The sequence below is a fragment of the Mesorhizobium amorphae CCNWGS0123 genome (genome assembly GCF_001686985.1).
Lineage (GTDB): Bacteria > Pseudomonadota > Alphaproteobacteria > Rhizobiales > Rhizobiaceae > Mesorhizobium > Mesorhizobium amorphae.
In genome coordinates, this window is record NZ_CP015318.1 from 3,051,673 (window position 1) to 3,162,934 (window position 111,262).

The 111,262-nt window shown below is 63.8% G+C and carries 114 protein-coding genes, 2 pseudogenes and 1 riboswitch (2 of these 117 running past the window's edge); of the genes and pseudogenes, 57 read left to right on the forward strand and 59 right to left on the reverse strand.

Annotation, left to right across the window (positions count from 1 at the left end; genetic code table 11):
- From A6B35_RS14225 to A6B35_RS35525, 4 genes are all read right to left on the reverse strand, one after another.
- Nucleotides 1-917, reverse strand: partial view of an NAD(P)/FAD-dependent oxidoreductase gene (locus A6B35_RS14225; protein WP_040582542.1) — the 5' portion only. It extends 298 nt beyond the left edge of the window; 917 of the gene's 1,215 nt are visible here — the first part of the coding sequence; its start codon is at nt 915-917; its stop codon lies off the left edge, out of view.
- A gap of 53 nt (nt 918-970) precedes the next feature.
- Complete coding sequence (locus tag A6B35_RS14230; protein ID WP_006201457.1) at nt 971-1,135, reverse strand: DUF3309 family protein; 165 nt, start codon at nt 1,133-1,135, stop codon at nt 971-973.
- 74 nt (nt 1,136-1,209) lie between these two features.
- The gene (locus tag A6B35_RS14235; protein ID WP_006201456.1) at nt 1,210-1,407 is read right to left on the reverse strand and encodes a CsbD family protein; all 198 of its coding nucleotides are present in this window, start codon (nt 1,405-1,407) and stop codon (nt 1,210-1,212) included.
- Entirely contained in the window at nt 1,404-1,772 is a 369-nt protein-coding gene (locus tag A6B35_RS35525) for a hypothetical protein (protein ID WP_139032195.1), read from the reverse strand. The genes A6B35_RS14235 and A6B35_RS35525 overlap by 4 nt, the downstream gene beginning before the upstream one ends.
- 185 nt (nt 1,773-1,957) lie before the next feature.
- Between A6B35_RS35525 and A6B35_RS14240 the strand changes: the two genes are divergently transcribed.
- The 5 genes from A6B35_RS14240 (at nt 1,958) to A6B35_RS36215 (ending at nt 5,214) form a co-directional block, all read left to right on the forward strand.
- Nucleotides 1,958-2,944 (forward strand): YihY/virulence factor BrkB family protein, encoded by a 987-nt coding sequence (locus A6B35_RS14240; RefSeq protein WP_006201455.1) that lies wholly within the window; start codon nt 1,958-1,960, stop codon nt 2,942-2,944.
- An 80-nt stretch (nt 2,945-3,024) separates the two neighbouring features.
- Nucleotides 3,025-4,002, forward strand: a complete 978-nt coding sequence (locus tag A6B35_RS14245) for an SDR family oxidoreductase (RefSeq protein WP_006201454.1) — start codon at nt 3,025-3,027, stop codon at nt 4,000-4,002.
- Between the two features lie 178 nt (nt 4,003-4,180).
- Nucleotides 4,181-4,687, forward strand: a complete 507-nt coding sequence (locus A6B35_RS14250) for a YciE/YciF ferroxidase family protein (RefSeq protein WP_006201453.1) — start codon at nt 4,181-4,183, stop codon at nt 4,685-4,687.
- Between the two features lie 146 nt (nt 4,688-4,833).
- Nucleotides 4,834-4,956 carry a hypothetical protein gene (locus A6B35_RS37170; RefSeq protein ID WP_006201452.1) on the forward strand — a complete coding sequence of 41 codons (123 nt, stop codon included), beginning with the start codon at nt 4,834-4,836 and terminating at the stop codon, nt 4,954-4,956.
- A 24-nt stretch (nt 4,957-4,980) separates the two neighbouring features.
- A complete protein-coding gene (locus tag A6B35_RS36215) occupies nt 4,981-5,214 on the forward strand; it encodes a hypothetical protein (protein WP_167361594.1) in 234 nt (77 codons plus the stop codon).
- Between the two features lie 145 nt (nt 5,215-5,359).
- Here A6B35_RS36215 and A6B35_RS14255 read toward each other — a convergent pair whose 3' ends face one another.
- Nucleotides 5,360-6,514, reverse strand: a complete 1,155-nt coding sequence (locus A6B35_RS14255; RefSeq protein ID WP_006201449.1) for a sulfite oxidase — start codon at nt 6,512-6,514, stop codon at nt 5,360-5,362.
- A gap of 581 nt (nt 6,515-7,095) precedes the next feature.
- Between A6B35_RS14255 and A6B35_RS14260 the strand changes: the two genes are divergently transcribed.
- Both A6B35_RS14260 and A6B35_RS36595 read left to right on the forward strand, forming a co-directional pair.
- The gene (locus A6B35_RS14260; RefSeq protein WP_006201448.1) at nt 7,096-7,419 is read left to right on the forward strand and encodes a DUF2934 domain-containing protein; all 324 of its coding nucleotides are present in this window, start codon (nt 7,096-7,098) and stop codon (nt 7,417-7,419) included.
- A 399-nt stretch (nt 7,420-7,818) separates the two neighbouring features.
- Nucleotides 7,819-7,937, forward strand: a pseudogene (locus A6B35_RS36595) (septum site-determining protein MinC); the annotation flags it as partial.
- A gap of 25 nt (nt 7,938-7,962) precedes the next feature.
- Here A6B35_RS36595 and A6B35_RS14265 read toward each other — a convergent pair.
- The 3 genes from A6B35_RS14265 to A6B35_RS14275 all read right to left on the reverse strand — a co-directional run bounded on the left by A6B35_RS14265 (nt 7,963) and on the right by A6B35_RS14275 (nt 12,962).
- Nucleotides 7,963-11,166 (reverse strand): efflux RND transporter permease subunit, encoded by a 3,204-nt coding sequence (locus A6B35_RS14265; protein ID WP_006201447.1) that lies wholly within the window; start codon nt 11,164-11,166, stop codon nt 7,963-7,965.
- Nucleotides 11,163-12,269: an efflux RND transporter periplasmic adaptor subunit gene (locus A6B35_RS14270; protein ID WP_050900728.1), complete on the reverse strand. Its 1,107-nt coding sequence runs from the start codon at nt 12,267-12,269 to the stop codon at nt 11,163-11,165. Before A6B35_RS14270 ends, A6B35_RS14265 begins: the two co-directional genes overlap by 4 nt.
- A 267-nt stretch (nt 12,270-12,536) precedes the next feature.
- A complete protein-coding gene (locus A6B35_RS14275) occupies nt 12,537-12,962 on the reverse strand; it encodes a pyridoxamine 5'-phosphate oxidase family protein (protein ID WP_006201445.1) in 426 nt (141 codons plus the stop codon).
- 560 nt (nt 12,963-13,522) lie between these two features.
- On the opposite strand from A6B35_RS14275, the gene minC reads away from it, so the two are divergent.
- The 4 genes from minC (at nt 13,523) to A6B35_RS14295 (ending at nt 17,346) form a co-directional block, all read left to right on the forward strand.
- Entirely contained in the window at nt 13,523-14,296 is a 774-nt protein-coding gene (minC, locus tag A6B35_RS14280) for a septum site-determining protein MinC (protein ID WP_006201443.1), read from the forward strand.
- Between the two features lie 60 nt (nt 14,297-14,356).
- Nucleotides 14,357-15,172 (forward strand): septum site-determining protein MinD, encoded by an 816-nt coding sequence (minD, locus tag A6B35_RS14285; RefSeq protein ID WP_006201442.1) that lies wholly within the window; start codon nt 14,357-14,359, stop codon nt 15,170-15,172.
- Nucleotides 15,169-15,441: a cell division topological specificity factor MinE gene (minE, locus tag A6B35_RS14290; RefSeq protein ID WP_006201441.1), complete on the forward strand. Its 273-nt coding sequence runs from the start codon at nt 15,169-15,171 to the stop codon at nt 15,439-15,441. The genes minD and minE overlap by 4 nt, the downstream gene beginning before the upstream one ends.
- A 402-nt stretch (nt 15,442-15,843) precedes the next feature.
- Nucleotides 15,844-17,346: a coiled-coil domain-containing protein gene (locus tag A6B35_RS14295; RefSeq protein WP_006201440.1), complete on the forward strand. Its 1,503-nt coding sequence runs from the start codon at nt 15,844-15,846 to the stop codon at nt 17,344-17,346.
- Between the two features lie 70 nt (nt 17,347-17,416).
- Here A6B35_RS14295 and A6B35_RS14300 read toward each other — a convergent pair whose 3' ends face one another.
- The 5 genes from A6B35_RS14300 to A6B35_RS35540 form a co-directional block, all read right to left on the reverse strand.
- A complete protein-coding gene (locus tag A6B35_RS14300; protein WP_065518202.1) occupies nt 17,417-19,219 on the reverse strand; it encodes an ABC transporter ATP-binding protein in 1,803 nt (600 codons plus the stop codon).
- A complete protein-coding gene (locus A6B35_RS14305; RefSeq protein ID WP_006201328.1) occupies nt 19,219-20,262 on the reverse strand; it encodes a glycosyltransferase family 2 protein in 1,044 nt (347 codons plus the stop codon). Before A6B35_RS14305 ends, A6B35_RS14300 begins: the two co-directional genes overlap by 1 nt.
- Complete coding sequence (locus A6B35_RS14310) at nt 20,259-21,368, reverse strand: glycosyltransferase family 2 protein (RefSeq protein WP_006201330.1); 1,110 nt, start codon at nt 21,366-21,368, stop codon at nt 20,259-20,261. Before A6B35_RS14310 ends, A6B35_RS14305 begins: the two co-directional genes overlap by 4 nt.
- Nucleotides 21,365-22,543, reverse strand: coding sequence for an acyltransferase family protein (locus A6B35_RS14315; RefSeq protein WP_040582496.1), 1,179 nt, complete (start codon nt 22,541-22,543; stop codon nt 21,365-21,367). The genes A6B35_RS14310 and A6B35_RS14315 overlap by 4 nt, the downstream gene beginning before the upstream one ends.
- A gap of 204 nt (nt 22,544-22,747) precedes the next feature.
- Complete coding sequence (locus A6B35_RS35540; RefSeq protein ID WP_156788616.1) at nt 22,748-22,885, reverse strand: hypothetical protein; 138 nt, start codon at nt 22,883-22,885, stop codon at nt 22,748-22,750.
- Nucleotides 22,886-23,266: 381 nt separating this feature from the next.
- Between A6B35_RS35540 and A6B35_RS14320 the strand changes: the two genes are divergently transcribed.
- From A6B35_RS14320 to A6B35_RS36440, 3 genes are all read left to right on the forward strand, one after another.
- A complete protein-coding gene (locus tag A6B35_RS14320; RefSeq protein WP_006201332.1) occupies nt 23,267-24,154 on the forward strand; it encodes an EamA family transporter in 888 nt (295 codons plus the stop codon).
- A gap of 470 nt (nt 24,155-24,624) precedes the next feature.
- On the forward strand, nt 24,625-25,098 hold the full coding sequence (locus A6B35_RS14325; RefSeq protein ID WP_006201333.1) for a hypothetical protein: 474 nt from the start codon (nt 24,625-24,627) through the stop codon (nt 25,096-25,098).
- 545 nt (nt 25,099-25,643) lie between these two features.
- Nucleotides 25,644-26,084: a hypothetical protein gene (locus A6B35_RS36440; protein ID WP_341872621.1), complete on the forward strand. Its 441-nt coding sequence runs from the start codon at nt 25,644-25,646 to the stop codon at nt 26,082-26,084.
- 167 nt (nt 26,085-26,251) lie between these two features.
- Here A6B35_RS36440 and A6B35_RS14335 read toward each other — a convergent pair whose 3' ends face one another.
- Together A6B35_RS14335 and A6B35_RS14340 are read right to left on the reverse strand one after the other, a co-directional pair.
- Nucleotides 26,252-26,896, reverse strand: coding sequence for a LuxR C-terminal-related transcriptional regulator (locus A6B35_RS14335; protein WP_006201336.1), 645 nt, complete (start codon nt 26,894-26,896; stop codon nt 26,252-26,254).
- Nucleotides 26,893-28,248, reverse strand: coding sequence for a sensor histidine kinase (locus A6B35_RS14340; protein WP_006201337.1), 1,356 nt, complete (start codon nt 28,246-28,248; stop codon nt 26,893-26,895). The genes A6B35_RS14335 and A6B35_RS14340 overlap by 4 nt, the downstream gene beginning before the upstream one ends.
- Before the next feature lie 554 nt (nt 28,249-28,802).
- On the opposite strand from A6B35_RS14340, the gene A6B35_RS14345 reads away from it, so the two are divergent.
- Nucleotides 28,803-29,870 carry a glycosyltransferase family 2 protein gene (locus A6B35_RS14345; RefSeq protein WP_006201339.1) on the forward strand — a complete coding sequence of 356 codons (1,068 nt, stop codon included), beginning with the start codon at nt 28,803-28,805 and terminating at the stop codon, nt 29,868-29,870.
- Nucleotides 29,871-30,052: 182 nt separating this feature from the next.
- Here A6B35_RS14345 and A6B35_RS14350 read toward each other — a convergent pair whose 3' ends face one another.
- Together A6B35_RS14350 and dinB are read right to left on the reverse strand one after the other, a co-directional pair.
- The gene (locus A6B35_RS14350; protein ID WP_006201341.1) at nt 30,053-30,496 is read right to left on the reverse strand and encodes an SRPBCC family protein; all 444 of its coding nucleotides are present in this window, start codon (nt 30,494-30,496) and stop codon (nt 30,053-30,055) included.
- Nucleotides 30,497-30,594: 98 nt separating this feature from the next.
- On the reverse strand, nt 30,595-31,842 hold the full coding sequence (gene dinB, locus A6B35_RS14355; protein ID WP_006201343.1) for a DNA polymerase IV: 1,248 nt from the start codon (nt 31,840-31,842) through the stop codon (nt 30,595-30,597).
- A gap of 286 nt (nt 31,843-32,128) precedes the next feature.
- On the opposite strand from dinB, the gene A6B35_RS14360 reads away from it, so the two are divergent.
- From A6B35_RS14360 to A6B35_RS14370, 3 genes are all read left to right on the forward strand, one after another.
- Complete coding sequence (locus A6B35_RS14360; RefSeq protein WP_006201344.1) at nt 32,129-32,365, forward strand: hypothetical protein; 237 nt, start codon at nt 32,129-32,131, stop codon at nt 32,363-32,365.
- A 390-nt stretch (nt 32,366-32,755) separates the two neighbouring features.
- Nucleotides 32,756-33,646: a hypothetical protein gene (locus tag A6B35_RS14365; protein ID WP_006201345.1), complete on the forward strand. Its 891-nt coding sequence runs from the start codon at nt 32,756-32,758 to the stop codon at nt 33,644-33,646.
- Nucleotides 33,647-33,880: 234 nt separating this feature from the next.
- Nucleotides 33,881-34,291, forward strand: a complete 411-nt coding sequence (locus A6B35_RS14370; RefSeq protein WP_006201346.1) for a heme-copper oxidase family protein — start codon at nt 33,881-33,883, stop codon at nt 34,289-34,291.
- 111 nt (nt 34,292-34,402) lie between these two features.
- Here the strand turns inward: A6B35_RS14370 and A6B35_RS14375 are convergent, their stop codons facing one another.
- The 3 genes from A6B35_RS14375 to A6B35_RS14385 form a co-directional block, all read right to left on the reverse strand.
- Nucleotides 34,403-34,675, reverse strand: coding sequence for an exopolysaccharide production repressor protein (locus A6B35_RS14375; protein WP_006201347.1), 273 nt, complete (start codon nt 34,673-34,675; stop codon nt 34,403-34,405).
- 469 nt (nt 34,676-35,144) lie between these two features.
- Nucleotides 35,145-36,167: a diguanylate cyclase domain-containing protein gene (locus tag A6B35_RS14380; RefSeq protein ID WP_006201349.1), complete on the reverse strand. Its 1,023-nt coding sequence runs from the start codon at nt 36,165-36,167 to the stop codon at nt 35,145-35,147.
- A 535-nt stretch (nt 36,168-36,702) separates the two neighbouring features.
- Nucleotides 36,703-37,458 (reverse strand): DUF1236 domain-containing protein, encoded by a 756-nt coding sequence (locus tag A6B35_RS14385; protein ID WP_006201351.1) that lies wholly within the window; start codon nt 37,456-37,458, stop codon nt 36,703-36,705.
- A gap of 225 nt (nt 37,459-37,683) precedes the next feature.
- On the opposite strand from A6B35_RS14385, the gene A6B35_RS14390 reads away from it, so the two are divergent.
- Both A6B35_RS14390 and A6B35_RS14395 read left to right on the forward strand, forming a co-directional pair.
- On the forward strand, nt 37,684-37,983 hold the full coding sequence (locus A6B35_RS14390) for a DUF1236 domain-containing protein (RefSeq protein WP_006201352.1): 300 nt from the start codon (nt 37,684-37,686) through the stop codon (nt 37,981-37,983).
- 207 nt (nt 37,984-38,190) lie between these two features.
- Nucleotides 38,191-38,412: a hypothetical protein gene (locus A6B35_RS14395; RefSeq protein ID WP_006201353.1), complete on the forward strand. Its 222-nt coding sequence runs from the start codon at nt 38,191-38,193 to the stop codon at nt 38,410-38,412.
- Between the two features lie 98 nt (nt 38,413-38,510).
- Here the strand turns inward: A6B35_RS14395 and A6B35_RS14400 are convergent, their stop codons facing one another.
- Entirely contained in the window at nt 38,511-39,497 is a 987-nt protein-coding gene (locus A6B35_RS14400; RefSeq protein WP_006201354.1) for a glycosyltransferase family 2 protein, read from the reverse strand.
- Nucleotides 39,498-39,665: 168 nt separating this feature from the next.
- Between A6B35_RS14400 and A6B35_RS14405 the strand changes: the two genes are divergently transcribed.
- Entirely contained in the window at nt 39,666-39,977 is a 312-nt protein-coding gene (locus tag A6B35_RS14405; protein ID WP_006201355.1) for a hypothetical protein, read from the forward strand.
- A 14-nt stretch (nt 39,978-39,991) separates the two neighbouring features.
- On the opposite strand, the gene A6B35_RS14410 is transcribed toward A6B35_RS14405, so the two are convergent.
- On the reverse strand, nt 39,992-40,315 hold the full coding sequence (locus A6B35_RS14410) for a DUF982 domain-containing protein (RefSeq protein WP_006201356.1): 324 nt from the start codon (nt 40,313-40,315) through the stop codon (nt 39,992-39,994).
- A gap of 304 nt (nt 40,316-40,619) precedes the next feature.
- Here A6B35_RS14410 and A6B35_RS14415 point away from each other — a divergent pair, with 304 nt between their 5' ends.
- From A6B35_RS14415 to A6B35_RS14425, 3 genes are all read left to right on the forward strand, one after another.
- Nucleotides 40,620-40,946 (forward strand): DUF1236 domain-containing protein, encoded by a 327-nt coding sequence (locus A6B35_RS14415; RefSeq protein ID WP_006201357.1) that lies wholly within the window; start codon nt 40,620-40,622, stop codon nt 40,944-40,946.
- 70 nt (nt 40,947-41,016) lie between these two features.
- Nucleotides 41,017-41,232 (forward strand): hypothetical protein, encoded by a 216-nt coding sequence (locus A6B35_RS14420; RefSeq protein WP_006201358.1) that lies wholly within the window; start codon nt 41,017-41,019, stop codon nt 41,230-41,232.
- Nucleotides 41,233-41,344: 112 nt separating this feature from the next.
- A complete protein-coding gene (locus A6B35_RS14425; protein ID WP_006201359.1) occupies nt 41,345-41,584 on the forward strand; it encodes a DUF2934 domain-containing protein in 240 nt (79 codons plus the stop codon).
- Nucleotides 41,585-42,008: 424 nt separating this feature from the next.
- Here A6B35_RS14425 and A6B35_RS14430 read toward each other — a convergent pair whose 3' ends face one another.
- Nucleotides 42,009-42,359: a hypothetical protein gene (locus A6B35_RS14430; protein ID WP_006201362.1), complete on the reverse strand. Its 351-nt coding sequence runs from the start codon at nt 42,357-42,359 to the stop codon at nt 42,009-42,011.
- Nucleotides 42,360-42,524: 165 nt separating this feature from the next.
- A riboswitch (TPP riboswitch) is annotated at nt 42,525-42,638 on the forward strand.
- Between A6B35_RS14430 and A6B35_RS14435 the strand changes: the two genes are divergently transcribed.
- From A6B35_RS14435 to A6B35_RS14450, 4 genes are all read left to right on the forward strand, one after another.
- Nucleotides 42,629-43,237: a YkoF family thiamine/hydroxymethylpyrimidine-binding protein gene (locus A6B35_RS14435; RefSeq protein WP_006201363.1), complete on the forward strand. Its 609-nt coding sequence runs from the start codon at nt 42,629-42,631 to the stop codon at nt 43,235-43,237. It overlaps the preceding riboswitch by 10 nt.
- A gap of 117 nt (nt 43,238-43,354) precedes the next feature.
- Nucleotides 43,355-44,125 carry an ABC transporter permease gene (locus A6B35_RS14440; RefSeq protein ID WP_081482105.1) on the forward strand — a complete coding sequence of 257 codons (771 nt, stop codon included), beginning with the start codon at nt 43,355-43,357 and terminating at the stop codon, nt 44,123-44,125.
- On the forward strand, nt 44,122-44,913 hold the full coding sequence (locus A6B35_RS14445; protein ID WP_006201365.1) for an ABC transporter ATP-binding protein: 792 nt from the start codon (nt 44,122-44,124) through the stop codon (nt 44,911-44,913). The genes A6B35_RS14440 and A6B35_RS14445 overlap by 4 nt, the downstream gene beginning before the upstream one ends.
- Complete coding sequence (locus tag A6B35_RS14450) at nt 44,906-45,916, forward strand: ABC transporter substrate-binding protein (RefSeq protein WP_006201367.1); 1,011 nt, start codon at nt 44,906-44,908, stop codon at nt 45,914-45,916. Before A6B35_RS14445 ends, A6B35_RS14450 begins: the two co-directional genes overlap by 8 nt.
- Nucleotides 45,917-45,955: 39 nt before the next feature.
- Here A6B35_RS14450 and A6B35_RS14455 read toward each other — a convergent pair whose 3' ends face one another.
- Nucleotides 45,956-46,603, reverse strand: coding sequence for a LexA family transcriptional regulator (locus tag A6B35_RS14455; RefSeq protein ID WP_040582481.1), 648 nt, complete (start codon nt 46,601-46,603; stop codon nt 45,956-45,958).
- A gap of 193 nt (nt 46,604-46,796) precedes the next feature.
- Here A6B35_RS14455 and A6B35_RS14460 point away from each other — a divergent pair, with 193 nt between their 5' ends.
- Complete coding sequence (locus A6B35_RS14460) at nt 46,797-47,129, forward strand: hypothetical protein (protein ID WP_006201369.1); 333 nt, start codon at nt 46,797-46,799, stop codon at nt 47,127-47,129.
- An 89-nt stretch (nt 47,130-47,218) separates the two neighbouring features.
- Nucleotides 47,219-48,001, forward strand: a complete 783-nt coding sequence (locus A6B35_RS14465; protein ID WP_100084764.1) for a GcrA cell cycle regulator — start codon at nt 47,219-47,221, stop codon at nt 47,999-48,001.
- 17 nt (nt 48,002-48,018) lie between these two features.
- Here the strand turns inward: A6B35_RS14465 and A6B35_RS14470 are convergent, their stop codons facing one another.
- Nucleotides 48,019-48,306 carry a DUF982 domain-containing protein gene (locus A6B35_RS14470; protein ID WP_040582482.1) on the reverse strand — a complete coding sequence of 96 codons (288 nt, stop codon included), beginning with the start codon at nt 48,304-48,306 and terminating at the stop codon, nt 48,019-48,021.
- A gap of 251 nt (nt 48,307-48,557) precedes the next feature.
- Between A6B35_RS14470 and A6B35_RS14480 the strand changes: the two genes are divergently transcribed.
- From A6B35_RS14480 to A6B35_RS14510, 6 genes are all read left to right on the forward strand, one after another.
- Complete coding sequence (locus A6B35_RS14480; protein WP_006201372.1) at nt 48,558-49,154, forward strand: DUF6456 domain-containing protein; 597 nt, start codon at nt 48,558-48,560, stop codon at nt 49,152-49,154.
- A 538-nt stretch (nt 49,155-49,692) separates the two neighbouring features.
- Nucleotides 49,693-50,250 (forward strand): FMN reductase, encoded by a 558-nt coding sequence (gene msuE, locus A6B35_RS14490; RefSeq protein ID WP_006201373.1) that lies wholly within the window; start codon nt 49,693-49,695, stop codon nt 50,248-50,250.
- A 47-nt stretch (nt 50,251-50,297) separates the two neighbouring features.
- Nucleotides 50,298-51,671, forward strand: a complete 1,374-nt coding sequence (locus A6B35_RS14495; RefSeq protein WP_006201375.1) for an LLM class flavin-dependent oxidoreductase — start codon at nt 50,298-50,300, stop codon at nt 51,669-51,671.
- A gap of 62 nt (nt 51,672-51,733) precedes the next feature.
- Entirely contained in the window at nt 51,734-52,570 is an 837-nt protein-coding gene (locus A6B35_RS14500; protein ID WP_006201377.1) for an ABC transporter permease, read from the forward strand.
- Between the two features lie 38 nt (nt 52,571-52,608).
- A complete protein-coding gene (locus A6B35_RS14505; RefSeq protein ID WP_006201378.1) occupies nt 52,609-53,607 on the forward strand; it encodes an ABC transporter substrate-binding protein in 999 nt (332 codons plus the stop codon).
- A 17-nt stretch (nt 53,608-53,624) separates the two neighbouring features.
- A complete protein-coding gene (locus A6B35_RS14510; RefSeq protein ID WP_006201379.1) occupies nt 53,625-54,386 on the forward strand; it encodes an ABC transporter ATP-binding protein in 762 nt (253 codons plus the stop codon).
- A gap of 108 nt (nt 54,387-54,494) precedes the next feature.
- Here A6B35_RS14510 and A6B35_RS14515 read toward each other — a convergent pair whose 3' ends face one another.
- The 7 genes from A6B35_RS14515 to A6B35_RS14545 form a co-directional block, all read right to left on the reverse strand.
- A complete protein-coding gene (locus tag A6B35_RS14515) occupies nt 54,495-55,229 on the reverse strand; it encodes an ABC transporter ATP-binding protein (protein WP_006201380.1) in 735 nt (244 codons plus the stop codon).
- Complete coding sequence (locus tag A6B35_RS14520; RefSeq protein ID WP_006201381.1) at nt 55,222-56,994, reverse strand: branched-chain amino acid ABC transporter ATP-binding protein/permease; 1,773 nt, start codon at nt 56,992-56,994, stop codon at nt 55,222-55,224. The genes A6B35_RS14515 and A6B35_RS14520 overlap by 8 nt, the downstream gene beginning before the upstream one ends.
- Complete coding sequence (locus A6B35_RS14525) at nt 56,987-57,820, reverse strand: branched-chain amino acid ABC transporter permease (protein WP_006201382.1); 834 nt, start codon at nt 57,818-57,820, stop codon at nt 56,987-56,989. The genes A6B35_RS14520 and A6B35_RS14525 overlap by 8 nt, the downstream gene beginning before the upstream one ends.
- 67 nt (nt 57,821-57,887) lie before the next feature.
- Nucleotides 57,888-59,039 carry a substrate-binding protein gene (locus A6B35_RS14530; RefSeq protein WP_040582485.1) on the reverse strand — a complete coding sequence of 384 codons (1,152 nt, stop codon included), beginning with the start codon at nt 59,037-59,039 and terminating at the stop codon, nt 57,888-57,890.
- Between the two features lie 55 nt (nt 59,040-59,094).
- Nucleotides 59,095-59,940, reverse strand: coding sequence for a nitrilase family protein (locus A6B35_RS14535; RefSeq protein WP_006201384.1), 846 nt, complete (start codon nt 59,938-59,940; stop codon nt 59,095-59,097).
- Between the two features lie 248 nt (nt 59,941-60,188).
- The gene (locus A6B35_RS14540) at nt 60,189-60,833 is read right to left on the reverse strand and encodes an ANTAR domain-containing response regulator (protein WP_006201385.1); all 645 of its coding nucleotides are present in this window, start codon (nt 60,831-60,833) and stop codon (nt 60,189-60,191) included.
- A complete protein-coding gene (locus A6B35_RS14545) occupies nt 60,833-61,966 on the reverse strand; it encodes a transporter substrate-binding domain-containing protein (RefSeq protein ID WP_006201386.1) in 1,134 nt (377 codons plus the stop codon). Before A6B35_RS14545 ends, A6B35_RS14540 begins: the two co-directional genes overlap by 1 nt.
- A gap of 129 nt (nt 61,967-62,095) precedes the next feature.
- On the opposite strand from A6B35_RS14545, the pseudogene A6B35_RS36600 reads away from it, so the two are divergent.
- Nucleotides 62,096-62,185 (forward strand): annotated as a pseudogene (locus A6B35_RS36600) (ABC transporter ATP-binding protein); the annotation flags it as partial.
- Nucleotides 62,186-62,242: 57 nt separating this feature from the next.
- Here A6B35_RS36600 and A6B35_RS14555 read toward each other — a convergent pair.
- A complete protein-coding gene (locus A6B35_RS14555; protein WP_040582503.1) occupies nt 62,243-62,986 on the reverse strand; it encodes an SDR family oxidoreductase in 744 nt (247 codons plus the stop codon).
- 97 nt (nt 62,987-63,083) lie between these two features.
- Here A6B35_RS14555 and A6B35_RS14560 point away from each other — a divergent pair, with 97 nt between their 5' ends.
- From A6B35_RS14560 to A6B35_RS14595, 8 genes are all read left to right on the forward strand, one after another.
- Nucleotides 63,084-64,034 (forward strand): AraC family transcriptional regulator, encoded by a 951-nt coding sequence (locus A6B35_RS14560; RefSeq protein ID WP_006201389.1) that lies wholly within the window; start codon nt 63,084-63,086, stop codon nt 64,032-64,034.
- 146 nt (nt 64,035-64,180) lie between these two features.
- Nucleotides 64,181-64,678 carry a carboxymuconolactone decarboxylase family protein gene (locus A6B35_RS14565; RefSeq protein ID WP_006201391.1) on the forward strand — a complete coding sequence of 166 codons (498 nt, stop codon included), beginning with the start codon at nt 64,181-64,183 and terminating at the stop codon, nt 64,676-64,678.
- A gap of 59 nt (nt 64,679-64,737) precedes the next feature.
- Nucleotides 64,738-65,535 carry a sigma-70 family RNA polymerase sigma factor gene (locus A6B35_RS14570; RefSeq protein WP_006201392.1) on the forward strand — a complete coding sequence of 266 codons (798 nt, stop codon included), beginning with the start codon at nt 64,738-64,740 and terminating at the stop codon, nt 65,533-65,535.
- A gap of 309 nt (nt 65,536-65,844) precedes the next feature.
- Nucleotides 65,845-66,597, forward strand: a complete 753-nt coding sequence (locus A6B35_RS14575) for an ABC transporter ATP-binding protein (RefSeq protein WP_006201393.1) — start codon at nt 65,845-65,847, stop codon at nt 66,595-66,597.
- Nucleotides 66,594-68,132 (forward strand): hypothetical protein, encoded by a 1,539-nt coding sequence (locus tag A6B35_RS14580; protein WP_006201394.1) that lies wholly within the window; start codon nt 66,594-66,596, stop codon nt 68,130-68,132. The genes A6B35_RS14575 and A6B35_RS14580 overlap by 4 nt, the downstream gene beginning before the upstream one ends.
- A gap of 91 nt (nt 68,133-68,223) precedes the next feature.
- Nucleotides 68,224-69,114: a transglutaminase family protein gene (locus A6B35_RS14585; protein WP_006201395.1), complete on the forward strand. Its 891-nt coding sequence runs from the start codon at nt 68,224-68,226 to the stop codon at nt 69,112-69,114.
- Between the two features lie 196 nt (nt 69,115-69,310).
- A complete protein-coding gene (locus A6B35_RS14590; RefSeq protein WP_006201396.1) occupies nt 69,311-69,868 on the forward strand; it encodes an OsmC family protein in 558 nt (185 codons plus the stop codon).
- 92 nt (nt 69,869-69,960) lie between these two features.
- A complete protein-coding gene (locus A6B35_RS14595) occupies nt 69,961-71,157 on the forward strand; it encodes an NAD(P)-binding domain-containing protein (RefSeq protein ID WP_006201397.1) in 1,197 nt (398 codons plus the stop codon).
- Between the two features lie 37 nt (nt 71,158-71,194).
- Here the strand turns inward: A6B35_RS14595 and A6B35_RS14600 are convergent, their stop codons facing one another.
- From A6B35_RS14600 to A6B35_RS14620, 5 genes are all read right to left on the reverse strand, one after another.
- A complete protein-coding gene (locus tag A6B35_RS14600; protein WP_006201398.1) occupies nt 71,195-72,085 on the reverse strand; it encodes an ankyrin repeat domain-containing protein in 891 nt (296 codons plus the stop codon).
- A 137-nt stretch (nt 72,086-72,222) separates the two neighbouring features.
- Nucleotides 72,223-72,672: a CoA-binding protein gene (locus A6B35_RS14605; RefSeq protein WP_040582505.1), complete on the reverse strand. Its 450-nt coding sequence runs from the start codon at nt 72,670-72,672 to the stop codon at nt 72,223-72,225.
- Nucleotides 72,673-72,677: 5 nt separating this feature from the next.
- Complete coding sequence (locus A6B35_RS14610; RefSeq protein ID WP_006201401.1) at nt 72,678-73,049, reverse strand: 2Fe-2S iron-sulfur cluster-binding protein; 372 nt, start codon at nt 73,047-73,049, stop codon at nt 72,678-72,680.
- Nucleotides 73,046-74,401 (reverse strand): selenium-binding family protein, encoded by a 1,356-nt coding sequence (locus A6B35_RS14615; RefSeq protein ID WP_006201402.1) that lies wholly within the window; start codon nt 74,399-74,401, stop codon nt 73,046-73,048. Before A6B35_RS14615 ends, A6B35_RS14610 begins: the two co-directional genes overlap by 4 nt.
- 135 nt (nt 74,402-74,536) lie before the next feature.
- The gene (locus tag A6B35_RS14620) at nt 74,537-75,463 is read right to left on the reverse strand and encodes a DMT family transporter (RefSeq protein WP_006201404.1); all 927 of its coding nucleotides are present in this window, start codon (nt 75,461-75,463) and stop codon (nt 74,537-74,539) included.
- 332 nt (nt 75,464-75,795) lie between these two features.
- Between A6B35_RS14620 and A6B35_RS14625 the strand changes: the two genes are divergently transcribed.
- On the forward strand, nt 75,796-77,328 hold the full coding sequence (locus A6B35_RS14625; RefSeq protein WP_040582507.1) for an FAD-dependent oxidoreductase: 1,533 nt from the start codon (nt 75,796-75,798) through the stop codon (nt 77,326-77,328).
- 105 nt (nt 77,329-77,433) lie between these two features.
- Here A6B35_RS14625 and A6B35_RS14630 read toward each other — a convergent pair whose 3' ends face one another.
- Nucleotides 77,434-79,410 (reverse strand): acyltransferase family protein, encoded by a 1,977-nt coding sequence (locus A6B35_RS14630; protein WP_006201406.1) that lies wholly within the window; start codon nt 79,408-79,410, stop codon nt 77,434-77,436.
- A gap of 533 nt (nt 79,411-79,943) precedes the next feature.
- Between A6B35_RS14630 and A6B35_RS14635 the strand changes: the two genes are divergently transcribed.
- The gene (locus A6B35_RS14635) at nt 79,944-80,297 is read left to right on the forward strand and encodes a cupin domain-containing protein (RefSeq protein ID WP_006201407.1); all 354 of its coding nucleotides are present in this window, start codon (nt 79,944-79,946) and stop codon (nt 80,295-80,297) included.
- Nucleotides 80,298-80,498: 201 nt separating this feature from the next.
- Here the strand turns inward: A6B35_RS14635 and A6B35_RS14640 are convergent, their stop codons facing one another.
- Together A6B35_RS14640 and A6B35_RS14645 are read right to left on the reverse strand one after the other, a co-directional pair.
- A complete protein-coding gene (locus tag A6B35_RS14640; protein ID WP_006201408.1) occupies nt 80,499-80,792 on the reverse strand; it encodes a hypothetical protein in 294 nt (97 codons plus the stop codon).
- Between the two features lie 525 nt (nt 80,793-81,317).
- Nucleotides 81,318-81,626 (reverse strand): DUF1236 domain-containing protein, encoded by a 309-nt coding sequence (locus A6B35_RS14645; protein WP_006201409.1) that lies wholly within the window; start codon nt 81,624-81,626, stop codon nt 81,318-81,320.
- A 334-nt stretch (nt 81,627-81,960) separates the two neighbouring features.
- Here A6B35_RS14645 and A6B35_RS14650 point away from each other — a divergent pair, with 334 nt between their 5' ends.
- Nucleotides 81,961-82,512, forward strand: coding sequence for a group I truncated hemoglobin (locus tag A6B35_RS14650; RefSeq protein WP_006201410.1), 552 nt, complete (start codon nt 81,961-81,963; stop codon nt 82,510-82,512).
- Nucleotides 82,513-83,110: 598 nt separating this feature from the next.
- Here A6B35_RS14650 and A6B35_RS14655 read toward each other — a convergent pair.
- The 4 genes from A6B35_RS14655 to A6B35_RS14670 form a co-directional block, all read right to left on the reverse strand.
- The gene (locus A6B35_RS14655; protein WP_006201412.1) at nt 83,111-83,476 is read right to left on the reverse strand and encodes a response regulator; all 366 of its coding nucleotides are present in this window, start codon (nt 83,474-83,476) and stop codon (nt 83,111-83,113) included.
- A complete protein-coding gene (locus A6B35_RS14660; RefSeq protein ID WP_006201413.1) occupies nt 83,469-84,521 on the reverse strand; it encodes an HWE histidine kinase domain-containing protein in 1,053 nt (350 codons plus the stop codon). Before A6B35_RS14660 ends, A6B35_RS14655 begins: the two co-directional genes overlap by 8 nt.
- 178 nt (nt 84,522-84,699) lie before the next feature.
- A complete protein-coding gene (locus tag A6B35_RS14665) occupies nt 84,700-85,173 on the reverse strand; it encodes a BA14K family protein (protein WP_006201414.1) in 474 nt (157 codons plus the stop codon).
- A 1,019-nt stretch (nt 85,174-86,192) separates the two neighbouring features.
- Entirely contained in the window at nt 86,193-87,263 is a 1,071-nt protein-coding gene (locus A6B35_RS14670; RefSeq protein ID WP_006201416.1) for a sensor histidine kinase, read from the reverse strand.
- 683 nt (nt 87,264-87,946) lie between these two features.
- On the opposite strand from A6B35_RS14670, the gene A6B35_RS14675 reads away from it, so the two are divergent.
- Nucleotides 87,947-89,854 (forward strand): AI-2E family transporter, encoded by a 1,908-nt coding sequence (locus tag A6B35_RS14675; protein ID WP_006201417.1) that lies wholly within the window; start codon nt 87,947-87,949, stop codon nt 89,852-89,854.
- 82 nt (nt 89,855-89,936) lie between these two features.
- On the opposite strand, the gene A6B35_RS14680 is transcribed toward A6B35_RS14675, so the two are convergent.
- On the reverse strand, nt 89,937-90,161 hold the full coding sequence (locus tag A6B35_RS14680; protein ID WP_006201418.1) for a hypothetical protein: 225 nt from the start codon (nt 90,159-90,161) through the stop codon (nt 89,937-89,939).
- Between the two features lie 47 nt (nt 90,162-90,208).
- Nucleotides 90,209-90,412, reverse strand: a complete 204-nt coding sequence (locus tag A6B35_RS14685) for a hypothetical protein (RefSeq protein ID WP_006201419.1) — start codon at nt 90,410-90,412, stop codon at nt 90,209-90,211.
- A 355-nt stretch (nt 90,413-90,767) separates the two neighbouring features.
- Here A6B35_RS14685 and A6B35_RS14690 point away from each other — a divergent pair, with 355 nt between their 5' ends.
- Nucleotides 90,768-91,703 (forward strand): hypothetical protein, encoded by a 936-nt coding sequence (locus tag A6B35_RS14690; RefSeq protein WP_006201420.1) that lies wholly within the window; start codon nt 90,768-90,770, stop codon nt 91,701-91,703.
- Between the two features lie 9 nt (nt 91,704-91,712).
- Here A6B35_RS14690 and A6B35_RS14695 read toward each other — a convergent pair whose 3' ends face one another.
- From A6B35_RS14695 to A6B35_RS14720, 6 genes are all read right to left on the reverse strand, one after another.
- Entirely contained in the window at nt 91,713-92,645 is a 933-nt protein-coding gene (locus tag A6B35_RS14695; protein WP_040582509.1) for a phosphatidate cytidylyltransferase, read from the reverse strand.
- An 8-nt stretch (nt 92,646-92,653) separates the two neighbouring features.
- A complete protein-coding gene (locus tag A6B35_RS14700) occupies nt 92,654-93,322 on the reverse strand; it encodes a lysophospholipid acyltransferase family protein (RefSeq protein ID WP_040582512.1) in 669 nt (222 codons plus the stop codon).
- 8 nt (nt 93,323-93,330) lie between these two features.
- Nucleotides 93,331-93,765: a hypothetical protein gene (locus tag A6B35_RS14705; protein WP_006201423.1), complete on the reverse strand. Its 435-nt coding sequence runs from the start codon at nt 93,763-93,765 to the stop codon at nt 93,331-93,333.
- Between the two features lie 307 nt (nt 93,766-94,072).
- The gene (locus A6B35_RS14710; protein WP_006201424.1) at nt 94,073-95,413 is read right to left on the reverse strand and encodes a phosphatase PAP2/dual specificity phosphatase family protein; all 1,341 of its coding nucleotides are present in this window, start codon (nt 95,411-95,413) and stop codon (nt 94,073-94,075) included.
- A 3-nt stretch (nt 95,414-95,416) separates the two neighbouring features.
- On the reverse strand, nt 95,417-97,204 hold the full coding sequence (locus tag A6B35_RS14715; protein WP_167361621.1) for a bifunctional alpha/beta hydrolase/class I SAM-dependent methyltransferase: 1,788 nt from the start codon (nt 97,202-97,204) through the stop codon (nt 95,417-95,419).
- A 20-nt stretch (nt 97,205-97,224) separates the two neighbouring features.
- Nucleotides 97,225-97,824: a CDP-alcohol phosphatidyltransferase family protein gene (locus A6B35_RS14720; RefSeq protein ID WP_006201426.1), complete on the reverse strand. Its 600-nt coding sequence runs from the start codon at nt 97,822-97,824 to the stop codon at nt 97,225-97,227.
- Nucleotides 97,825-98,804: 980 nt separating this feature from the next.
- On the opposite strand from A6B35_RS14720, the gene A6B35_RS14725 reads away from it, so the two are divergent.
- From A6B35_RS14725 to A6B35_RS35555, 3 genes are read left to right on the forward strand one after another with little or no spacing between them, the layout of a single operon-like run.
- Nucleotides 98,805-100,025 (forward strand): pilus assembly protein TadG-related protein, encoded by a 1,221-nt coding sequence (locus tag A6B35_RS14725; RefSeq protein ID WP_006201428.1) that lies wholly within the window; start codon nt 98,805-98,807, stop codon nt 100,023-100,025.
- 4 nt (nt 100,026-100,029) lie between these two features.
- Nucleotides 100,030-100,470 carry a TadE/TadG family type IV pilus assembly protein gene (locus A6B35_RS14730; RefSeq protein WP_006201432.1) on the forward strand — a complete coding sequence of 147 codons (441 nt, stop codon included), beginning with the start codon at nt 100,030-100,032 and terminating at the stop codon, nt 100,468-100,470.
- Entirely contained in the window at nt 100,460-100,870 is a 411-nt protein-coding gene (locus A6B35_RS35555; RefSeq protein WP_006201433.1) for a TadE/TadG family type IV pilus assembly protein, read from the forward strand. The genes A6B35_RS14730 and A6B35_RS35555 overlap by 11 nt, the downstream gene beginning before the upstream one ends.
- A 29-nt stretch (nt 100,871-100,899) precedes the next feature.
- Here A6B35_RS35555 and A6B35_RS14740 read toward each other — a convergent pair whose 3' ends face one another.
- Entirely contained in the window at nt 100,900-101,388 is a 489-nt protein-coding gene (locus A6B35_RS14740) for a hypothetical protein (RefSeq protein WP_244425907.1), read from the reverse strand.
- A 159-nt stretch (nt 101,389-101,547) separates the two neighbouring features.
- On the opposite strand from A6B35_RS14740, the gene A6B35_RS14745 reads away from it, so the two are divergent.
- Both A6B35_RS14745 and A6B35_RS14750 read left to right on the forward strand, forming a co-directional pair.
- A complete protein-coding gene (locus A6B35_RS14745) occupies nt 101,548-102,915 on the forward strand; it encodes an NfeD family protein (protein ID WP_006201435.1) in 1,368 nt (455 codons plus the stop codon).
- Entirely contained in the window at nt 102,912-103,673 is a 762-nt protein-coding gene (locus tag A6B35_RS14750) for a slipin family protein (protein ID WP_006201436.1), read from the forward strand. Before A6B35_RS14745 ends, A6B35_RS14750 begins: the two co-directional genes overlap by 4 nt.
- A gap of 59 nt (nt 103,674-103,732) precedes the next feature.
- Here the strand turns inward: A6B35_RS14750 and A6B35_RS14755 are convergent, their stop codons facing one another.
- Genes A6B35_RS14755 through A6B35_RS14765 form a run of 3 tightly spaced genes read right to left on the reverse strand, consistent with a single transcriptional unit; the run spans nt 103,733 to nt 107,495 of the window.
- Nucleotides 103,733-106,033, reverse strand: a complete 2,301-nt coding sequence (locus A6B35_RS14755; RefSeq protein WP_006201437.1) for a xanthine dehydrogenase family protein molybdopterin-binding subunit — start codon at nt 106,031-106,033, stop codon at nt 103,733-103,735.
- A complete protein-coding gene (locus A6B35_RS14760; RefSeq protein ID WP_065518205.1) occupies nt 106,030-107,013 on the reverse strand; it encodes an FAD binding domain-containing protein in 984 nt (327 codons plus the stop codon). Before A6B35_RS14760 ends, A6B35_RS14755 begins: the two co-directional genes overlap by 4 nt.
- A complete protein-coding gene (locus A6B35_RS14765) occupies nt 107,010-107,495 on the reverse strand; it encodes a (2Fe-2S)-binding protein (protein ID WP_083209836.1) in 486 nt (161 codons plus the stop codon). The genes A6B35_RS14760 and A6B35_RS14765 overlap by 4 nt, the downstream gene beginning before the upstream one ends.
- 423 nt (nt 107,496-107,918) lie before the next feature.
- Between A6B35_RS14765 and A6B35_RS14775 the strand changes: the two genes are divergently transcribed.
- A complete protein-coding gene (locus A6B35_RS14775; RefSeq protein WP_006206530.1) occupies nt 107,919-108,536 on the forward strand; it encodes a TetR/AcrR family transcriptional regulator in 618 nt (205 codons plus the stop codon).
- Between the two features lie 43 nt (nt 108,537-108,579).
- Here the strand turns inward: A6B35_RS14775 and A6B35_RS14780 are convergent, their stop codons facing one another.
- Entirely contained in the window at nt 108,580-108,789 is a 210-nt protein-coding gene (locus A6B35_RS14780; protein ID WP_006206528.1) for a hypothetical protein, read from the reverse strand.
- 242 nt (nt 108,790-109,031) lie between these two features.
- Here A6B35_RS14780 and A6B35_RS14785 point away from each other — a divergent pair, with 242 nt between their 5' ends.
- Complete coding sequence (locus tag A6B35_RS14785) at nt 109,032-109,886, forward strand: aldo/keto reductase (RefSeq protein WP_006206526.1); 855 nt, start codon at nt 109,032-109,034, stop codon at nt 109,884-109,886.
- 37 nt (nt 109,887-109,923) lie between these two features.
- Here the strand turns inward: A6B35_RS14785 and A6B35_RS14790 are convergent, their stop codons facing one another.
- Nucleotides 109,924-111,262, reverse strand: partial view of an alpha/beta fold hydrolase gene (locus A6B35_RS14790; protein WP_006206525.1) — the 3' portion only. The gene runs 761 nt beyond the window's last position; only the last 1,339 of its 2,100 coding nucleotides appear in the window; its start codon lies off the right edge, out of view; the stop codon is at nt 109,924-109,926.

The window sequence follows — 111,262 nt, forward strand, 5'->3', positions numbered from 1 at the left end:
TCGACAAAGTCTTCATCCTCGCCGCCGCAGAGGACGCGGCCGTCGGCTGTCGATCGGACGTAGAGGTATGGCTCTGATGCCTCCCAGATGAGAGCGGCGCCCGGCCAGATGTTTTTTGGCTGTCGCTTTGTGGCGATGGCCCAGGTCGAGACGATGCGGTGCGCCGTCGACGGGATGATGTTGGTCAGCTCATAGCCGGTTGCCAGCACCAGATGTTGCGCTGTGATTGTCGGGCCATGCTTGGTGCCGACGACGACTCTTTCGCGATCGTGGTCGATTGTTGTCGCCTCGACCGGTGCATAGAAGCGCGCTTTGCGTACCAGCGACCGCAGCAGCAAACCCGCGGTCAGCTTGCGCGGATCCAGCGCGAGATTGCCATGGCTGAGAATTGCGCCGGCGCGATCGATGCCGAACCCTTCCGCCAGGGCCTGACGGCTCAAGTAAGTTGCAGCGATTCCGGTTCGTTGGCGTGCCTCTGTCTCGGCGCGCAACGCGGATCGCCGAAGCACATTGCCAGCCAGGTAAAGCGCGGGATGGCAGGTGAGGTTGCAGTCGATCGCCAGTTCGGCGATCCGCCCTTGCAAATTGAGTACGGCCAGGCGTGACCGGCGCCATGCCCGCTCGGCATCGGCCTTTCCCCGCATCGCCGAAAGTTTTGTCAGTGGCTGGTCGAGCTCGAATTGCACCAGGGCCGTCGTTGCCGAGGTCGATCCCTCCAGCGGTCCGCGCCGGTCGATGCAGATCACCGAATGGCCGGCGCGCGTCAGTGCTTCGGCGGCCATGGCGCCGCTGACGCCCATACCGACGATCAGTACGCCGGTGCTTACGTCCCGCGTCAGTTTTTCTGTCGGCACCGATGGCGCGCGGTAAGAAAACCAGACAGGCCGGCCGCTCCTCAGGTCGAGTTTGCGCGCCACCAACGCCTCCAGAACCTGGACGCATGGGCGTCCGGTGATCGCCGGCTATTGCGCTAGAGGCGCCCGAGAACAACCAGAATGATGACGATGAGCAGGACCAGACCCAACCCGCCGCCACCATAGTAGCCGGTGCCATAGAAGGGGCCGCCGCCAAGGCCGCTGAAACCGCCGAGCAAAATCAGAATCAAGATGATGATCAGAATCGTGCCGAGACCCATGGATGTTTCCTCTCTCTAAATGAGCTGCCGGCGCGGCAGCGCCAGATGCTCAAGAAGCGCCCGTTTGACCTTGGTCAGACTCGCCTGCACCATTCGTCTACCTGCCGCTCCGCCGCTTCCTTGGCGATCCCATACCTCTCCTGGATTCGCCCGAGGAGCTGGTCGCGATTGCCGTCGATCCGATCCAGATCATCGTCGGTGAGGTCGCCCCATTGCTCCTTGGCCTTGCCTTTGAACTGCATCCATTTGCCCTTGATTTGATCCCAATTCATCGTTGCCTTCCTTCTGTTGAGATGACGCGCTCAACCGCGCCCGCGTCTTCCTTTTTAGGGGGAGACGCGGGCTGATCAGGGGATACCTGATCGGCAGCAGTTGAGGGGACAGCTGCAGAGAAAGAACCGGGTCGATGGCGAATTGTTCCGGAGTTGCAGGCGAAATGCTCCGACACCTGCAAAAAAGACCCGCCGGCGGTCAGCCAGCGGGTTCGGAGTTCTGGAGTAGCCAGAGTGAACTGGCAGAAGGTCAACGCGCGGTGGCTGGCTTTGTTGCATGGCGCATCCGCCTTCGTGCCGGCGAAGAGCGTCTTGGTCGCTCGCCCCGCTATGGAACCATCATGCCCCATGTCGGTTTTTTCCACGCGGGCCGCGTCAGCCGGACCAGGTGGCAAAGGGAACAGGGTTGGTTTCTCCGGCTTCACACCCTGGCCAACGAAATGGCAGTCGAGCTCTTGTCCCACCCGGCCCGCCCCCTTGGAGCAAGGGCAGTGCATGGAGCTCGATGATCCGCGTCCAAATAGGCGCGAAACGGAGATGGTGAGGCAGTATGCCGGGCTGGGTGGGTGAGGGCTGGGAGCTTCTGAAGGAGAGCATCAGCGGCTTCGTAAACGACAACGCCTTGAGCCACGGCGCCGCGATGGCCTTTTATGCCACCACGTCGCTGGCGCCGATCCTGCTCATCATCGTTGCCATCGCAGGCTTCGCCTTCGGCAATGATGCCGCCGAGCTCGCCCTTTCGGCGCAGATTTCAGGGGTGATGGGTCCGCAGAGCGCCGACCTCTTGCAGGCCGCGATCGAAACCGCGTCGCAGAAATCGGCAAGCACATTGGCCACGATATTGGGCTTGGTGACCCTGATTTTCACCGCATCAGGCGTCTTCGGCGAAATGCAGCTTTCGCTGAACGAGATCTGGAAGGTCAGGCCGAGCGGTACATCGTTTTCACGATTGGTGCGGGCTCGCGCTGCAAGTCTGGGTCTGGTGGCCGCTCTGGGTTTCATGCTGCTCGTGTCGCTGGCGGCGAGCACGGCGATCTCGGCCCTCGGCGACATCATCAACGCGCATCTGCCCTTTGGCGAACTGATCGTGAGTGCAATCAACACGATCGTGTCTTTTGTCCTGATCGCCCTGCTGTTCGCCGCAATCTACAAGGTCCTGCCTGACAGGACCCTGAGATGGCGCGACGTCACCATCGGCTCGATCGTGACCGCATTTCTTTTCACGGTCGGCAAGTCGTTGATCGGCTGGTACATCGGAACAAGCGCCATCGCGACGTCATACGGGGCGGCCGGCGCGCTGCTGGTCGTGCTGCTCTGGGTATACTATTCAACGCAGATATTTCTGTTCGGCGCAGAGATCACCCGAGCCTATTCCATCAGGCAGGGGAGCCGGCCCGATCTGGCACCGGTCGTCGCGGCGAGCACTGGGGCAAGGCGGGCGGATCGAAGCGCGTCGAAGACCGAGATCGTCATGTGGATTGTCCTCAGCAGCCTGGTCACGGCGGCTATTTCACGAATCCGCCGGACCGACAAATAAGCCTGAGCACTTCGACAGCGGTTCGACGCCGCCAACCTTTTGTGTCCGCCGGCGTTGTCCTTCCAGCGAAGGAGAAACCGATGCTGACAAAATCCAACACCTCGAAAGCCACGCAAAAGCAGCGGCGCGTGCAGCGCAAGGTCGATGCCGACGATCGCCGCAAGTCGAAGGCGAAATCAAAATCGAATGGCGCCATGCAGGCGGGCGCGCGAAACTATCCCGAGCCGCCTTTCCCGAAGCAGCATCACCCCAAGCCCGGCGAAGAGTGGAAGATCGAGCCGGCGCCGCTCTATGACGCGCCGTTCTGGCAGGGCTCGAAAAAGCTCGATGGCAAGGTGGCGCTGATCACCGGCGGCGATTCCGGCATCGGCCGGGCGGTCGCCGTCCTGTTCGCGCGCGAGGGCGCCGACATCGCCATCGCCTATCTCAGCGAGGACCGCGACGCCGAGACGACGAAGCAGGCGGTCGAGGCCGAGGGCCGCCGCTGCCTGGCGCTGCGCGGCGATGTCGCCAGCCGCGCCTTCTGCCGCCGCGCGGTGGAACGGACACTGAAGCAGTTCGGCGGTCTCGACGTGCTGGTCAACAACGCAGCGTTCCAGGTGCATTCGGTCGATTTCACCGACCTTACCGAGGAGCATTTCGACACCACGCTGAAGACCAATCTCTACGGCTATTTCCATATGGCGCAGGAGGCGGTGCCGCACATGAGGCCGGGTTCGGCCATCATCAACACCGGCTCGGTCACCGGCATCGACGGCTCGAAGCATCTGGTCGACTATTCCATGACCAAGGGCGGCATCCACGCCTTCACCCGTGCGTTGTCGGGCAGTCTCATCGGCAAGGGCATCCGCGTCAATGCGGTGGCACCGGGGCCGGTATGGACCCCGCTCAATCCGTCGGAGAAGGAGGCCGAGGACGTCTCGGTGTTCGGTGCGAAGACACCGATGAAGCGCCCGGCGCAGCCGGAGGAGATCGCGCCGGCCTATGTGTTCCTGGCCTCGCCGCAATGCTCCAGCTACATCACCGGCGAGATCCTGCCGATCGTTGGCGGGTATTGATCTGGTTGGCTCCTGAATCGGCCGCTCACTCAGCATCCATGGGCGGAAACCTATGCCCCATGACAGGGCTCGACTCCGTGCGGAAAGAATTTCGTTTCCGTTTGGAACAAGGCGGGAGACTGGCTGTTTCCTAAGACCTCATGTCGAGGCGAGGGAACAACCAAGAAGGACCAACCCTATGGCGACCAAGGCTGCATCGAAGGGTCTGAATGAACTCTTCCACGACACACTCAAGGACATGTATTTCGCCGAGAAGAAGATTCTCATCACGTTGCCAAAGATGGCAAAGGCAGCGCAAAGCGAGGCTCTGAAATTGGCATTCGAAAAGCATCGCAATCAGACCGAAGAGCATGTTGCTCGCCTCGAGGAGGTCTTCGAGGTGATCGACAAGAAACCGGCTGGCAAAACCTGTGCCGCCATCATGGGCATCACCGAGGAAGGCGCCGAGATCATCAAGGAATATAAGGGCTCGCCGTCTCTGGATGCCGGCCTCCTGGCGGCAGCACAGGCCGTCGAGCACTATGAGATCTCGCGCTATGGCACGCTGCGGACCTGGGCATCCGAACTCGGACTGACCGAGGCGGTCAATCTCCTGGACCTGACGCTGATCGAGGAGAAGGAAACCGACGCCGCGCTCACCGAACTTGCTGGCTCGGCCGTCAACGTGGCGGCGGAAGCCGCGTAACGGCAGCCAGACATCCCCTCTCTTCTCGTCCCGAGCCCTGGCGATCGGTCACCAGGGCTCGGAGAACTACTTTCAAACAGATGGCTCCGGAGGAACATTAGCCCGTTCTAAAAGTTCTACACCCAACACTGTTGAGGTGATCGAAAATGGCATTTGTGGTGGTTCATTTCCTCGGCTTGACGGTTCAGGATTTCGTGGGCGGGGTGGTGCCGTTACTGGCCTGCGTTCTCTTCTTCCATATTGTGTTGAGGGGCAGTCCGAACCGCTAGGAGCAATGGGCTCTGGACACAGGTATGGTGATCCGTCGAAAGGCCCAGCAAGCAGGAATGAGCCAGGGCCCGGCGACAACCGGGCCATCAATCCTCCTTTCGAGACCGATGATCAGAAAACTCAAATCCGGAAAATACCGCCTTTATTCGCGCAAGGAGGATGAAAAGACCGGCCGCCGCCGGAACCTCGGCACGTTTGACACCCGCGAGGCGGCCGAAAAGCACGAACGCGAGGTGCAGTATTTCAAGCGGCATTGAGGGGAAATCATGCCAGCGACTGGCGCGCACGATGCACCGCTGATGACGCCCCCAATTGTCATGCCGCGCGGCCGCGTCGGCATGAAAATTTTCGCCAGTTCGCTGGTCTCCTGCAGGCTTCGCGACGGATTGGCCTGCATGTTTCTCAAGCGATCTTGACGCGCCTCGTCACTTGGCCATTGCTCTCCCAGTATGTGTGCTTCTTGGCGATCAAGGGATCGTCCATTGCTGGTTGAACCTGTCCCGTTGTGCTGACCGCGCGCGAGGTCACCGTGTGTTCTCCCGGCGACGGGTTTGCCCAGGGCAGGGACCAGATTTTCCAGGCATGCTCGGCCTCCTCACTGTGGTCGATGGTCGCCGGCGCCCAGGGCGCTTGATCGATTTGCACTTCGACCCGGTCGATCGGCGCCCCCCAGGCTGCTCCGACGATGGCGTAGTCCGAGCCTTTCCGGGTGACCTTCGCGGGTGCCGACTTTAGCAGCGCCCGGCCCACCGAGGTCTCGGCCCACACGGTCTCGCCATTGTGGTCTTCCTCCCGGATGGTGACATAGTCGCGGGCCATCATAACGCTCATGAACCTTGTGTCGCGAACCTCGATGCGCTTCAGCCACTTGACATTGGCGATCCCGTACCAGCCCGGAGCAATAAGCCGCAGCGGGAAACCATTGGGCGCCGGCAAGGCGGCGCCGTTCATTTCATAGCAGAGTAGATTGTCGGGGTTCATCGCGTCGGCGAGCGACATGCTGCGCGCGAAACTCTGCTTCATCTTGACGTCGCGTATCGGAACCTCGCTTTCGTCAGTTCCGAAAAAGACGACCTCGATGCCCTTCTCCAGAACGCCGGCTTCCTCGAGGATCGGCGCGAGCGGCGTCCCTGCCCAACGGGCATTGCCGATGCCGCCGGTGAAAAACGGAAAACCGTGGTTGCCCGAGCATTCCACGGTGAAAACGACCTCCTGGCGCGGCCGCGCCCTGATGTCGGCGAGCGTCAACTTCAGGGGCTTCTTGACCAGGCCCCCGATCTCCATGGACCAGGTCTTCTCATCGATCGTCGGTCGATTGAAATGCGAGATGCTGAAGAACTTGTCGTTTGGCGTTATCCAGCTATCCAGATCCTCCCAGACAAGCTGCGTCTTGATTCCATCCGGATTGGGATTTTCGGTCGGCTGGTCCAGCCACGGAACAACCTCCTCGCCCGCCTGTGTTGGAAAAGCGTAGGCTGGCGAGGCACGGATAGCAGCGATTGCGACAAGAGCCGCGCTTCCTTGAATAAGAAGTTCTCTGCGTTGAATTCTATGCATGTTGTTTACCTCCCAGTTGATCCGGAACAGGCTGCAACGTGCGTTAGGCCGTAGCCTGACCGCGGATAGGCGACACAATGAAAGTTCGGCCCAGCCGGAAGTATCCGGATAGGTCAGACAATCACCGACGCACCTCAAGCATGTGAAGTGTTGGGCGAAACTCTAGCGGCGTTTTCGCAATCTAAGAGTGCGCCCTTGAAAAGGAGGTGTCCACAACCTGGACGGGACATTGTAACTTTGTGGCATTATACTTTGTGGCATTCCAGACCGAAATCCAGCCCTGTCAAAATCATTGCTGCTCAGACCGCGACAGGCCGGCCGTGATCTTCGGTGGGATGCGCCAGCGGGTGGCGCCGAAATTGCGCCGGTCAAGCCGGGATTGAGGTTGGCGAGCTCGGCGGTGTCCATACGATTGAGTTGGGCAGGCGGCGCGCAGTTCGGCGGCCATCGGGGAGGGGCAGCAGCGCTATCCTATCGGCGTCACGCCGAGATGCCGGAGGCACTCTTGGATTCGCGCAGATTTCTTGGATCGTTCGGCCGCGCGCGGCGTTTCAGGAGCAGCTGAAATGGAGGAACGGAAAATGGGCGACGATCGGTTGGCAAAGATCAGGCAGCGTGCCTATGAGATCTGGGAACGGGAAGGCCGGCTGTTCGGCAATCACGAGCGGCACTGGAACCAGGCCCAGGCGGAAATCGACCGCGAGGCGGCCCTGCCGCTGACGGCGGGCGACGCCCTGCCGGAAACCCGCGAGATCGCCAGCTCCGACATTCTGACGGTCGAGGAACTGGCCATGCGCACCGGCATATCGGGCGACGAGGCGCGGGAGCTGATCGACAGGCTGGGCAGTGACCGCGCCGCGATCGAGTCAGCCGCGCGCAGCCTCAAGGCGAGACGGCGGCTTTAGCTTCGGGCTGCATTGAACCGAACGGCCCGGCCGCGTCAGCGGCCTCTCTGTCATGCAAACCCGCGTCAGCGGCCCCTCCGTCAGACAGCCTCAGCGGCCTTCGCCGGCACGCGGGAACAGGTGGCGCCGAAGCGCGTTGATCTTTGTCAGGAGACCAAAAATGTCTGTCCACAAGACGACTGTCCACAAGGAAGACTACCGGACAAATCGGGCCGACTACCTGATTGCGAGGTCGCCGATCCCAAAGGTCGAGCCCAAGCCGAAGAAGCGACCGTCCCGGCCTGATGACCTGCGCCCGATTCGAGTCCCGAAGCATAGGGTGACGGGTTCATGAATACAGTCCCGATCCGTTAGTCCGCCTATGCGCATGGCCTTTGCCGACCCCTCGAGACCAAATCCATTCGCTTTCGCGCCCGTTCCTTTGTCGCCTTCACGCTGACGCCGGAGGCGCCTTTGGGCTGGAGAGCCTCGACCGCTGGATCGGCAACTCGCCGGGCTATTTCGCCGGCCGTCCGGTGCGCCCGACGCGGCGAGTTCGTAATCCTACTCGGCGGCCGTCTCCGATGGCGCCTCTGCCGGCCCCGAGGGCTCGGCAGAGGCACGGGGCTTGCGCCGTGAAAACAGCGACCTGAGCGCGACGTAGAACACCGGCGTCAGGAACAGGCCGACGAAGGTGACGCCGAGCATGCCGGAGAACACTGCGGTGCCGAGCGACTGGCGCATTTCTGCGCCCGGGCCCGTTGCGATCATCAGCGGCACGACGCCGAGGATGAACGAGAAGGCGGTCATCAGGATCGGCCGCAGCCTGAGTCGGCAGGCTTCGACGGCAGCCTCGGCGGCCGACAGGCCGCGTTCCTGCGCCTGCCGCGCGAATTCGACGATCAGGATCGCGTTCTTGGCGGCAAGCCCGATCAGCACGATGAGGCCGATCTGCACGAGGATGTTGTTGTCCAGCCCTCGGAAAGACACGCCGAGCAACGCCGCGAGCACGCCGAGCGGCACCACCAGCACAATGGCGAACGGCAGCACCCAGCTTTCATATTGCGCCGCCAGCGCCAGGAACACGAACAGCACCGACAGTCCGAAAATATAGACAGCGGCATTGCCGGTGTTGCGCTCTTGATAGGCGAGTTCGGTCCATTCATAGGAGGTACCGGCCGGCAGCGTCTTTGCCGTGATCCCTTCCATCAATGCCAGCGCGTCGCCCGTGGAAACGCCGGGCGCGGCGTTGCCCTGCAGCGGCACCGAGACGTACATGTTGTAGCGCTGGACCAGCGCCGGACCGGTGACGTCGCGGATCTCGATCAACGTGCCGAGCGGAACCAGCGCGCCGGTCGCCGAGCGCACCTTCAGTTTCAAAATGTCGGCGCGATCGAGGCGGAACGCCTGGTCGGCCTGCGCCCGCACCTGGTAGACGCGCCCGAAAGCGTTGAAGTCGTTGACATAGGCGGTGCCCAAATTGATCGACAGCGTCTCGAAGATGTTGGGGATCGGCACGTTCAGGATGCGCGCCTTGTCGCGATCGATCGCCAGGAAGAATTGCGGGCTCGACGCGGAGAACGTGGTGAACACGCCCGTCAGCCCCGGCGTCTTGTTGGCCTTGCCGGCGATTTCGTAGGCAAGCGCCAGGATCTGCCGCATGTCGGCGCTGTTGCGCTCCTGGATCTGCAGCTTGAAGCCGCCGGCATTGCCGACGCCGCGGATCGGCGGCGGCGGCAGTGCGATAATGAAGGCTTCCTTGATGCTTTGCAGGCTACCGAACAGATTGCCGATGACCTGGGTCGCCGACTGGCCGGCTTTCAGTCGCTCGTCAAACGGCTTGAACCTGGCGAAGATCACGCCTTGGTTGCTGGCGTTGGTGAAGGTCGCGCCGGAGAAGCCGGCGAAGGCGACTGCGTAGTCGACGCCTGGCGTTTTCTGGATAATCTGCGACGCCTGCTGGATGACCGCATCGGTCCTCGACAGCGAGGCGCCGTCCGGCAACTGGACGACGACGATCGCATAGCCCTGGTCGAGCGACGGAATGAAACCGCGCGGCACCGCCTGCACCATGTAGACCGTGGCGCAGATGAGGGCCGCGAAAACGGCCAGCATGGCGGTGATCGCTATCCACGAGCCGACCAGCACGCGGACGATGCCCGAATACCAATGGGCGACCCTGTCGAAGCCGCGATTGAAGCCGTCGGCGAGCGCCCGCCCGAACCGCGCCAGGAAAAAGCGCGGCGGCGCCGCCGCGGCGTGGTGCGGCTTGAACAGCAGTGCGGCCAGCGCCGGCGAAAGCGTCAGCGAATTGAATGCCGAGATCGCCGTCGACACCGCGATGGTGATCGCAAACTGCAGGTAGAACTGCCCGGAAATGCCGGGGATGAAGGCTGTCGGTACGAACACGGCTATCAGCACCAGCGAGATCGCGATGACCGCCGTTCCGACTTCGTCCATGGTCAGGTGCGACGCCGGATTGGGCGCCAGCCCTTCGGCGATATTGCGCTCGACGTTCTCGACCACGACGATCGCATCGTCGACGACGATGCCGATCGCCAGAACGAGGCCGAACAGCGTCAGCATGTTGAGCGAGAAGCCGGCGGCGTAAAGCACCGCCAGCGTGCCGATCAGCGACACGGGGATCGCCACGATCGGCACGATCGCCATGCGCCACGATTGCAGGAAGACGATGATGACGATGATGACCAGCAGCATCGCTTCGAGGATCGTCTTGTAGACCTCCTGGATCGACTCGGCGACGAACTCGGTCGGATTATAGACGATGTCGTAGCTCAACCCCTTCGGGAAGTCGCGGGAAAGCTCCTTCATCTTGTCCTGGATCTCCGCGGCTGCGGCGAGCGCATTGGTGCCCGGCCGCTGGAAGATGGCGAGCGCCACCGCCGGTTTGCCGTTGAGATAGGAGTTGGTGACGTAATCCTTGGCGCCGAGCTCGATGCGCGCCACGTCCTGCAGCGAGATCAGGCGGCCGTCGTCGGTCGATTTGACGATCACATATCGGAAGTCGCGCGCGTCGTTGAAACGGCCTTGCGTGGTGACCGTGTACTGGAACGCCGTGCCGGTGTTGGTCGGCGGCGCGCCGATCGAGCCGCCCGACACCTGAACGTTCTGGTCGCGCAGTGCCTGCACCACATCGCCCGAGGTCATCCCCAGGGCGGACAGTTTTTCCGGATCGAGCCAGATGCGCAGCGAATATTCGCGTTCGCCGAAGATGATGAGGTCGCCGACGCCGTCTAACCTGAGGAGTATGTCGCGCACCCGCGAGCGGGCGTAGTTCGAGACGTAGAGCTGGTCGTAGGTATTGTCGGGCGACAGCATGTGCACGACCATCATCAGGTCGGGCGAGCTCTTGGTCGTGGTGATGCCGAGGCGGCGGACTTCTTCGGGCAGGCGCGCCTCGGCGATCGACACGCGGTTCTGCACCAGCACCTGCGCCTGGTCGAGATCGGTGCCCAGCTTGAAGGTGATGGTCAGCGCCATCGCCCCGTCGCCCGACGAATAGGACGACATGTAGAGCATGCCCTCGACGCCGTTGATCTCCTGCTCGACCGGCGTTGCCACCGTCGCTGCGACCGTCTCGGCGTCGGCGCCCGGATACTGCGCGCGAACGACGATGGTCGGCGGCGCGATCTCGGGATATTGCGCGACCGGCAACTGGGTATAAGCAATCCCGCCGAGGATCAGCAGGACGATCGAAACGACCGATGCGAAGATCGGACGGTCGACGAAGAAATGTGCGAACCTCATTGCTGCAACTCGGCGGTCTCGGCCTTGGGCGGCAACGTCACCATCTCGACCTTCACCTTGGTGCCGGGCCTGGCGTGCATCAGCCCGTTGACGATGATCGTCTCGTCGCCGGTCAGGCCCTCGCGGATCACCCGGTAGCCGTCGAGACGCGGGCCGGTGCGCACGGGTTTCGCCGTCACCATCCCGGCCTCATCCACCAGGAACACGATGCGGCGATCCTGATCGGCGCCGATCGCCTCGTCGGGCACCAGCACGCCGCTATGCGGCAGCGACCCCGGCACGTTGATGCGCCCGAACATGCCTGGCTGGAGAACGCCGTCGGCGTTGGGAAACCTTGCACGCACCCGCATGGTGCCGGTCGCGTTGTCGATCCGGTTCTCGGCAAAATCGAGCTTGCCTTTGAATGCCGCCTCCGCGCGGTCGGCGACGCGAACCACCACTTCGAGCCCGCCGGCGCCTTCCTGCATGCTGCCGCCGCGCTCCTTCGCGTCGCGGGCGTAGCTGAAATACAGGCGCTCATCGACGTCGAAATAGAAGTCGATCGGATCGCGCGTAACGATGGTCGTCAGCAAGGTGGAATCCGGCTGCACGAGGTTGCCGACCGACACCAGCCGGCGGTCGATGCGGCCGGACAAGGGCGCCTTGATCTCGGTGAATTCCATGTTCAGGCTGGCCGTCGTCAGCGCAGCCGTCGCGCCCTGCATCTGCGCCTGCGCCGAAAGGTATTCCCGCCGGCGGTCGTCGACCGTAGCGGTTGAGATATTGCCGGTCTTGGCGAGTTCGTCGGCGCGATCCAGCTGCATCTTGGAGAATTCGAGCAGACTCTTGGCGACGTCCACTTGCGATTTGGCGGCATCATAAGCCGCCTGGTACGGCCGCTGGTCGATGGTGAAGAGCAGGTCGCCCTTGTTGACCAGTGCGCCGTCCTGGAAGGTGATCTTGTCCAGATAGCCGCTGACGCGCGAACGGATGGCGACCTGGTCGACGGCTTCGAAGCGCCCGACGAACTCGTCGTCTTCTACGATTTCACGGACCACCGGCTTGGCCGCCGTCACCACGGGCAGCTGCTGGTCCTGCGCAAACGCAGTGCTGCTGAAAGCCATGCCGAGCAGGAATGCCGCCAACACGGCGGCGGGGACAAGCCAGCCGGCCGATCGACGGGGTCGCCAGCCCGCGTCGCGATGCAATTGCCCATTCTCTGGGGTGTCCATTGCGTCCTCGCTCGCTGGACCCGGAGGTCGGTTGATCGGCTTCTACGCTAAGGCTTCTCGTCGAGATCAGAGCACTGCAGTGTTGTGCAAGGCAACGTGATCATTTTCCATGTGGGCTGAAATGTCCACCCGGACGGCGACCCGAAGCCGTTGCGTCTGTCAGAATTGAATCTTGATCAGCTCGGGAGGCTCCTTGTTGAAATCGGAATATCGAATCCACCGCGGCGTTGCTTTGAACATCACGGCCCCTCTCTCGATGAACTCCCTGTCGGCCGGAACGCTGTTGAGATAAGCTTCCTGGTATTGTTCGATATCCGCGGCAGGAACCCTTGTTGCCTCACCCTCGTATTGAACCGTGATATTGTCGTTCCATCCGATTACGAACGCGACGCCGGGACGCTCCGCGAGATTGTCGAACTTTCGCGTGTCCTTGAAAGTGCTGAACACGATCTCAAGATTGTCGCGCACCGAGAAGTCGACCGTAGCAGCCTCCGGCGTTCCATTACGATGGCAGGTCGCGATGACCGCCAAGGTGTGCTTTCTCAGGAATTCAAGGATCATGCGTTTCGTATGAAAATCGTCCATTGTCTCGTCCCCCAGCGAGTATTCTCGATTTTTGTGCAGTCCCATTCGACAGCCCGCCGGCCTCAGCGGAGTTTGGCCGCCAGCGCCGCGAGCTTGCGAGATATGCGTTCACCACCCGACCCAGCCATTGATGCGTCCGTTCTAATCTCGTGCCTTCCAGGACGATTAACACATTGCTCGCCCTCGTTCGATGGTCGTCGAGACCGTGACCTGGACCTCGAGCGGACTGATTGCGGTTTTGTTCCGCTTCGTGCGCGCCTCAGCAGTTCAGACAGCATGCAAGCGAGGAGGTGGTTGCAGAGGTGCTCTCCCACGCCATCGGCCGGCAGGGTCCTGCGCCGAACATCATGAAGACGGTCAAGGTTCTAAAAGAACGCAAGATCGCCGACAGGACGTTGCTTCACCTGCATGGGGATGATCGCTCTTGGCGCTTAGCAGACTTTCGCCCCGGTCAGCGCTGTCAGGAACCGCCCTCCCAGAGCACGCGAACTCCCCTCGCATTAACCTTTCGTTAACCATGCTTGGCCTAGCGTTTACCTATCAGTAAGGAATCGCTGTCCGTGACCTTCGCCGCCCCCGTCGAGACCAAATCCATTCGCTTTCGCGCCCGTTCCTTTGTCGCCTTCACGCTGACGCCGGAGGCGCCTTTGGACGAGTGGCTGGAAAGCCTCGACCGCTGGATCGGCAACTCGCCGGGCTATTTTGCCGGCCGTCCGGTGGTGCTCGATTTGAACACGCTCAAGCCCGATGTCGCCGCGATCGAATCGCTGGTCGGCGTGCTTGGTCATCGCGGCATCCGCGTCTATGCCATCGAGATGGATGGCGGCGCCGAGCTTGGGCCGCATCTGCCGCCGGCGCTGGTTGGCGCCAAGGAGGCCACCGCCGACGGGCTGCTGCAGCCCGGCCACAAGGCAGCCCCGAGCAAGCCGGAAGAGGGCAAGGCTGAAGAGCACAAGGCCGAAGAGGGCAGGGCAGTGGCCCAGGCGAAGCCGGCCTTGCCGGCTGACGGCACGCTGATGATCCGCACGCCGATCCGCTCGGGGCAGCTTGTGTTTCATCCGCATGGCGACGTCATCGTGCTGGGCTCCGTCGCTTCCGGGTCCGAGATCGTCGCCGCCGGCTCCATCCACGTCTACGGCACGCTGCGCGGGCGCGCCTCGGCCGGCGGGCTTGGCAATTCCGCGGCGCGCATCTTCTGCCGCAAGAACGAGGCCGAACTGCTCTCGGTCGACGGCTGGTATTGCACCGCCGAGGAGATGGATCCGTCGGTGCGCGGCAAGGCGATCCAGGCCTTTCTCGACAACGGCATGCTGCGCATCGCGCCGTTCAGCTGACAAGAACTCGGCGGCGGCGCCGACCGATAAGGCAACGAAACAAAAACGGAGGCACTTTTCATGGGCAAGGTAGTAGTGGTCACGTCGGGCAAGGGGGGCGTCGGCAAGACGACCTCGACGGCGGCGCTGGGAGCGGCGGTCGCCAAGACCGGCAAGAAGGTGGCGCTTGTCGACTTCGATGTCGGCTTGCGGAATCTCGACCTGATCATGGGCGCCGAGCGGCGCGTCGTGTTCGATCTGGTCAACGTCATCCAGGGCTCGGCCAAGCTGTCGCAGGCGCTGATCCGCGACAAACGGGTCGAGACGCTGTTCCTGCTGCCGGCCTCGCAGACGCGCGACAAGGATGCGCTGACCGAAGAGGGCGTCGGCGAGGTCATCGAGCGGCTGCGCTCGGTGTTCGACTATGTCTTCTGCGACAGCCCTGCCGGCATCGAGCGCGGCGCCCAGCTTGCCATGCGCTTTGCCGACGAGGCAGTCATCGTTACCAACCCGGAAGTGAGCTCCGTGCGCGATTCCGATCGCATCATCGGCCTGCTCGACGCCCGCACCATGAAGGCCGAGCAGGGCGAGCAGATCGCCAAGCACGTGCTGGTGACGCGCTACGATGCGGCGCGCGCCGCACGCGGCGAGATGCTCTCGATCGACGACGTTCTGGAAATCCTGTCGACGCCGCTCTTGGGCATCATTCCCGAAAGCCAGGATGTGCTGAGGGCCTCGAATCTCGGTTCGCCGGTGACATTGGCCGATCCGCTGACTGCCGCCGCCAAAGCCTATCTCGACGCGGCACGGCGGCTCGAAGGCGAGGAACTGCCCGTCGTGGTGCCCTTCGAACGCAAGGGCTTCCTCGACCGTCTGCTCGGAAGGAGGGCGGCATGAACATTTTCGACCTCTTCAAGCGGCGCTCCAGCGCGCCGGTGGCGCGCGAGCGGCTGCAGGTGCTGCTCGCCTATGAGCGCCGCAACCGCAGCCAGCCCGATCTGGTCTCCATCCTGCGCGAGGAGATCATGGCGGTGATCGCCAAGCATGTGCAGATCGACCAGGACTATCTGCAGGTCTCGATGGACCGCGGCGAGACCATGTCGACGCTGGAGATCGACATCCAGATCCCCAACAAGAGCGCCGTGCCGCTGGCCATGGCGGGGTGAGGGCTGACCTCGCGGAACCAGGGTTCCTCGCCCCCACGCAGTGGGGGTCCGAAGGACGGGCGAGACCGGTGGCTCGGCCCGCTAAAGGTGGTCGCGAAGCGGCCGGAGAGGGGGCTTCGCCATGCCGGCGGGTTCCCTCTAGATCGTTAGAGCGAGGCATTTCCGCCTCTCCGTTCCGGCTTCGCTGAGCCACCTCTTCCCACGTCGCGGAGGCGTGCAACCCTAGCTTCTCCAAGGCCGCAGCCTTGGTTGCCTTGCTGCATCTACCCCCAAAATACCCCCAAATTGCCTACTAGCCGGCGGGGGCTTCCCCTGCGAAAGCATAGGATGTAAAAGGAGAAACATTAGCAATTCATTAAGTACGAGGGGTTTGCGTAAGCGGCAGAGTAAGAGGTGTATGACATGAACCTCAAGAGCCTGATCAAGCGTGCTGAGGATGTAGACAAGGTATTCCAGGAGCTGCAGACCGATCTGGCGGAAGCCATCAATGAGTCTCTCGAGTCGCTGGAGAACGATCCGGATGAGGATCTCCAGGCAAAGGGCGACAGTCTGCAAATCGAGGGCGCCAAGGACGAGGTGGCCAAGGACGAGGCGACCAAGGGCGAGGTGGCCGAGGTCGAGTCGCCGCCCGAGGACAGCACAGGACAGCCCGTGCAACGGCTGACGTCCCACACGCAAACCCGGCTGGCCGCATTGGGCGCCGTCGATGGGCTGTTCCACGAAGCGCAAGACTATCTGGAGGAGATCACCGCGAAACTGTCGGAGATCGGCACCTCGCACCATTTGACGCGCGAATTCCTCACCATCCTGCACGGCGACATCCTTCGCGCGAACGAGCTTGAACTTACAAATACCGGCCTGGCCGCGGAACATCGCGCGCTCTCGCAGCAGTTGCACGATGCGGTCAAGAAGCAGCGCGAGCGCGAAAGCGCCGTAGAGGTGCTGCAGCAACGCGAGACAAGCCTGGTCCAGGAGCGCGAGTCGCTTCGCACCGCCCTGGCCGCGGCAAAGCTGGAACTCGTCGAGGCGGCCAATGCGAGCGCCAGACGCGAGGCGGAGTTCGGCGATGCCGTCAAGTCGCTTTCCGACAGGACGGTCGAGGCCAACCGGCGCTCGCGCGAGATCAAGACCTTGCGGGAAAAGCAGGTCAACCTGTCGATCGATCTCGACAGGGCGCAGAAGCGCGAAGCCGAGGCGCGCCACAAGCTGGACGAGCTGTTGACCACGCATCGCAGCGAAGCGGCGCGGATCGCTGACCTCGTGGCCGCGCTCGTCAAAAGCGAGAAAGAGGAAATACGGCTGCAGACCGGGCTCGAGATGGCGCAGGCGAAGCTGTCGGAAATGACCGAAGCGGCCCGTCTTGTGGAAGCCGACAGGCAGGCCGAGCAGGAGCGCGCCCAGGCCGAGATGAGCGGCCTGCGTGCCGAGATCCAGGGCCTCCAGTCACGGCTGGAGCTTGCCGCGAACGAGAACGGCGAGGCTGCCGGCGAGGTCGCCAGGCTCAAGACGGAACTGAGCGATGCCATTGCCGAAAAGCAGATCGCCGATGAACGACTGTCTGCCCTCATGAACGAGAGCGAAAACGACAAGATAAACCTTTCGACCGTGAGCGCGGACCTTTCGCAGCTGACCCTGCAGCAGGCGTCAGAGCAGATACAGCTCGATATCCAGAAGCAGGAATGCGAGGACCTGCGCGCCGAGATCGCGTCGCTCAATGCCCGCATCCAGGAGCTGTTGCCCTATGAGCGGCTGCATCGGGTGACCGAGGCCAGGGCGCGCGACGACGCGGCCAGCGCCAGGGCGCGCGACGACGGGGTGGTGGTCGAGATCAAGGGCGTGGTCGCCGAAAAGGCGCGTGCCACGCACCGGCGGCGCGCCCACCGCAATTTGCGCGCGACTTCGTAAGCAGGCGACAGCGGCGCAGTGCGTAATCTCCCCCACGTGGGGGAGATTGGCTGTTCAGCGCTTCGCCCCCTCACTCCCCCGCTTCATGCTGGTAAAGCTCGTCCATGCTGAGCTTTGCTAGTGCCGCGAAGGGCGCCTGCTTCTTCACCCGGCCGCGGCTCAGGATCACGACGTCGTCGCAGAACGAGATGGTGCTGTGGTGGTGGCTGATGACGATGGTGGTGCGGCGGCCGGCACGCGACTTCAGCGTCTCGACGATGGCCGCTTCGGAAAGACCGTCCACGGCATTGGTGGCTTCGTCGAGGATCAGTATGTCGGGATCGCGCACCAGCGCGCGCGCCAGCGCGATGCGCTGCCTTTGCCCGGCCGACAGGTTGACGCCCCGGTAGCCGACCAGCGTCTTGTAGCCCTGCGGCAAATGCTCGATGAATTCATGCGCCTCGGCCAGCTTTGCGGCGCGCTCGGCGTCGCCGGCCGAGGCGGTGTCGTGGCCGTAGACGATGTTGTCGAGGATCGTGCCGTCCACCAGTTCCAGCTCCTGGCTGGCTAAAGCGATGTTCGTGCGCCATTGGCCGGGGTCGATCTCGCCAAGGGGCGTCCCGTCGACAAGGATGCTGCCGCCATCGGGCTCGACGAAGCGGCAGAGCAGGTTGACGATCGTCGTCTTGCCGGCACCCGAACGGCCGATCAGCGCCGTCGAGCGGCCGCTGCGAACGCTGAACGTGGCCTGGTGCAGCACCGCCCCGCGCGCATCCGGACCGGGCGTCGAGGCTGCGCCCGCATAGGTGAAGCTGACATCGTCGAAGCTGATCGTCTGGCGCAGGCCGTCGAACGGACGGCTGCCTTGCGGCGCCGCCGGCTTGCCCGTGGGGTCGAGCAGCCATTGCACCTCTTCCAGCGAGCCGGAGAGGCCTTGCAACTGGCTCCACGACATCTGCAAGGCGCGCATATGCGGCTGCAGCCGATAGAGCAGGATCAGGAAGGCGGCGGTCAGCGGGAAGCTGACATTGGCGAGCCACGCGCCGATCACCACCATCAGGAACAGCATGGCGTGCAGAACCTCGGTCAGCGGCGGCAAGACGCCCTGACGGGTCGAGAGCAGGAAGGCGGCGCGCCGCACGCCGTCGGACGCTCTGTCGAACACCGCCTTCTCGCGCTCCTCCTGGCCGAAGATGCGGATCAGGCGCCCGGCATGCACCAGATGCAGCATTTGCGAGGCAAGCGCGCTGTTGCGCGCGGCGACGCCGCGGCTCGGCGCCTTCAGATTGGCCGACAGCAGGGCGTGCGCCAGCTGCACCAGCGCCAGCCCGAGCGTCACCAGCAGCGTCATCTGCCAGGACAAGAGCAGCAGGAAGGCGAGCAGGATGATGGCCGCCGAGGCGCTGACGATCGCGCCGAGCAGGGCCTGGATCGCGTCCGAGGCCCGCCAGGATTCGTTGGAGATGATGTTGAGCAGCCGTCCGGGACTCTGCTGCAGGAAGAACGGGTAGCCGACCCTCAGCAGCCGCTCCGACAGCGCGCTGCGGATGGCATAGCTTGCCTTGCCGTAAATATGCGCGGTGAGCAGCGTGTTGGCGAAGGCAAGGACGTTCTTCAGCACGATCGAGCCGAGGATCGCAGCCGCGATGGCGATCAGCCGCTCGCGCTCGCCGAGGTTCGCTCCAACCTGCTGGAGGAGGGCGGAGAAGCCGGCCATGCCGGCTGTGTCGCCATGCCCCATGATGATGCCGAGCAGCGGAATGATCAGCCCGATGCCGAGGCCTTCAAGCGCCGCACCCGCCAGACCGAGGACCACCACGGCGGGAACAAGCCGCAGCAGCCCGCCGCCAAGCGCGCGGCGCAGCATCGGCAAGGCTGGCGGCATCAGCGTCATTATCGTGCCCTGGCCTCCGCGCCGGCTTCATTGGCCTGCCGATCCGGTTGCGGCCGTGGCTGCCTGCGCCATCCGACTGTCAAAAGCAGCGCAAATCTGGCGGCACCTGCAAGGTTCATGACGACGACGGGCCAGTGCGACAGGCCGAGATCGTGGTCGAAGCGCGCGCCGCCGGCGAGCTCGCGCATGGCCGACCGCGCGGCCCAGTAGAAATGGCGCAGCAGCCAGGGCGCGCGCCGCACATGCTTCAGGCACAGCGCGCCATTGCCGAGGCTATAATCGCGGTGCAGCCTGTCGATCGACTTGCGATCGCGCCGGCCATGATGGTGGAAGATCGTCATGTCGGGCACGTATTCGACGGGAATGCCCTTGAGCATTGCGCGCACAAGGTAGTCCGTATCCTCCGCCGAACGCAGCGGGCCGCCGGCGCCAAAACGTTCGTCGAACGGCCCGATGCGGGCCGCGACGTCGCGGTGCATGGTCATGTTGCAGCCAAGCACGAAGCCGCCCGGGTGGACGGCAGGCGTTAGCCGCTCGCGCTTTTCGCAGCGTTTGATGGTGAAGGGCAGGTCCCTGGCGTCACCGAGTTCGACGCGTCCGCCGCGCACCAGCCATTTCTCGCCGCTCGCATTATGCCGCATCAGGTCGCGCAGATAGTCGCGATCGACCGCGCAATCATCGTCGACGAACACCAGAATGCGGCCGCGCGCCCGCGCCAGCCCGGCATTGCGGGCCGCCGCCAGTCCGGGCCGCGGCTCCGAAACGGCGGTCAGCGGAATGTCCGAGGTCTCGGCCAGGCAGGCAAGGCGTTCCGCAGTGCGGTCGATCGAGCCATTGTCGACCACGACCATCTCGGCGGCAAAGGCGGGATGCGCCCGGCAGGCGGCCTGGACCGACTTGATGCAGGCTTCGAGCACGGCCAGTCGGTCGCGCGTGCAGATGATGAAGCTGACCTCGAACGCCGACTTCTGGCCCCGCCGGGGATGGACGGGCGAGGGCGCCGGGCGATCGTGTCGCAGGAGCGGATGCGGCTGGTCGTTCATGCCGACCCCCGCTGATAAGGCGTAAGCACCGTCTGGGCCGGCCTGGTCTTGAAGTAATGCGCCACCCGGTCCGCCTTCTTGCCGGCCGCAATCGAGGCAAGGCTGAGCCACGGCGCCCAGGGTCCGGGGCGCAGCGCGTATTGTTCGCGGCGGCGAATGACGTTCCACTTCGCGGTCCGCGTCAGCAATTCATGCGTCAGTGCAGGCTCCCTTTCGTCGCCGACGAGCTGGTAGAGGAAATAGAACAGGTTGAGCGCGCCGGCCGCGAAGCTCGGCCTGATGTCATCGGGCAGCGCGGAAATTCGCTCTTCCAGCGCAACGATGAATTGCGCGGCGCGGGCGACCGTGTCGAACGAGACGGCATCGCCGATGGCCCGCAGATCCTCGGTACGGTTCGCCAGTCCCTCGCGCTCCAGGTTCTCGGCCACGATCCGCAAATGCGTCCTGCGCATATCCCCGGTATGCCGGCTGGTCACGCTTCCAGGGTGGATGCGGTAGACGAGCAGGTTTTCCGGCATCATCGCCGCCGGGAAACGGCGGGCAAGCCGCCCGAAGAGATCGAAATCCTCGGCGTGCCTGTATTCGGGATCGTAGTGGAGACTGCCCTCGTCGATGACCTTCCTGTTGTAGACCACCGTCGGGTGCATGAAGACGGTGAAGAACATCGACAATATCGGCAGGCTGAACTGGAACACCGGATCAGGCCTGCCCTTGGCGATACGACCGCGCAGCAAAGTATCGATACCGGCGCCGCAGAAGCCGAGCTCGGGCCGCCGCTCGAACAGCGCCACCTGGCGCGACAGGCGCCAGGGATAGGCGATGTCGTCGGCGTCCATCCTGGCGACCAGTTCGCCCCGGGCAGTGGCCAGGCCCTCGTTCAGGGTGGCGACGAGGCCGCGGTTTTCGCGCGAGATGATCGTAACGCGGTTGTCGGCCCGGCGGTGCCGCTCGAGGATATCGAGCGAGTTGTCGGTCGATCCGTCATCGATGGCGATGACCTCCAGGCGATCGTAGTCCTGCCGCAGGATCGAGCCGATCGCAGCAGCGAGGTAAGGCCCGGCATTGTAAACCGGCAGCAGAACGGAAACGAGCGGGGCGCCGGTCATTGGCCGGCACGCGTTCGCCGGAGATTGCGCGGCGGCTCGCGGCCGTCGGGCGATCCGGTGGGATAGGCCGGCCTACCGAACCAGCCGGCCTTGCTTGCGCGCTCTTGGGCAGCACGGCGGGCGACATAGGGAAAATGCCGCTTGAGGCCGTTGAGCGGCTTTTCGAAAACCTGCCAGGAGATCGCTGCCACGACGATCGTGGCGGTGCTCGCGACGAGGAACCGCCCCGGCCCTTGCTCGGAGACGTTGAGCGGGATCCACGGCTGCGCCTTGACGGCATAGGCCAGGAGGATCGGGTGATAGAGATAGACGCCGTAGCTGATGCGGCCGAGGGCAAGCAGCGGCGGCAGTTCGGCAAGCTTGCCGAGCATGCCGCCAAACCCGGACGAACAGGCGCCGACAATGGCCACCAGCGGGATCAGCGGCAGCACCTGCAGCAGCAGCCAATGGGCCCATTCCAGCATGGGATCGGCCGGCGCCGGGATAAACCACTGGATCGCCAGGAACGCGGCCGCGAAGGCCGGCCAGCCGCGCTGCATCCATTGCGGCAGGGCAGCGCCTCTGGCAGCCCGCATGGCGAGCAACGCGCCGCAAGCCAGCGCGTCCATCGAGGCGGGCGGCAGCAGGTCGCGGGCGAGCGCCGTGTTGGCGGTCACCGGCCAGTAGAAGCGGTAAGCCAGCGAGAACGCGATGACGCCGATGGTGATCGCCTCGACGCGCCGGCGCGGCGCCAGGAGCACGATCAGCGGCCAGGCGATATAAAACTGCTCCTCGATGCTCAGGCTCCAGAAATGGCAGAGCAGCCAGGGCGTCCACTCGTTGCGCAGCGCGTACCAGAAATTGGAGAGATAGAGCGCGTGCCACAGAAGCGACCCGCGCGACTGTTCGAGATCGGTCAGCCAGACGAGGCCGAGCACGGCGAAATAGGGCGGGAATATTCTCAGCGCCCGCCTGATGTAGAAGGAGCGCAGCGCCGGCCCGGCTTCGAACTCGGCGGCCGCGCGGGCTTCCAGCAGAAGCCGCGTGATCAGGAAGCCGGAGAGCACGAAGAACAGCCGCACGCCGAGATGGCCGAGGAAGGAGGAGCCGCCAGCGGCGAAGAAATGCGAGTACAGCACCATCGTCACGGCAATGGCGCGCAGCGCATCGAGCTGTATGTCGCGCTGATTTGACATCATCCGCGTCCGCCGATCCGATGTCTCCGATGAAACAATGTCGCGCCTTGCCAGCGGGCAGTGGAATGCCGCATCGTTCCGCTATCGCCCGCCGGCGGTCCGCGCCTTGCGCTCGGGGCGGCCTCGAAACCGGTCAGCGGAAAGCCCACTCTGGTCAATATACCGGAACCTCCACCGCGCCTGTCCAATCGGGCAACGATTGTCTCACGCTATGCTGCAGCGCAACACAAAATGTTTACCATGCTGAAACACATCTGTGATGCCGGTGTCGAAAAAATGGCTAAAGATCGCCCATATTTTGACATCTTCGGTAACGGCATCCTTTGTGGCTGGAAGTGCCATGTGAATGATCCAGCGCTTGTTCTGCTCGTTTTCAAGTATTTATCGAGCTGTATTCTTAGAAATGCTTGACAACTTTTGCGAGTGCGCGGGTGGCATTTAGATAAGAATCTTCTGATTTTCGATTTTCAGCCGTTCCGCGGCGAATGAGCTAGGCGCAGCAAGCTTGTGCGATGCAGCGAAATGTGGCGCAAAATGAAGCCATTGCGTTCTTTCGCCCCCTCTGTCCCGTCGGCATCAACGGTTTCGCAAGCGTGAAATCGCTTGCCCTTGCCCCATCAACCATGGCTGCCGTGCCTCACGACAGGCCGGCCGGTTGGCCTTATCTCCAGCCATGCCTTGGTACACTGGCGCGATCCAGCGGCAGGGGAGGAACGAAGCAAGGTGACGTCGACGCCGATTGCAAAGTCTGCGGCTGAAGCCGGCGCTATCCCCCTTGTGGCGCTGCTCGGCGCCATGATGTCGGTGCAGATCGGCGCCACCTTCGCCAAGACCCTGTTTCCGCTGGTCGGCGCCGAGGGCACGACGATGCTCAGGCTCGTCGCCGGCGCGCTGATGCTGGCGGCCGTGCTCAGGCCCTGGCGGGTCAGGCCGTCGCGCGCCGTCTGGCCGTGGCTCGCCGCCTATGGGGTGACGCTGTGCGTCATGAACCTTCTCTTCTACGCCGCGCTCACCAGGATTCCGCTGGGCATCTGCGTGGCGCTCGAATTCACCGGGCCGCTGCTGGTCGCCACGCTCTCGTCACGGCGCGCAATGGATTTTGTCTGGGTGGCGCTGGCGGTGGCCGGCATCGTGCTGTTGTCGCCTTTTGCCGATGCGCATCAGGCGCTCGATCCCGTCGGTGTGGTGCTGGCGCTGGCCGCCGGCGGCTGCTGGGCGCTCTACATCGTCTTTGCGCAGAAGGCCGGCGCCGAGCTCGGCGGGCGCACCGTCGCCTATGGCATGGCGATCGCCGCGGTGCTGTCGCTGCCCTTCGGGCTTGCCGGCGCGGCGCCGGCGCTGGGCAATCCGTCGGTTCTGTTGAGCGCCGCAATCGTCGGTCTGTTGTCCAGCGCGCTGCCGTTCTGGCTGGAGATTGTGGCGCTGACCAGGATGCCGGCCAGGGTCTATGGCACGCTCACCTGTCTGGAACCGGCGCTGGGCGCGCTGATGGGCTTCCTGTTCCTGCGCGAGAGCCTGACGGTCCTGCAGTGCCTGGGCATCGCGTCGGTCATCGCCGCCGCCTTCGGCGCCGCCGTCACGTCAAAGCCGCCGGTGCCGTCGCCCCAATAGGCCTTCGCGTCTGGCGTTGTGCCGCGTCGATGTGCTCGGCGCGCAGCCTTGCCTTCGTGACTTCCAGCACTGCTTCTGCGCCGCCGAGAGCTCCTCGACGTTCCTGGCCAGCTCGCTGCCGGTGTCGCGTTGCTTGCTGCCCACGCTCCCAGCGTCGCCAGCATCGGCAGGAACCGGTCTTTTTAGCCGCGCCCGGACGGCTTAAGGCCGTGCCCTGTCATGCCTGGCCGGCCCGGCCATGCCTAGCCGGCTAAGCCGTTCCTGGCCGCGCGTGCCCGAATGCAGGACCACATCCGGAGGTTGAATTGGACTTAAGTCTGAATCTGTTTCCGCAAAAGTCTGAATCGACAAGACAAGGGTCGTGGGCCACTTCCGCAAGGCGATGCGATTTGTGAATGATTTCACTTCGACAATGCCGTTGGGGTTTTCGGCTTGGAGTCGGGCCGGGTGACCGGCATGGGGAGAGTGGGATGCGCGAACCGCGCATGGGCAGCAGGTGTGTCTTGCGAGCGCTCACGGCGTTTGCGCTGGTTATCGCGCCCTTTCACCTCTCGATCGACGGCCCAGTCGCCACCAAGGCCTATGCCGGCAAGGGCGGCAATGGGAATGGCGGTAACGGCAACGGAAACGGCGGCGGCAACAGCGGCGGTAACGGCAACGGAAACAGCGGCGGCAACAACGGGAACGGGAACAGCGGAAACAGCAATAGCGGTGGCAAAGGTAAGGGCAACAGCGCGAGCAAGGCCTCCGCCACTGTCGATCATGTGAATACCGTGACTGGCGACAAGGTCGAGATCAACGGCAAGAGCATCAAGGTTACTCATCCAAACGGGATGAAGGAAGAGATCGAAAACGGCCGCTTCAGGATGGAGGATGCGCTTGGGCGCACCATCGTCGACAGAGCGGCAACCGCAGCCGATATGGCGCGTTTGAAGAGTTTGTGAGAGCGAGGTTCTATCTGGAAGTGATCTTTTCGGGACCGCAGGTCAGCGCTGCAAAATCAGGTTGCCACCTTTTGCTTCGTCTCTTCGGTTCTTGATCATCGTATGACAGAACTCCCGCTACTCACCTTGCCCCCGCCGTTGGCGGGGGTATTTTTTTGGCTCCGGCTTGCATTTCTGCAAACGAAACTCTTGGCGCATCGCAGTTTGTTGCTGCTATCCGGCCTTTTCGCGCACTTCAATCTTAAAGAATTGCCGTCAGTTTTCCAAGAGGGTTGGTTAACGCCCTGTAACCGGCGTCGTTTGCGTTGTCTTCATCTTGTGTGCGCTGCCGATCAACGTCAGGCCTGGCGACGCCGTTGCGACATAAGTCCGGCCTCGGCGGCAAAAAAGTCCGAACGGGCAAGGCAAGGGTCGTGGGCCGCTTTCGCGCGCGCGTCGATGCATGGATGCTCCTCTCGATCATGCCGGTTTCGGCCAGACCGCCAAAGGGCCGACACGGGGGGAGGATGTGTAGACTGTCGTTGATCCGCCTGGGATGGCTCGCCTTGCTGACCCCATCGGCATTGGCGCTTACGCTCGCGTCCTCCCACGTCAAGCTCTACGGCGCCGCCGACATCGCTCCCTCGATGGCCTACGCCGCCGGCGGGAACAGTGGCGGCCATGGCGGCGGCAATGGCAATGGCGGCAATGGCAACGGCGGTGGCAATTCATCCTCGGCAGGCGGCGGCGCCAATTCTGGCTCCGGAAACGCCGGCCAGGGCAACTCCGGCAAAGCCAAGGGCAACCAGGGCAACCATGGCACCCACGTCAATGCGGCGACCGGCGACAAGGTCGAGGTCGACGGCGACAAGATCACGGTCACTCATCCCGACGGCATGCAGGAGGAGATCGAGAACGGCCGCTTCAAAATGCAGGATGCGCTCGGCCGCACGATCATCGAACGCGAGGCGACGCCAGAGGATGTTGCGCGCCTGCAGGCCTTGTGAGGGCAGGGAACTACCCCCTCCCTGTTTCTCACTTCACCCCCGCCCCGGCCCCCCTGGGGCGGGGGTAACTCGTTTTTGGGGAGGGAGTAGGGGAATAAGGCAGTAGGGGATAGCGAAGGTTTGGATATGAGCCGCTGAGCGGGCCGCCGCGACCAATCCCTACTGTCTTATTCCCTTTCCTTCGCCTCATGCATCAGCAGCGCCGCCTCCGTGCGGTTGCGCACGTTGAGCTTGGCCAGCACCCTGGTCATGTGGTGCTTGACCGTCTTTTCCTGCAGCGACAGCCGGGCCGCGACCTCCTTGTTGCTCAAGCCTTCCGCCACCAGCCGCAGGATCTCGGCCTCGCGGCCGGTGAGCTGGCTGAGCGGGTCGGGCTTGCGGTTCGCCGGCTGCAACAGGTTCGACAGAAGCTTGGCTGACAGCGTCGGCGATACATAGCTCTGGCCGGCCGCGACATCGCCGAGGATCTCGGCCAGCGTCTTCGAACCGACACCCTTCAGCACATAGCCGCGCACGCCGGCATTGAGCGCCTGGGCAACGTCGGCATTGGTTTCCGACACGGTCAGCATGACGATCTTCTGGCCGGGGTGCCCGGACAGGATGCTGGCCGCAGCGTTGAGCCCGCCGCCGGGCATGCTGATGTCGAGCAGCAATATGTCGGGCGCGATCGTGTGGGCCAGCCTTTCGGCGTCCTCGGCACTGGCGCCTTCCCCGACCAGCTCGAAGCCGCCGATCTCGCCGAGGCTGCGCGCCACGCCCTCGCGAAACAGCGGATGGTCGTCGACAATGGCGATGCGGATGATGCCGGTCACGGCTGCTCCTCGACTGAGAGTGAAATCACCAATCGTGTACCTTGCGGGCCGGACAGGGTTTCGAACTGCCCGCCGATGCTCTCGATGCGCTCCCTGAGGCCGGCAAGCCCGAGGCCTTCGCTCTTGCCGGGCTCGAAGCCGGGGCCGCCATCCATCACTTCAACAATCAGCCTGCCACTTTTCACCCCGGCTTTCACCGCCTGGTTCCTGCCTTTTCCATGCCGCCAGGCATTGTTCAGCCCTTCCTGGACGAAACGGTAGATGCTGATCTTCTCGGAAGTGCCGAGTTCCGGCAAGCGGGCCGGAACAGTCAGCGCCACCGAGCTCGAGGTCCGTCGTTCGTGCTCGCTCACCGCGAGCCGCAGGATGTCGATCACGGCCTGCGTCTCGATCTGCGGCAGCACCAGGCCGTTGCAGATGCCGCGTATCTCGCGCATCGCCTCGCCAAGCGTCTTGTGGATGCCGGCGATCTCGGCTTCGCGCTGCTCGCTGGACGAGCCGGAGTCGAGCAGAATGGGGCTGTCCATCCGCAGCGCCGCCAGCGCGACGAGCTGCGCCGGCCCGTCATGCAGGTCGGCGCCGATGCGCCTGAGATAGCGTTCGTTGATTGCAGTGGCGCGGCGCGAGGCACGCTGCACGCGCTGGCGCAGCGTCGAGTTCTGCGACAAGGCCGCCTGCAGTTCGGAGACCTTGGCCTCGAGCGCTGCGCGCTGGGTCTGGATGGTGTGACTGCCGCGAAAGACGATGCCGGACAACAGCGCCAGTGCCGTCGCCGTGGCGCCGGCCACCACCAGCCAGCTCGACCACAGGGCGGCGTTCAGCGTCGTCTGAAAGTCGTCGGCGATCTCGTAGAACTCCGAAACCGCGACCACTTCGCCCGACCAGGGTTCGCGCACCGGATTGTAGATTTCGAACAGCGGTGCGTTCACTCTCTTTTCCTCGTGGCTTTCGGGGTCGTCGTCGAGGTCATTGTACTCGGCAACGACATTGCCGCCAAAGGCGGCGACCAGATTGGCGTTCGGTTCGAACCGCTTGCCGATCAACGCAGTGTCCTTGGCATAGAGGATCATGCCGTCGCGCCGCCACAGCTTGAACGAGACCAGCCTCTTGCCGAGTGCGCCCTGGCCGAGCGTCTCGTCCAGCGCCCGCTTGACCGTGTCGCTGAGCTCGCGGCTGGTGCGCATGTCGGGCAACAGCGGCGCAATCACGCTGTCGACATAGAGTGCCGTGGTTGCGGCGGAATTTCGCATCACGCCTTCCCGGATCTGCGAGGTCACCCACAGGCCAACCACCAGCATCACCAGCAGAAGCCCAATGCCGCCCGCGATGAAGAACTGCAAGGCCAGCGACAACTTGCGCCAGTACTGTAAATAATCCCCCAAGAAGGTCCCAGGCAATCGCGCAATCTCCCCCTGTTGGCGAAGATTATAGAGTGAGCGCGGCATTTGCGACATCGACCTTCGTGCTGTGTATGCAGGATTCTTCCGTCGTGCGGATTTTCTGCGGATTTCGGAGCCTTGAAGCACGGCAACGCCGCCGCCGCGGGAGCGGATCCTTGGCGCGGGGGTTGTGCCGGCCACGTTTCGAGGTCACTATCGGTGGTGCCTTCAGGGCGACGGGCCGCTTCGACACCAAATTGACGAGCGTCGCTCCGTCGGCCCAGCCGCGGCATCATCCGCGACCGGGAATTCCAGCACCCTTGCCGCCGGTTCGATCCCGGCGCCTTGTGGATACTCGAAGGCAAAGCGGCCGCTCAGCTGAAGTCGCAACGACAGACCCACCTCGTCTTCCCGGGGAAGGCGCAAGCTTTGTCTCTCAAGGAAAGCGCAGGCTTTTCCTGGGAGGCCCGCGGGGCTTGAGGGGGTGGGTTCCGCTGAAACCAAAGCAAGATGCGAGGTCAAACGCGATGCATCCCGTTCCGAGCCGGATTCCGGTTTCCATCATCATTCCGAACTACAACTACGCGCGCTTCCTGGAACGCGCCGTCGACAGCGCGCTCGGCCAGGACCATGCGGACGTCGAGGTCATCGTCGTCGACGATCGATCGAGTGACGGCTCGGCGGCGATCATAAGGTCGTATGGCGACAGGATCCGCGCTTGTCTCAGGCCGAAGAACGGCGGGCATGCCGCCGCCTTCAACACCGGCTTTGCGGCAAGCTCGGGCAAGATCGTGCTGTTTCTCGACGCCGACGACTATCTCTATCCGGACGCCATCTCGAGGATCGTCGACACTTGGGATTCGGCAACCGCCCAGGTCCAATCGAGGCTCCACATCGTCGACGAACGGCAGCGCATCAAGGATGTTTTCCCGCCGCCGGAACTGCCGTTCGATGACGGCGATGTCATGCCGAAGCTCCTGCACAAGGGGCGCTACCAGACGACGGTGACAAGCGGGCTGGCCTTCGACCGCACGACGCTGGAAACCATCATGCCCATCCCCGAAGCGGATTTCCGCCAGGGCGCCGATGGCTATCTTGCGACGCTGGCGCCGCTTTATGGTCATGTTCAGTCGATCGACAAGTGCGTCGGCGCCTACCGCATCCACGGCGCCAACCATTCCGTCTTCGGCGAAAAGCTCGCCGAGCGGGCGCGCTGGCGGGTCACGCACGATTTCCACCGCCTGGAAGCGCTTTCCGACCAGGTCTCCAGTGTCGGCCTGACCGTGGAGCCGTCGAAAACCTTCCTGCACGATCCCGTTCACCTCGAAGAACGGCTGGCCTCACTCTGCGCCGACAGGCGTCGGCACCCGGTGGTCAATGATTCCAGGCTGGTCCTGGGTGCTGCCGGCGCCGTCGCCAGCCTCCAATTGACGGCGTCGCTCAGGCGGCGCGCCATCCTTGCCGCCTGGTTTCTGTCCGTCGGCATGCTGCCGCGCAAAATGGCGACGGCGGTGCTGTCATGGAAGCTCGACGCCTCGTCGAGGCCGGCCTTCCTGGTCCGATTTGCCAAATCCATCCGCCAGGCGATGGGGTGAGGCGTGGTCCGTGCAGCGGACGCAAAGCCAATTGCCTGGCTTTGCGAACAACGAACGCCGCAGCGACAGCGAAGCGCCGGTCCGGCGGACGCGATCCTTCGCGCCCCCGTCCTGCCGGACATCTCCCCCTCGAGGGAGGAGATTGGCAGTCTCGGGCCGCATGGATCTTTCGCCATCAACCTCTATTGATTGATCTCGGGTTCGACGAGCCTTGCCAGGTTTCGCAGCGACTCCTGCCAGCCGAGATAACAGGCCTCGGCCGGAATGGCGTCCGGTATGCCTGCCTGCGTGATGTCGATCTCCGTGCCGACCGAGACTTTCTTCAATATCACCGTCACCTGTATCTCGCCGGGCAGGTTGGGATCATCGAACGTGTCCGTGTAGCGAAGGCGTTCACCCGGAACGAGTTCGACATAATCGCCGCCAAATGAGTGGCTGTTGCCTGTCGTGAAGTTTCGGAAGGACATCTTGAACGTACCGCCGACCTTTGCTTCCAGATGATGGACCGTGCAGGTGAAACCGTTGGGCGGGAGCCATTTCGCCAGCGCGTCCGCCTCGATGAAGGCGCGATAAACCTTCTCCGGGCTGGTTGTCAGAACGCGGTGCAAGCGTACGGTGCTGGGCATATCGTTTCTCCTGTGATTGCCGGTCTATGTTCCAAGGACGAACCGGTCTTGGCTGGTCCGACATCCGTGCCGAATATTCTTAAACCGCGACCGCCGCTTCACAGTTCCTTCTCGGCCAGCTCGCGGAACTCGTCCGGCACAGAGCGTGCCGCTTCCAGCGCCACGGCACCATAGCCGACCGCCTGCTTGCCGAAGCGCTGCCGGATCTTGTCGATGGCGCGGTCGGCGCCGAAGCGCGCCAGGCCCCTTTTGCTGCCCGGCCGGCGCTTCTCGTCGGCAAGTCCGAGCGGCAGCTCCAGCTGCAGTTCCGCACTTTCCTCGAGATGCGAGACCGAGATCGCCAGCAGCGAAATCACCTTCTCGCCGGGATGGGCGGCGAGCACGCCACGCACCAGTTCCTCGGCGGTCTCGGCCAGCATCGCCGTCGCCGATATGACTTGGTCAAGCGTGATCGAGCGGCTCACCGCGCGCAGGTCGGCGAAGCGCACGCGCACCGTCACCGTGCGGCCGGGGCGGTCCTTGGCCCTCAGCCGGCTCGCCACCCGGTCGGCCAGATGCAGCAAGGTTGGCACGAACACATCCGCCACGGCAGGCTTGCGGCCCAGTGCCGACTGCGCGCCCGCCGAATGCGCGCGCCGATGCGTCTCGAGCCGGCGCGGGTCGCGATTCCAGGCCAGTGCGGCAAGCTTCTGCCCGGCGGCCGGCCCGATCAGCCGTTCCAGCGCTCCACTGTGGGTCTTGGCCAGCTGGCCGATGGTCTCGACGCCGATTTCCGCCAGCCGGGCCTTGGTCGCCGGGCCGACGCCCCACATCAGGGAGACCGGCAGATCGTGCAGGAAGGCGAGCTCGCCTGCGGGATCGACGACCACCAGCCCGTCGGGCTTGGCCACCTGCGAAGCGATCTTGGCCAGGTGCTTGGTGCGCGCCACGCCGATCGAGATCGGCAGGCCGAGTTCGGCCCGTACGCGGCGCCGTACGATGGCGGCGATCTCGGCCGGCGGCCCGAACAGATGCGTGCAGCCGGCAACGTCGGCGAAGGCCTCGTCGATGGAGATCCGCTCGACCAACGGCGTGAAATCGTCGAGCACTTTTATGGCGGCGTCGCCGAGCCGCTGGTAGTCGCCGAAATGGCCGCCGACGAAGATCAGCTGCGGACAGAGTTCGCGGGCCTTGCGTCCGGGCATGCCGCCGCGCACGCCGAACGCTCGAGCCTCATAGGAAGCGGCCAGCACCACGCCGCCGCCGACGGCGATCGGTTTGCCGCGCAGCGATGGATCGAGCAACTGCTCGACCGAGGCATAGAAGGCGTCGAGGTCGGCATGCAGGATGGTGGCGCTGGTTTCCATCCCGTTCCACCCTACGGCATTGCAGCATTAGCCATGCCTGTTTTAAGAACTTTTTTGCCGAACAAAAAGAGAACAAATAGGGTCTCTTGTCAAGCTGCCTCCGAGCCGTCGGCGAGGGCAGGGGGAATGTCTTTCATTGAAGGGCGGATTCAAGTCGGAATCTCGTTTTTTTTGCCCACCGTCAGTGGGCAGCGCACCATCGACGAAGGTACATGATGCGCCCCGGAACATTGTCGCGCGCCACGGCGTTGATTGGCTCGAAGGGACTGTTTTGCGGAGACCTGAGATGGACCGCTTCGAAATCATCGATCTCGTTTGTGTCGTCGATGCCTGCACCACCGACCGTGCCGCCGGGCGGCTCGTATCGATGGCGAGGGCCGTGGAAGAATTGCGCGTGCTGACCGGGGATTTCGTCTCGGCGGATGAGACTGTCGCCAATGCGCTGTCGGCGGTGGCGCTTGAGCGCGGTTGCGCGGTGCTGTTCGACGAGCAGCCGGGCGCCGACATTTTGCGGGCGCCATAGTGAGTCGCCAGGAGGTGGCAGCGCTCGTTTGACTGCCGATAATCAGGTGGTCGGGATGCCCTGGCTTTGTCATCGACTTCCGCTGCCTGAGCGCCTTCTCAATCGACGACGCGGCGACCGTTTTCGTTCCGCGGGTCACCGTTTGGGACCATGGTCTGACCCGCATGGGCCTAATGCGGTCCAAATGGCGCAAGCCGGTTGCCGGCGTTCATATAATTTAAGAATTTCAAATGGTTGCGGCAGTTTCTGGATTTGGATTGTTGGCTGGCGGGCTGCTTCGCTCTCGCATTGAAACCACATTTATCTAAAGTTTACCGACGGCATTAGGAATTTCTCATATTGCGCTCATTAGCGGTTGGGTGAGGTGGCGATTCTCGGAGGAAAATACTCATGACATCCCGAAAGACTCTCTTTGCCGCGCTTGCGGCATTCGCGCTCCTGGCGTCTCCCGCACTGGCCGCTGCCGGCGGCAATGGGAATGGCGGTGGCCACGGCAATGGCGGCGGCAACGGGAATGGCGGCGGCAACTCCGGCAAAAGCGGTTCGCAGGGCAATTCCGGCAAGAGCACGCACGGCAAGTCAGGCAAGAGCACGAACGGCAAGTCAGGCAAGAGCACGAAAGGCAAATCGGCATCGGCTAAGTCGACAAAGTCGGGCAAGAAGGCCCCGACGGTAGTCTCCGTGGATGAGGTGGACGTCGCCGCCGTTCCCAAGGAGAAAAATATCCACGCCAAGCTTGGCCGGCTGAACTCGTTGCAGCGCAACATCAACGCCTACATGAACTCCAAGAGCAAGAAGTTCGCCGGCGTGCAGGCCTATGTGATGGCATCCGCGAACGCCAAGCTCGCCGAGGCCACGGCTGAAGAGGCGGCCGCCGCGGCAGTCGAAGCTCAGGCGAAGCTGGACGACCTGAACGCGCAACTCGTTGACGCGAATGCACAGACGCCCGCAACACCCGAGGAGCAGGCGGCCCTGGATGCAAAGATCGCGGATCTGGAAGCGCAGATCGCGGATCAGGAGACCGCGGTCACGGATGCCGAGGCGGCGGCTGCCGCGGCCGAGGCGGAGGCAGAAGCAGCCGCTACCAACGTCCCATCGCTCGACGATGCGCTTGCCGACATGGCCAACAAACCCGTCGACGCCGAGGTCAAGGACTGGGCCACGGATGTGCTTGCCGACAAGATCGACCAGGTAGCCGCCAAGCTGGAAGCGGAGAACGCCGACGACGCGGCTGCCGATTCGACCGTCGACGAGTCGACCGAGACCGAAACGGCGGAATAGTTTGGCTGAACGACAATGCCGCCGGGGTTCGCCCCGGCGGCATTTTTTCGCCTGCCGTTGCCCAGGTTTGGAATCGGTTCTGCAGCGATCCTTCGCCTCACTGTCCGCCGGCGTCAGGGAGCCACCACAACGCGCAAAACCCGTTGCTAACCCCAAGTGCGGAATGGAAAATCTCCGCTCCCAGGTGTAACCTTCGCAATGTCGGGGTTTAGAAGGCATTGGGGAGAAAACATCATGCCTAGGGTTTCGGAACTTTTCTTCAAAACGGCCATCGTTTTTCTCATCGTGGGCATCGCCGTCGGCCTGCATATGGCGATCTCGCAAGATCACGCCGCCTTTCCGGCGCATGCCCATATCAACCTTCTGGGCTGGGTAACCTCCGCGATATTCGGCGGCTACTATGCGCTCAATCCGGCCAAGGCCGCGCGCCGCATCGCGATGATCCACTTCGGCCTCTATACGCTCGGCCTTGTGGTGATGCTGCCGGCGCTTTACCTGATGCTGGCGAAGGGCAACACGGCGATCGAGCCGGTCGTTGCCACCGGCTCCATGATCGTCGCCGCTGCCGTTCTCGTCTTCGGCTTCGTGGTCTTCTCGTCCGAACCGGTGCCCACCGCTTCCGGCTTGAAGTCGGCACCTCGCTGACCAGAGTCATGCAGCGCTGCCGGGTGGGCTGCTATGCCACGGCGTAGCGGGTCCCCGGACGCCGGCTCGCGCTGGTGCGACAAGTCTTGGATAAGGGCGCCGCGCCGCCTGTTAGAAAAGCCGCGACAGCAAGGTGTGGATGATGCCGTCGCGTTCGAACGGCCCGGGCACTTTGGCCGGGAGCGATTTGTCGGCCTTGGCCGCCGATGAGGTGCGGCCATAGATGAGCAAAAGCACAGCGATGAAGTAGCCCGCCTGCAGCACCAGGGCGGCAACAAATGTCCAGCCCAGCGATTGCCAAAACGACCCGGTAGCTGCGTAAATCCAGCCAAGGATTACGAGAAGCGTTACTGACATTCCCACAAGAAATTGCGGAAAATACATTTGCCCAATCGAACGTCCCGGACCGTTTGAAACCCGGGAAGCCCGCCCATGTCTCTACCCAATTCGAGCGTTGCACCTTTCATGTGCGGTCGCAAGTTGGCACTGTGCCGCGCTCTCGGAGGGCTTTCGGCCCACGGCATGCGACCTACGTCTTAGGACTTAGGGCCATACGCCTTTCGGTGCAAGTGCGGCGTTGGAACATCGCGCGCGCCTTGCTGGAATCGGTTTGCCGCGGGCGAAATCAGCGCAAGGTCGCCGGCTCTGGCTTCGCAGTTGGCTCGATGCGCGAAAGTTCGCGAGCCCAGGCGTTTTCGGCGGCGGTAGCACTTCTCATCATCTGATCGCGATCAAGGCGGCACTCGATGACGAGCGCCGGCCGAGGCAGCTATAGGGTACTCCGCCGGCGCTCGGCGCAAGGGTTGGGTGCTTTGCTTGCGCGAATCATATTAGCGTTTGCGAATATTTTGACCTATCCACCCAAAGGAGGATGTGGTTCGCCAAAGAAGCTGAATTGTCCGCGCCCGCCCGACTTGCTGCGGTAGAGCGCGGTATCGGCTTTCTGCAGCAGTTCGTCGCTGCCCAGGGCATCGCCAGGCGCCAGCGCGATGCCGATGCTGACGCCGACGACGACCGGGCTGTCGGCGACCGCGAAGGGCGACTGGAAGCGCTCGATAATGCGCCGGGCAAGCGCCGACACATCCGTCTGTCCGGTAATCCCGGTCTGGATGATGGCGAATTCGTCGCCGCCGAGACGCGCGACCGTATCGTTGTCGCGCACCGCGGCGCGCAGCCGGCCGGCCACGTCGATCAGCAATCTGTCGCCGGCCTTGTGGCCGAAATTGTCGTTGACCGGTTTGAAATTGTCGAGGTCGAGGTAGTGCACGGCCATCAGGGCGCCGCGCCTGGCAAGGGCAAGTGCGCCGTGCAGTCGGTCGGAAAACAGCATGCGGTTGGGCAGGTCGGTCAGCGCGTCATGATGCGCCATATGCGCGATCGTGGCCTGGTTGCGGCGCTGTTCGGTGACGTCGAAATAGGTGGTGACGAAGCCGCCGCCCTCGATCGGCATGCCGCGCACCTCGACGATGGTTCCGTTGGGCCGGGTGCGTTCGTAGACATGCGCCTCGCGCTGCCTGACGAGGGCGAGGCGGCGCGCGACATGCATCTCGATATCGCCCGGTCCGTACTCGCCACGCTCGGCATTGAAGCGAAACAGCGTCTCCATCGAGGGGTAGCCATTGGCGAAAAGCTCATCGGGATAGTCGAGCAGCGCGCGTTGCCGCTGATTGCAGACGACCATGTTGAGATCCTGGTCGAACAGCGAAACACCGCCGGGGAAATTGTCGATCACGGCCTCCAGCAGCCGGATACGCTCGCGCGAATGCTCGATCAGCTGGCCCATCCGCCCGATCGCTTCGGCCAGGCCCGGCAGGCCTGCCCCTGACGGCTCGGCCACCTCGAACGCATTCGCCAGGATACGTGACACCTTCGGCATCGGCCGCTGACCCCCTCAGCAATTTTCCGAAATATGCGGTGACGCTAATATGGAACGATTGCCATCGGATTAACGGCCTGGCCCGCGCCTGGTTTTGCGGAGGCAGGTTGGTCGACTCATCGGGCGCGGCCATGGCCCTTTGGGCCTTTTGGTCGATGCCATGGGGACCTTTGGCCAAGGGCTTCTGAAGTCAGGAACCAAGCGCAGGCGGGACCGTTCCCCAACCACATCAATCAGGAGGAGCTTATGGAACGCAGCGTCCACGAGGCGCGGTGGATACTTGCGCCTGTCTTCGCGCTCGGCGTTGTCTTTGTCACTGCCGGAATCCTGTTCGGCTAGATAGTGGGCTGGGAACAATCGCCAGCGACCGCCGAGAACGTCCCTTCATCGGCGGAAGGCCGACCCCGCCGCCTTCTCCGTGAAGGCGGCGGGGTTTCGGTCTGGGAGGCCATCCTAACCTTAGAAAGACCGCGTCGGACGCAAGAAGGCCCGCCGTACCGAACGTGCGGCGGGCCTTTTCGTGGTGCTGGCCGGATCAGGTCAGGATCAGCACGATCTTGTAACTGTCAGGATCGACGATGACGATGCGGCCGTCGGCAAGCACGAAATACATGTAGGTTTCGTACGCCGGGACGATCTTGATGATGCGCGCCGGCAAGCGGTGCAGCCGCACCTTCTCCCGCGGCACCTCGATGCCCACCGAAATGTCGAAGTCGACACGCGCCACCGGTGCGACGTTCGTCTGGCGAATGATCTGCGTGACCTCGGTCTTCTGCTCGACGGTCACATTGTTGATCGACGCGGTCGAGCCCTGGTCGGTCTGGGTCGAAGCCTTGCCCTGCGCCTGTTCGTCGGTCTGGACCTTGGCCTTGCCCTCAGCCTGCTGGTCGGTCGTGGCGCCAGCCTTGCCCTCGGCCTGCTCTTCAGTTGTGGCGCCGGCCTTGCCTTGAGCCTGCTCATCGGTCTTCAGCTTGGGCTTGCCTTGAGCCTGCTCTTCGGTGGTTGCACCGGCCTTGCCTTGTGCCTGTTCGTCGGTCTTCAGCTTGGGCTTGCCTTGAGCCTGCTCCTCGGTGGTGGCACCGGCCTTGCCCTGCGCCTGCTCATCGGTCTTCATCTTGGCCTTGCCCTGGGCTTGCTCACCGGCCTTGCCGCCCTGCTGGCAGTCCGCTGCGCCGGCATCGCAATTGGCGCCACCGCTTGGCTGGACCTCGGCGGGCGTCTGCGTCTGGGCCATGGCGGCGCCACATCCGACGCCGAGTGCGAGCATGCTTGTGATCAGAAGATGTTTCATCAAAAGTCTCCTCGAAAGTGTCGTCCCTTCGTTGGGTTAACTTCGACTCCTGGCCTTTGTTCCGAGCTGAACTGCCCCCCGCCGGCAAGCGGAGCTGTCGCGTCGAGGAGCCGAAAATTGCAGGAACAAGCCCCATGCAGTGGCGTTTACGACTGAGGCGACCCGGTCGCGAAAGGCTTCAGGCCGCGAGGCGCAAGTGGCCGCTGCAACCAAAAGGAGACGATCATGAGACTGCATCTTGCAACCACCGCCGCTGGCGTTCTGCTGCTCGCAGGAGTGGGCGCGGCGGCTGCCCAGGACGTCATCATTCAGCCTGAGCAGGAAACCGTGATTCGGGAATATGTGCAGAAGAAACCACTGGCATCCATCAAGATTCCCGGCGTGGAGCTCAATGTCGGTACCGCACTTCCCGATACGGTGGAATTGTATGAAGTCCCCAATGTCAAATACCGCTATGTCGTCGTCGACAACCAGACCGTGCTTGTCGACCCCGGCACACGCAAGATCGTGAAGATCATTCAGTGACCCGCGTGGAATGGCCCGCCGCTAGCCGGAGCGGTGGGCCGGCCCCGCCGTATTATTTTGTGACCAATGTAAGCGGGGGATGGCAGGAACCTTCCTTGGCACCACACGTTGCCGCGTCTGACTTGGTGCTGCCTTATTAATAGGCTGCATGGGCCAGCGAAGCGGCGAGGCGGCAACAGGCATGGGCTGGGGAGGAGGCAAGGTATTATGTCGAAACGTGAAATCGGAACGTCCCCTGCATTGGGGATGCGTGTCGCGGACCTGAGGGCCAGGATGCGCGACGCAAGCATCACCGAGCATGAGATGAGAACCTTCCAGAAGGTCGCAGCCATCATGGGTGATGGCGAAGGCTCCCTACGCATCGAGGCCGACGATCTGATCGCGGCGTCCTTCGTTACCCAGGGGTCGGGCGACCACTCCCTGAATTGACAGTCGCCCGGCTCGAACCGGTCGAAAAAATCGCGCACAACGGTCTATTGAGCATCAGCGCAGGTAAAGGCGTTGATGCTTGACGCCCGCGCGCGCCTTCAACTGTGGCCGACAAAGGCCGGGACGCGCTCGACGTCGTCCCTCACCAGACCAGCCGCCAGGCTGATCTGGCCGACGAACACCAGCGCGTTGAAGACAAGCCCGACGATCACGGCCAAGGGTACCTGCCACGCCGGCATGCCGGTGCGCGGAGCCTGCAGCGCGATACGCAGGCTGGCGCGCCAGGATGCCGAAGCCCAGCGGCGCATGGCCTTGAAAACGCGCCGTGGCCGCGAGGCGGATTTCAGCGCGGCATATTTGCGGTCCGCGTCGCGGCCGGTGACCAGAGCGCGCCACAACAGGAAGCGCCAGCCGCGCGGCGGATAGTGGCTGGCCAGCGCCTCGGTCTTGACCAGGTCGTGGCCTTCCGCTCGCAGTTGCCGGTCGAGCAGCGTGCACGACACCTTGAAGCCGTTGTTGTTCGGAAATGGATGGCTGGCGAGCCAGCTTCGCCGGATGGCGCAATTGTTGGCGTTCATGGCGCGCTTGGCGGCAAAGCGCCGATCATGGTCGCGAAGCGGAAAGATCCATAGCAGCGCGAATGTCCGCGAGGCAAAGTCGTCATGCTCGAGGTAGGTGTGGCCGTTCACGGCGACGGTTCGCGGGTCCTGGAACGGCTTCAGCAGGGCCGGCAGCCAGCCTGGCTGGGCGACGGTGTCGGAATCGTAGAGCACGACGATGTCGCCCGTCGCCTGGGCGATCCCCTCGTTCTTCAGCTCGTAATAGCGCCCGCCGGGCAAGGCGCAGAAGCCGAGCGTCACGTCCCGCGCAAGCTCCGGCGCCGCGTCTTCGATCCGGCGGCGCAACAGCGGTGTGTCGCCGGCCTCTCCGGCATGGACGAAAATCACCTGTCTGGCGACGTATCCCAGGCCGGCCGCGGCCTTGATCTCGCGCGAAAGCGCGGCGAGGCCGGCGCCGACCTCGTCCCAGTCGATCGTGCCAGCATTTTCCATTTCGACAATGATCGAATAGCTCTCGCGCTGCATGAACTGGCCCCCTTGCATTTCCCTCGGCGCGTGCATCCATAGCTGACTGCACCGGATTTTTGCAGCCCTTGCCGAACCGTCGCAATGTTCGCTTTGCGGCAGGCCGGAACCAATCGCCGCCGACATTCTTTCCCGAAGGACAGGCCTTGCAGGAAAGGAGTTGGAACCATGAAACCACTCTTGCCATGCGCCTTGTTGCTGGCGCTCGCCGGACCGGCGGCCGCGCAGACCGACGACGAGATGAACGCCCCGACGCCGGGCGGACCGTGCCAGGCCGAGCCGCAAGGTCAGAACGACGGCCAGAAGCCGTCGACGACCAGTGGCGGCAATGGCGGCCTAACCGGCAAGCTCGAACCTTGCGGCGGCGTGCTGCAGCCGCCGCCTACCGGCGACCAGGGCATGGCCCAGCCGGCGCCGAATGAGGGCAGGACGCCTGTGATCAGGCCCGACGAGGTGCCGGCGCAGCCGCCGAAGCAATAGCAACGGGCCCCAAGTCACGGCACGGGGCGATTCCGCTCAGCTCGGCTGCGCACGCTTCTCGTCTTGGCTTGCCGCAGCGCGGTGACGGGATCGACGCCTGTCCACACTATGCCCGCTGCTTCGGCAAAGCCCATGAAGGCCCGCCGCGCCTGGTCGGCCGTGAGATGTCCGGCACGCGCCGCCTCGCAGGCCCTGATGGCAGTGGCGTAGATCGGACCGCGCCGGGCCGCCGGCCATTCCTTCAGAAAATTCTGCATCTCGGCCAGCGAAGCGATTTCGCGCTTGAAGCCGGCACCGACGGCAATTGTCAGCGGAGCATGGAAAGGCATGTCGTTCATGTGAGGACCTCCCTGATGGACCGGCCCTTCAATGCAAATAGGGCCGGTCCGGTTCCCGTTCCGGCCAAGCGGGATCCGGCGCGGCGCAAAGGTGGCTTTGCCAATGGCTGAGACCGACAAACGATCGGTCTGGGCACGCAAAGGCCAGGGAAAAGAGCCGCAAAACCACAGATCAATTAGTCCCGACTTACGGAACAACAGCGTTGTCGCGGCGTTTGCCTTCAGAGCTCGCCACTTATCGACCTGTGGATGTTTCCGCCAAGGCGGAGGCGAGGGCGAAGCTCGCCAACACGAACAGGAGAGAATGATGAAAACCCTGATTCCTTCCGCCGCCGCGCTGCTTCTTCTTGCAGGCGTGGGTGTCGCTGCCGCTGAGGATGTGATTGTTACAACCCAGCCGCAAGCGGTCGTGATCACGCCCGAAGAAAGGACGGTCATCCGCGAATATGTGCACCGGAACCCGCTGGCTTCGATAAATCTTCTCGGCGTCGAGCTTAATATCGGCTCTACTCTGCCCGATACTGTAGAGCTGCGGGAAGTTCCCGACACCAGGTACAGATACACGGTCGTCGGCGACCGCACCGTGCTGGTCGACCCCGGCACGCGCAGGGTCGTCGAAGTCATCGAGTGATGCATGATACCTGTCCCGCCGTCTTCGGAAGGAGACGGCGGGCAACGGGTTTGTTCAAAGGAGCATTCCCATGTTGCCGCATGTCGAAACCCCCAACTCCACCAATGTCGCGGCCTGTTGCGACAAGCTGCTGGCCGAGCGGAGCACCGGCTTGCTGTCGCTGAGGCAGGCGATCGACGAGCTGCGCCGGCGCACCGGCACAGAGCGCTCCGACGCCGATCTCGCCGGGCTGATTACCAAGAAGGCGGCATTGCTGGGTGTCGCGGTCCTGTCCAACGACCACTAAAGGAAATCACAGCGTCGAGCGCGTCTACGCCCCAAGACGCCGGTCGAAATATCGGCTAATGTTTTGCCGGGAATTGGACCCATCCGATTTGGACCCAACCACGGAGGCGACAGTGACGGACGACAGGCAGGAACGCATTCGCCAGCGGGCGCACGAAATCTGGGAACAGGCCGGCCGGCCCGAGGGCTCGGACATGCAACATTGGGACCAGGCGACGGCCGAGATCGACGGAGCGGCGAAGCCGAAAGCCAAGGCTGCGCCGAAGAAGGCTGCGGCCGCCAAGTCATCCAAACCGGCAGCCGCCAAGGCCAAGGCACCCGCCAAGGCCGCCAAGCCAAAAGCCAAGGGCTGAGCGCCGGCCACGAAATCTCTCTTCAATGACCATGGGAAATGGATGCGGCGCGGCAGCGCCGTCTCCGGTAGAGATTGGTTGCGTTCATGGAACCTAGATTGTCGACCCGTCACGCCGAGATTGCAGCTTTCGACGGCCCGACCGGCGGGAACCTTTAGGCTTCGCTAATGTTGTGCTTCCAGCACCAATTTTGGGCGAAGGAGCACGTCATGAACAACATCATTTGGCTGGTCGGGGCCGTTGTGATCGTCATCGCGATTCTGAGTTTTCTTGGTCTGAGATAGGCTTGGGCCCCAACGGGCTCCGGCCCGGCCGCTTGCGGCTGATCACTCGCCGCTTCAGCGGCAAACGAGCCCACCGGCCTCAAGGCCAGCGGGCTCGTTTGCATTCCGGGCCCGACCGACAGCTTTCCGCCGCTCGGCCCTCACGCATCCCAAGCATCGCTGGAGAGCGCAAAGCGGATGCCGGCCGCCGTCATCGCGAGTTCGCATTCGGTGATTGCCCGCAGGTTGCGCAGATAGCGCGCCACGGTCTGCGGCAGCCAGCCGGCACAGGCCTCGACATAGGCGCGGCTGTGGACCAGCGTGCCGGTCGACAGCCGCTGCTCTTTTTCGGCGATGACCTTCAGATACTGGCGGATGAAGCGAATGTCCTCGGCGATGTCCTGGCTGGCCATGCGCCAGGCGCCGGCGAGGCGCTGCCGCTGGTCGGTCGTTGCGGGAGAAATGAGCGGGCGGGAGAGATCGGCGAAGGCGGCGTGATTTGCGGTGTTCAAGGATATCCCCTCAAAGAGAAGATATCGTACTTTACGTACGAACACTGGTCAAGTGAAATTCGTACAATATGAACGAAAGAGATGGATAGAAACCATCGAGATGCCACATTCGCGTCACGCCTCGACAAACCCTCTTCCCCAATCCGTCGAACAGTGCTTTAACCCCGGCATCCACAGGGGTGCTCCGTACGGTCGGGGCTGAGACGGGGGCGGCATGCCCACAGACCCTAAAAGCTGATCTGGGTAATACCAGCGGAGCGAGGCGGGCTATGTTTTCTGGCGCACAGATTTCCCTCTATCCCATGGCCGATGATTTCGTCGGCGTCATCCTTGGCGCGCTTGGCGCGCTCGATCCATATCGCGACCGGCTGAGGATCGAGACCGACGACATCTCGACCTTGCTGGTCGGGCCGCCCGAAGTGCTGTTCCCGGCCATGCGCGACCTGTTCGTCGCGGCTTCCGCCAGCGGCAGGCACTGCGTGCTCTCGGCGGCGATCTCGCGCGGCTGCCCGGGCGAGCCTGACGATCCGATCTGCCGCTCCGACGAAGTCGGCGGCCCCGTCATTCCGCTCGACGAGCGCAAGGTTGCCGCCATCCGCGCCGTGCAGGCCACCGCCGTGACCGGTCAGGCGACGGCGGCGCAATTCTCGCTCTATGTGATGGGCACTGGCGACCACATGGACGAGATCTATGGCTGCATCGACTTCCTCAAACAGTCCGGCGTCTACGAGCGCTCCAAGCATTTCTGCACCAAATTGCGCGGCGATGCCGGTGCCATCTTCGCCACGCTGAACGAAGCCTTCTGCCGCTTCGGGCCGGGCGCCGGCCACGTAACCCTCGACATCACCGTATCGGCCAACAGCCCGTCCGCTGTCTGAGCCATAGCGCTCGCCGCCGTCGAGGATATTTCCGTGGCTGTTCCGTCCATCCCGTTGTCTGGAGGAGATACCTCTGGCCCTTCCCCACGAGGGGGGAGATCAGCTGTCTCGTCGGCCATCGCCAGGGCTGCACCGGCTGCCGTCTCGGTCGGGCTGCTGTTCGCTGCGTGGGAGCTCTATGCCCGCTATGGCGGCGTTAGGCCGACGGTGTTGCCGGCGCCCTCGCGCGTCTTCGGACAGGCGTGGGAGAACCGCGAGGCGCTGATGGACAATGCCATCCCGACTATCCGCGCCACCCTTGCCGGCTTTGCCTGCTCGCTCTCCGCCGCCTTCCTTTTCTCGGCGCTGGTCGATTTCTGGCCGTCATTGCGCCGCGCGCTGTTTCCGCTGCTGATCGCCAGCCAGACCTTGCCGCTGGTGGCGATCGCGCCGCTGGTCGTTTTGTGGTTCGGCTTCGGCCTGCTGCCGAAAATCCTGCTCGTGGCACTGGTCACCTTCTTTCCGATGACGGTGGCGCTGGTCGAGGGTTTTGGGGCGACCGAGAAGGAGATCGGCCAGATGCTCCGCGCCATGGGGGCAGGGCGTTGGCGTGTCTTCTGGCTGGCGCGGCTGCCCTCGGCGCTGCCCTATTTCTTCGCCGGCTTGAGGATATCGGTCACCTATGCCGTCGTCGGCGCGATCTTCGCCGAATATGCGGGCGCGGCGAAGGGGCTGGGCATCTACATGCTCAACGCCAAGAACAATTTCCGCCCCGACCTGGTGCTCGCTGCTGTCGGGGTGAGTGCTGCGCTGACGCTGGTGCTGTTCGGCCTGACGGTGCTCGTCCAGCGCCTCGCCATGCCCTGGGAGCGAGCGGCTGCAGAGCGTGGCGGCGAGGGGCGGCAATGACCCGGCTGGAACTGCGCCAGGTCCGAAAACGCTTCGGTCCGCTCGAGGTGCTGGCCGGCGTTTCGCTCAATGTCGCGGCCGGCGAATTCGTCTCCATCCTCGGTCCATCCGGCGCCGGCAAGTCGACGCTGTTCCAGCTCTTGACCGGAGCTGAGAAAGCCGAGGGCGAGATGCTGTTCGACGGCGCGCCGCTCGACGACCATGGCAGCCGCTTCGCCTTCATGCCGCAGCGCGACGCGCTGATGCCATGGCGGCGCATCCTCGACAATGCGACGCTGGGGCTGGAGGTGCAGGGCGTGCCGCGCCGGGCGGCGCGCGAGCGCGTCGCGCCGCTCTTTGCCGAGTTCGGCCTTGCCGGCTTCGAGCGCGCCTGGCCGGCCGAGCTTTCCGGCGGCATGCGCCAGCGCGCGGCCTTGCTGCGCACCGTGGTGCAAGAGCGCGACATGCTGTTGCTCGACGAGCCGTTCGGCGCGCTCGACGCGCTGACGCGGGCCGCCATGCAGCGCTGGCTGGAAGCCATGTGGCGGCGCCACCACTGGACGGCGCTGCTGATCACCCACGACGTGCGCGAAGCCGTGCTCTTGTCCGACCGCATCTATGTGTTTTCCGCGCGCCCGGCTCGCATCGTCAGCGAGATCAAGGTGCCGCTGCCGCGCCCGCGCACCGCTGACGCCAGCGTGGCGCGCGAGGCGGCCGTGCTCGAGGCCGGCATTCTCGACACGCTGCTCGGCGCCACCGATCCGCAACCCTCGGCCCAAAGACGTCCCAAAGGAGATGACCATGACTGAACTCACACGCCGCCAGGCGCTGCTGCTGACGCTCGCTGCCGGTTTGCCGTTCCCCGCACGGGCTTTCGCCGCTGGACAGAAGGTCACCGTCGCGCTCGACTGGACCGTCAACACCAACCACATCGGCCTGTTTGTCGCCCGCGACAAAGGCTTTTACGCCGAGGCCGGCCTCGAGGTCGAAATCCTGCCCTACAGCGACACCGGCGCGGGCACGCTGGTCGCCAACCGCATCGCCGATTTCGGCATCAACGGAACCATCAGCCTGTTCACCCAGAAGACCGCCGGCGCCGACCTCAGGGCCGTCTATGCCGTGGTGCAAACCGAGACCGGCCGCGTCGTGTTCAACGCCGACCGCAGCGCGATCAAGAGCCCGAAGGATCTCGACGGCCTGACCTATGGCGGCTTCGGCAGTGCCTGGGAGAACGCGCTGATCTCGACCATCATCCGCCATGACGGCGGCAAGGGTAATTTCGAGACGGTGACATTGGGCACCTCGGCCTATGAGGCGCTGGCCAACGGCGCCGTCGACTTCACGCTCGAGGTCTCGACCTGGGAAGGCGTCGAGGCCGAACTGAAAGGCATCAGGCAGCGCAGCTTCCGCTACGCCGATTACGGCGTGCCCGACGAGCACACCACCTTCATCGCTTCGAGCGATGCTTTCCTCGAGGCCAACCCGAAGGCGGCCGCCGCCTTCGTCCAGGCGACGCGGCGCGGCTACGAGTTCGCCGTCGACCACGCGCAAGAGGCGGGCGACCTGCTGATAGCGGCCAACAGGGACGCGCTCACCAACCCGGCGCTGATCCACGCCTCGCTGAAGGCGCTGAACGACGGGCACTTCCTGAGGAGCGAAGCCGGCGCCATCGGCACGATTGACAGAGCGAAGGTGGAGGCGATGGGCGACTATCTCTTCCGCGCCGGCATCCTGCGCGACGGTGATGGCAAGGCGCTCGAGAAGCGCCCGGATTTCGCCGGGTATTTCAGCAATGAATATGTGGGTAGCTGACCTCCCCTTTGAGGGCCGCCCGCGGGGAGACTCTACCCCTCACATATCGATCATCGAGCGCTTCACGCGCCCGATGATGGTAATCGCACCTTCCAGTTCCGGCGGCGGGATCTCCATGTAGGAGGCCGGCTGGAAGGGCGGCTTGTCGTTCGGGCGGTAGCGCTTGTAGGTGGCGCGGCCGGTTTCGTCGGAGATCACATAGCAGCCATTGGTCACCAGCCGCTTGTCGCGCAGATTGACGAAGATGATCGAATCCGGCGGCGAGATCTTGTTCATCGACGGGCCGTCGACGCGCAGCGCAATCCATTCGCCCTGCTCGAGATCGGCGGCGGGAATGGTCGGGTAGTCCGACAGGTTGACGACGCTGTCCTGGCTGCCGAGCTCGCCGGCACTGATCCACGAAACGATCGGCACGTCGACCGTGAGCGGCGAGGGGACAAGCGCGGCCGAACCTGCCTCGTGGAAGCCGCCGCCCCCCGCGCTGCCGTCGAACAACAGCCAGCCTGGATCGACGCCGAACAGGCGGCCATATTTCTCCGCCGCCTTGCGCGACAGCGGCCGGTTGCCGTTCTCGTGGCTGATCAGCGTGTTCTTGTTGATGTCGCGCAGCGCCCGTGCCGCATCGCTCGGCGAGGCATAGCCCGCCTCGGCCCGCGCCTGCTGCAATCTGTGTCGAGGATCCATCATCGTACAAAATGCCTGAAATTTATCGTCCAATGTGTACGATTTTGCTTGCGACTCTTTCGTACGTATCGTACGCTTAGCGCATGATCGAGCATCCCGCAAGCATTTCCGTACTGCCCACGAGCATCTCGGGGCCAATCGACCGCTGGCCCACCATCGCCGACTTCGCCACCGATACCGCGCAAGGGGAGGCGGCATGACCGCGCCCGTTGTCTATTTCGAATCGTCCGGGCTGTCCTCCTCCCCGGCCCGGACGAAGACCGGGGCTTTTGCCCCGGATCCGGCCCGCCTGCGGTCACCGCAGGCCGCCGGATCGGCCGGAACCGTTCCTCCCCCGGTTCCGGCCCCCTTTTCGCGCCGGGCGGGTTCGCCGAGGACCCGCGAACTGGCCGCCATCTCCTGCATCCGCACCGAGGACGGCACCGTCATCCTGTTCGACAGGCTGACGGGCAGGGCGGTGTCGGGCCTGACCCGCGTGGCCGCCGAGGTCGCGCTCCGCCGCCTGAATGGAGCGGTGAGCCCCGCCTGAACCAACCCCTTCGAAGATTTCGCAACGGCCTGCCGGCCGAACCCTGACGCTCGCCCCGGGCGAGGCCTTCGCAACCTATGGATCCAGACATGGCAGCCGCCTACACCGACACCGAACTCAATGCGATCGCGCTCTGGCTGAAGGATGGCCTGTCGGCAACCAGGATCGCTCAGCACTTTTCCGCCCTGCGTGGCAGCCCGGTTTCGCGCAACGCCATCATCGGTATCGTCCATCGCAACGCGGGTCTGCGTGCCATCGGCTTCGCCAGCCCCAGGGGCGGCCGGCCTCGGAGGAACGCGGCAAAGCCCGCGGCGGGAAGGCGCGCTGCGGGACAAGCAAAGCTGTCCGCACAAGCAAGGCAGCCCGGACATTCGGACCAGCCCAGACAGGCAGAGCTGGCCGGACAGTCGAGGGTTTTCGGGCAGGCTGAGGGGCAGGACCACGCTGGTACGCCATTCCCGCCTGTTGCCGTCGTCACTGTCCGCACGCCGGCAAATCCAAAACAGGGTAAGCCGAAAAAGTCGGCGCGCGCGCTGCCGCCGGCCTGGCTATCGCCGCGCGGCCTTCTCCGAGACGAGGACAAGCCCGACGCTCTTCGCTACAAGATGCCGGCGCCACCGCCGCCGGTGCCGCCCGGCCGCCAGCCGCATGTCGCCGCCATGCGGTTCATAGACTGCCTGTTCGGCCGCTGCCGCGCCCCGCTCGACCTTATGCTGGAGGAAGACCCCGAGAACGATGCCCCCGGTGCCGGGCCGGGGCCGGACATGCTGTGCTGCGGCGTGCGCACCTCGTCGACACGCTCGTACTGCAGCCACCACCACGCACGTTTCCACGGCCGCCGCCGCACTTTGTTGGCGGAGCCGGCGCGATGAGCTTGTCTGGTATGTCCCTATTTCGGCATCCGGCTCTGGACGCTTCTCTCTTCGAACACCATGGCCGGGTCGTCATCGACAACGAGTATCCCGGTCACCCGGGCAAAGCCGGTGAACACCTTCAGCGCGTCGTCTGGCGAGATCTGCGCGGCGATGGCGGCGCCGCAGGCATTGAGCGCACTGCGGTAGACATGCCCGCGCCGGTCGACGGGCCAGCGCTGCAGGAGGTCGACGGCGGCGTTGACATCCTCGATGTCTTCGATCTCGCCGTCGAAGCTGACCCTGATCGGACGTCCGGTTCGCATCGTGCCCACGCCGTTACACCTCGCTGTCGATTTCTGACTGTAGCCTCCAACAACGCGCGGCAATGCCGTGCGGTTGCATTGCCTGCCATGTCGCCGCCGCTTTCGCCAATCGCCGACGTTGCAGAAAGGTCGCGCGAGTGACGCTGCCAATCTCCCCCCTCGTGGGGGAGATGCCCGGCAGGCAAAGAGGGGCGCGAAGGATCGCCAACCTCACCCGCCATCCCCACAGCCAGCCCACAAGGAACCGACCCATGAGCCGAAGAACCGCTCAAAAACCAAAACCGCCGAAACTGCCGAGGGGCGAGGCCGAGCAGGTGCGCATCCGCAGGGAGATCGGCCATGATTTCGCGCTGAGGGACGACCGCTTCGGCCGCAAGCGCCTGACAACGGGCACGCAGGAGGCGGCGCGCATCTATGAAGTGTCGAACGGCGGCTACACCTCGACCGGCGGCATCGTGCGGGTGCGCAATGTCGATCCGCTGCTGGGCATCACCTCGCTGACCCGCCAGCAGCGCGAGGCGGGCATGCGCTTTCGCGGAGATTTCGAGCGCGCCTCGCGCGAAGGGCTGCGGCCGATGGCTTGGGAAGAGCGCGTCGACGGCGGCCGGCGCGATGGCGGCATTCCCGACCATATCCTCTCGGCCGGCCGCGCCCATGCCGAGGCAACCCGCGCGCTGGCACATTGGGAGGTCTCGACCGTGGTGCAGAAAATCTGCTGCGCCGGCGATTCGGTGAAGAGCCTCGCGGAACAGACCGGCGAGGCGCGCGACGTGGTGAGCAAAATGCTCAAGATCGGCCTGGACCTGCTGGCCGTGCACTATGGGATGATGGGGCGCAGGGCAGGGTGAGGGAGGTGAACCTGTGCTGCCAACACCCTGCAAGTAGCGGGCGCTTCTTCGCAGATCGATCACTGTCGGGCTACGAGCGATCCGGCCGACAAAAGCCGGCCGGATCGATTGCTCACGTCACCGCTCGCAGATGCGGATCTTCTCGATCACGCGGTGGTGGTTGCGCCAGTGAGCAGGAGCTTTTTCATAGCTACCTCCTTTTCAAGGTTGATCCAGTCAAACCCCTGAGGCGCGGCCCTGTTCCACAATTTTGCAAGAAGTGAACACGGGCAATTCCACCCCAGTCGGTCGCAAAAATGCTGGGGCGACGACATTTGTTTCATTATCGCAAGGCCGTCTCCAGGCAATCCATTGACCCTCGACCGGGCTCGTTCCTTGACGTCGCGCACCGCCACATCCCGCATCGTATGAACCAATCGAGGGCCGCATTCCGCAAACTCAATCCGCTTGCCGGGCCGGTTTTGAAATCTTCTCGCTCATTTAATTCTACAAAATCGGTAGGCTTAATGCAGATAGCATTTGCGAGAAGGAGCCTGGCATGTCGAAGAAGCTGGTGGTGGGGGTGTCGGGCAATTTGACCCGTCCGTCCAAGACCAAGGCGTTCATCAGCCATATCGTTGGTGATATCGCCGGCAGGACGAATGCTGCCTCGAGCGTTTTCGACATCGAGGATCTCGGTCCATCCTTCCCGCAGGCAAGGCGCATCGGCGATCTCGATCCGTCGGCACGCAATCTCGTCGAACAGGTGGTCGGCGCCGATATCGTGGTGGTCGGCTCGCCGACCTTCAAGGGCAGCTACACCGGGCTCTTCAAGCATTTCTTCGACCTGCTCGACCCGTCCTCGCTGCGCGGCAAGCCGGTGATCCTGACGGCGACCGGCGGCGGCGAGCGGCATGCCTTGATCGTCGAACATCAGTTGCGGCCGCTGTTCGGCTTCTTCGAGGCGCTGACCGTGCCGACCGCGATCTACGCCTCCGACAAGGATTTCGCCAACGGCCAGCTGGTGTCCGAAGCCATCGAGGCGCGTGCCCGCCAGGCCGTCGCCGAAGCATGCCGGGCGGCGGGTGTGCCCTACAGCGTCGGCCTTGCCGCCTGATACGCTGGAATTCCCTTTTTCGCACAGCGCCAGAAGGAAGCCTGCAAATGACCAGCAAATCCCGCCAGAGCAAACCGCGAAAAATCAAACTGGGCGCCTTCCTGCCCGGCGGCGGACAGCATATCGCCGCCTGGCGCCATCCCGATGCGCCGGCCGACGGCGCCACCAATTTCGAGTTCCACAAGCAGCTGGCGCTGACCGCCGAACGCGGCCTGTTCGATGCCTATTTCCTCGCCGACAATCTGACGGTCGGCCTCGGCGCTCGCGAAGGCGGCAATGCCAAGATCGCCGGCTTCGAGCCGGTGACACTGTTTGCCGCGCTGGCACCGTTGACCACGCATCTCGGCTTCATCGCCACGGCCTCCACCACCTATGAGGAGCCCTATACGCTGGCGCGCAAATTCGCTTCGCTCGATCTTTTGTCCAACGGCCGCGCCGGCTGGAACGTCGTTACCTCGGCCGGCGACGACACGGCGCGCAATTTCAATCGTGACGTCCAGCCCAATCATGCGGAGCGCTATGCCCGCGCTCATGAGCATGTCGAGACCGTCAAGGCGCTGTGGGACAGCTGGGAGGACGACGCCTTCATCCGCGACAAGAAGTCGGGCCGCTTCTACGACAAGGACAGACTGCACGACGTCGACCACAAGGGCGCGCATTTCAGCGTCAAGGGGCCGCTCAACGTGCCGCGCCCGGTGCAGGGCCATCCGGTGGTGGTGCAGGCCGGGCAGTCCGAGGACGGACGCGGGCTTGCCGCGCACTCGGCCGAGGTGATCTTCACCGCCCATCAGAAGCTGGAGACGGCGCAGGAATTCTACCGCGACATCAAGGCGCGCGTGGCCGCCGTCGGCCGCGATCCTGACCAGGTGCTGATCATGCCCGGCGTGGCACCCTTCGTCGGCCGCACCGAAGAGGAAGCGCAGGCAAAATACCGGCAGCTCAACGACCTCATCCTGCCCGAGGACGGCGTCGCCCTGCTCAACGGGCTGGCCGGCCAGACGCTTGACATCCGGGGTTATCCGCTCGACGGCCCGCTGCCGCCCAGCAAGGAAACCGAAGGCATGAAGAGCCGCCAGGCGTTGATCCGCCAGATTGCCGACGAGCACAACTTCACCATCCGCCAGCTCTACCAGTGGGTGGCGACGGCGCGCGGCCACTACACAATCATCGGCAGCGCCACCCAGGTCGCCGACCAGCTGGAGGAATGGTTTACCAGCGAGGCCGCCGACGGTTTCAACATCCTGCCGCCCTGGCTGCCCGGCGCGCTCGACGATTTCGTCGACCTGGTGATCCCCGAACTGCAGCGCCGCGGCCTGTTCCGCACGGCTTACGAAGGCAGGACGCTGCGCGAGAACCTCGGTCTCAGGCGGCCGGAAAACCCCTGGACCGCCGCACGCTCGAAGGTGCTGGCCGCCGAATGAGCCGCTGAAGCGCCGGACAACATTCGAAGCTCCCGACAATCCTGAAGCAAAGGGCAAAGACGATGAGTTTGCAGCACATCGAACAGCCGGTCATCCTCGGCGACGGCAGGCTCGGCACCGACATCCTGCGCCTGGCCAGAGCGGCATCCGTCCGCCTCCTGTCGCGCTACGGCATCCTGATCGCCTTCCTGGCGCTCTGGCAGGTGTCGAGCAGCACCGGATGGGTCAATGCCGCGGTGCTGCCGCCGATCGATACGATCGTCGCAGCCCTCTGGAAGGGGCTGACCGGCGGCACCTTGCTTGGCGACATCGCCATCAGCCTGCAGCGCGCCGGCATCGCCTTCGTCGCGGCGGTAGTTGTGGCGATCCCGCTCGGCCTGTTCATGGGCCAGGTGCGATCGGTCGAAACGGCGCTCGATCCGATCCTGCAGGTGTTCCGGCAGACCTCGGCGCTGGCGCTCTACCCGGTGTTCATCCTCCTGCTTGGGCTGGGCGAGGCATCAAAAGTCTTCGTCATCTTCTGGGCGACGCTGTTTCCGCTGCTGCTCAACACCATCAGCGGCGTCAAGGAGGTCGACCCGAAACTGCTCGAGATGGCGCGCGTCTATGGCGCCACGCGGCTCACCGTGTTTCGCCGCGTCGTGCTTCCGGGCGCCGTGCCCTCGATCTTCGTCGGCTTGCGGCTGAGCGCGACCACGGCACTTCTGTTGCTGATCGCCTCCGAAATGATCGGCGCCAACAAGGGCATCGGCTTCCAGGTGATGAACGCGCAGTACAATTTCCAGATCCCGCTGATGTTCGCGGCGATCGTCATCCTCGCCGGCCTCGGCCTGATCGCCAACCAGGCGCTGGTCAGCCTGCAGCGGCGGCTCTGCCGCTGGAGCCAGCCTGTCAACTGACGCTTTCGCCTTCTTCTCGAACAAGGAAAGACCGGACCATGAAAATCACCCGCCGTACGCTGCTTGCCGGCGCACCACTCGCCGCCGGTATCTTCGCCGCCGGCCTGCCGCGCTTCGCCTTTGCCGAAGCCGGACCCGTCAAGTTCCGCTACCTCGCCAGCCGTGGCAGCATCTCCGCGCATGAACTGGCCGACGAACTCGGCTACTTCAAGGGGCTTGGCGTCGAGCTGGAGAATGCCGGCTACGCCGCCGGCGGCCCGGAATCGCTGTTTGCGCTGTCCTCCGGCAGCGTCGACATCGGTTCGGCCGCCACCGCCGCCGTGATCAACTCGATCTCGGGCGGCAACGACTTCGTCGCCGCCTATCCGAGCAACGGCATCAACAAGGATGTGAAGAGCGTCTTCTATGTGCTGGAAGACAGCCCGATCAAATCGATCGCCGACATTGCCGGCAAGACCATCTCGGTCAACACGCTCGGCGCCCATCTCGACTACACGGTGCGCGAGGCGCTGCACAGCTTCGGCCTGCCGCCGGATGCCGCCAACCTCGTCGTCGTGCCCGGGCCGCAGCTCGAACAGACCTTGCGCTCGCGCCAGGTCGATATTGCCGGCCTCGGCTACTGGCAGGCGACCTTTGCCGGCGCGCTGGTCGCCAATGGTGGCGTGCGCGGCGTCTTCAACGACACCGATGTGCTGGGCGAACTGGCCGGCGGCTTCGTCGTGCTGAGGCGCGACTTCATCGCCGCGCATCCGGACGCCGCCCGCAATTTCGTCGAACAATCGGCGCGCGCTGCCGACTGGTCGCAGCAGAACCCCGATGAAGCGCGCAAGGTGCTGGCCAACATCCTCAACAAGCGTGGCGAAAACGGCGATCTCGCCCGCTACTGGACCGGCTTTGGCCTGCGCGAAGGCGCTGAGGTGACCGACCGCGACATCGACTTCTGGGTCGCCGTGCTCGAGCGCGACGGCCGCTTGGCCAAGGGCAAGCTGAAGGCCGCGGATATCCTCTACCGGCCGGGCGAAACCAAGACCAACTGAGCACGGAGACGATGGCGATGGCCAGCCCAAGCGGCGCCGAGGTCTCGATCCGCGACCTCTCGAAATCCTTCAGTCTTGGCGGGCGTCCGCTTCAGGTATTGAGGACGCTCAACCTCGACATCCGCTCGGGCGAATGCCTGGTCATCGTCGGCGCCAGCGGCTCGGGCAAGACCACGCTGCTGCGCATCCTTGCCGGGCTTGAGGCCGCCGACAGCGGCGGCGTCGCAATCGACGGCAAGCCTGTCGACGGCGTCGGTGCCGAGCGCGCCGTGATCTTCCAGGAGCCGCGTCTGCTGCCCTGGCTGACCGTGCTCGGCAACGTCGCCTTCGGCCTCGAAGTGCGCGGAGTGCCCAGGCAGCAAGCCCAGGAGAGGGCGCGCTTCTACATCGCGCTCGTCGGCCTCGCCGAATTCGGCGATGCCTGGCCGCGCCAGCTTTCCGGCGGCATGGCGCAGCGCGTCGGCATTGCGCGGGCGCTCACCGTGCAGCCCGAGATCCTGCTGCTCGACGAGCCGCTCGGCGCGCTCGACGCCATGACCAAGATCGGCATGCAGGAGGAGCTGGCGCGCATCTGGAGCGAGGAGAACGTCACCATGGTCATGGTCACCCATGACCTCGAAGAGGCGATCTACCTTGCCGACCGGGTGCTGATCCTGCCCAAGGAAAAAGGCGGCGCGGCGCGGCTGATCGACGTCGACCTGCCGCGCCCCCGCGACCGCAGCGAGACCCGGTTTGTGAGCTATCGCCAGGAGCTGTTGCGGGAGTTCGGGCTGCATTGACAGGGCGCTCGCAGGAGCTCAGCCACACGCAGAACCGCTCTATCTCTTTCTCTTTGTTTCGACGCAATCCCGGACGGAAAACCGCTACGCACTTTTCCTGGAATTGCCCTAGATCTTCAGATGCTGCATCACCCGCGCCGCCGTGCCCTCCGACACGTCGCCGGCATCGTCGATGCGGCCGAGCTTCAGCACCGCCCAGCTGTCGGCGATGCCGAGCGCGAAGGGAAGGTTCTGCTCGACGATCAGGATGGTCGTGCCGTTGCTCCGGCGCTCCTCCTTGAGTGCCGTGGCGATCCGCTCGACGACCGACGGCTGCAGGCCCTCGGAAATCTCGTCGATCAAAAGCAGCTTTGGCCGCAGCATCAGCGCGCGACCGAGAATGAGCATCTTCTGCTCGCCGCCCGACAGCGTTCCTGCGCGTTGCGACAGGCGCTCCCGGAGAAACGGAAAATGTCCATAGACCCGCTCGACGGCTTCCGCGAAACCGCGGTCCGAGCGCAAGGCGAGGCGCAGATTGTCGCGCACGCTGAGATCCTGGAACAGCGCCTGCTCCTGCGGCGCATAGCCGACGCCGGATGCAATCAGCGAGGCTTGGGAAACGCCTGATATCGAGGCGCCGTCGAGGCGGATGTCGCCCGAACGCAGCGCCACGAAGCCGAGGATGGTTTTCAGCACGGTGGTCTTGCCCATGCCGTTCTTGCCCATCAGCGCAAAGATCTGTCCGGGCGCGATAGCCAGCGACAGCGCCTCGATGATGGCAACCGGCCCATAGCCGCTCGACACGCTCGACAGCGACAGTTTCGGCATGGTGGTTCCGGCCTCTGCCTGTCTCGTCTCAAGCATGGGCGCCTCCCGAATAGATCGTCCTGACCACTTCGGAATTGACGACCTGATCGACGCTGCCGTCGAGCACCAGCTTGCCCTGGTGGAGAACGACGATCCTGGTCGAGATGTCGCGCACGAAATCGAGATCGTGCTCGACCAGTATGGCGGCAAAGCCAAGCTCGCCGGTCAGCTTCTGCAGCGTCGCGCCAATGGTGGTGCGCTCGACCTTGGTCAACCCGGCCGTAGGCTCGTCGAGCAGGATGAGCTTTGGCTCAAGCGCAACCACCATGGCGAGCTCGAGGCTCTGCTTCTGGCCATGCGACAGCAGCGACACCGGGCGGCCGAGCATACCGTCGAGACCGGTGGAGCGCAGGATGTCGGCGGCCGCCACCGGCAGCCCGAGCGTGGCGGAACGGCGCAGCAGGCTCGGCGTCTTGCGCGAGGCGCGCGCCATGCGAAGGCAGTCGGCGACCGTCAGGCTGTCGAAGACGCTCGCCACCTGGAATTTGCGTCCGACGCCGAGCGCGACGATCTCATCCGGCGTCATGCCGCTGATGTCCTGGCCAGCGATGCTTACGCGCCCGGTCGTGGCTTCGGTGCCGTCGCTGAGACACCGCATCAGCGTCGTCTTGCCGGCGCCATTGGGGCCGACGAGGCTGACCAGTTCGCCGGGGCGAACGTCGAGGTCGATGCCTTGCAGCACTTGCAGGCTGCCGAAGGATTTACCGAGGCCGCTGACGGCAAGCACGCGGTTGCCGTTCTCCGCGCCGTTGCCGGCCGCCTCGGCGGCGAGGGCAGGGCTGCCCGCCTGGCTGGCCTGTTCTCCATGGCGGCGTGGCAGGACCATTCTGGCGAGCTGCGCCAGCCCGTTCGGTAACAGGATGATCATGACGACGAACAGCGCGCCGACCACCAGGTTCCACAGGAAGGGCAGGTCGCCGGAAAGCTGGGCGCTGAGATAGTCGATGCCGATCGCGCCCATCACCGGCCCGATGATCGTGCCGCGGCCGCCAAGCGCCGTCCAGATGACGATCTCGGTGCCGAAGACGAAGCCGGTATTCTCCGGAGCCACCACGCCAGATGCGTTGGCGTAGAGGAAACCGGCAAGGCCGGCGACGCCGGCGAGGATCGTCGTCAGCGCGATCTTCAGCCGTTGCGGGTCGAGGCCGAGATAGGCGCAGCGCGCTTCATTGTCGCGAATGGCGACGAGCAGCTTGCCGGCATCGGAGCGGGTGAAGATCAGGGCGATGACAGTGGTGATGATGAGGCAGATGCCGGTCAGCCTGAAATACCCCTGCAAGCCGAGCGGCAGGCCGGAGTATCCGACCAGCCCGCTGCTCGATCCGGTCCACACCCCGCCCGAAAACACCAGCTGCGTCACCACGATCGGCACCACCAGTGAAATCACCGTCGCATAGAGCGGCGTCGAGCCGTGGCCGAACGACAGCCAGCCGACGAAAGCGCCAAGCAGTATCGGAACGATGATTGCCAATGCGAGCGCCAGGGCGAGCAGCGCCGGGGTTGCGCCGAGATGGCTGAGCACCATGGCGCTGGCGTAGGCGCCGGTGCCGAAGAAGGCCGCCTGGCCGAAGGTCAGGATACCGGTGTAGCCCCACAATATGTCGACGGTCACCGCCAGCATGGCGTAGATCATCGAACGGGTCAGCACATTGAGCGTGAATCGGTCAAACAGCGCTGGCCCGATGATGACGACGACCGCCACCGCAAGCGCGAGCGCCGCAAGCAGCCAGACCCTCGGCGGAATGGAACGGCTCTCAGGCACGGGCAAATCCCTTCGGGCTGATGCGCAGCACCAGGGCGCAGAGGACCGCCACCGTGATACCGCCGAAAATGGGGCTGACGAAGGTGCTGACCAGAACCTGCGCGCCGCCGAAGACGAGGCAGGCGATGGCTAAAGTCGAGAAGGACGAGCCGGCGACCATGACCAGCATGAACGAGCCGATCAGCCAGGCGACGCCCATGTTCGGGTCTACGCTGGTCAGCGGCGTCAGCAGCACGCCGGCAAGTGCCGCCAGCCCGGTGCCGACCATGAAGGTGGCGAGCCGCACGCGCGCTGTGTCGATGCCGAGCGCGCGCGCCAGCGTCTCGTTCATGATCACCGCCTGCGCCGACAGGCCGAGCCGCGTGCCTTCGAGAAGGAAGGTGAAGGCAAGCCCGATCACCAGCGCGGCGGCGACCGCGAACAGCCGGTAGAGCGAATAGCCGACGCCGAAGACATCGACGGTGCCAGACAGGAGGTTGGGGGTGAACTGCACGTCACGCCCGAACCACAGCGTGATCAGCTGGCCGATGACGATGCCGAGACCCCAGGTCGCCAGTATGGCGTCGAGTGGCCGGCGATAGAGCGGCCGTACGATGACCTGCTCGGTGATGCCGCCGAGGATCGCTCCCACGGCAAAGGCGATCGGCAGCGCCGCCCAGGGATTGAGCCCGAGGCCGGCGGTTGCCACCGCGCAATAGGCGCCGATCGTCAGCCAGGCGCCATGAGCGAAATTGATGATCTTCAGCACGCCGAAGATCGCCAGCAGGCCGGCGGCGACGATGAACAGGATCGCTGCCGTCGTCACCATGTCCAGGAGAAGCGTCATGGCAGGTTCCCGATAGTGTGAAACGGGGCGGCGCAGGGCCGCCGCCCCGTTGCGATGACAGGTGCGGTTAGAGGTTCGGGCACTGTTCGCCGGGGTCGACGCCTTCGAATGTATCGACCACGCTGACCGAGCCGTCCGCCTTCACCTGGCCGAGATACATGGTCAGCGGAGCGTGGTGCTGTTTGCTCATCGAGACCGTGCCGCGCGGGCCAGTGAAGGATACCTCGGCGAGCGCCGCAAGCACAGCGGCGGTGTCGGTCGTCCCAGCTTTCTCGACCGCGGCCTTGTAGAGGTAGATGCCTTCATATTCCGGCACCGAGAGGTCGTTCGGGGTGCGCAATTCTCCGCCGAACTTCTTCGCGATCGCGGCAAGGAAGTTCTTGTTGGCGTCGCTGCCGATGCTGGTCACATAGGAAGCGGAAATGAAGATCCCCGCGGCGTCCGCGCCCATGCTCTTGGCTGTTCCCTCGTCCACCGCGAGGTTGCCATAGGGGATGGTGATACCGGCGCCGCGCAACTGCTTGGTCAAAGTGACGTTCGGCGCGCCGCCAGCCGTCGAGGTGATCACCGCATCGGCACCGGAGCTTTTCAGATTGGAGATGATCGCGGTCCAGTCGCTGCCTTCCATCGGCAAATATTCCTCGCCGACGACGCTCGCGCCCGACTTCTCGATATAGGCCTTGGCGAACTCCAGCATGCCGCGGCCAAAGGCGTAGTCGGAGCCGATCAGGAAGAACTTCTTGGCGCCTTGCGTCTTGATGAAATTGTCGACGATCGGCGGTACCTGCTGTTCGGGCACCCAGGCGTTGACGAACAGATTGGCATTGCAGGATTTGCCCTCGTAGAACGAGGTGTAGATGTAGGGGATGTCGCCCTTGGTGATGATCGGCAGGCCGGCATTGCGCGCAGCACTCGTCTCCATGGTGATGACGGCGTTGACCTCCTTCTGGAACACCAGCGAATCGAAGGCCTTCTGCGCGCCTGCCGCACCCGAGGCGTCGTCGGCGATCTCCAGCGCGAGCTGGCGTCCGAGCACGCCGCCGGCGGCGTTGATTTCGGCGACCGCCAGTTCCGCCGACTGCACGACCGAGGGCGCGACGACGCTGTTGGCGCCCGAAAGGCCGACCGGGATGCCGATCTTGATCGGACCGTCGGCGGCAAAGGCGGTGGTGGCCAGAGCGGCGCCGGCAAGTGCAAGGATCACTGTTCTGTTTCTCATGGTATTCCCCTTTCTTGAGTGTTGATCGTACCGGGTGGTGCCGGCTTCTTCTTGGTTATCCGTAGACGTCGCTGCGACGGTCGCCGATGGCGTCGTTGCGTTCGCTCAGCGCCCGGGCTCTGGCGACCTCGCCAAGCCTGATCGTGGCGATGAGGATCTCCTCGCCGGCTTCGCTGGCAGGGCCGGCGATCGGCCAGCCGGTCGGGCCGACGATCAGGCTCCTGCCGACAAAAGGCTGGCCGCGCTCGGTGCCGACGCGGTCGGCGCAGGCGATGTAGATGCCGTTGCTGTGCGCGGCGGCCTTGTGCAGGATGTTGGCCATCGGCTCGGGATGCTGACCCTGGGCCGGCATCGGCACCCAGTTGGTCGGTACGCAGACCAGCTCCGCGCCCTTCAGCGCCAGCTGCCTGTAGGTCTCGGGGAACCAACCGTCATAGCAGATCGCCACGCCGATCCTGCAGATCGCGGTATCGAATACCGGCAGGCCGAGATTGCCCGGTTGGAAATAAAGCTTCTCGCGGTTCCACAGATGTAGCTTGCGGTATGTGCCGATAGGACCCGCCGGTCCGCACAGCATGGCCGCGTTGAAGAATCGGTCGCCCTCGCGCTCGGCAAGGCCACTGACGATGTGCAGGTTGAGTTCGTTTGCCAGGCTGCACAGCAGCATGGCACTGCGTCCATCCGGAATGGGAGCGGCGAGCGCGGCCAGCTCGTCCTGGCTGTCGAAGACATAGCCGCTGTCGGCAAGCTCGGGCAGCACCACCACCGATGCACCGAGACCGGCGGCCTGGCGGATCAATCGCTCCATCGCCTGGAGATTTTCGTCCAGCCGGCCGATCGCCGGCTGGAACTGGATGCAGGCCAGACGCAGGTCCGCCGTCGCTTTCGCATGTGTCGTCAAAGCCTGTCTCCAAACGCAAAAAACCCCTGGGCGCGGAAGTCATCCGCGAACCAAGGGCTACATAGCCATCAATGTGAAACGGCATTCCTGCCGATGAGCAAACCTGCTCGTGCCTTTAGAAGTTGCACAGGCGGAAGGTCGCGTCAAGAGCCAAAGATCACGGCCGCTAGCGATCGGAAGTAGTTCGACTTAAACTAATAAAATCAGCTATTTGAGAGAAATCTTAGCCCTGATCGGCGGCCAACGCCTTATCGGCCGCTCGGCTGTTTCTGGCCGGCTTGCGCGGAAATCCCGAAGCCGAAAGTCCGCATCGCTTCCTGCGCGGCGAGGATGCCATCGGCCACAGAAACCAGCGCGACGCGCTTCGATGTCGCCTGGTCGCGGATGAGCTTGTAGGCGGTCTCTTCATCGACACCGTTCATCTCGACCAGAACCTTGACCGCCTTCTCGATCGTGCGGCGACCTTTCAGCGTATCCTCAAGCTTGCGCACCTTGTTGGCGAGCCGCCCTTCATAGCCGTAGCGGTAACGGGCCAGCGCGAATTGCGTCAGCACGCCGAGCTGCCTGAGCGGCTTGGTGATGACGCCGTGCGCATTGAGGTCGATGATCGCCTTGATCGAGGTCGGGCTTTCATAGGTGACGATGGCGACCACGGCAGCATTGGCGCCTTCGATCAGCGACACCATGGCATCGGTCGGCGCCTCGCCCACCTGCACGAACACCGTGTCGATGTCGCCGGGGATCGACGCCGGCGGCGGCCACGCCGCGCGGACTTCGCAGCCCAGGCGCCTGAGGTGATCGACCAGCGCGGCGCCATCCTCGTCCTTCGGATGGATAACGAGGATCTTCGCCTGCCGCAGATCGTTGAGAATGCGTTTGAGCGTTGCCGTCATTACAGCCACGGCTCCTCGAAACGAGAGGAGGCGAGATAGGGGTCGGGCCGGATCGGCGCCTGCGATTGCCAGGCGATGTCGAACTGGCCGGTGGCATTGGCGATGCCGATACGCGGTGTCGACCAGACATGGCGGTTTTCCTGGTCGAACATCATGCGTCCCTCCGGCGACGCATAGTCGACCTCGAGCGCGGCCTGTCCGAGCCGGAAGGTGTCGAGGGTTCCGGCCTTTTCCAGCGCGCGGGCGAACAGGTGGACCTGCGTATAGGCCGTCTGCGACCACATGGTTGCGGTCGTCCGGTCGCCGAACCGGCGGGCGAGCTCGCCGACGAAGCGCTGGTTCTCGCCGCTGTCGACCGTCGCCAGGTAGGGGGCGGCCAGCACATGGCCGGTGCAGTGCTCGGCGCCGATGACGCGGATCTCGCCTTCGGCCAAAGTCAGGCTGGCGATCGGCCGCCGTGTCCGGTCGATACCGGCCTCGGCATAGAGCCTGTAGAGAATTTGCGCGCAGCGCCCGATCACGGTCGAGAACACCGCGTCCGGAGCTGCCTTTTCGATGTCGTCCATCAGCCGGCGCATGCGGCGTTCGTCGGCGTCGAGCGGCACATATTGTTCCTCGACGATCTTGCCGCCCTTGCACTCCAGCAGATCGCGCATCACCCGGTTGGATTCATGCGGATAGATGTAATCGGACCCGGCCATGAACACGCGCGGTCCGTAGCGCTGTAGGATGAAGTCAGCCAGTGCGAAGGTGTTCTGGTTGAGCGTCGCGCCGGTGTAGAGGACGTTCTCCGAATATTCGAAGCCTTCGTAGATCGACGGGTACCAGAGCAATCCGTTGTAGCGCTCGACGATCGGCAGCACTGCCTTGCGGCTGCCCGACATCGAACAGCCGAAGATGACATTGACGTCGTCCTCGGTCAGCAGCTTGCGGGCCAGCGAACGAAACGCTTCGGGGTCGCTGCCCGGGTCGTAGGCGATCGGCTCGATCTGCCGTCCCAGCACGCCGCCGGCGGCGTTGATCTCCTCGATGGCCAGAGCGGTTCCGTAGAAATGCTCGCTTTCGGTGACCGAAGTGATGCCGCTGCGCGAAAAGAGGATACCGACGCGCCATGTCCCGGCTGTTCCTGTCACGGCAATCCTCCCTGCGCTTTTCCGCAAGGCCTATTGCACGCGAGGCGTCATGGCAATCGCGATGATCGGGCCTGACAATGTCTGGGCTGGGCTCGGGAGCGCGGTCATCTCCAGCAAGGGCGGCGCGGCGACGTCGACCTGCCGCGCCCCCGCGACCGCAGCGAGAGCCGGTTTGTGAGCTATCGCCAGGAGCTTTTGCGGGAGTTCGGGCTGCATTGACAGGGCGAAATCGACCCGGCCGGCAGAGGCCGGCTGGATTGATCGCGCCGGCGGTTCTCAGCCTGCGCGGGCCAAAGCCACGGCATCGGCTCCTGCCGGGTAGCGCAGCCGGGCGGAGGTGTCGTTGGCGGCATGCCAGACGGCCTCGGCAACGTCGGTCTCCTTCGTGACCATGGCAGGGTTGGCGAACCCGGCGAAGATCGGCTGCGCGAACGATGCATAGGCCTCGGGGATCATATCCTCGACGCGCAATTCGGTATTGTGCGCAAAACGGGTGCTCGGCGCATAGCCGGGTTCCACCAGCTTGACCCGCACGCCGAATGCCTGAAGCTCGTGTGCCAGCGATCCGGTGAATCCCTCGATGGCCATCTTGCTGGCCGTGTAAGCCGCGGCCAGGGGCATCGGGACCAGCGTCGCGCTCGAGGTCACGTTGACCACCACGCCTGATCCCCTGATGCGGAATTGCGGGATGATGGCCTGTGTCATCGCCATCACGCCGAATGTGTTGGTCTCGAACACCTTGCGGATGTGCGACATCGGCGTCGCTTCGAACGCGCCGGCGACACCGATGCCGGCATTGTTGACGAGCACGTCGACAGGCCCGCTCGCCTCGAGCGCGGCCGCGATGCTGCTGGCATCGGTGACGTCGAGCGGCAGCACGCGGATGCGATCGGAAGCGGGCAATATGCCCTCGCGCGGGGTTCGCATCGTGGCGACGACGGTCCACCCCTGCGCGTGGAAGTGACGTGCGGTCTCCAGGCCGTAGCCGGATGAGCTGCCGGTAATCAGTACGGTTTTCATGACGATATCCTCTTTCGTGTTGACGCAGAACAAATAACCGCCAATATCAGGACTATCATCGGTCAAGCGTCTCAATTTCATCTTCCTAAGTCCGGAAATGACCGATCCGCTCTCGCAAGTGATCCAGCTTCTGCGCCCACGCACGGTGTTCTCGAAGGGGATCAGCGGCGCCGGGCGCTGGGGCGTGCGCTACTCCGAATTCGGCCAGCCGGGCTTTTGCGCGGTGATCGAAGGCCGATGCCGGCTGGCCGTCGACGGGCAGGCGCCGATCAGTCTCGAAGAAGGCGATTTTGTCCTGCTGCCCGCGACGCCGGCCTTCACCATGTCCAGCTTCGACCATGTGACGCCGAGGCGTATCGATCCCAAGGTGACGCCTGCGCCCACGGATGAGGTCCGTCACGGCCGTCCCGACGGTCCCGCGGATGTGCGGCTGCTCGGCGGTTACTTCGTGTTCGACTCGCCGGATGCGGGACTGCTGGTATCGCTCTTGCCGGCACTGCTTCACCTGCGCGGCATTCCGCGGCTTTCGGTCCTGGTGCGGCTTGTTGGCGAGGAGGCGAGCGCCCAGAGCATGGGCCGCGATCTCGTGCTCGCGCGTCTGGTCGAGGTGCTGCTGATCGAAGCGCTGCGGGCAACCCAGGGAAAGGACGCGCCGCCGGGTTTCCTGCGCGGCCTCGCCGATGCGCGCTGTGCCGGGGCGTTGCGGCAGATGCACGCCGATCCCGAGCGGCCGTGGACGGTGGCTGACCTGGCGCGCGAGGCGGGCATGTCGCGCTCGGCCTTCTTCGACCGCTTCATCCGCTCCGTGGGGCTCCGGCCGATGGAATACCTGTTGGGCTGGCGAATGGCCGTTGCGAAGGACCTTCTGCGCAGCAACAGTGTCGCGCTCGATGAAGTTGCCAGGCGAGTGGGCTATGGCTCGGCCAGCACATTCAGCACCGCGTTCAATCGCCATGTGGGCCAGTCGCCGGGCCGATATGCGCGCGGGCGCCAGGAGGGAGCGGGCACTCGACTGCCCGTGACGCAACGCACAGCGCCCGCATTGTAGTCTATCGCAGTCGCTTTACCGGCGGTGGTGCTCGACGGTCTCGCCATGAGGGTCTCGCCATGAAGCGCAAAAATATCTTGGCCTCCATGTCACACTGGCGGATCCTGGCTCGTCATGGTCTCGGAACCAACAGAAGGAAGCCAATCATGACTGCCAGACTTGAACCCTTTACCGCCGCCCCCTCGCTGATGAAGGAGTGGCAGCGCGCATCGATCGCCATTGCCGCCAGCCTCGACCCCAGCCTGGCCGAGTTGGTGGAGATCCGCGCCTCCCAGATCAATGGCTGCGCCAACTGCATCAATATGCACACGACCTATGCCCGCGAGAAGGGCGAGACCGAGCAGCGCATTTATCTGCTGCCGGCCTGGCGCGAGGCGCCCTGCTACACCGACCGCGAGCGCGCAGCGCTGGGCTGGACCGAAGCCCTGACCCGGATGTGCGAAGGCCACACGCATGTCGCCGCCTACGAGGACCTGAAGGCCCACTTCACCGGGGAAGAACAGGTCCAGCTCACCTTGATGATCAACATCATCAATGGCTGGAACCGCATCGCGGTCGGCTTCGGCGGCTGGGCCGATCCGGCAGGCGTGAAGGCCGCTTCCAGGGCGCTCACCGCCCAGGCTGGCAAGGCGGTCGCGGCTTGACGACGAACCCGACGCCTGGGGACGCAGCGGCGGCGTTTGATCCGCTGCGTCCAAAACTCATGCGCGTCGCCTACCGCATGCTCGGCTCCGTCGCCGACGCCGAGGATATGGTGCAGGAGGCCTTCATCCGCTGGATGAGGGCCGACCGCGCCGCGGTGCGCGAGCCCGAGGCGTTCCTGCGCCGCACGCTGACGCGGCTGTGTCTCGACCAGCTCAAATCCGCCCGGCGCCGGCGCGAGGCCTATATCGGCCCCTGGCTTCCCGATCCCGTCGTCGAAGAGGACGAGGTGGAAGACGTCACCTTGCCGCTGATGCTGGCGCTGGAGCGCCTGTCGCCGCTCGAGCGGGCGGCCTTCCTGCTGCACGATGTGTTCGGCCTCGGTTTCGACGAGGTGGCTCAGACCATGGAGCGCGACCCCGCCGCCTGCCGCCAACTCGCCGCCCGCGCGCGCAGCCATGTCCGCGACGCCCGGCCGCGTTTCCAGATGGAGCGGCAGCGCAGCCTGGCGCTGGCCGAAGCCTTCTTCAACGCCTCGCGCAACGGCGACTTGCAGGCTTTTGGCGCCATGCTGGCGGCTGATGTGACCGCCCACGCCGATGGTGGCGGCAAGCGCCCGGCGGCGATCGAGGTGGTCGTCGGCTTCGACGCCGTCATGAAGCAATACGCCTTCATAGCAAGCCGCCTGCGCCACACCCCCTCGACGCTTGTCCGCGTTGGTTTCGTCAACGGACTGCCGGGCTTCGTCAGCCTGGAAGCCGACGGCGAACTGCAGACGACCGCGCTGGAGATCGAGGACGGCAAGATCGCGGCGATCTATGTGGTGAGGAATCCGGATAAGTTGCGGCATCTGCATTAGGGGCGCGGCCAGGCGGGGAGCGAGGCGGGATTGCTGGGGCGGATGCCGTCCGGCACTGGTTTGAAGGCGGAGCATGCCCGGCAGAAATTTCCTTGATGCGCTTCCCTCCAGACTGATTCTCAGCCAACACCGCGCGCTGCAGCGTGCTTATTCCGCTGCCCTGCCAGGGTAGCCGAGCCCGGATGATGGCGTGCACGGGGTCCGATTACCGTTAGTTAACCAATGGGACACGGCGTCTCACGCACGAGTGCGGCCTTCACCCCTGGGAAACCGTTGCCGGGCTACCAACTCCATCCATTGGAGACTGCCATGGCCGATGAGACGACCACTGCGAACGCGCTCGAAATTCGTGGGCTCTACAAAAGCTTCGACAAGCCTGCGGTGGCTGGCCTCGACCTGACCGTCAGGGCGGGCGAGTTTTACGGCCTTCTTGGCCCAAATGGCGCCGGAAAGACGACGACGCTGCGCATGGTCGCGGGGCTGCTGCTACCGGATGCGGGAACGATCACCATTGCAGGTCGCGACGCGCTCCGAAGCCCGGTCGAAGCCAAGCGCATCGTTGCCTGGATATCGGACGAACCGATGATCTACGACAAGCTCACGCCATTCGAATATCTCGAATTCGTCGCCGGTCTGTGGAGCGTCAAGGCAAGCACGGCACAGGAACGGGCAAGGCAGTTGTTCGATCTGCTGGACCTGACGCCGCATGCACACACGCATTGCAGCGGCTTTTCGAAGGGCATGCGACAGAAGGTGGCGTTGGCCGGAGCGTTGGTCCATGACCCGGAAATCATCATCCTTGACGAGCCGCTGACCGGCCTTGATGCCGGCTCGGCGCGTCAGGTCAAGCGGGTGTTGCGCGAACGCGTCGATGCCGGCGCAACGGTCATAATGACGACGCATATTCTGGAGGTGGCCGAGCGCATGGCTGAACGCATCGGAGTCATTGCCAAGGGTAGGCTGATCGCTGAGGGGACTTTCGAGCAACTGCGGCGGCAGGCCGGCCATGGCGCCGGAACCCTCGAAGATACCTTCCTGGCTCTGGTAGCCGAAGCGGCATGAGCGCCCATCCCGCAACGATCGGTTGGCTAGCGGCACATGAATTGCGCCTCTCCTGGCGCGACTGGTTTTATCTCTTCACTGCGGGCAAGAAGGGGCGTTCGCGCAGGATAGGCATATTCTTGATAGTCGGCGTGCTACTCGCGCATGCCTTCGCGCTGTTTGTGATTCAACGTTTCACCGCCGCCGATTTTCCCGTTTCGCGCGCCAACTATCTGCTGCTGACCAGCGGTGTGCTGCTCTATTTCTTCCTGATGACCTCGCAGGCGATGGAGGCGGCGACCCGTGTGCTGTATGCCCGCGCCGATCTGGAATTGCTGCATTCATCCCCGGTGGCGCTGCGGCGGGTCTTTGTCGTGCGCCTGACGATGATCGCGATTTCGATCGGCGCCATGGCGATGCTGATCGCATCGCCCTTCATCAACGTCTTAGCTTGGCGCGAGGGAGCTCAATGGCTGGCCGCCTATGGCGTGGTGTTCTCGACGGGGTGCGTTGCAGCTGCCCTGGCCATCACGCTAACCGCGTTTTTGTTCAACGTCGTAGGCCCGCGGCGCACGCGCTTTGCCGCCCAGTTTGTGGCCGCAGTCGTCGGCGCGCTGTTCGTCATCTTTCTGCAGGTCATCGCTATCTTCACGACCGACACGCTCTCGCATTTGGCGGTCCTGCGGGACGAGTGGGTAATCGCGCTTTCACCGCCCGAGGACAGCTTGGTGTGGTGGCCGGCGCGAGCCGCGCTTGGCGACGGCGTGAGGCTGGCCTGGGTGCTTGGCTGTGCGGTGGCGTTGGCCGCCGCCGCCATTGCAATTTTCTCATGGCGCTTCGTGCGCTACACGGCGCTCGCCGCCAACATTGGCGAGAGCGGTTCGATCCGCCAAGGCAAGGCAGCGTCGTTTCGTCTGACGTCGCCGGGACACGCCTTGCGCCGCAAGGAATGGACATTGTTGCTGCGCGATCCCTGGCTCATGTCGCAAAGCCTGATGCAACTGCTCTACATGCTGCCACCCGCGATATTGCTTTGGAAGAATTATGGCCATGGCACGGACGCGCTGGTTCTGATCATCCCCGTGCTGGTGATGGCATCCGGGCAGTTGGCCGGCGGCCTGGCCTGGCTTGCCATTTCCGGTGAAGATGCACCCGACCTGGTGGCGACCGCGCCGGTGACCCCGACAAGCATCATACGCGCAAAGGTCGAGGCGGTTTTGCGCGCAATCATAGTCGTCGTCGCCCCATTCGTCCTGGCTTTCGCGATGGTTTCGACTCGACACGCGTTGGTTCTGGCAGCCGGCTCGGCACTGGCCGCGATCTCGGCGACGATGATCCAGCTTTGGTTCCGCGCGCAGGCGCGGCGTGCCCAATTTCATCGTCGCCAGACCTCCTCGCGGATCGCTACATTCGCCGAAGGGTTTTCGTCGGTCGGCTGGGCAGGCACAGCCGCCCTCTACGCTGGTGGCGTTACAGCGGCCAGCGTCGTTGCCGGGATCCTGACCGTGCTGACGCTGGTGGTAACTTATTTCGCCGCGCCAAAGGCGACGGGATAGGCGACTCCACACGCTCTCAAACATGCCCCATCGGACGCACGTCGAAAACATTATATGATCGCGCGCAAATGAAATCCGCCAACACACGCCGATGCCGATCTTTTCTGTCAAGCACACGACCGTCTATCGCTATCGCCAGCCCGTGAGCTTTGGCGAGCACCGGTTGATGTTCAGGCCGCGCGACAGTTTCGATCAGCGGCTTCTCGACCACGCTCTGTCCGTGGACCCCGAGCCGCAGGAGGTGCGCTGGATCCATGATGTTTTTGGCAATTGCGTTGCGGTGATCGATTTCAAGGGTTCGGCCAATGAACTCCTTTTCGCGACGGACATTCGGCTCGATCACACGCCGCAGCATGCGCCCGATTTCCGCATCGATGAGGCGGCGCTGAACTATCCGTTCTCCTACGATCCCGACGAGGCGGCCGACCTCGCGCAAACAATGGAGCGCCATCATCTCGACGACGGCGACGAGGTCGGCAAATGGGCGCGACAGTTCGTCAGTGCCGCGGGACACACCGAGACCGGCAAACTGCTGATGACGCTCTGCTACGCCATCCACGAGAGCTTCGTGTATTCCCGTCGCATCGAAACCGGAACGCAGCCGCCGCTCATGACCTTGCATCTGCGCAAGGGCACATGCCGGGACTTCGCGCTTTTCATGATGGAAGCGGTCCGCTCGCTCGGCTTTGCCGCCCGCTTCGTGACCGGTTACGTCTATGTGCCGAGCCGCGACAGTGATGCTATCCGCGGCGGAGGCTCAACGCATGCCTGGTGCCAGGTCTATTTGCCCGGAGCCGGTTGGATCGAGTTCGATCCAACCAATGGCATCGTCGGCAACCGGGATTTGATCAGGGTGGCCGTGGCTCGCCATCCCCGGCAGGCCATCCCGCTTTCGGGAAGCTACTCCGGCAGCGCCTCGAGTTTTGTCGGGATGACCGTTGAGGTGAAAGTGGCGAAGGAAATCGACGGCAACAAAAATTAGCTGCGTCCGATGCATTCCGGACCTGTTCAGGCAGCCCGGTTTAGCTCGAAAGGGCACCCGAGGGACGCCCATGCCTCTGCCGAATCAACTTGAAGAAATGCTTCGCGACCCATACCATGCCGGGTCATGGTGAAATCTGATGAGGTCAGTGGAATCGGTCGGGTTTTTGAGCCAGTGCAAGGTAGGGAGGATAATTATGGCTTCCGAAGTACAGGCAAACAATGGCGTTAACGTAGAGGCGCTGCTCGCAGCAAAAGAAGCGCTTACCAACGCCCCGGAGGCCGCGCAGTTCAAGTGGCGCGCGGCTTGCGAATGGAAGGATGGCACCCACAGCCACTCGACGGTCGAGAGTTTCTACGGTCTCGGGCAGGACCAGCATCGCAAGACCACCTTCGCATTCGATGCCGACCATCCGGAGGTCTTCGCTTCCCTGGACCAGGGCGCCACGCCTGTCGAATACGTGCTGGTCGGGCTGGCGAGCTGCCTGACCGCCGGCATCGCCGCGGTTGCCCAGAACCGGAACATCCAATTGAAGTCGGTGAAAGCGACCATCGAAGGCGACATGGATCTCGCGGGCATTCTCGGCATCGACAGCGACGTCCGCAACGGCTTCAGCGGCATCACGGTGAAGTACAACATCGACGCCGACGCCAAGCAGGAAGACATCGAGGCTCTCGTCGCCCAGTCGCAGAAGCGGTCGGCGGTCTATGACATTGTTACCAATCCGACGAACGTCACGGTCGTGGTGAATTGAAAGGCGCTTCGAACCGTAGACCGTCCCGATGAGAGGGCGCGATTAGTTCCGTCACCACAGTGATCGTCGGCGCAGGGCACGCGGGGCTCGCGATGAGCCGCTGCCTCGCGGAGCGCTCTATCGACCATGTGCTGCTGGAGCGCGGCGAGATCGCCCATACCTGGCGCACCGAGCGATGGGATTCGCTGCGCCTGCTCACCCCGAACTGGCAGAGCCGGCTGCCGGGCTTCCGCTATGACGGCGACGACCCCGACGGCTACCGGACGATGCCTGAGGTGATCGACTTCCTCGGCAACTATGCCAAGGCGATCTCGGCTCCGGTCAGAACCCACACGACCGTTACCTCGGTTCGCAGCGACGGGGCGGGATATCTCGTGCGCACCGACCGCGGCGAGTGGCGGTGCCGGACCGTGGTGCTGGCGTCGGGCGCGTGCAATGTCGCGCGTCTGCCCGATTTCGCCGTCCGCGTGCCGCCGTCGGTCGCCATGCTGACGGCGCAGTCCTACCGCAATCCGGGTCAGGTCGCCGACGGTGGCGTGCTGGTGGCGGGCGCGTCGGCCAGCGGCACCCAGATCGCACAGGAGCTGCAGCGTTCGGGGCGTCAGGTGATCCTGTCGGTGGGCGAGCACATCCGGGCGCCGCGCGTCTATCGCGGCAAGGACCTAGAATGGTGGATGGACGCCGCCGGCGTGCTCGACGAGCGCTACGACCAGGTAGACGACATCAGGCGGGCGCGACGGGTTCCTTCGCTGCAGCTAGCCGGCACGCCCGACCGCACCACGCTCGACCTCAATGCGCTGGTCGACCTCGGCGTCAGGCTCGTCGGCCGTCTCGCCGGCATCACCGCAGACGGCAAGGCCCAGTTTGCCGGGTCGTTGCGCAACATGTGCGCGCTTTCCGATCTCAAGATGGCCCGGCTGCTCGACCTGATCGACGAATGGGCGCGCGCCAACGGCCTTGACGCTACGGTCGGGCCGCCGGATCGCCTGCCGCCGACCCGTGTCGAGGACGACCCGCCGCTCGGCCTCGACCTCGCTGGAGGCGCGATCAGGACGATCATCTGGGCCACCGGCTACCGGCCGGACTATTCCTGGCTGGAACTGCCGGTTCTCGACCGCAAAGGCCACGTCCGTCACGATGGCGGTGTTGCGGACCATCCGGGCTTGTACCTGATGGGGATGCAGTTTCTGCGCCGCCGCAAGTCCGCGCTGATCGACGGCGCTGGCGACGACGCGCGTGATCTCAGCGACCATATGGCGTCGTATCTCATGCAGGATTCAATCCGCTAGCCGACGCAGGCCCGCAGCAGCACAAGATACCATCGATTCAGGGCAGCGGGATCGGCTTGTCGCTGAGTGTGCGCAAGTAGGCGATCAGGTTGGCCCGTTCGGTGTCGTCCGGGACACCAGGCGTCTCCATCTTGACGCCCGGCGTGGTGAGCATGGGCCCGAAGAGATATCTGTTCAGATCCTCGTACGTCCATACACCCTCCCAGCCCAGCAACGTGTCGGAGTAACGCATATTTGCCACTGAAGCCTTGTCGCGGCCGACGACGCTCCACAAGTTCGGTCCTATCTTGTTGCCTCCCTTTGGTTCGGCGTTGTGGCAACTGGTACACCGGCCGGTGAAGTAGGTTCGGCCTTTCTCGACATCGGCAGCAGCCAACTTCATCGAGATGGGAGCTGGTGTTGGCAAGACGACGCCGTGCGACAAGAGATAGTCGGCAACTTCGCGTTGCCCCCTGCTTTTTGCCAGATGGAGCGGTGTCTTGCCGTCCATTGTCTTCGCATTCACGTCCGCGCCGGCCTCGACCAGTGCCTTCACGCAGTCGAGACAATCGAGACTGACGGCGACATGAAGGGCGAATTCGCCGCCACGGTTGGAATTTGGATCTGCTTCCCGCTCCAGCAACAGCTTTAACAGATCGATCTTGCCTGGCCCTACAGCCGCCATCAGCGGGGGACCCCCGGTCGTCTGGGCATTGACGTCCGCACCACGTTCTATGAGCAGTTTTGCCGCTTCGACGTGGCCCATCCAGACCGCAAAATAGAGCGGCGTGGCGGTTCCATCATTCTCATCTATGTCGGCGCCTGCATCGAGCGCCGCCGTGATCGCCGCGACATCGCCGTTCATGGCGGCGTCGTGAATGTCGGCGGCATGCGATACAATCGGGATGTGTGCAAGCAGTAGTGGAATGAAAAGCAAGGACATGCGCATTTGGCATCTCCCAAGGCAAACCGCGGTACGCGTCACCCTTTCAAGACGGCAAAGTCTACCTCAAAATCCCCGATCGAGACAACGCCCGCAGCCATGAGAAACACGCCACCATCTTCCTCGCCTTTGTGACCCTGCAATCATATTCCCAGGTGCAGCTTCGGCTTCCAGAAGGGGCGGAACAACTCGATCTTGGGACAGCGGTTCATCACCACTTTCAAGCCCGCTTCCTCCGCCAGCCGGGCGGCAGCGTCATCGCGCACCCCGATCTGACCCCACAGGACCTTGGCATTGATTGCGATGGCCTCTTGCGCAACCTCCAGCAGGTCTTCGGAGCGGCGAAAAACCTCAACCATATCGACAGGCCGATCGATGGCGGCCAGTGACGGGTAGACCTTGAGCCCTCGAATTTCCTCCAGACCGGAACTGGGGTTGACCGGGATCATGTCATAGCCGGTTTCGTGCAGCACCCTGAGAACGCCATAGGAAAACTTGGTCTTGTCGGGGCTCGCCCCCACCATGGCGATGGTTTTGACCGACTTCAGAATGTCTTGCAGATAAGCCTCCGAATAGGGCTCATCATGATTCATATGGGTCATTTCTTGTCTTCCAGCGGGGTCGCGATATCGGCTTTCAATTCATGCGCGGCCAGGGGGTCAAGGAAGGGGTTGCGATAGAGCTTGTCGTGGCTTTCGACGCCGACCTCCAGCGTGCAATCGCTCAGAGGGCGAGCGACGCAGAGGATTATGTAGCCATTGTTGATCTGGCGGTTGTTCAGCGCCCGCTGCGCCTTTTGATCGACGTTGCCGCTGATCATCTTGGCCGCACAGGTAATGCAGCCGCCATACTTGCAGCCATAGGGCAGGTCCACGCCCTGCTCGCGCAAGCTTTGCAAGAGGGGCTTGCGGCGGTCGACGTCAAAGGTCGCGCCGCCTTGATTGGCGAGAGTGATGGTGAAGCTGGTCATACCCAGATGTCGCTCGTGCAATCACCGCCGGGATAGCGGGTTTCGTGGCAGCGGCTTGGTCCATTTGGTTCCTTGCCAAAATCAACGACAAACAGCGGATCGATTTCCATGCCGCCGTTTTCCGTATCGCAATTGACCATCAGCATGCATCCGCCATTGGTGCGGATTTCCGGATAGAACTGATTGTCCCAGGTCGAGAAGAGCGAGGTCGTCACATAAAGGCGCTTGCCGTCGAGGCTGAGCTGTATCATCTGCGGCCCGCCAGTCACTTTCACGCCATTGACCTCGGGCGCACGGCCGAGTAGCCCGCCCATCCACACTTGTCCGGTGAGCTTGGCGTTGTGCGGGTCCGAGATGTCGTACTGGCGGATGTCGCCATGCAGCCAGTTGCACAGATAAAGGTATCTGTCGTCCATGCTGAGCAGAATGACCGAGATTACGCCCGGTATTGGTATCGGCCATTCGGGATACGGCTCATTGCCGACATCGACGATTTTTTCCCATTGCCAGTCACCCGCCGCGTCCTTCCACCAATGGATGATGTTTGCAGAAAGGGCCGCGCCGACAAAGCCGTGACTGCTGTCGGGATTATGATGGAAGCGCACTTCCAGTGGGATCAAGCCATCTTCACCGAGATAGAATGTTTGCTTTGGCTCCTTCTTTTCAAAATCCCACAAATGGATTTCCCGGCCATATTTCAGATGACCAACCTCTTCCAGGTCAAAGCCGGGCATGAAGGTATTGGGCGCGGCCCATTCAGAGCTGACCATTACGTTGTGTCGCGGCTGGTACCAGAAATCATAACCAAACTTGATGCTGCCCATGGAGTTTTCCCAACGGCCGACGATCTCGAACTCCTTGCTGAGCTGCAGATAACCGCCGGGGGCATTGCCTTGAGCGTCGCCAAGCATGGAAACGATGATGTCCGAGCCGAGGCAATGCACCGTGTGCGGTGCCGAAAGATTGGTCCTGGCTTTGATTTCAGCGCCGTCTATGACCTTGAACAGTGTCGGATTGCGCGGATCGGTACCGCAATCGACAATATGCAGATTGGACGAGCGCACACCCGGCACAATCAGATATTTGCGCTCCATGCTCGCATCGCCATGGCACGACGAACAGGCATTCCAGCCCGAGTGATGAAGCTCATCGCCGATACCCGGCATTTGCAAACGGGAAATCACCTGGCTGTAGGTCGAGCTCTGCGGGTCGACATCGATGGTGCACAGATAGTCCGGCTTCTGAATGCCCGTACCGGTGTAGATGGCAATCGTATAGAGCAGCTTTTCACGAGGTGCCGTCATCGCCTCGGCTGGCGAAGCATAGCCCGGTCCACAGCAATGATTGGTCATGGGTACTTCCCTTTGAACAGATCACTGGCCAGCCCCAGGGGGCAAGCTGAATGTTAGTGCATGCTTGCCGTTGGCGCTACGGCCGCGGCGGCCGGTGGAGAGCGCACCGTACAACTCGGAGACAGAGCGCCTTCCTCAAATTGCTGCCTCGATCGGCTCGGCAAGCTTCGGGTTTGCGCGCGCGGCGATCAGGCAGCCGGCGACGATCAGGCTTGCTCCTGCCAGCGTGGTCCAGGCTGCCGCCTCGCCGAAGAAGAACCAGCCAAGTGCGATCGCCCAGATGAAGGCCGAGTATTCCGTCGGGATCAGATATTGCGCTTCGGCGCGGGCGTAGGACCAAGTCATCAGGAATTGGCCGCTAAGCGACAGGACCGTCACGCCGGCCAGCGGAAGCCAGAGATTGGTCGGCAAGGCGACGGCGAGCCACGGTGCGGCGCAGCCGAGGACGATTGCAATGGCAAGGCTCTGGAAGAACATGATCTCGATTGGCTTGGCCAACAGCGCCTGTTGCCGGGCGAGGACCAGATTGTAGCCGTAGAACATCGTCGACATAAGCACCGCCGCCGTGCCAAGCAGCGCATCCTGCGAATAGCTTTCCTGCCCGAACTGGCCGGCCATTATGATCGCGACGCCCGCGATGCCGGCCATCGATGCCCAGATGGCCTGCCGCCGGATTCGTTCGCCGAGCAACAGCGCGGCCAGGAAAAGCGCGAACAAGGGCGCGACGAAGCTAAGCCCGATCGCCTCCGCGAGCGGCAGCCTCGCAAGACCCCAGAAGAATGATAGCAGAACAATACAGATGACCGCGGCACGCAGCGCATGCAGCCTCAGCACCGAAACGGTTGGCTGCGAGCGCGGCCCTGCCGACCAGCCTGCGCCCGCGACGACAGTGGCGAGCATGCTGCGCCACAGCACCGTATTGTAGACGCCTATGGCGATAACCAGGGTCTTCATCGCTGCATCCATCACCGACAGCAGGAAGATCGCCAGCGCGCATACAAGCACCGGGATCATCGGGGAAACGGCGCCTGTCTGGCTGGATATCTTCACGGCTTCGCTCATGTGACGGAATGCAGCCGATATCGCAGAGCAAGCGGCGGAGCCAGATGGCAGCTCCCTCGATATGGCGGTCCAATGCGGGCCAGCGGCAGCATCGTGCCCGGAAGATGTCCTGGGAGCGCGCCGGCGTTTCATCGTGGCGGCTGGCTGGATGGCGGAAAATTGAGGTCTGCAGGCTGTCAACTGGCAACGAATGATGTGGCTGAACGTTTGGCAGAAGCGGCATCGAGAACCCGATGGCGCGCTGGCCGGAAGACAAGTCCGAGGTTGGCGAACTCCGGAGGATTTCCCGCTTCTTGGCCGTGCAGGCGATAGGATCGCCAGGGGAGAAGGCAATGGCTGAAGGTCATACCAAACCAAGCGGGCCGGATCTGGTGCAGGGCATCCCTTTCTCCGATCTTCCCGATGGCGGAAAGCTGTTAGGTCACTGCGGGGATGAACAGGTGCTGCTGGTGCGCCGTGGGACCGAGGTTTTTGCCATCGCGGCGACCTGCACGCATTACGGCGGGCCGCTCGTCGACGGTCTTGTGGTGGACGATACCGTTCGGTGTCCCTGGCATCACGCATGCTTCGATCTGCGCACGGGCGAGGCCCTGCGCGCGCCTGCCTTCAATCAACTCGCCTGCTGGTCGGTGGAACTGCGCGATAACAGGATATTCATTGGCGAGAAGCGCAAGCGGACGGCACCGATGCCGCGCGGTGGCAGCTCCGCCCAGGTTCCCGAGAAGATCGTCATTGTCGGCGGCGGCGCGGCCGGGTTCGCAGCTGCCGAAAGACTGCGGCGCGAACACTATCAAGGCAGCATCGTCATGGTCAGCAACGACGCAGCGCCGCCGGTTGATCGCCCCAATCTTTCCAAGGACTACCTCGCCGGCAAGGCACCGGAGGACTGGGTTCCACTTCGCGGACAAAGCTTTTACGCGAAGAACGGTATCGACCTGCGTCTCGATGCGACTGTCGCCAGCATCGATGCACGCTCTGGCGAGGTTGTACTCGCCGATGGAGGGCGGGCTCCGTTCGACAAGCTGCTGCTTGCGACAGGAGCCGAACCGGTCCGCCTGACCATACCCGGCGCCGACCAGCCACACGTCCACACGCTGCGCTCGTTTGCCGATTGCAAGGCGATCATCGCACAAGCCACGACTGCACGCCGCGCGATCGTCCTTGGCGCCAGTTTCATTGGCCTGGAAGTTGCCGCGGCCCTGCGCTCGCGCGATATCGAAGTTCATGTCGTGGCGCCGGACAAGCGGCCCATGGAGCGGGTCCTGGGTCCGCAAATGGGCGACTTCATCCGTTCTCTCCATGAGGAGCATGGCGTGGTGTTCCATCTCGAGGACACCGCGAGTGGCATCGACGGCAGCACGGTGAAACTCAACAGCGGCCAAACATTGCCGGCGGACCTAATTGTCGCCGGCATCGGCGTGAAACCGCGGACGGGGCTTGCCGAACAGGCTGGGCTTAGCCTCGATCGCGGTGTCGTGGTGAACGCCTTTCTGGAAACGAGTGCACCGGGGATTTTTGCGGCCGGCGACATTGCGCGCTGGCCAGATACTCACAGTGGCGAGAACATTCGGGTCGAGCATTGGATCGTTGCCGAAAGGCAGGGGCAGACAGCGGCGCTCAACATGCTCGGCCATCGCGAGAAATTCGTCGCCGTGCCGTTCTTCTGGAGCCAGCATTACGACGTTCCCATCAACTATGTCGGCCATGCCGAACAATGGGACGAGATCGCGGTCGATGGAGACATTGGTGCCAAGGACTGTCTTGTGCGCTTCAAGCGCGAAGGGCGCACACTGGCGGTCGCTTCGATCTTCCGCGACGTCGAGAGCCTGGAGGCCGAGCTGGAAATGGAGCGTCACATGACCTGACGGAGCGATCCGCGAAGACTTCCGTCACGGCCGCACATCGCGCGATCCGAACGACTGGGAGCGATGAGGCATCGCCCCGCGTCCGGATAGGATCGCTGGAAGCCTCTACCTCTGCGCCACCACTTGTCTGAACACTGCCTTCTCCACCTCCGGCTCCAGCGATTCCGCAAACGGCGTCGCGAGATGATGCCGGTCGCGGTAGGCGATCTTGCCGTTGATGTACACGTGGCAAATGGTGGCGTCGCAGAATCGATCGGTCATGTCGATGTAGCTGGCGTTGGGGACGCTGCGTACGATCTCGCGCTCCACCGCGGCCGCCGCGTCATTGGCGGCGTCGGTCCGCTTCTGGTCGCAGAGCGAGGGCGCTTCGCCCCGCCACAGTGCTCTGGCCACGCAGGTGTCGACATGCTCTTCGTTGAACGGCACGTCGCGGATGAAGGCGACTTTCAGCCCGGCCTGGCTGAACGCTGAAAGCGTCGCTCGCAGGCCGTCGCGCCACTGGGCGTCCTGGTCGGCCGGGATCTTGGCGTCGGGTGACATCTTGCGCGAACTCGCCAGCGCGATCTCCGAGATCACCACCAGGCTCGGCCGCGCCGCGATGATCTCCTTGATCGACTGCGCGCGCCATTGATCGCACTCGGTGTAGTCGCGCTTCAGCTTGGTCACCCACACGGTCAGCCGCGAGGCCCGGCAGGACGATTTGAGCCAGGTGACCACCTTGGCGTCGTTCTTCCTGGCCGCTGCGATCAGTGGCGTCGACCAGTGGTCGGCATGCGAATCGCCGAACAGGGCGATCGTGCGCGGCGCGGCCTTGTCGCCGAACTCGCAGGGCTTTGGCGTCACCGTTTCGTAGTCGAGCACGCAGCCGACCTTGGCGCGCGCAGTGGAGGGGCGCGCCGCACTCTCGGCGATGCTGCGCTGCACCGGGTCGAGGTCGCTGACGGCGAGCCGCGCATTGGCATAAGCGGCTGCGACGCCGGTGCCGGTCAGGAGGACGGCCGGCACCAGCGCCCGCGCCGCACTGGCCATAAGCCAGCCATTGCGGCGGATCGGGTTCTCGATGACATGATAGGTGAAGAGGGACAGCGCCAAGGTCAGTGCCATGCAGCCAACGCGTTGCAGCGGCGTCAGATCGGGCACCAGCATCGACGCATAGACGATCACCGGCCAGTGCCATAGATAGAGCGAATAGGACAGCTTGCCGATCCATTGCAGCGGCGGCAGCGCCAGCGCGGCACTCGGGCCGCTGCTGGCGCGCAGCTCGGCATTGGCGGCACCGGCCAGCAGCAGCATCACCGTGCCGGCCACCGGCGCCAGCGCCATGAAGCCGGGGAAGGGTGCTTCCTCGGTGAAGCTGAGATAGGCGCCGGCGATCAGCGCCAGACCCAGCCACGCCAGCGGCGCGCCGAGCTGCGGGCGCGCGCGCCAGAAACGCGCCGGCACCATGGTGGCGAGACCGCCGGCGGCGAACTCCCAGGCGCGCAGCGGCGAGAAATAGAACGCCCAGGGCTGCGCCACCGTGGTCAGCCAGGCGCAGACGGCGAAAGAGACGAGGCCAACGAGGCCGATCACCAGCATCGCCGCGCGCTTGCCGGGGGCGAGCCATGCCGCCAGCATCAGCAACGCCGGCCAGGCCAGATAGAACTGCTCCTCCACCGACAGCGACCAGAAATGGATGAAGGGGTTGCTGGTCGCATCCGCGGCGAAATAGTCGAACGACCAGCGGATCAGCCACAGATTGATCATGTAGGCCGAGGCGAACATGGCGCCCTTGGAATAGAGCGACTGCTCTTCCGGCGACAGCACGAAGGCGCCGGCCACCAGCGTGGCGAGGATGACGAACAGCGATGCCGGCAGCAGCCGCCGCGCGCGTCGCGCATAGAAGCGCCAGAGGTTCAGCCGCCCGGTCTCGGTGATCTCGGTGAGCAGATGTTTTGTGATCAGATAGCCGGAGATGACGAAGAAGATGTCGACGCCGGTGAAGCCGCCGGAGAGCGACGTAAGGCCGAAATGAAAGGCGATCACGCCCGCCACCGCCACGGCGCGCAAGCCTTCGATATCAGGCCGGAACGATGCTGACACGATTGTTGGACCTCGTGTTGGTGCATGACCCCGAACCGATGGTCCGCACCGGCGAGAAACAGCTCGCCGGGGATCACACGTGCTGCAGCGCCTCCGCGCGCATCGAACGCGCGGCACCACAGCCGTTGACAGCCCACCCGTGTCAAAGACTCGCGCCTATGGCCCGATACCGCAATGCAACATATTTAACGCAGTGCAACATAAGTGGAGGTTAGCTCCCTTCTCCCCGTTCACGGGGAGAAGGTGCCGGCAGGCGGATGAGGGGCAGCGCCGACGCTTGTCGTAGTGGTGCTCCGCCTCGATCGATGCTTGCTCGATTCGAGAACAACGAGATCTGCGGACAGCAAGGCTGGGCGAGCGCTGCGCCGCCCCTCATCTGGCTGGCGCCATCTTCTCCCCGTAGACGGGGAGAAGGACGCTCTGGCCGCCGATTTCGCCAATCTCCAACATTTGCGGTCGGCCGTCGCGTTGCCCGCGCCCGCCGCATCGGCTATGCACCCGCCAGCCAATGCCGGCGCAAACGGAGCCCGACCATGACCGACACCACCATCCTCAAATTCGGCGCCGTCGACAATGCCGAGGCCGGCGACCTTGCGGGCTGGGTGGTGGTCGAGGGCAAGCCGACGATGAAGACCGCCGTCCAGCACACCACCGCCGACGGCAAGGTGATGTCCGGCACCTGGCAGGCGACGCCGGGCACCTACCACGCCACCTACACCGACTACGAGTTCGTGCACATGATCGCGGGCCGTATCATCATCACCCCGGACGGGGGTGCGCCGGTCGAGGTCGGTCCGGGCGATGCCTTCGTCGTCGAGGCCGATTTCAAGGGCACCTGGAAGATCATCGAGCCGGTGACCAAGCATTTCGTCGTCAGGGTCGACTGATCCGCGGCCGCGCATGTAAGGCTATCCGGCGGATCCCAAGCCTGACACGTCCAAGTCCTATGTGATGTGGGCGGGTACGCCCTACACACATCTCATGATCCCGGTAAAGTAACTGAGACAGAGCGCCCCGCCGAGTACTCCTCAATCCCAAAAAAATGGCGGGCATCTCTGCCCGCCATTTCCATTGGCAAGAGCCGGTGGCTAGTTTGCGCCGCCCAGCTGCTTGGTCATCTTGCAGAAATCGTCGTGCGCCTTGGCAATGGCCTCGTCGCCGCAGTCCTTCGTCATGCCGGCGCGATCCTCTTCCTTCATCGCCAGCCATGCGACCTTGAATTCTTCTGCCGGTCTCATGGTCTTCATGCCGGCATCGGTGAAGAAGGGCGTCATCTTCGCCGGATCGTCGAGCGCCGAGGTTCCGGTGCTGCCGCCCGCAAGGGCTGCGCCGCTCATCATCGTAAGCGCCATCGCGCCCATGCAAAGCATCTTGATGTTCATGATCAATTCCTCTTGTTGCTTTTCAGATCGTCAAACGACCAGGGGAGGAACGGGTCGTTTGCAAAAGGGTTCCAAATACTTTTCAATACAGAGTATGATATTTTCAGAGGTTGCCGATTGAGAAAAATTTTTTCTATTGTAACCCATTGGTTCGGTTGGCGAGCCGCTGCTGCCCGCCGTCGACCAGCAGCTTTCCAAGTCGAACCGTAAGCGCGAGTTTGCCTGGTCGCTGCTGCAGAAGATGCCAACTGGTGGAGGCCCGGCGCCCTGAATCTGGGCGGCGCAACGCCGGCCATTTCGGGCACCCATCTGTTCTATCGGATCAGGATCGAGGCCATCTCCGGACGGCAGGCATTTCAGTAGATGCTGTGCCTCGGTAGCACCCAGTGCGGCCGGGCAGAGGGCGCAAAAAAACCCGCTTTCCAGGGGGGCTTTGGAAGCGGGCTCTTTAACGACCAAACGCTTGGGGCGTTCGATGTGTCTCTCAACACATCAACGAGGCGTTTGTTCCATTCGCGGCATGGATTAGTCGATGACCTGCACGATCCTGCGTGTATCCGGGTCAACCAGCACCGTACGATCTTGAACGACGACGTACTTGTATTTCACGTCGGGCACGTCGATCGTATGAAGTTCAACCGTGTCGGGCAGAGGCGAACCGACATTGAGTTCCACGCCGAGCAGGCTGACCGACGCAAGCTTCTGCTTGTGCACGTATTCGCGTATGACGGTCTGCTGTTCGGGAGCAATCACGATGACGTCCTCTGCAACGGCCGCACCAATACCGGCGACCAGAACAAACCCGGCGGCGGCAGCGATAAGATAATTCTTCATTATAAACTCCTGTGAGCTTCGCCTTTGGATCGTCGCGGGCGACTGGCTTGATAGTCCCGTTATGGCGAGCCCATGGAGCTAACTCGGGCCGCTGCCTATCGTTCCCATCAGCTCCGTCTAAATGGTCAGCCCGCTCGGATAGTACGGTGGCGCCATGCACGAATCTTCGCCCATGCCGAAGGTTCGCATGTTGATGGTGGGAATGCCGTCAATCGGAATAATTTGGCTGGGAGGCTCGTTAATTCCTCAGACGATGGCGGATTAAGACTCTGCCTTCATTGAAGCCGCCAGACAGGCCGCGGCTTGTTCTGGCCCAACTCGGAGGGAACCAGAGATGAAAACGGCTGTTTCGACCTCTTTCACAAGACGCATCGTCGTCGCAGGGCTGGCAGTGACCGCCGCGACGACGGCTGTATTGGCGGCGGAGAACGCGCACGCGCAGGACGAGCAATCCACGCCTGAGAAAAGTCTGTACGAACGCCTGGGTGGCGTCTTCGCCATCGCAGCGGTAGTGGATCACTTCAGCGACGCCGTCGTGAAGAATCCCATCGTCGGCCAGAAGTCCAAGAACGCCCAACTGCGGAAATGGCACACCAAGAACCTGGAAAGGCTGCCCGGCCTCAAGTTCATGCGCACGCTGTGGGTCTGCGAGGTTTCTGGTGGACCCTTCAAGTTCACGGCCACCAAGCCTGGCACGACGCCGCTCGGCCTCGAGGAGGCGCACCGGGACCTGCGGATATCTCCCGCGGAATTCGATGAGGTCGCAGCGGAACTCGGACGGACCCTGGACCACTTCAAGGTTCCGAAGGCCGAGAAAACCGAGGTCCTGGCAGCCTTCGCCGCCCACAAGGACGAGGTCACCGCCGGCTACGTCAAGAAGGGCTGAAGTCCCCTGTGTTTCCGCGTTCCAGGGGTAGGGTCATGAGGAACGATCGGACGGATGATTCCGGTCGCGAGAGATTTTCCAGGAGGCAACAAAAACCCGCGCTCTGACGGAGGGCGCGGGCCAATCGGGCGGAGTGCGGGAACGAAGAGATCCCGGACTCGTCGATGATCTTCGCGGTTTAGTACCAGCGTCCACGGCCGTAGTAGCCGCCGCCGCCTAGCAGAATGACGATAAGAACTATGACCAGTATTGTGGTGATATCCATATAGGCCATGCGCCTCCTGTGAGCGTGATTTATGCCCGTCCTAACTGATCGGTCTAACGCAAACCGAAAAAGCTGAGTATCAATAGTACGATAACTACGGCTCCGACCAGCCAAATAATGCTATTCATAACGGCCTCCCTTTACCTCGAGATGCCATGGCGAAAACTATTGTCAATAGACGCAACGACTGTGCAGCGTTTTTGTTCCACCACGTTGAATTTATAGTTCGGCAGAGTGCCGACAGTCGGTTTCCAGGACGGAGCTACCCGATTCTGAGAGGATGTGGGCCAATCAGCACCGTCTGAAGCCGCGCTGATCATTCCCCGGAGCTTCTCAAGGAGAAAGAAGGCGCTCGAGTTTGCTGCTGAGCTCGTCAAAGCTGAACGGTTTGCGAAGGACGGCACGGTTGCTGAAGCCTTCGCGCATGTCGCGACCGCTGTTACCAGTCGAATAGATGAAGGGCACACCGCGCTCGGCAAGCGCGTCGGCCACGGCATTGCTGTCGTCGCCGTCGAGATTCATGTCCAGCATGGCGGCATCGAAAACCTGCGCTTCGATCAGGGCGATCGCCTTTTCGATCGTTGCGGCTGAGGTCACGGACTCGCATCCAAGATCGCCCAGCATGTCCTCAATCATCATCAGGACCAGAATTTCATCCTCGACAACGAGGATGCGGCGGCCAGAAAGCAGTTTATCCATCACGAGTTCCCGATACCGGAATGTTCATCGTGCAGATCAACCCGTCCGGGCGATAGTCGAGTTGCACAGTGCCTTCGAGCTCGTGGGTCAGGCCGCGCTCGATCACGCGCGAACCGAATCCCTTTCGCAACGGCGGCGTAACCTTCGGCCCGTCCTTCTCTTGCCATGACAGGACCAGTCGGCGGCCCTCCGATGTCGGCTCGATCGTCCAGTCGATCCGGATCGAGCCCTTGTCATTGGAAAACGCACCATACTTCACGGCGTTGGTCGCAAGTTCGTTGAACGCGATGCCAAGTGCCAGGGCTGCCCTTGTCGAGAGGCGGATGTTCTCACCGGCAATCACCAGGCGCTCCGCCCGACCGTCGGTGACGCCGAACGGTTCCAGGGCATCGTGGAGGACATCGAGCAACCCGGCGCTGTGCCAGTTTTCGCGCGTCAGCAGGTTGTGCGACCGGGAAAGCGCAAACAGCCGGGACTCGACGGCCTCGCGGATCACCTTTGGATCGGAATTCGCTCGCGATGCCTGCCAGACGATCGACTGCACCGTTGCAAGCATGTTCTTCACGCGATGGTTCAATTCGTCGATGAGCATCCGCGATTGTGCCTGCTCCTCCTTGTGTCTGGTGAGATCGACGAAGGAGGTAAAATACTGGACGATGGCGCCGCTCCTGTCGCGGACAGGATTGGCGAAAAGGGCCGCCCAGAATTCGCTGCCATCCTTGCGCCGGTAAAGGATCTCCGTGCTCGCCTCCGAATTGGCTTCGAACTCCGCCTTGATACGTTTCAGCGCCCCGGCGTCGGCGCCGTCCGCCATCAGGAAATTGAAGGGCTGACCGAGGACCTCTTCCCTGTCGTATCCGGTCAGGGCGAGGAAGGCGTCATTGGCAAAAATGATCGGATTGCCGGGCTCCTTTGCATCGGCAAAAACCATGGCCATTCGCGTTGTCTCGGCGGCAACAACGAACGGGCCAAGGTCGTGCTGAAAGCCCTCGACTTCGGCTTCGGCGTCCTTCTGCTGTTCGGACTTGTCAGGCATCTTGACCATTGATCCCGCCGTTGGTGCAAGCCATTCGACAGCGTATCTTGCCCAAGGCCTCCGCGCTACAGGCCGAGAGACTGGTGGAATGTAGTCAAGGCGCAGTCACCAAGAACCCCGCGCGAAGGCGCGGGGGTCCACATGGATTGAAAAGCCCGCGCCGTCGCCAGCGCGGGCTCGTACTTTGTCAGTAGGGCGAATTGCACTGCCGACGACGGCCGTAATTGGGCTGGAACGTGTTGTCCGAGGCGCGGTAGGATCTGTACCGGTCGTAGCACCACTCCACATGGGCATCACCGCCGCGATAGACACGGTTCTGGTTGTTGTTGATGATCGCACTGGTGATCAGCGCGCCGGTGGCGAAGGCCGCCAGCGGGAACCAGTAGTCGCCATGACGGCGATAGCCGCGATGGTAGTCACGATAGCCGCGATGGCCATTCCAGTAGGCGCCATCATTTTGCGCAAAATTTTGCGAGAAATTGCGATTGCGGTTGACGCTCCGGTGCTTCCTCCACGGCTTGTGGTCGATCGCCTGCACATCAGACGAGGCGGAAGGCGCTTGCGGCTGGGATATCCCGGCAGCGCCGGCAGGCCCAGCAGCGGTGGCCGCGAACGATCCTGACAATGTGGCCGCCAGCAAACCCGATACGATCTTGTTCATTTTTCCTCCTTGAAGGGTGGTTGACGTCCCTATGGATTTAAAACGATTTAACCGCATTATGGTTCCGCCCGCTGGAAGGGCCGCGCCAGCAATATCAGATCGCCTTTCGAAAGTTCGAGGCCAAAAGGAAGCCCACCGGCTTTGACACCGATGGGCTGCGCTTCATCGCTGAAGCAGTACTAGAGCGGCGAGTGTATCAGCCGCCGCTGGCCGGTGCAGCCGGGGCTGGTGCTGGTTCGGCAGGCGCCGGTGCTGGTTCGGCAGGCGCGGGAGCCGGTGCGGCAGGCGCCGGTTCAGCCGGAGCGCTTGCAGCCGGAGCGGGTGCAGCCGGAGCGGGTGCGGCAGGCGCTTGGGCCGCAGGCGCATCAACCTTCACGTTGACGTCACCTCCGCCGCCCCCAGGCATGTGGACGATACCCGTGGCAAACAGCAATACGACTATTGCGACGATTGCCACGATGACGGCGATAGCTGTGGTGCCACCTCCGCCTCCGCCTGAATTGATAACAGTTGGGCCATCAGCCATAATTTATCTCCTTTTCAGATTACAAAGAATCCAAGCGTTTCAGACGCAAGACCAAAATAGCGGTGCGACTATCACCGTAAATGCTTCTGCCCAGGAGCTTTCCCCAAGAATCGCTCGAAGATAAACGGACGACATCGGCTTCCGTTCCTTGAAGGGACGGCTGGCCAAAGAAGTTCCATTGCGAAGGTCTTCCTGAGGATGCTTCATACAGGCTTTGATGCTAGCTCGACAGGCTTGTCGCCGGGTGCCCGGCCGCTCAACCAAGGACGAGTGCAGCCAGTAGAACCGTAAGGACAAGCGACAGCGGAACGGCAAGAAGACAGGCCGCCTCCAAGGTGTTGGCTTGCCAAGAGTTCATCGGGGCCTCCCGTTTGGTTTCCTTTCCAAACGGGCAGCGCGGCCCGATAGTTCCGAACACTCAGGCGCTCGACACGGGGAAGCGGCAGCGGATTGGTTCCAGGGGTGGCTGAGCAGGCCCGGATGGCGCGGAAGGCTACGCCGCCCGCGGAATGCGCGAGATGAATGTCGCCCTGGTCACAGACACGCTGGTGCCGTCGGTGTCGCTGATGACCTCGATCTTGGCCTCCAACTGCTTGACCAGCGCCTCGACGATGGCTGTTCCGAGGCCCACGCTCGGCACTTCGCCGGCCGCCTTGCCCGCGCCATTGTCCGAGACCGTCAGCTTCCAGTCGCTGCCGTCGGTCTCGTAGGTTACCTGGATCAGCGCCTTGGCCTTCTCCCGGGGGAAGGCATATTTGATGGCGTTGAGGACGAGTTCGGTGACGATCAGGCCGAGGCTCACTGCCTTCTGCGAGTCTATCCTGCCGCCTTGCGCCGTGACGTTGACCTTGATCGGCTGGTCCTCACCGACCATCGACGAGGCCAGGCTGCCGCACAACTTCGACAAATAGGACACGACGTCGATCTCCTCCATGCCGGCCGAGGTGTGGAGATGACGCTGCACTTCGGCCACCGACAGCACCCGTTGATGGGCGTCCTTGAGGTGCTGGCGGGTTTCCTCGGAGGTGACCGAGCGGGCCTTCAGCAGCAAAATGCTGGCGATGATCTGCAGGCTGTTGGCAACCCTGTGCTCCATCTCGCGCAGCAGCACATCCTTCTGCCGCAGCAGGTCTTCGGTGCGGGCGAGAAGCTCTTCCTTTTCCTTCTCGATGGAACGGCGGGCGGTGATGTCGTTGAAGGCAAGCAGGATGGTGACGGCCGAACTGTGGTCGTAGAGCACCTTTCGCGCGTTGAGCAGCATCGTGCGTTGGCCGATATTGGGGAAGTCATGTTCGACCTCGAAGCCGTCCATCGCGGTCTTTTCGGGGATGATCGTCTCCAAAAGCAGGCGCAGTGCCGGAATGTCCCACTGGCCATCGCCCAGCGCATAGAGCAGCGAGCCGTGCGTCTGCTCCGGATCGACCTTGAAGGTCTCATAGAAGGAGCGGCTGGCCGCCAGCACGCGAAACTGTTCGTCGAGCACGAGGAAAGGTTCGACGATCGTATTGACGATGGCCTGCGCCAGCGTCTGCGCGTCATCGATGTTGGCGATGGGATGAAACAAGGCTTAAAGCCGATCTGGAGGCGTTTTTCGCCTCCTCTCAAGGGCTATCATTACACCGTTGCCGGCTTCGTGTCGCGAATTGAATCGGGCCGACAGTGCCAGCCTGCCTTTCCCTCCTGGGGGCGAGCAGCCGGGTCAGGTCATGGCGTTGTTGCAGAGACCGCGGCGAACGTGGTGTGTCCCCAACATGTTCCCTTGCCGGGTTTCGGTCTGATCCTGCTATCGGACCTAAGTCTGAGTGCCGCGCGAAAAGGTCTGCAGTGTCATATCGCCCGGAACCTTGGGGCCCAGTACTCGTTCCCAGAAGCAAGTTTTCAGGAGGAAAAGATGGATGAGAGCGTCGGTCAAGATCGCTGGCTATTGGCGTCAGTTTTTGGGTATGTATAACGATTGGGGTCTTCTTTAGCTGATCTATGAAGATGCGTCTTAAGTATGGGTTAGATGCACCGGTATCTACGCAGCAACGTCCCTTCCTGTGTCGATAGGGTTTGCCCGCGACCCGCCCCGGGTGGCGGGCGAAGCCTTGTGAGGCAGCACTATCCTGTGGAACGCAAACGTTGCGCGCCGACTAAATATACCCGATCATGACCTTGGCAGGGTGGAGGCATCAAGTGACGACCAGTCGTCGAGACCCGTCGGGCCCCGGGCTGGGGAGCATTCTTTCCGCTGCCACGGCCCCGCGCATGTCATTGCCCACCGTCGCGACTGTCGTGGCGGCGATCGCCGCCCTGTATTTCGGCCGCGAGGTTTTCCTGCCGATCGCCATCGCGCTGCTGCTGACCTTTGCGCTTGCCCCGGTCGTTTCCGCCCTCAAACGAATAGGCCTTCCTCGCACCCCTGCTGTCATCGTCAGTGTGCTCAGCGCATTCGCGGCACTCGCCTTGTTATCCTTCATTGTCGCATCGCAGGTCAGCGAACTGGCGCAGAACATCCCAGTTTACCAGACAAACATCCTGACCAAGGTCCGCGCGCTCAAGGAGACCGGCGTCGGCGGCGGCATCGTTTCCAGATTGAGCAGCGTGGTCGAGCGCATCGGCCAGGAGATCGAGCGCCAGGAGCCGCAGCTGCCATCCGCTGCCGAGGCACCGAAACGCGAGCCCCTGCCAGTCGAGATCGTCGCCCGCGAAAGGCCGCTCGAAGTGCTGCAGAACCTGGTCGGCCCGCTGATCAGCCCGCTGGCTTCGGCCGGCCTGATCATCATCGTCGTCATCTTCATGCTGCTGGAGCGGGAGGATCTGCGCGACCGCTTCATCCGCCTTGTCGGCTATGGCGACCTTCACCGCACCACGCAGGCGCTGCAGGATGCCGGCACCAGGGTCGGCCAGTATCTGCTCATGCAGCTGGTGGTGAATATCGTCTACGCCATACCCATTACGATCGGGCTGTGGATCCTCGGCATTCCCAATGCGCTCTTGTGGGGCCTGCTGGCGCTGGCGCTGCGCTTCGTTCCCTATATCGGCCCGATCATCGGCGCGCTGCTGCCGCTGTTCCTGGCGCTGGCGGTGGCGCCCGGCTGGTCGCTGCTGCTATGGACGGCCGGGCTGTTCGTGGTCATGGAGATGCTCACCGGCAATGTCATCGAACCCTGGCTCTATGGCTCGCGCACCGGGCTGTCGCCGCTCGCCATCATCGTCGCGGCGATCTTCTGGACCTGGCTCTGGGGGCCGCTCGGCCTGGTCCTGTCGACGCCGCTCACCGTCTGTCTGGTCGTGCTCGGCCGGCACGTGCCGCAGTTCGAATTCCTCGACGTCCTTTTCGGCAACGAGCCGGTGCTCGAGCCGCATGCCCGGCTCTACCAGCGGCTGTTGGCGGGCGATCCTGACGAAGCCACCGACCATGCCGAGGAAATGCTGGAAGAGAAATATCTGGTCGACTTCTACGACAAGGTCGCCATCCCGGCCTTGCTGCTTGGCGAGCAGGATCGTGTCCGTGGCGTCATGGACGAGCAGCAGCGGCAGCAGGTGGCGGCCAGCGCGCTGACGCTCGTCGCCAATCTCGACGACAGCGCACGCGAGGAAGCGGAAGAGGACGATGAGCCGGCCGTGGCCGACGAGACCGCTGCGAACGGGGGCAAAGACGCCGCCGGCGAGGCCGAGGCCGAACTGCCCGACGGCACCGGCATGTCGGTGCTGTGTGCCGGCGGGCGCGGCGAACTCGACGATGCCGCCGCCGCCATGCTGGCGCAGGTGTTGGAAGTCCAGGGCGCCACCGTGTCGAAGGCAAGCTTTGTCGACATGGAGGCCGTAGGCATTCGTCGCCTCGAACTCGATGCCGTCGACAGCGTCGTGGTCGGCTTCCTCAACCGCAACTCCGTCAAGCACGCCCGTTTCCTGGTGCGTCGGCTGAAGCGCGTCAGGCCGGCGCTGCGGGTCGGCATCGTGTTCTGGTCGGAGGCCGGCAACAACGACAGACAATCCGCCGAAGCGCTGGCCGGCGATCTCAACGCCGATTTCGTCGCCTATGGCATGGTCGACGCCGTGCTGGGCGCGCTGACCGACGCGCCGCCGGTCAAGCTCAAGCTCGCCGCGAAGCGTCGCCTGCGGCGACGCCCGCCCGCCCGCAAGAAGGCGGCGCTCGCGGTAGCCGGCTGAACCCGCGGCGACGAGGCTGCAGGCCTAGTCGTCGTCGCGCGCGGGCCATTGGATCCGGGCGTCACGGCCAGCAGAAAGCGACCTATTGGAAATTGAGGTACAGCGCCGGCGGATACTGCGATCCGTCCGTAGCCGGCGCCGCCTTTGCGTCGGCAGGCGTGATCCCGCCCGTCGGTGTGTTGTCGAGCGGCGGCCGGCTTTCTTCGATCGCGGGCGCTGTCGTGTCGGTGACTGGCATCTTTGTCTTGGCCTCCACCGCCTGCGACAGTGCAAGCACGACGAAAAGTGCGGATAGTGCGCGTTTCATGAGATTCCCCTTCCTGTATCCACGACTCCTGGTGCCGGGTGCCGAATTCATTCCTTGAAACCGGCGGCGTCGAGCAGGGCGACCTGCTTTCCGTCGATGTAGAAGCGTATCGAATGCGCGTCGCCGTCGACTTCGATGCGCGTCGGCTGGATGGCTGGCGTCGGCTTGACGTATGTCGCTGCCGCGCGTGAGCTGATCCCCGCAGCTGCTCGCGATGGTCCGGTCGGCCCGAAGGTCAGGAACAGCGCCATTGCGGCGCATCCAGCCGCAGCCGCGATAAAGGGGATTGTGGGAGAAGCAGTCCGGGACATCGATCCGTTCCTTTCTTGTTGAGGTGCCGTGAAGCTCAGTTTCGCCGATTGCTCCAACTGAGTGTCACGGGTTCGACGAAGGAAGGGATAGCGTGCTTGCCCGCGCAAATGCGAGTTTGATGACGGTTCCCCTTGCCCTCGATCAGCTTAGCGCTGGCCATGGCACCGAACAGGTCGGATGTGCGGAACTCCGTGGAATTCTTTGGAATTCCACGGATATTAGCATGTGGAAAAATACGGCGGCAGGAATTGGCCGTGCGTGTTATGCCTGCAGCGGGCATTGAGGGGCAGTTGAATGGCACAGCATATCGCGCAGAAGCTGCGCCTCACATCTGCATTGCTCGGGACCGTCAGCCGCAAGGATCTGGCGGCGGCATTCCGGCGCGTCAATCCGAAGACGGCCTTCGATCTCGGCCGCGCCGACAAATGGCTGCAGGGCCGCGCCCAGCCGCGCGATCACAGCGTCTATGACGATTGGGCCAAGCTCTTGCGGCTGGCACAATCAGGCGTCTGGATCGCCGAGAGTGACCTGGCGAGCTTCACCGCCGAAATCTGCGCCCAGCACGGCGTCGACAGAGCGGAGCTGGAGCGGCACGCAGGCGCTCAGTTCGAGACCTCGTCCACCCACGAAGAGCGCAGCCTCGCCTTCGCGCTCGCCGGAACCTACGCCTGTTATTCGCGCGCCTGGTCGCCCTACTATCGCGGCCACTTCATCAAGGGCATCCTGTCGATCGAGGGAGGGCCTGGCCTGCATGGCCTGACTGCCACCTATCGCGAGGCCTTGCCGACCGGCCAGCTGGTGCTTGGCGGCCCGGTCACGCCGGCCAAGCGCGGCCTCTACGTGCATCTGAAGGAAGTCGGCGGCGATGCCCAGTTCTTCCTCAGCCTGTTCCCGCAGTCGAAGCCGGGAAGCGTGCTTGGCGGCTATATGTGCGGCACCGCCATCATCGGCCCGGAGGCGCAGCCGTCGCTGACAAGGATCCTCGTCGTGCATGTGCGCGACCTGGCGCCCGGCGCCGCTTCGTGGGGCGGATACCTGCTGCCCGACCAGTCAATCACTAGGGATCTGGCATTGCTCGGCATGGCAATAGAGCAGCCGGAGTTGGTCGACCGGCAGCTCACGCGGTTCCTGGTTGGGGGCAGCGACGGCGGCGTCCACCAGATCCCGCCGACCGAGTTCCGCGCCATCCTCGATGTGTTCGACCGCCATTGGCTGAGCCACGCGGGCTAGGGTCGCCCTTCACGCCGACCAGAAATAGCGCACGGTGTGAAAGAACACCGGGGCAGCGAAGACCAGGCTGTCGGCGCGGTCCATCATGCCGCCATGGCCTTCGATCAGATGGCCCCAGTCCTTCACGCCCTGGTCGCGCTTGATGGCCGAGGCGACAAGTCCGCCGAGAAATCCCATCAGGCAGGCAACGAGGGCGACGGCCGCCGCCTGCAGCGGCGAGAACGGCGTCAGGAAGGACAGCAGCGCTCCGAGCAGGCTCGATGCCGCCAGCCCGCCGACCAGCCCTTCCCAGGTCTTCGACGGCGAGACGGACGGCGACAGCAGGTGCTTTCCGAACAGCTTGCCGAAAATGTATTGCAGCACGTCGCTGCCTTGCACGGTGATGATCAGGAAGGCGATGAGCAGCAGGTTGCGGCCCTCGAAGCCGGGCACGTTGAGCGTCAACAGCGCCGGCACATGGCTGACGCAGTAGACCGAGATCATGACCGCCCATTGCTGCGCCGCGACGCGCTCGAGGAAGCGCTCGGTGTCGCCGTTGAGCGCGGTGATCGCCGGCATCAGGAGGAAGCAGTAGACCGGGATGAAGATGGTGAAGAGCCCGTACCAGGCGGTCCACACCAGCCAGTACTGGAACGGGATGATGATGCCGAACATGCCGAGCAGCACCCAATGGTCGCTGCGCCGGCTGTGCGTCAGCGTCACGAATTCGCGCAGTGCCGCAAACGAGATCAGCGCGAACAGGATGGTCATGCCGGTGCGGCCGAAGAAGAACGCGACGGTGATCGCCACCACCATCACCCACCAGGCGTTGATGCGCTGGGTGAGGTTGACCAGCGTCGAGGACAGCGGCTTCGGCGCCCGCCACGACAGGATGCCGGCGACGAGGCTGGCCGTGGTCAACACGCCGACCAGGCCGATCACCAGGATCATGGTTTCATGCATCGGTGGCATCAGTCATCTCGATCCGGGCGGGGGTTGAGCGCAAGCAGCGTCTGGCGGGCGCGCTCGAGGAAGGCGCGCCGGTCCTCGCCGGGCGCGATGGATACCGCGGGGCCGAAGACGACGCGGCACAGAAGCGGCACCGGCAGGAACTGGCCCTTGGGCAGCACGCGCGACATGTTCTCGATCCAGCACGGGATCAACTCGACCTCAGGCCGCGCCATCGACAGATTATAGAGGCCTGAGCGGAATGGCAGCAGTGGCTGGTCTGTCGTGTTGCGGGTGCCCTCGGGGAACAGGATCAGCGAGTGGCCCTGGTCGAGCACGGAGAGCATGATCGAGATCGGGTTCTGCGCCTCGTCGGTCCACTGCCGGTGGATCAGCACCGACGACAGCATGTCCTCGGCGATGTAGCGGCGCAGCCGCGACTTGCCCCAGTATTCCGCCGCCGCCACCGCATGGGTGCGGGCGCGCACCTTTTCGCTGAGGCAGGCCGACAACAGGATGAAGTCGCCATGGCTGGCATGGTTGGCGAAGTAGATGCGCTGCCGCTCCGAGGGCTGGCTGCCGTTCCAGATCGGCCGCACCCCGGTCACCACCCAGGCCAGCGCCGACAGGCCGACCGAGGTCACCGTCTGCAGCAGGGTAAATGTGTTGGCGCGGAGGTGGAGTTTGGTCATCGAAGGGCTCATAGGAATGCCGCCACCAGCGACACCGCCGCAAACAGGGCGAAGGCGAGGCGCTGCTTCATCAGCAGGCGGCGCGTGCCTGCCATGCGCTGGTCGAGCGAGCGAGTGGCGGCAGGCGCGGGCTTGAGCCGCATGCGCGCCAGCACGTCGTCGATCGTCGCACCGCCGGCTGCTTCATTGTCGTGGCTGGCCATCAGCCGGAACAGCAGCGCGTCGAACAGGATGAGCATGGAGAAGGCGAGGGTAGCCAGGGCGCCCACCGCCGCCACGAACCAGGCCGCCGCCGACAGCGGCGTCGCCTGCGGCCCGGCCGCAAGCCCGATGACAGGCGTGGCAAGCATGCAGGCCGCGATCAGCAGCAGCGGCCACGCCACCTGCACCATCAGCCCGGCAGCGAAGGCGCCGGCTTTGTCCTGGAAGGCGCTGCCGCTCATGCCGGAACAATCACGTCAGGTTTGGTGCAGCCCCTCACCATTTCCGGGCGTTTGCGCGGCTCCTCATCCGCCTGCCGGAGCCTTCTCCCCGTATGGTGACGGGGAGAAGGGACTGGCTGCGGCCTTGGCGCTACCTCAGCACTATTGATGATTGGCGAAACCGTCGAGGAGTGCGTCCCTCTCCCCGTCACCATACGGGGAGAGGATGCAGGCAGGCAGGTGAGGGGCAGTACAGACATCAACAATTGCTCGCCTTCCCATAAGGACGCGCCAGCGCTCATCAACGTAAAGCCATTGCCCCGTTCGCTCATGCCGGTTCGTCCACCCTTGCATGAATGTGCACTGGACGGCCGGATGCCGCGAGCACCTTCCGCGCTTGTGCTGCCGTGTGCGACCGGCCGGTGGCGACCAGCCATTCGGCGACGACACCGGCGCTACGCTGGAAGCCGAGCGCGCAGCAGACCAGCACTGTGCCGTGCCTGCGTGCCGCTTCGATCGCCGGCACGGCTTCGGCAAGCCTGTCCGCAGGCGGCGCCACAAGGTCAAGCATGGCAAGGCTGGTCCAGCGGCAGGAGGTGCCGCGCGGCCGTTCCAGTTCGGCAGCAAGGTCGATCACCGTGCCGAAGCTGTTGGCTTCGCTGGCGGTCGGAAAACGGCCGAGGAACACGCCGTCGGTGACCGCCACATGCGCCGGCAGTTTTCGTGTCCACATCCACTGATTGATCCGGGCACCGAGCCGGTATGGCGAGAGCACGATGCGGCTGGCCAGCGGCACAGTGCCGTCGGCGGCTTTCTGGAACACTTTGACCCCGGCCCCGGCATAGGCGAAGGCGACGATGGCCAGCGCCAAGGCCGGCCACAACAGGATCAGCGCGACAGGCGAGGCGAAGGCGCCGGCAGCCGCGCCCGCCAGCGCCAGAGCCGCGCCCAGCGCATAGAACCGCGCCAGCCGCCTGGCTTTCGGGTCGGTTGTCAGGCGAAAGCCGGAAAAGGGCAATTCGCCCTTGGCCGGGAAAAGCCACAGCGCAAAAAAACCGAGCAGTGCGCCGGTCGGGATGTCGATGAAATGGTGCTGCCACGTCGTCAGCACCGAGGCGCCGATCAGGAAACACCAGACGTGCCAGACGACACCGGTAATGCCGCTCAGTCGCTGCCGCCAGTGGTCCCAGATGATCACCAGCAGCGCGATGTGCAGCGATGGCGCCTGGTTGAACGGTTTGTCGAAGCCGCCGAGCACCGCAAACAGGAAACCGGGCAGCCCTGAGGTTTCCGGCCGCACGAAGGTCGCCTTCAGCGGGAACAGGATGAAGCAGGTCACCGCGACGGCTTGCGCCGTGAGATAGCGGCCGGCGAGGCGGTCGACACCGTTCTTCGTATCGTTGAGCAGCAGCGACAGGCCGTAAAACAGATTGATCGACCAATAGGGCACGATCGTCCAGGCCATGAACGGGATGTCGCGCTCCCACGCAAAGACGATGCTGCCGACATCGTCGCGCCGCGACGCCAGCCAGTTGGCAAAGCCGTAGGTCGAGTAGAACAGCGGCGCCAGCAGCATCAGCCAAAGCGCGGCCCTGAGCAGGATGGCGCTGAAGCGATCTTTCGGCCGCTCGGCCGCAATGGGGGCAAGGTCTGCGGCAGGCACGGCCATGCTCTAGACGCGCCGCGCGACCGAGACGGTGAAGATGCCCCACTGGTCGATGCGCTGGTCGATCTTCTCGAAGCCGGCAACCGCCACCAGCTGGTCCATCTCGCCCTGCGTGCGCCGCCGCATCACCCAGGCCTGGCCGCCGCGATGCGAGGTCAGGCTGCGCGCAATCATCTCCAGCTGCGGGTGCCAGGGCTGGTTGGTGTAGATCAGCAGGCCACCGGGCTGCATGGCGCTGGCCAGTCCGCCCAGCGAGCGCGCGATCATAGCATTGTCGGCAAACAGCTCGTAGAGCCCGGAGACGATGGCGAGATCGGGCGCCGGCTTCAGGGCGCCTAGCATCTTTGCGTCGAAGGCGTCGGCCTTGCGGAAAGAGACGCTGGTCGGCAAATTCCGGTCGGCGATCAGCTTCGAGCCCAACCCGACATTGATGTCGGAATAATCTTGCAGCCGCACGCTCGCCGGCGGCTCGGCGCATTTGGCGATGGCATCGAGCACATAGCGGCCATGGCCGGCGGCGATGTCGACTATGTGCGCGGGACGGCCGGCCGCCTTCAGCGCCGCGACAGCGTTGCCGATCAATTCTTCCAGGTGAAGCTTGCGCTGGCGGATGCCGCGCCAGCCGATGGCGTCGAGGAAGGTGCGGTCGACCATGCGGGCGACGAAGCCGATGCCCCGCGCCTCGTTCTCGTAGACATAGTCCAGCGTCGAGCCGGAATCGAAGCCGGTGGCGATGCCCGTCTTCATGCCGGGCGACAGCCAGGCGCCCATGCGGATCGAGGCGCGGCTCATGGCCCAGTAGAGGCCCTTGGGCGACAGCAGCGGCAGCGGCGAGGCAAGGTGGTCGGCCTCGTCGCGCGTGTAGCCGGTACGGTCGGCGCCGGTCAGGTCTATCGCCTTCTCCGGCGTCGCGAACTGCTTTTCCAGGAACGGCCGGATCAGGTCGAGCGCCATCTTGCGGTCGCGCTCGCCCAGCGTGTCGTGGAAGAAGCCGGGCAGCACATGCCGCTCCTTGGCGAGGCTCGCCAGGTTGACGAAGAACTCGTGCTGCGGCCCGTGACGTACCACCCAGTCGGCTCCGGAGATCAGGAGCTGCGTCGGCACTGTGATGGCGCGGGCATCGGAAACGATGCGCGCGGCATGGGCATAAAGCTCGACCAGAATGTTGGAGGCGATCGGCCGTGTGATCAGCGGATCGGCCTCAAAGGAGGCGATGCGCTCGGCATCATGGGTGAGCAATTTCGCCTTGACGTAGGAATTGACGAAGAAGCGGCCCTTGAGCTTCTGCCAGAGTGCGATGCCTTCCTTGGCGAAGGGCACGTAGAGCTTGACGGAAAAGGCCGGCGAGGCCGCCACCATCGCGCGGATGTCGGGCGCATAGTCATGCACCCAGGCGGCAGTGAGCACGGCGCCGAACGATTGCGCGATCAGCGCGATGTCGCGCTGGCCAAACCCGTCCCTGCCGATCTCGCGCACGAAACAGTCGATGTCGCGCACAAGTGCGGCGAAGGACGGCGCATAGCCGCGTTCGCCGGCCGAGCGGCCATTGCCGCGCGCGTCCCAGGCGTAGAAGGCGTAGTCGGGCATGGCCAGTTCATCGACCAGATGCGCCATGCGGCCGCCATGTTCGTGGCCGCGATGGAACAGGAGGATGGCGCCCTTGGCGGATTCCCCGACGGCCGGCCAGTAGCGGTAGAAGATCTCGGTGCCGTCATGGCTCTTGAAGGTCCGCTCCTCGGCCACGCGCTTCTCGTCGGCGACAGTGGCGGCGGTAATGTTCTGTTCGTGAAGCATGGCGGTTCCTTCGAGGCTGGTCATAGGTCGCCTCTAAGGCCGCTGCGTATCCGGTTGATGGCGGTCGCAAGCGACAGTGTAGCCATGGCCGGAAACACAAAGGGTGTAAGGACTTGCAGCCAAAGCCCGCAGGCGATGAGGAAGCCAATGATGCCGAGCGCCAGGGCCCGGTCGCTCTTGCCGAACGGGCCGGCATAGTTGCGGCTCGTGCCGGCCGCGACGCCGAGCACGCCGGCATATTCCGCGATGATCGCGGCAATCGCAAAGGCGACGACGCCCCAGACAGGAAAGGCGATGGCGAAGGCGAGGATCAATGCCAGGTCCGAAACAACGTCGCAGAGTTCGTTGAGATACATGCCGAGCCTGGAGGCCTGCCCATGCTCCCGGGCGAGCATGCCGTCGATGGCGTTCAGCGCCATGCGTGCGAATAGCACCGCCGGCATCAAGAGGAACACCCCGCGATGATCGGCAGACGCGGCGACCGCCGCGCCGGTGGCGATCGAGAGTGCGGCAGCGAGAAGCGTGATCTGGTTGGCGGTGACGCCGGTTCTTGCCAGCCAGTCGGCAAGCGGCCTCAACCTCGCCTGGAAGGCTGGTTTCAACGCATAGAGCGTCGGCATCTGCGATTCCCCAACCCGTGCCTCAATCCGGCGAAGATGATCAATCGGCGGACAAGACGCAAGGGCGAAGGAGTGCACCATATTTTAGCATATGCTTGACAAAGCGAGCGCCACGGGATCACTTTCGCTGATCGCTTCTGGCAGAGGGGATGCCGATGAAAAAGGCCTACAGCAAGCCGACGCTTAGCCGGCGCGAAAAGCTGTCCGTGGTGACGGCAGGCGCGCCCGTTTCAGACGCCAACCCGAAGGCTTGATCCAGGCCAAAGCTTGATCCAGGCTTGAGTTTCCCGCGAGGGAGAGGCTGGCCAGGAGCGGGCGGTACACTTGCAAGTGCCCGCCCGTCCGGCGCCGCCGCCAATGCTGTTGAAACCCCGTCCGTCCCCAACAGCCACGGTTATGGCGTGACCCGTAGTTGTGCGAATATCCATTGGCGGTGCCGCCTGTCAACGCCGCCTGGGTGGGGCTGAAAGAGAGGATTTTCAGTCTTCGGGCAGGCGCTTGGAGCACCGCTCGATCACGCTATTGCCGGCATGAAAAGACCTCGGGAAAGCCGGTTTTCCGGGCTTTTCGCGGTTGCAGGGGACGTTGCGTCAGCCCTGATCTAGGCGCTTGAATCGGTTTACTTTTCGCTGGCCGGGCGCGCTCCGCGCCGGGCTTTTCAACCTGACTTTTTTTGGGTGTATTTTCGTGGCGGCTCTTTCGGCGTGCTTCGCCGCCGGGGGAGCTTGCGTTGCCACTGCCGTGAAGCCTCTGCTCTCGCTCGCCGGAAGCAGGGAGGCGCAAATAGCAGCCTCTCACGTCACTTAAGCGATGCGCGGGGGTAAAAGGCAGCCAGCTTAAATGCGGCAACGCCGGCCCGATGGCGGATCGTCGTCCCCTGAAGATGTGGTGATGAACGAAAATCGAGGCAAATCCTTAGGAAATAGTTAGCGTATTCATGATTGCTTAAATGCGCTATGCGGATGCTTCTGAATACTCTTTTGGACTTTGTCTCCCACTGCCTGCGTCGCGGCGCCGAGGCGGACGGCAACGTCGCCGTCGTTTTCGCGCTGACTTTGCCCGTCGTCGTCGGCGGGGCAGGTCTCGGCGTGGAGACGTCCTACTGGTACTATTCGAGCCTGAAGCTGCAGGCGACCGCGGACGCCGCCGCCTATGCCGGTGCGCTCGAGAAGATCGCGGGATCCGACACCACGGCGATCACGACGGCCGCCATCCAGTCGGCCACCTCGAACGGACTAGGCACCGGCACCATCGTCGTCCACACGCCGCCCACCTCGGGGCCGAACACGGCCAACAAGGCGGTCGAGGTGATCCTCAACCGGAACCTTGACCGAATCTTCACCTCGATCTTCGTTCAGGGGCAGGTTCCCGAAAAGGCGAGGGCGGTGGCGCTCATCACCGATGGCGCCTATGCCTGCAACATAGCGCTCAATGCGTCGGCCTCGCAGGCGATACTCTTTTCCGGCAACACCACCCCCAAGCAGACCGGCTGCGTCACCATGTCGAATTCGATCGCCAGCGATGCCATCAAGCTTCAGGGCTCGGCGACCCTCGAGACTGACTGCCTGATATCGGTTGGCGGCGTTTCGCTTGCCAACACACCCACGATGGTCTGCAAGGCCCCGATTACCCAGGCCTTGCCTGCGGCCGATCCTTACGCCAGCCTGCCGACACCCACGGCCTCGAACCCGTGCAAGAACGTCAACGGCAACAAAACCTCACAAACGCTCCAGGCCGGCACCTACTGCAGCGGCATGGACCTCAAGGGCAACGTTACGCTTTCTCCGGGTGTCTATGTCGTGGAGGGCAGTTTGAAGGTCAACGCCAACGCGGTCATCTCCGGAACCGGCGTGACCATCTTCATGTCCGGCAGCAACACCGTCAGCATGAACGGCAATGCCACGGTGACACTGAGCGCGCCGACCTCGGGCGCCTATTCCGGCGTGCTGTTCTACGGCGACAGGACGGGGACCGCGGCACAGAGCACCTTCAACGGCACCGCGAGCTCGCTTTTGACCGGGGCCATCTATTTCCCCAGGCAGCAGGTCAACTATCTCGGCAATTTCTCGGGCATAAATGGCTGCACCCAGGTGGTTGCGGACACGATCCAGTGGTCCGGCAGTACGATCATCAAGCAGGACTGCACCAGCCTTGGGATGAAGAATATTCCGGCCGCCCAAGCCGTGCGGATCGTCGAGTAGCGGCATGGGGCCATTCGCGATCCGCTTCCGCAAGAACCGCTCCGGCGCCGCCGCGGTGGAATTCGCGCTCGTGCTGCCAGTGCTGTGCACCGCGCTCTTCGGCATCGCCGACGGCTGGTCCTACGTCACCAGTTCGCTGGCGATGCGGGCCGGCGTGAAGACGGCGGCGAACCTGGTGATGGCCGGCGCCACCGACGACAGCGCCATCCAGGCCGCGGCGGTGGCAAGCTGGGAAAAGAAACCGGACGATGCGGCGGTCACGGTTACCCGCAGCTACAAGTGCGGAACGACCGTGGTCACTTCGACGACCATCTGCGCGGGCCCGAAGGTGTCTTCGGTCTTCGTCCAGATCCAGGCGTCGGGCACCTGGGTTCCGCCTTTCACCTTCGGTGTCTTCCCGGGCAACAGCGAGATTTCTCATCAGCAGGTGGTCCGTGTCCGCTAAACAGAGAGCCAGGGCATTTGCCGGCGATGCCTCGGGCGGCGCCGCTTTCGAATTCGCGCTGATCGCGCCTTTCCTGATCATGCTCCTATTCGGCATCTTCGCCTTCGGCTGGTCGATGAACAACATGTCCAGCGTGCGCTACGCGCTCGAGGCGTCCGCGCGTTCCCTGCAGCTCAACAACACCATGACCGAGTCCCAGATCCAGGCGATCGCGAAACAGAAGCTCGAGGCGCTCGGCCTGAAAAACGTCAGCGTCACGATCACCACCGACCCGGCGAGCGGCGGCTTCAAGATGGCGCATGTCAACGCCAGCTATGCCTTCGTGATCGACTTTCCCTACTTCGACCAGTACCCCATCAGCTACGCGACAACCGTCACCGTGCCGCTGATTGCCTCGTAGGAGGCGCGAGGCGGCCAGTTTTGCGGGCTTCAGTCTCCGTCGCCGGAAGAAGCCTTGCCGCACGCGGCCAGCACCTTGCCGATGGCGACGCTTGAGCCTGCGAGCGGAAAGCTGTTCTCGCCATATTTGTCCGAAGCGACCGTGGCTTCGCCCTTGGCGCGCAGCAAGGCGAGCAGCGGGTCGGCGCTGTCCATGTGCAGCGTGAAGTAATTGTACATCGCCTCGAGTTCGAGCGTCTTGGTCACGGCCTTGCCGCCGGCCCTGAACACGAACGAAGCGCTGATGCCGGGTTCCAGCTGCTGGCCGGTGGGACCGAGATCATAGCTCAGCACCGGCTTGCCAAAACAGGTCAGCATCAGGTGCGCATCGGCCTTCGGTCCGCCGCAGACCGACGCCGTCAGCACACTGCCGCCTTCGTCTTCCTCCATCTTCGCGGACCAGCCGCATGGCGCGGCATAAGCCGACTGCGTGGCCTGCAGTGCTGCCGCGAAGATGAATGCCGCCAGCACGCTTCGCATGATTTCCCTCATCGAGACATTCGTGGCCACCGACCATACAGGGCAAATGCTTGGGTGGCAGCACCGAGATTGGCAAAGGTGGATGCGAGCCACTCACCACCGCATCCTCATTGGACTTCGCCCCAATACAACCCATATTGAATCCATGGAGCTTTGAGCGTGACCTTCGCGCGGGTGGCCCTTCTTGCCGCGGCTTTCGTCGCCGCCGCAGTCCTTTCTCCCTTGCCATCGGCCGGGAGCGGGAAAGTCGCGCTGAGCGTCGCGATCGACGGTGCCATTGGGCCGGCAAGCACAAGACAGCTCGAGGAAGCGCTTGATGTCGCCGCCAGGCGGGACGCCGAAGTCCTTATCCTTCAGCTCGACACACCTGGCGGGCTGGTCACTTCGATGCGCGAGATGATCGCCGACATCCTGGCTTCGCCGGTGCCCGTCATCGGCTATGTCGCGCCGGCGGGCGGCCATGCGGCGAGTGCCGGCACCTATATCCTCTATGCCACCCATGTGGCGGCGATGGCGCCCGGAACCAATCTGGGTGCCGCGACACCGGTCGAGATGGGCGGGCTGCCGTCGCTGCCGGGCGGCGACAAGGAGAAGGACGACAAGAGCACCGGGCCGCCGGCGGCCGACGCGATGACGACCAAGGTGACCAATGACGCGGTTGCCCTGATCCGCTCGCTGGCCGAACTGCGCGGGCGCAACGGCGACTGGGGCGAAAAGGCGGTGCGCGAAGCGGCCAGCCTGTCGGCCAACGCAGCATTGCAGGAGCGTGTCATCGACTTCGTCGCCCGCGATACGACCGAGTTGCTGCAACTGTCGGATGGGCGCACCGTCGAGGCGGCCGGCGCCAAAAAGACACTGGCGACGAAAGGGCTGCCGGTCGAGACGCTGGAGCCCGGCTGGTTCATCCGGCTTCTCTCCGTCATCACCGACCCGAATGTCGCCGTCATCCTGATGCTGGTCGGCATCTACGGCATCGTCTTCGAGTTCACCAGCCCCGGCGCGGTGGCGCCCGGCGTGGTCGGCACCATCTGCCTCGTGCTCGGGCTCTATGCGCTCAATCTCCTGCCGATCAACTATGCCGGCCTTGCCCTGATGCTGCTCGGCATTGCCTTCCTTGCCGTCGAGGCCTTCAACCCCACCGTGGTGCTTGGGCTGGGTGGCGTGAGCGCCTTTCTGCTTGGCGCCGCCATGCTGCTCAAGGTCGAGGGTCCCGGCTTCGAGATGTCATGGGCGGTCATCGGCGCCGCCGCCGCGCTCACGCTTGGCCTGGCGCTGCTCACCGGCAGCTATCTGTGGGCGGCGCGCCGGAGCCTGCCGCGCGTCGGCGGCGAGGCCATGCGCGGCCAGCCCGCCAAGATCCTCGACTGGCAAGGCGGCGAGGGCCATGTGCTGGCTCTAGGAGAGCGCTGGCGGGCGAAGGCCAATGAGCCCGTCGCACCGGGCGACAGCGTCGAGGTGGTCGGTGTCAGCGACCTCGTGTTGACGGTGCGCCGCCGCGATGCGGGACAGAATGGAGCAAGACAATGATGGTTGGTTATGTGGCCTATCTGGTACTCGCTCTGGTCGTGGTCATGTTCCTGTCCGCGGCCATCCGCATTCTCAGGGAGTATGAGCGCGGCGTGGTCTTCACGCTCGGCCGCTTCACCGGGGTCAAGGGGCCTGGCCTCATCATCCTCGTTCCCTTCATCCAGCAGATGGTGCGGGTCGACCTGCGTGTCGTGGTCCAGGACGTGCCGCCTCAGGATGTCATCTCGCGCGACAATGTTTCGGTGAAGGTCAACGCCGTGCTCTATTTCCGCATCGTCGATGCCGAGCGGGCGATCATCCAGGTCGAGGACTTCATGGCCGCCACCAACCAGCTGGCGCAGACCACGCTGCGCTCTGTGCTCGGCAAGCACGAGCTCGACGAGATGCTGGCCGAGCGCGACAAGCTCAACAACGACGTCCAGGAGATCCTCGACCAGCGCACCGATGCCTGGGGCATCAAGGTCTCAAATGTCGAGATCAAGCATGTCGACCTGAACGAGAGCATGGTCCGCGCCATCGCCAAGCAGGCCGAGGCCGAGCGGCTGCGCCGCGCCAAGGTGATCAATGCCGACGGCGAGCAGCAGGCGGCGGCAAAGCTGGTCGAAGCTGGCCGGATGCTGTCGGCCGAGCCGCAAGCCATGCAATTGCGTTACTTCGAAGCCCTGCACGACATTGCCGGCGAGCGCTCGTCCACGGTGGTGTTCCCGCTGCCGGTGGACCTGCTCAGCCAATTCCTGAAGCAGGGTGGGGCAAAGTAGTAAGGCCAAGACGGCAGCCGATCTCCCCTCCTGCGGGGAGATCGGCAGCTCCACCGCCTCTAGATCAACTTCTCCAGCGTGATCGGCAAATCCCGCACCCTCTTGCCCGTGGCGTGGAACACCGCGTTAGCGACCGCCGGGGCCACGCCGACGATGGCCAACTCGCCCACGCCCTTGCCGCCGAGCGCAGAGGAATGCGGATCGGGGATGCCGACCGAGATCGTCTGGATATCCGGAATGTCGGCATTGGTCGGCACCAGATAGTCGGCGAGGTTGTTGTTGACGATGCGGCCGTGGCGGCGGTCGACGATGCCTTCTTCGAGCAGCGCCTGGCCGATGCCCATGATGATGCCGCCCTTCCACTGGCTTTCCGCCAGCTTCGGATTGTAGAGCCGGCCCGAATCCAGCGCCGACACCACGCGTGATACCCTGACCGTGCCGAAATCCTCGTCGACGCGCACTTCGATGAAATGCGCGCACCAGCTATGCCGGGAATAGTCGCCATCGGTGTGCGTCAGCGGCGTCGCGATGGTGGTGTAGGCCTTGTAGCGATCCTCGGCGGTCGAGTTGGCCGGCATGGTGTCGCCCTTGGCCTCGATCTGGTCGGCCCCGACGCTGGCCAGCAGCTCGGCGATCGAAACCTCCGGTCCGTCGCCGCGCGGCGATGAAACACGGCCGCCTGCCACGACCAGCGTGTTGGCCTGCAGCGCATGGAAGGGCGAGCGCGGATCGGAGATCGCCAGGCCGACCAGCTGGTCGAGTGCCGCACCGGCCGCCTTGTGCACGGCGCCGGTCATAATGCCGGCGAGCCTCGAGCCGCCGGTGACGCCGGCGCGGGCAAAGCGCGAGTCGCCGAGCTTGACCACGACATTGTCCGCCGGCACGCCGAGCGTCTCGGCCGCCGTCTGCGCCAGGATCGTGTACGTGCCCTGGCCCATGTCGATCGACGAGCTTTCGACCTCGACCGTGCCGTCGGCGAGGATGCGCACTAGTGCCTCGCCATAGGCGCGCCGCACCGGATAGGTGCCGGCGGCGACACCCCAGCCGATCAGCTGGTTGCCGTCGCGCATCGAGCGCGGGGCAGGGCTGCGCCTGGCCCAGCCGAACGCCTCGGCACCGGCAGCGAAGGCCTCACGCAACTGCCTTGTCGACCAGGCTTTCCTGGCATGCGGATCCTGCTCGGCATAGTTCCTGAGCCGGATCTCCAGCGGATCGATGCCGACCACATAGGCGAGTTCGTCGATGGCGCTTTCGATGCCGAAGGCGCTCGGGTTCTCGCCCGGCGCGCGCATCGCGCCCGGCACCACCGAATTGACCCGCACGACATTCTGCTTCGAGGAGAAATTCGGCGTCGCGTACATGACCGAGGTGACGGAGCCCAGCGGCTCGACCCACATGCCGCCCATCGAGGTTTCGTTGACGCCGCGATGGACGATAGACTGGATTTTTCCGTCGCGGTCGGCACCGAGCGTCACCGTCTGCCGCGTCGCCGCCCGGCCGCCATAGCCGGTGAAGGTCTGCGGCCGGCTCATCACAAGCCGCACCGGCCGTCCGAGCATTTTCGCGGCACTGGCCGCCACCGCGCCATGCGAAAGTGCCAGCGCCTTGGAGCCGAAGCCGCCGCCAATATAGGGCGAGACCAGCCGCACATTCTCGAACGGAATGGCGAACCATTCGGCATAGGTGCGCGCCATGCCGTCGAGCCACTGGCTCGGCTCCCAGACGGTCAGCCGGTCGCCTTGCCAGGCGGCGATCAGCCCATGCGGCTCCATCGGTGCCTGGTATTCGCGCGGTGTGTTGTAGGCGGCGCAGATGCGCACCGGTGCCGAGGCGAAGGCGGCTTCGGCTTCGCCCCATTCCTTGGTCATCATGTCGATCGGAATGCCGTCGCCGGCCTTGGGGTCGCTGAGATCGGCGACTGCCGGTGCTTCGTCATAGCTGACCTTGACCAGTGCTGCCGCTGCCACCGCCTGCTCGAAACTTTCGGCAACCACGGCCGCGACATGCTGGCCGCTGAATGCGATGTCACGCGCCAGCGGGCAATAGGGCACATCGGGTGGCGGCGTGCCGAACCAGTCCGATGCCGTCTTCAGCGGCGGGATGGTGTCGGGCGTCAGCACCAGAAGCACGCCGGGCGCGCCCTCTGCCGCTGCCGTGTCGATCGCGCGCACCTTGCCGGCGGCAACCGTACTTTCCACCAGCACGGCATGGGCAAGCCCTTCGAGCTGCTGCTCGACCGCGTATTTCGCAGCACCGGTGATCTTGGCAGGGCCGTCGACGCGCGACAGCCGCCCGCCGACCTGATCGGCGCTGCCGTCCGAAGCGTCGCCGTGCCGGGTTCTGAGGTCGTGAATGGTCATGCCATGGCTCCCGTCTTGAGGATGGCGCGGGCGACGACGCGCGGCGCCAGTTCGATCTTGTAGTGGTTGGCGCCATGGTCGACGGCGCCCTCGACGGCGAGCAGGCTGGCGCGGCGGACCGCATCCTCCTCCAGCACCTTGCCTTTGAGTGCTTCTTCCACGGCCCGCGCCCGCCAGGGTTTCGTGGCGACGCCGCCGAGCGCGACGCGCAGGTCACGGATGGTGCGGCCGTCCGCTTCGAGTTCAATGCCGACGGCGGCACTGGCTGCGGCAAACTCATAGGACTGGCGGTCGCGGACCTTCAGATAGGTCGAACGACGCGCGGCGGCCGATGCCGGGATGCTGATCTGGGTGATCATCTCGCCGGGTTGGATCGCGTGCTCCCGCTCCGGCGTGGTCCCGGGAAGGAGAAAAAAGTCGTCGACGGAGAGCTGACGCTCACCGAGATGGACGGTCGCGTCGAAGGCGACGAGGGCAACCGCGAGATCGCCGGGATACATGGCGATGCAGGCCTCGCTGGTGCCGAGCACGGCATGGCCGCGGGTTACGCCGCCGATCGCCGAGCAGCCGCTGCCGGGCTCCCGCTTGTTGCAGGCGGGGAAATTGGCCGGGTCGCGGAAATAAGGGCAGCGCGTGCGCTGCATCAGATTGCCGCCGATGCTCGCCATGTTGCGGATCTGCGCCGAAGCCGCCTGCCACAGCGCCTCCGAGACAGCGGGGAAGCGGCTCTTGATGCCCTCATGGCCGGCGACCTGGCTCATCTTGGCCAGTGCGCCCAGCCTGGCGCCGTGCTCGCCGACCTCGATCGTGTCCAGCCCTTTGAGATGGCTGATATCGACCAGCGTCTCGGGTTCGGCGACACCGCATTTGGCGAGGTCGAGCAGCGTCGTGCCGCCGGCAAGCAGCATGGCGCCGGGGAGTGCGGCCGCTTCACGCGCGGCAGCGGGCGAGGTGGCGCGAAGATAGGAAAAATCCCTCATGACTGCACCTCCAGGGCTGCTTGGCGCACGGCGGCGACGATGTGCGGATAGGCGCCGCAGCGGCAGAGATTGCCGGCCATGTATTCGCGGATTTCCTCGTCCGAACCGGCATGGCCTTCACGGATGCAGGCCACCGCCGACATGATCTGTCCCGGCGTGCAATAGCCGCATTGGAAGGCGTCCTGTTCGAGGAAGGCGGCCTGCACGGCGTGCAGCGTGCCGTCGGCCTCGACCAGCCCTTCGATGGTGGTGATCGAGCGGCCTTCGACTTGCGCGGCAAGAGTGAGGCAGGCAAGCACGCGCTCGCCGTCGACATGCACGGTGCAGGCGCCGCACTGGCCCTGGTCGCAGCCCTTCTTGGTGCCGGTCAGGTCGAGGCGGTCGCGCAGCGCATCGAGCAAAGTGACGCGCGGCTCGACTTCCAGCGAATGATCATGGCCGTTGATGGTGAGATGGATGGGGATGGTGGTTGGGCTTGTCATGGGGCGTCTGGCTCCAGTTGCTTGACGCTGAGGGGGATTGATCTGGTGTTCGGCGGGGGAGGGGCAAGGGCGTGGGAGAGCGTAATCTCCCCCCTTGAGGGGGAGATGGCCGGCAGGCCAGAGGGGGTTGCCTCTCGTAGAGCGCCAACCTCCATCTGCCTCAGGAGGTCGCACCCAGTCGCACCGACCCCCTCTGTCGCCTCTGGCGACATCTCCCCCTCAAGTGGGGAGATAACGCTCTCCGCCGTTTGCGCCATTCTCCAGCGGGCAGGGGAAGTTCTGGCCTTCAAACTCTCGACACGTGACATACCGGCCCCCCTGATTATATGATAAAGGCGCTCCACTAAAACGGAGGCGCCTCCGTTTATTACGTGGGGGCTGACCCGCCTGGGTTCAAGCCCCGAATTGCATGTGGAGATAAAATTGGCTCCAGAGCCGGCAGAAACCGTCGAGGACAAGGCACCCGCCGCTCCGCAAAAGCCGCTGCGCGCCGATGCGCAGCGCAACCGCGACCGGCTGGTCGAGGTGGCGGCGGTCGCCTTCGCGCAAAATGGCGTCGACGCCTCGCTCGAGGAGATCGCCCGCCAGGCCGGCGTCGGCATCGGCACGCTCTACCGGCATTTCCCGACCCGCGAGCATCTCGTCGAAATCGTCTACCGCCGCGAGGTGGAGGGGCTCTGCCAGGCTGCCGACGAGCTAGCGGCCAACCATCCGCCCGATGTCGCGCTCGAACAGTGGATGCAGCGCTTCGTCGACTACATCGCCACCAAGCGCGGGCTCTCGACCAGCCTGCGTATTCTGCTCACCACCAATTCCACCCTGTTCTCCGACATGTCGGGCCGGGTGACGCTCGCGCTGCGTCGCTTGGTCGAGGCAGCGGTCGCCGACGGCTCGATCCGCGGCGACGTTGACGCCTCCGACGTGCTGCATGCGCTGGGCGGCATCTATTCCGCGCCCGACACCAAGGACTGGCGCGACCGCTCGCGCCGGCTGGTCAAGCTCTTGATGGATGGGTTGCGGTTCGGGGCGAAAGGGAGTTGAGGCGTCGAAGCTGCTTCGACAATCGGGCGTTGAATGCGCTTCGCTATCGTCCCAGCGGTTGCCTCGACAGCGAGACAAGTTCCGCCTCGTCGAGGATGCCGGCCATGTAGTTGGCAAGAATGCGCGACGCCAGCCCCTCGAGGCGATCGGGCGAATCGCTTTCAAGTTTCAGTCGTTCGAAGACCCGCGCCAGCAAAGCCAATTCGGACGGATCGAAAATGCCGGCATCCTGAGCTTTTCGGCGGATCGGCATGACGCCTCCCAAGCAGACGCTTTCGCAACGATTGCAACGCGCCCCATGAAATTGCGGGTGCGTGGTTAAGAAAACATTAGCCATGCAAAAAGTTCCGCTGCGCTCGAAATCGACTGCGGCGAGGGGAGCGGCGGTCTCCTAGCAGACCACCGCCGCACTTTCTGGTGACGGCGACTGGCCCTGGCGGCCGCAGCGCCTAGATAAGGCCTGCGCTGGGCGCAAGATTGCAGAAGGACTAGGACATGCCTGAACAGATGACCCTGAATAGACCTGACCTGATTGCGCTGAACGACGGCGCCGCCATTCCCCAGCTTGGCCTTGGCGTGTGGCAGGTCGATCCGGCCATCACCGCTGAGGTGGTGGGCTGGGGGATCGAGGCCGGCTACAGGCTGATTGATACCGCCGAAGGCTACCAGAACGAGGAAGGGGTCGGGCAGGCGATCCGCAAGGCCGGCGTGCCGAGAGGCGAGCTGTTCATAACCTCGAAGCTGCGCAACGGCGCGCATCAGCGCGACGCCGCGTTGCGGGCTTTCGACGAGACGATGGAGAAGCTTGGCATCGAGCAGCTCGACCTGTTCCTGATCCACTGGCCCGTGCCCAGCCAGGGCAAATATGTCGAGGCCTGGAAGACGCTGGTCGAACTCAGGCAGGCCGGCCGGATCAAATCGATCGGCGTTTCGAATTTCAACCAGGACCATCTGGAGCGCATCATCGGCGAGACCGGAGTGACCCCTGTCGTCAACCAGATCGAACTGCATCCCCGCTTCCAGCAGCGCGCCGCCAGGGACTTTCACGCCAGGCGCAACATCCGCATCGAAAGCTGGAGCCCGCTGGGCAGCGGCAGGCTGCTGAGCGATCCGACGCTTGCGGGCATTGCCGGCAAGCATGGCAAGTCGGTGGCGCAAATCATCATCCGGTGGCACCTTCAGGAAGGGCTGATCGTCATCCCGAAGTCGAACCACCAGGACCGCATCGCCGCCAACTTCGATGTCTTCGATTTCGAGCTGGACGCGAAAGACCTCGAGACGATCGGCGGCATGGATGCACCCGACGGCCGCAACGGGGCGAACCCCGCGACGGCCGCGTTTTTGTTCTGAGCTACGCTCTCCCTTCTCCCTTGTGGGAGGAGGGAGATCATCCCCCGTCGACCGTAAAGAACGCAAGCGCGCCGGGCAGCCCGCTTGCTTCCATCTCACCATGCTGCTCGAACGTCAGGCCGGAGCCGACCACGAGATCGCGCACGGTTCGCGACGCGATGATCTCGCCCCGCCGCGCATGATCGAGCAGCCGCGATGAAAGGTCGATCGCAATGCCGGAAAAATCATCGCTACGCTCCTCGCATTCGCCAGTGTGGACAGCAGCGCGGACGTCGAGACCGGATTGCCTCAGGCGATGGCGGATCGCGATCGCACACTGGATCGACCGCGTCGGCCGCTGGAACACAGCGAGAAATCCGGTTGCCGAGCGCCTGATCTGCCTGCCTTCGGCAACCAGCAGTTCGGCCCGGATATTCTCGGCATGCCGCTCGATCGGATCCGCGCCGGCATCGGAGCCCTCGATCTCCACGGACAGCACCGACACCAGGACGCGTTCGCCCGGCGCCGCCGGCAAGGCGCCGGTGACGAAAGCCTGGATCTCGTCGACGAGACGATCGGAATTCTCGCCCCATATCACGTGATCCCGGCCGGCAAGCTCGATGTATCTGGCGCCCTCTATATGCGTCGCCAGGTAGTGTCCTTCTTCCCGCTTTACCCAGCGGTCGCCGGCCGTCTGCACGATCAGCGTCGGAACATGAATGGCAGGCAGAATATCGCGAACGTCGATTTCGGTCCCCCAACGCCAGAGCGCGATCGCGTCGGCGGGTGAGGCTGAATTCCTGAGATAGGCGGCGAACCATTCCCGCTCGAACGTGTCGCTCATCAGGCTGGGCGCCGCGTTGCTCATATCCGCCGCCGCTCCCCACTCCCTCTCGACGACCGCCAGGTCTTCTTCCACCTGCTCGCTTGTCTTCGCCCACCGATAGTCTTTCGACCATCTGCCGCTGGCATAGGCTCCGTTGAGCACGAGTGCCGCGGTGCGCTCGGGATAGGTCGCCGCAAAAAGCATGCACATCGGGCCGCCCTCGGAACTGCCGAACAGCACCGTGCGCTTCGAGCCGACCGCATCGAGCACCGCCCGCACGTCTTCCATCCGTTCTTCCAGCGTCGGCAGGCCGACATTGCGGTCGGACAGCCCGGTGCCGCGCTTGTCCATGCGGATCAGGCGCGAGAAAGCGCCGAGCCGCCGCAGGACATGCGAAAGCCGCGGCGAGGCCCAGGCATGGTCGAGGTTGGAGACCCATCCCGGCACATAGATCAGGTCGATCGGTCCGTCGCCGGTCACCTGATAGGCGATGTTGATCCCGGCCGATTTGACATAGTGGGTCGCCGGGCGCATCGGCTCGCTCTCGAACGCCGGCCGCTCGCCGGTTCGG

Coding starts and splice junctions, on each gene's coding strand:
- A6B35_RS14695 (WP_040582509.1), bottom strand. CDS start 92,645: ATGCATGAAACCATGATCCTGGTGATCGGCCTGGTCGGCGTGTTGACC.
- A6B35_RS14525 (WP_006201382.1), bottom strand. CDS start 57,820: ATGACGCTTCTCCTGGACATGGTGACGACGGCAGCGATCCTGTTCATC.
- A6B35_RS14420 (WP_006201358.1), top strand. CDS start 41,017: ATGTTGCCGCATGTCGAAACCCCCAACTCCACCAATGTCGCGGCCTGT.
- A6B35_RS36215 (WP_167361594.1), top strand. CDS start 4,981: ATGGTGATCCGTCGAAAGGCCCAGCAAGCAGGAATGAGCCAGGGCCCG.
- A6B35_RS14685 (WP_006201419.1), bottom strand. CDS start 90,412: ATGGCGCTGTTCCTGACCTTCGGGCCGACCGGACCATCGCGAGCAGCT.
- A6B35_RS14700 (WP_040582512.1), bottom strand. CDS start 93,322: ATGACCAAACTCCACCTCCGCGCCAACACATTTACCCTGCTGCAGACG.
- A6B35_RS14560 (WP_006201389.1), top strand. CDS start 63,084: ATGACCGATCCGCTCTCGCAAGTGATCCAGCTTCTGCGCCCACGCACG.
- A6B35_RS14390 (WP_006201352.1), top strand. CDS start 37,684: ATGAGACTGCATCTTGCAACCACCGCCGCTGGCGTTCTGCTGCTCGCA.
- A6B35_RS14555 (WP_040582503.1), bottom strand. CDS start 62,986: ATGAAAACCGTACTGATTACCGGCAGCTCATCCGGCTACGGCCTGGAG.
- A6B35_RS14720 (WP_006201426.1), bottom strand. CDS start 97,824: ATGCCGACGCTCTATGCGTTGAAACCAGCCTTCCAGGCGAGGTTGAGG.
- A6B35_RS14435 (WP_006201363.1), top strand. CDS start 42,629: ATGTTTTCTGGCGCACAGATTTCCCTCTATCCCATGGCCGATGATTTC.
- A6B35_RS14255 (WP_006201449.1), bottom strand. CDS start 6,514: ATGCATAGAATTCAACGCAGAGAACTTCTTATTCAAGGAAGCGCGGCT.
- A6B35_RS14265 (WP_006201447.1), bottom strand. CDS start 11,166: ATGAGGTTCGCACATTTCTTCGTCGACCGTCCGATCTTCGCATCGGTC.
- A6B35_RS35540 (WP_156788616.1), bottom strand. CDS start 22,885: ATGGCACTTCCAGCCACAAAGGATGCCGTTACCGAAGATGTCAAAATA.
- A6B35_RS14460 (WP_006201369.1), top strand. CDS start 46,797: ATGACCGCGCCCGTTGTCTATTTCGAATCGTCCGGGCTGTCCTCCTCC.
- A6B35_RS14680 (WP_006201418.1), bottom strand. CDS start 90,161: ATGAAACGCGCACTATCCGCACTTTTCGTCGTGCTTGCACTGTCGCAG.
- A6B35_RS14245 (WP_006201454.1), top strand. CDS start 3,025: ATGCTGACAAAATCCAACACCTCGAAAGCCACGCAAAAGCAGCGGCGC.
- A6B35_RS14540 (WP_006201385.1), bottom strand. CDS start 60,833: ATGACGGCAACGCTCAAACGCATTCTCAACGATCTGCGGCAGGCGAAG.
- A6B35_RS14590 (WP_006201396.1), top strand. CDS start 69,311: ATGGCTTCCGAAGTACAGGCAAACAATGGCGTTAACGTAGAGGCGCTG.
- A6B35_RS14625 (WP_040582507.1), top strand. CDS start 75,796: ATGGCTGAAGGTCATACCAAACCAAGCGGGCCGGATCTGGTGCAGGGC.
- A6B35_RS14780 (WP_006206528.1), bottom strand. CDS start 108,789: ATGCCGATCCGCCGAAAAGCTCAGGATGCCGGCATTTTCGATCCGTCC.
- A6B35_RS14515 (WP_006201380.1), bottom strand. CDS start 55,229: ATGCTTGAGACGAGACAGGCAGAGGCCGGAACCACCATGCCGAAACTG.
- A6B35_RS14455 (WP_040582481.1), bottom strand. CDS start 46,603: ATGATGGATCCTCGACACAGATTGCAGCAGGCGCGGGCCGAGGCGGGC.
- A6B35_RS14655 (WP_006201412.1), bottom strand. CDS start 83,476: ATGGATAAACTGCTTTCTGGCCGCCGCATCCTCGTTGTCGAGGATGAA.
- A6B35_RS14570 (WP_006201392.1), top strand. CDS start 64,738: ATGCGCGTCGCCTACCGCATGCTCGGCTCCGTCGCCGACGCCGAGGAT.
- A6B35_RS14595 (WP_006201397.1), top strand. CDS start 69,961: ATGAGCCGCTGCCTCGCGGAGCGCTCTATCGACCATGTGCTGCTGGAG.
- A6B35_RS14365 (WP_006201345.1), top strand. CDS start 32,756: ATGACATCCCGAAAGACTCTCTTTGCCGCGCTTGCGGCATTCGCGCTC.
- A6B35_RS14605 (WP_040582505.1), bottom strand. CDS start 72,672: ATGAATCATGATGAGCCCTATTCGGAGGCTTATCTGCAAGACATTCTG.
- A6B35_RS14310 (WP_006201330.1), bottom strand. CDS start 21,368: ATGACCGGCGCCCCGCTCGTTTCCGTTCTGCTGCCGGTTTACAATGCC.
- A6B35_RS14305 (WP_006201328.1), bottom strand. CDS start 20,262: ATGAACGACCAGCCGCATCCGCTCCTGCGACACGATCGCCCGGCGCCC.
- A6B35_RS14470 (WP_040582482.1), bottom strand. CDS start 48,306: ATGCGAACCGGACGTCCGATCAGGGTCAGCTTCGACGGCGAGATCGAA.
- A6B35_RS14510 (WP_006201379.1), top strand. CDS start 53,625: ATGGCCAGCCCAAGCGGCGCCGAGGTCTCGATCCGCGACCTCTCGAAA.
- A6B35_RS14500 (WP_006201377.1), top strand. CDS start 51,734: ATGAGTTTGCAGCACATCGAACAGCCGGTCATCCTCGGCGACGGCAGG.
- A6B35_RS14325 (WP_006201333.1), top strand. CDS start 24,625: ATGCGCGAACCGCGCATGGGCAGCAGGTGTGTCTTGCGAGCGCTCACG.
- A6B35_RS14480 (WP_006201372.1), top strand. CDS start 48,558: ATGAGCCGAAGAACCGCTCAAAAACCAAAACCGCCGAAACTGCCGAGG.
- A6B35_RS14345 (WP_006201339.1), top strand. CDS start 28,803: ATGCATCCCGTTCCGAGCCGGATTCCGGTTTCCATCATCATTCCGAAC.
- A6B35_RS14495 (WP_006201375.1), top strand. CDS start 50,298: ATGACCAGCAAATCCCGCCAGAGCAAACCGCGAAAAATCAAACTGGGC.
- A6B35_RS37170 (WP_006201452.1), top strand. CDS start 4,834: ATGGCATTTGTGGTGGTTCATTTCCTCGGCTTGACGGTTCAGGATTTC.
- dinB (WP_006201343.1), bottom strand. CDS start 31,842: ATGGAAACCAGCGCCACCATCCTGCATGCCGACCTCGACGCCTTCTAT.
- A6B35_RS14580 (WP_006201394.1), top strand. CDS start 66,594: ATGAGCGCCCATCCCGCAACGATCGGTTGGCTAGCGGCACATGAATTG.
- A6B35_RS14705 (WP_006201423.1), bottom strand. CDS start 93,765: ATGAGCGGCAGCGCCTTCCAGGACAAAGCCGGCGCCTTCGCTGCCGGG.
- minD (WP_006201442.1), top strand. CDS start 14,357: ATGGGCAAGGTAGTAGTGGTCACGTCGGGCAAGGGGGGCGTCGGCAAG.
- A6B35_RS14565 (WP_006201391.1), top strand. CDS start 64,181: ATGACTGCCAGACTTGAACCCTTTACCGCCGCCCCCTCGCTGATGAAG.
- A6B35_RS14610 (WP_006201401.1), bottom strand. CDS start 73,049: ATGACCAGCTTCACCATCACTCTCGCCAATCAAGGCGGCGCGACCTTT.
- A6B35_RS14620 (WP_006201404.1), bottom strand. CDS start 75,463: ATGAGCGAAGCCGTGAAGATATCCAGCCAGACAGGCGCCGTTTCCCCG.
- A6B35_RS14660 (WP_006201413.1), bottom strand. CDS start 84,521: ATGGTCAAGATGCCTGACAAGTCCGAACAGCAGAAGGACGCCGAAGCC.
- A6B35_RS14260 (WP_006201448.1), top strand. CDS start 7,096: ATGGGCGACGATCGGTTGGCAAAGATCAGGCAGCGTGCCTATGAGATC.
- A6B35_RS14690 (WP_006201420.1), top strand. CDS start 90,768: ATGGCACAGCATATCGCGCAGAAGCTGCGCCTCACATCTGCATTGCTC.
- A6B35_RS14405 (WP_006201355.1), top strand. CDS start 39,666: ATGAAACCACTCTTGCCATGCGCCTTGTTGCTGGCGCTCGCCGGACCG.
- A6B35_RS14385 (WP_006201351.1), bottom strand. CDS start 37,458: ATGAAACATCTTCTGATCACAAGCATGCTCGCACTCGGCGTCGGATGT.
- A6B35_RS14370 (WP_006201346.1), top strand. CDS start 33,881: ATGCCTAGGGTTTCGGAACTTTTCTTCAAAACGGCCATCGTTTTTCTC.
- A6B35_RS14360 (WP_006201344.1), top strand. CDS start 32,129: ATGGACCGCTTCGAAATCATCGATCTCGTTTGTGTCGTCGATGCCTGC.
- A6B35_RS14250 (WP_006201453.1), top strand. CDS start 4,181: ATGGCGACCAAGGCTGCATCGAAGGGTCTGAATGAACTCTTCCACGAC.
- A6B35_RS14765 (WP_083209836.1), bottom strand. CDS start 107,495: ATGACAAGCCCAACCACCATCCCCATCCATCTCACCATCAACGGCCAT.
- A6B35_RS14395 (WP_006201353.1), top strand. CDS start 38,191: ATGTCGAAACGTGAAATCGGAACGTCCCCTGCATTGGGGATGCGTGTC.
- A6B35_RS14600 (WP_006201398.1), bottom strand. CDS start 72,085: ATGCGCATGTCCTTGCTTTTCATTCCACTACTGCTTGCACACATCCCG.
- A6B35_RS14400 (WP_006201354.1), bottom strand. CDS start 39,497: ATGCAGCGCGAGAGCTATTCGATCATTGTCGAAATGGAAAATGCTGGC.
- A6B35_RS14295 (WP_006201440.1), top strand. CDS start 15,844: ATGAACCTCAAGAGCCTGATCAAGCGTGCTGAGGATGTAGACAAGGTA.
- A6B35_RS14730 (WP_006201432.1), top strand. CDS start 100,030: ATGGGGCCATTCGCGATCCGCTTCCGCAAGAACCGCTCCGGCGCCGCC.
- A6B35_RS14445 (WP_006201365.1), top strand. CDS start 44,122: ATGACCCGGCTGGAACTGCGCCAGGTCCGAAAACGCTTCGGTCCGCTC.
- A6B35_RS14585 (WP_006201395.1), top strand. CDS start 68,224: ATGCCGATCTTTTCTGTCAAGCACACGACCGTCTATCGCTATCGCCAG.
- A6B35_RS14640 (WP_006201408.1), bottom strand. CDS start 80,792: ATGAACATCAAGATGCTTTGCATGGGCGCGATGGCGCTTACGATGATG.
- A6B35_RS14505 (WP_006201378.1), top strand. CDS start 52,609: ATGAAAATCACCCGCCGTACGCTGCTTGCCGGCGCACCACTCGCCGCC.
- A6B35_RS14410 (WP_006201356.1), bottom strand. CDS start 40,315: ATGAACGACATGCCTTTCCATGCTCCGCTGACAATTGCCGTCGGTGCC.
- A6B35_RS14275 (WP_006201445.1), bottom strand. CDS start 12,962: ATGGACGATTTTCATACGAAACGCATGATCCTTGAATTCCTGAGAAAG.
- A6B35_RS14315 (WP_040582496.1), bottom strand. CDS start 22,543: ATGTCAAATCAGCGCGACATACAGCTCGATGCGCTGCGCGCCATTGCC.
- A6B35_RS14635 (WP_006201407.1), top strand. CDS start 79,944: ATGACCGACACCACCATCCTCAAATTCGGCGCCGTCGACAATGCCGAG.
- A6B35_RS14240 (WP_006201455.1), top strand. CDS start 1,958: ATGCCGGGCTGGGTGGGTGAGGGCTGGGAGCTTCTGAAGGAGAGCATC.
- A6B35_RS14710 (WP_006201424.1), bottom strand. CDS start 95,413: ATGGCCGTGCCTGCCGCAGACCTTGCCCCCATTGCGGCCGAGCGGCCG.
- A6B35_RS14750 (WP_006201436.1), top strand. CDS start 102,912: ATGATGGTTGGTTATGTGGCCTATCTGGTACTCGCTCTGGTCGTGGTC.
- A6B35_RS14300 (WP_065518202.1), bottom strand. CDS start 19,219: ATGACGCTGATGCCGCCAGCCTTGCCGATGCTGCGCCGCGCGCTTGGC.
- A6B35_RS14465 (WP_100084764.1), top strand. CDS start 47,219: ATGGCAGCCGCCTACACCGACACCGAACTCAATGCGATCGCGCTCTGG.
- A6B35_RS14235 (WP_006201456.1), bottom strand. CDS start 1,407: ATGAATTGGGATCAAATCAAGGGCAAATGGATGCAGTTCAAAGGCAAG.
- msuE (WP_006201373.1), top strand. CDS start 49,693: ATGTCGAAGAAGCTGGTGGTGGGGGTGTCGGGCAATTTGACCCGTCCG.
- A6B35_RS14450 (WP_006201367.1), top strand. CDS start 44,906: ATGACTGAACTCACACGCCGCCAGGCGCTGCTGCTGACGCTCGCTGCC.
- A6B35_RS14230 (WP_006201457.1), bottom strand. CDS start 1,135: ATGGGTCTCGGCACGATTCTGATCATCATCTTGATTCTGATTTTGCTC.
- A6B35_RS14650 (WP_006201410.1), top strand. CDS start 81,961: ATGAAAACGGCTGTTTCGACCTCTTTCACAAGACGCATCGTCGTCGCA.
- A6B35_RS14715 (WP_167361621.1), bottom strand. CDS start 97,204: ATGCTTCACGAACAGAACATTACCGCCGCCACTGTCGCCGACGAGAAG.
- A6B35_RS14270 (WP_050900728.1), bottom strand. CDS start 12,269: ATGGCTTTCAGCAGCACTGCGTTTGCGCAGGACCAGCAGCTGCCCGTG.
- A6B35_RS14740 (WP_244425907.1), bottom strand. CDS start 101,388: ATGCGAAGCGTGCTGGCGGCATTCATCTTCGCGGCAGCACTGCAGGCC.
- A6B35_RS14530 (WP_040582485.1), bottom strand. CDS start 59,039: ATGAGAAACAGAACAGTGATCCTTGCACTTGCCGGCGCCGCTCTGGCC.
- A6B35_RS14380 (WP_006201349.1), bottom strand. CDS start 36,167: ATGCCGAAGGTGTCACGTATCCTGGCGAATGCGTTCGAGGTGGCCGAG.
- A6B35_RS14675 (WP_006201417.1), top strand. CDS start 87,947: ATGTCATTGCCCACCGTCGCGACTGTCGTGGCGGCGATCGCCGCCCTG.
- minE (WP_006201441.1), top strand. CDS start 15,169: ATGAACATTTTCGACCTCTTCAAGCGGCGCTCCAGCGCGCCGGTGGCG.
- A6B35_RS14665 (WP_006201414.1), bottom strand. CDS start 85,173: ATGAACAAGATCGTATCGGGTTTGCTGGCGGCCACATTGTCAGGATCG.
- A6B35_RS14415 (WP_006201357.1), top strand. CDS start 40,620: ATGATGAAAACCCTGATTCCTTCCGCCGCCGCGCTGCTTCTTCTTGCA.
- A6B35_RS14350 (WP_006201341.1), bottom strand. CDS start 30,496: ATGCCCAGCACCGTACGCTTGCACCGCGTTCTGACAACCAGCCCGGAG.
- A6B35_RS14760 (WP_065518205.1), bottom strand. CDS start 107,013: ATGAGGGATTTTTCCTATCTTCGCGCCACCTCGCCCGCTGCCGCGCGT.
- A6B35_RS14615 (WP_006201402.1), bottom strand. CDS start 74,401: ATGACCAATCATTGCTGTGGACCGGGCTATGCTTCGCCAGCCGAGGCG.
- A6B35_RS14575 (WP_006201393.1), top strand. CDS start 65,845: ATGGCCGATGAGACGACCACTGCGAACGCGCTCGAAATTCGTGGGCTC.
- A6B35_RS14755 (WP_006201437.1), bottom strand. CDS start 106,033: ATGACCATTCACGACCTCAGAACCCGGCACGGCGACGCTTCGGACGGC.
- A6B35_RS14785 (WP_006206526.1), top strand. CDS start 109,032: ATGCCTGAACAGATGACCCTGAATAGACCTGACCTGATTGCGCTGAAC.
- A6B35_RS14375 (WP_006201347.1), bottom strand. CDS start 34,675: ATGTATTTTCCGCAATTTCTTGTGGGAATGTCAGTAACGCTTCTCGTA.
- A6B35_RS14645 (WP_006201409.1), bottom strand. CDS start 81,626: ATGAAGAATTATCTTATCGCTGCCGCCGCCGGGTTTGTTCTGGTCGCC.